We start from the raw sequence: 115,343 nt of genomic DNA on the forward strand, positions 1-115,343 counted from the left end.
GGACATGGAACGAATGCTTGCCGAGGTCAATACCGATGAGCGTAACGTTTTGCATGATGATCCCCTTCAGAAAGAAAAACACCCTGTCAGCGTACCGCTCACAGGGTGGGGGTGACCATCTTATTAAGGGGTCCTGCCCTAAGGCAGAACCCCTTTTCACTTCCTTCCTTTCAGCTTCAGCTCACCGATACTTTCCGGCGGCGTTTATCGAGGTCTTTAATCAGCTTATTCACCTGCTCGTCGGCAAACATCTCTTCGAGCGTATGGGAGAGCTTACGGCGCCAGTTCGGATATTCATCGCTGGTACCGGGCACGTTAACCGGTGCGCCCATGTCCAGCCAGTCTTCCGGTTGCAGGCCGAGCAAGGCACAGGCACTGTCAGCAACGTAACGTTGCAGACCACGGTTGAGTATTGGCGTCATTTCCATCAGTGCGGCTTTATGCCCGGTTTTCTTCGGGATGCAGCCGTAATGATGCAGACCATCAAGCAACCCCTGACGTGCGCGGGCGCGGTCGGCGTACAGCTCCTGTAAAACAGCCTCGTCGCGGTACAAACCGAGGGATTTTCCCAGCGCCAGATCGTCGCTTTGCCAGTAGCCGCGCAGCGTCGGCAGGTCGTGCGTGGTAATCGTGGCCATCGCCTGAACCGGATAGGACTGCGGCGCGCGGAAGTTGTTTTCCTCGTCGCGCTCGAAATACAGCACTTTGTAGGAATACACGCCGCTTTCGCGCAGTTTGCTGACGATCTCGACCGGTACGGTGCCCAGATCTTCGCCGATCACCATGCAACGGTGACGCTGGCTTTCCAGGGCTAAAATGGCCAGCAGATCATCCACCGGATATTGCACGTACGCACCTTTATCCGCCGTTTCACCCGCCGGGATCCACCACAGGCGCAGTAACGCCATCACATGATCGATGCGCAACGCGCCGCAACTCGTCATGTTGGAACGCAGAAGATCGATAAAAGGCTGATAGCCGCGCCTCACCATCACATGCGGATCCATCGGGCGCAGATCCCAGTTCTGACCGAGCGGGCCGAGAATATCCGGCGGTGCACCCACTGAAGCTTTCAGGCAATACAGTTCGCCGTCGCCCCAGGTTTCGGATCCGCCTGCCACCACGCCGACCGCCAGATCACGGTAAAGCCCCATCGGCATCTCGTGCCGCTGGCTGGTGTGATAACACTGCGTAAACTGGGTTTCCGCCAGCCATTGCAGCCACAGATAAAACTCCACATCCTGCGCATGTTGTTCGCAGAACGCCCGCACGGCCGGGCCACGGGCATCATGATATTTTTCAGGCCAGCGGTTCCAGCCAAGTGCCACATCACTTTCTTTCGCCAGATGCTCGTAAAGCGCATCAAACGCAGCCTGCAGATACAGGCTTTCACCGCCCTGTTTGACGAAGTTGCGCAGGGATTTCACCTGCGGATCCTGCGCCTTACGTCCCTGAAAATGCGCGTAAGCCAGCCGTAATCCTTCTAATTTCAGCGGCATAACGCTGGCGTAATCCACCCAGTCATTGGCGCGCACCGCCTGCAAACGTTGCTGCGTCAGCGGCTGATGCCACCACTGTTGCGCCGCATCGCTCTGCCGGAAATCATCTACCGCGCCGACGTCGATATAAATCACGTTTAGCCAGCGGCGGGATGACGGACTGTAAGGGCTGGCGGCCACCGGATTCGCCGGATACAGCGCGTGGATCGGATTAAGCCCGACAAACGCGCCGCCGCGTTCGGCGACGTTTTTCAGCATCAGATTGAGATCGCCAAAATCACCGATGCCCCAGTTATTTTCCGAGCGCAATGTATAAAGCTGCACGCAGGCGCCCCACAGTTTTTTACCGGCCAGCAGCGCATCCGGTTCGTAACAGCGTTTCGGCGCGACAATGACCCGACACTCCCACTGTTGCGCGTCCTGCGTCAACGTCAGCTGGTGATAACCGGCAGGAATTTTACCCGGGAGTGCCAGCGTCATTTTGCCGCTGATCCGCCCCTTTTGGGTCACGCCGCTTTCCAGTTTCAGAGTCCAGGCATATTCGCCTTCACCGCCGACCGGCAATGCCAGACGGCTGCCGGTGACAAACACTTTGACCGACGGCACCGGCGTGGCAACCGGGCGGCGGCTGCCCGCCACCCAGCCCATCGCCGATAACAGTTCACGCTTGGTCTCGGAAGCGATTGCCTGTTGTTTGCCGTGCGCATTAATAAAACCAGAAGCAATCCCCGCCTCCCTGGCGGCCTGCTCCAGTGCTTTGTTCTCCATGCGGGCTCCTTATCGCTTCGCCTGCCAGATCCGTTGCTGATAATCGCGGATCGAGCGGTCGGAACTGAACATCCCTACGCGGGCCGTGTTGAGGATAGTTTTACGGGTCCACTCGTCCTGGTCGCGATACAACGCGTCGACTTTTTGCTGTGCCGCGCAGTAATCGGCAAAGTCAGCCAGCACCAGATACGGGTCGCCGCCGCCCAGCAAACTGTCGAGCATCAGGCTGAAGGCCTGTTTGTCGCCATTGCTGAAGAAGCCGTTTTCCAGTTCTTTGAGGATCTTATCCAGGTGCTTGTCTTTCTTGCGAATTTTAAGCGGATCGTAGCCCTTCGCCTGCAAGGCTTTGACCTGATCAACGGTGTTACCAAAGATGAAGATATTGTCTTCCCCGACCTCTTCAGCAATCTCAACGTTCGCGCCGTCGAGTGTGCCGACGGTCAGCGCGCCGTTCAGCGCCAGTTTCATGTTGCCGGTGCCGGAAGCTTCTTTACCAGCGGTAGAAATTTGCTCGGAAACATCAGCCGCCGGGATCATCAGTTCAGCCACGGACACGCGGTAATCCGGAATAAACACCACTTTGATGCGGTCACGCACCAGCGGATCGTTATTCACTTTTTCCGCGACTTTGTTGATGGCATAGATGATGTTTTTCGCCAGGTAATAACCCGGTGCCGCTTTCGCGCCGAACAGGAACACACGCGGCACCAGGTCCATTTCCGGGTTATCGCGCAACTGACGGTACAACGACAAAATGTGCAGCAGATTCAGATGCTGGCGTTTGTATTCATGCAGACGTTTGATCTGTACGTCGAAAATGGCATCAGGGTTGAGGGTCAGCCCCATCACCTGTTTCACGTAATGCGCCAGTTTGATTTTGTTCTCACGCTTAATGGCCTGATAACGCTGACGGAATTTTTTATTATCCGCAGAACTTTCCAGCCCTTTCAGCGCGTCCAGGTCATTCACCCATTCGGTTTTCAGGGTGTCATCAATCAGCGATGACAGCGCCGGGTTACACTGTTTCAGCCAGCGGCGCGGTGTGATGCCGTTGGTCACGTTGTGGAATTTATTCGGCCATAACAGGTGATATTCCGGGAACAGGTCTTTGACCACCAGTTCGGAATGCAACGCCGCCACGCCGTTCACCGCAAAACCACTGACCACGCACAGATTTGCCATCCGTACTTGTTTGTTCTGATGGACAGACAGTTTTTCCCAGACGGCTTTGTCACCCGGCCACTGTTTTTCGACCACTTTTTTGAAGCGGGCGTTGATGGCTTTGATCAGCGAGAAATGGCGCGGCAGCAGGCTGCGCACCAGTTTTTCATCCCAGCACTCCAGCGCTTCCGGCATCAGCGTGTGGTTGGTGTACGCGAACGTCTGGCGGGTGATCGCCCAGGCGGCGTCCCATTCAAGCTGGTGTTCGTCGAGCAAAATACGCAACAGTTCAGGAATGGCAATGGTCGGGTGCGTGTCATTGAGCTGAATGACTTCAAATTTCGGTAAATCCTCAATTTTACGGCCAAGGAAGTGATGGCGGCGCAGGATATCGGCCACCGAGCAGGCGCACTGGAAATACTGCTGCATCAGGCGCAGGCGTTTACCAGCGTCGTGATTGTCATTCGGATACAGCACTTTGGTGAGTTTTGCCGCATCAATGCCTTTTTGCTCGGCTTTAAGAAATTCACCGTCATTGAACAGCGTCAGATCGAACGGATGCACGTCAGTGGCCTGCCACAGGCGCAGCGGCTGGGTAACGCCATTTTTGTACCCGACCACCGGCAGATCCCAGGCTTCACCGCGCAGGGTAAACGCCGGATGCCACTGTTCAGCGCCCTTTTCGTTTTTTGTCAGTTTGCCACCAAACGCCACATCGACGGACAGTGAGCTGTTGTGGCTGAACCACGGATAGCATTCGCGATGCCAGTTATCCGGCGCTTCCTGTTGTTTGCCTTCGCTGAACGACTGGCGGAAAAGACCGTACTGATAGTTCAGACCGTAGCCGGTGGCCGGTTGCCCGACGGTCGCCATGGAATCGAGGAAACAGGCAGCCAGACGGCCTAATCCGCCATTGCCCAGCGCCGGATCGGTTTCCTGCTCCAGTACGTCGGCCAGCTCGACACCCTGCTCTTTCAGCGCCTGACTGACCGTGTCGTACCAGCCGAGATTGATCAGATTATTCGCGGTCAGGCGCCCGATCAGGAATTCCATCGAAATATAGTTAACGTGCCGTTGCGGCTGTTTCGCCGCCGCCGGTGCCGGTTGCGCGCTCAGTTGTTCAGATAATGCGGCACTGGTGGCCTGCCACCACTGGTGCGGTGTCATATCCTGTGCCTGCTGCAAACCGAACCCTTGCCACTGGCGTTTCAGCGCGGCTAAAAACTGCGTCTTATCTAAAGTCACCTGCATCACATGCCTCTTTATCCGGAAATTTGTAGGGAAAGTCTGGTGTTGATTATCACTATGCTGACGCGTATGTCGGTGAGCGGCATCCTCCCGTAAAAGATTAGGCAGGGAGGAGAAACGGGGCGTAGCCGGAGGAGACGGAGGTTCAGGGCAGATGCCTGAAAATTTGTATTAAGAAGTGTGATGCAGAGCAACTTAACGGCATGTAAAAACGTAACATTCTTGCAATCAATGTTTCAAAGGAGGACTTTAGAAAAAGTGATTAATTACACGCTGTGAAATAAATAACGTCCCCTCTGTCCTTCTGTCAAAAGAATCGAAAAAAATGCTGATCCCTTCAAAATTGAGCCGCCCGGTGCGGCAGCAAAATACAGTGGTTCGGGAACGTCTGCTGACGAAGCTCTCGACTGCGCCAAATTATCGTCTGACCCTGGTCGCCAGTCCGGCGGGTTATGGGAAAACGACGCTGGTGGCGCACTGGGCTGCAGGTAAAAGCGATCTGGGCTGGTATTCTCTTGATGAAAGCGACAATCAGCCGGAGCGCTTTGCCAGCTATCTGATTGCTGCTGTACAGCAGGCCTGCGGCGGGCATTGCATCAAAAGCGAAGCGCTGAGTCTCAAGCATCAGTACGCCAGTTTACCTGCGCTGTTTGCCCAGCTTTTTGTGGAGCTTTCCGACTGGCACAGCCCGCTGCTGCTGGTGATCGACGATTACCATCTGATTTCCAATGACGCCATTCATGAAGGGATGCGTTTTTTCCTGCGCCATCAGCCGGAAAACCTGTCACTGGTGGTGCTTTCACGCACCCTGCCACCGCTGGGCATCGCCAATATGCGTGTGCGGGATCAACTGCTGGAACTCAACGCCTCGCATCTGGCCTTTACGCATCCGGAAACACAGCAATTTTTCGACAACCGGCTGAAAGACCCGATTGATCAGGCAGACAGCAGCCGGCTGTGCGACGAAGTCGCGGGCTGGGCCACCGCCTTGCAACTGATTGCGTTATCGGCGCGGCAGTCTTCTCACCCTTCACAGCATTCGACGCAGCAGTCCGCACGCAAACTGGCCGGGCTGAATGCCAGCCATCTTTCTGAATATCTGGTGGATGAAGTGCTGGATCGCGTTGATGCCCCGACGCGTGATTTTCTCCTGCGCTGCTCGCTGTTGCGCTCAATGAACGATGCGCTGATTGTGCGCCTGACCGGCAGCGAAAATGGTCAGCAACGGCTGGAAGAACTGGAACGTCAGGGATTATTCATCAACCGTATGGATGACAGCGGCGAATGGTTTAACTTCCACCCGCTGTTTGCCACATTCCTGCGTCAGCGTTGTCAGTGGGAACTGGCATCTGAGCTGCCTGCCATTCACCGCGCTGCCGCCGAAGGCTGGCTGGCACAAGGTTTTCCGGCCGAAGCCATTCATCATGCGCTGGGTGCCGAAGACACCAATCTGCTGCGCGATATTCTGCTGCAACATGCCTGGGCCCTGTTTAATCAAAGCGAGCTGGCGTTGCTGGAAGAATGTCTTGCCGCTCTGCCCTATGACCGGCTGATTCAGAATCCTAAACTGGTGTTGTTGCAGGCATGGCTCGCACAAAGTCAGCACCGTTATGCTGAAGTCGAGGTGTTGCTGGCCCGCGCTGAAAGCGAAATGAAACAGCATAATATTGTGATGGAACAGGCACTGGCGGCCGAGTTTGATGCCCTGCGGGCACAGGTAGCTATCAACGACGGACGTCAGGATGAGGCGGAAAAACTGGCCACTGAGGCGCTGCGCTATCTGCCTTATGAAAGCTATTACAGCCGCATTGTGGCCACGTCCGTGACCGGTGAAATCCAGCACTGCAAAGGGGATCTCACCCGCGCACTGCCGCTGATGCAGCAGACCGAGCAAATCGCCCGCCGTTATGAAGCCTATCACTACGCCTTATGGGCGCTGCTGCAACAGAGTGAAATTCTGATTGCTCAGGGTTTTTTGCAGGCCGCGTTTGAGATGCAGGATCGCGCTTTTGAACTGGTGCGCGAACAGCATCTTGAACAGTTGCCGATGCACGAATTTTTATTGCGTTTACGTTCCCAGCTGCTGTGGTCATGGTCGCGGCTCGATGATGCAGAAGAAGCTGCGCGTGAAGGGCTTAATGTGCTGAGCAATTTCCAGCCACAACAGCAGTTGCAATGCCTGGCAATGCTGGCGAAATGTTCGCTGGCACGCGGTCAGCTCGACAACGCCCATCACCATTTACAGCGCTGTGAAGCGTTGCTGAAAACCGGTCAGTATCACATTGACTGGCTGACCAATACCGATAAGCCGCGGGTGATTTACTGGCAGATGATTGGCGATAAAAACGCTGCACGCCAGTGGCTGCAACAGGCGCGTAAACCGGACATGGCAGATAACCATTTCCAGCAAGGCCAGTGGCGAAATATTGCCCGCGTACAGATTTTGCTGGAACAGTTTGATGAAGCTGAAGTGGTGCTCGATGAACTGAATCAGAATGCCCGGCAGTTGCGCCTGACCAGCGATCTGAACCGCAATTTGCTGCTGAGTAACTTACTTTACTGGCAAACCGGGCGCAAAAGTGACGCCCAAAAAGCATTGATCGAAGCGCTGGCGCTGGCGAACCGTACCGGTTTTGTCAGTCATTTCGTCATCGAAGGGGAAATGATGGCGCAACAACTGCGCCAGTTGATCCAGCTTAATCTGCTACCGGAACTGGAACAGCGCCGCGCCCAGCAGATTTTGCGCGAAATTAACCAGCATCACCGTCACAAGTTTGCGCATTTCGACGAAGGCTTTGTGAACAAACTGCTGACCCATCCGCAAGTGCCGGAACTGATCCGTACCAGTCCGCTGACGCAGCGCGAGTGGCAGGTTCTGGGGCTGATTTACTCCGGCTACAGTAATGACCAGATTGCCGGTGAGCTGGACGTTGCATCAACGACCATCAAAACCCATATCCGTAATCTGTATCAGAAGCTGGGGGTTGCGCACCGGCAGGAAGCGGTGCAGCAGGCTCAGCACCTGTTACAAGTGATGGGTTACGGCGCGTAATTATCTCTTCAAAATACATCACGATTTCTCCACTTTTCATAACACATCGTCAAAATAAGTTGATGTGTTATGCCTATTTTTTATTAGCGAACATTTTTTACTCAAAAATAAAATCCGGTGATATAATGTGACCGTCGTCACATAATTGTAATTCACCATTTCTTCTGTAAAGCCCATTGCCCGCCCGTCGTAGCAGCCTTCCGGCTGATTTTGGCTTCGTGCAAGTGGCTGTAGTAAGTAAGGATTTTATAGATGGGTACATTAACTGCCGGGATTTTAATGATGCGCTGGGAATTGCTGAGCGCTTTTTTGATGTTCTGCACCAGTCAGCTTAATATTGTTTGTCGCCAGTCCAGCCGCAATACCATGGCATTCGTTTGCAGTGGTATCGGCCTCACCGTGACCTGTTTCTTTGTCATGAGCCTGATGGGCATGAGCTACAAAGCCGTTGCCGTCGCGCAATTCTGGGCAAACACCAAAGACGTTTTCTTTGATGTCATGAGCAAAACCCCGACCGATATGTCTTACTACTATTAATCCGATTTCCTTAGCGGATATTCCAGATTATTAAAGGGCAGAACCGCATGTTCTGCCCTTTTTGTTATCCCGCGCTTTCCCCCCGTGTTACTTCTGATGATTATTTGTTCAGCCGGATGTCATGTAATCCTAAATATAAAAATTTGCGTGACGCATCGAATGTCTTTTTGTATCTATCATTCTGATTACCTGTAAATTGCGGGATGTACCGAAAGGTAAAAAGATATTGTGCTGGCGTCTAAACTATTCATTGCTAATAGTTGAAGGGACGTATTAGATTCTCACTCTATACTTTTCTTAGAATGATCATTGCTTTGTTTGCTTCAGGCTGCTGAATTTTCTCTGATTTGGCTCCCCTGCTTATGGTTGAAGGAATTCCGATGAATACGCATCACATGCTTGGCGCGTTAGTGTTACTGGTAAGTTCTGCTTCTTCTCTCGCCGTTGAAACAACGGGCATTCCTCAGGATCAGGTGAAAGAGCGCAACGCGTTCATTGCCGATTTGATGAAAAAAATGACCCTTGATGAAAAAATCGGTCAGCTGAATCTGGTCACTGTGGGGCCTGAGTACCAAAAAGAAGCCATCATGGCTGACATCCGCGCCGGTAAAGTCGGTGGCGTGTTTAACACGGTAACTAAGCCCGATATCCGCCGTATGCAGGATCAGGTGCAGTACAGCCGCCTGAAAATTCCTCCGTTTTATGCCTATGACGTGGTGCATGGGCAGCGCACGATTTTCCCTATCAGCCTCGGTCTGGCGGCGAGCTGGGATATGCAGGCGGTGGCGACCAGCGCACGTATTTCAGCCCAGGAAACGGCAGCCGATGGCCTGAACATGACGTTCTCACCGATGGTCGATATCACCCGTGATCCGCGCTGGGGCCGTGTTTCTGAAGGTTTCGGCGAAGATACCTATCTGACCTCGCGCCTCGCGCATGAAATGGTTACCGGTTATCAGGGCAAAGATCCGTCTGCCCCTGACGCCGTCATGGCAAACGTCAAACACTATGCGTTGTACGGTGCTGTCGAAGGCGGCCGCGAATACAACACTGTGGACATGAGCCTGACCCGCATGTTCAACGATTACATGCCACCTTATAAAGCGGCAGTCGATGCGGGTGCCGGCGGTGTGATGGTGGCACTGAACAGCGTTAACGGTATTCCTGCCACCTCGAATACCTGGCTGCTGAAAGATATTCTGCGCGATGACTGGCAGTTCAAGGGCCTGACTGTCAGCGACCACGGCGCCATTGGCGGGCTGGTCAAACATGGCGTAGCCGAAGACGATCGTCAGGCGGCCGCGATGGCGCTGAAAGCCGGTGTCGATATGGACATGGCTGACAATATGTACGGTAAGTACCTGAAAGGGTTACTTGCCGACGGCATGGTGAGCCAGAAAGACATTGACCGCGCCGTTCGCGATGTTCTGGCCGCGAAATGGGATATGGGGCTGTTTGTTGATGAATATCGTCATTTAGGCCCGCAGTCGAGCGATCCGGCTGACACCAACGCCGAAAGCCGTCTGCATCGCCAGGAGGCGCGCGAAGTGGCACGGACCTCGCTGGTGCTGTTGAAAAATAACAATCAAACGTTACCGTTAAACAAAAAAGGTACGATTGCCGTCGTTGGCGCGCTGGCTGACAGCAAGCGTGATGTGATGGGCAGTTGGTCGGCAGCCGGTAAGGCAGCGCAGGCAGTCACTGTGTTGCAGGGGATGAAAGATGTGCTCGGTGATAAAGGCACTATCCTCTATGCCCGCGGTGCCAACGTCACCAACGATCAGGCTCTGGTCGATTTCCTGAACTCTTACGAGAAACAGGTGATCAACGATCCACGCAAACCGCAGGATATGATCGACGAAGCGGTGAAAACAGCAGAAAAAGCTGACGTTGTGGTCGCCGTAGTCGGCGAAGCACAAGGCATGGCGCACGAAGCGTCCAGCCGTTCCGAAATTAACATTCCGCAAAGCCAGCGTGACCTGCTCAAGGCATTGAAAGCCACCGGTAAACCGCTGGTTGTCGTGTTAATGAATGGCCGTCCGCTGACCCTGTCGTGGGAAAACGAAATTTCTGATGCCATGCTGGAAACCTGGTTCAGTGGCACCGAAGGCGGACATGCGATTGCCGACGTTCTGTTTGGAGACTACAATCCATCAGGCAAACTGCCGATGACCTTCCCACGCTCAGTCGGGCAAATTCCTTTGTACAATAGCGTGCTCAATACCGGCCGTCCGTTTAATCCTCAGCATCCAGATAAATACACCACCCGTTATTTTGATATCACCAACGGCCCGCTGTTCCCGTTCGGTTATGGCCTGAGCTACACCAGCTTCGGTGTGTCTGACGTGAGTTTGTCATCCACCACGATGGATGCCGGACACCCGCTCACCGCCAGCGTGACGGTGAAAAACACCGGCAAAGTCAGCGGTGCGACGATCGTCCAGATGTACCTGCAGGATGTCACGGCATCGATCAGTCGTCCGGTTAAAGAGTTGAAGAATTTTGAGAAAATCAACCTGCAGCCAGGCGAAGAGAAAGTTGTTACCTTTACGATCACCGAAAAAGATTTACGCTTCTACAACGATAAATTGAAATGGGCTTCAGAGCCTGGAAAGTTCAATGTATTCGTGGGGTTAGATTCTCAGGATGTGAAACAAACCAGTTTCCTGCTGAAATAACTTTCCGGGCCTGACATCAGGCCCGGAAGAGAATCAAAAACCTTCTCTCTCAGGCGGTATTCCGGTAACGGAGACCGCCTGTTCTGAGCAGTAATTTCTGTCCGGTAACTGGATATATAACTGGCAGTGGCTAACCTTAAATTCAATGTGTTACGCCATTCCGCCCCTGTCCGTTTTTTTACGGAACGTGGCGAATGTGCTGAACAGAGTAAGCTCCGTCTGTGCTGACTGTCGCCCGTCGCCACACTGGCGGCGTATAGCGTTCTTTGCGGAGAAACATTCATGGTCGACTCTCAAGATGCTTCCCTCCTGTACCTGCACTTTGGTACACCACGCCCATATTGGCGACTGGGTTCAGACAGCAATGCCCTGGAGTTATCCGCAGAGAAAGGCGTCGTCAATATTGCTATCTCTCTGACGCAGTGGCAGGCAGGGAAAATAAGGCAACTCACCGGGATCACCTCGAGTTTTACCCTGGATATCACGCTATTCGGATCCCCTGCGCGTTTGTATCTTGTCGGGCGAAAAATCGACAGTAAAGCCTGGGCCGGTACGGCATCCGCCTATCAGGACACTGAGTCTGTCGCCCATGACCTTGAAGTCGGTCTGACCTTTGCTGAGCAGGTGGTTTCTGAAGCCAACTCCGTGATCGTGATTATCGATCAGGAAGGCAAAATCCATCGTTTTAACCGTCTGAGCGAGGAATATACCGGCCTGCGCGAAGAAGATGTTATCGGACGCAGCGCCTATGACCTTTTTATGTCGATGGAAGAAGGCCTGGCCTCACGTCAGAATATCAATGGTTTTTTCCAGCATCAGCAATCTTATGAAGTGGAACGCTGGATCAACACCGTCAAAGGCCAGCGCCTGTTCCTGTTTCGCAATAAATTCGTCCACAGCGGCAGCGGCAAACAGCAAAAATATCTGATTTGCTCCGGCTCTGACATCACTGACGAACGCAAGGCGCAGGAGCGTTTGCGCGTGCTGGCAAATACTGATCTGGTCACCGGTTTCGCTAACCGTAATGCCTTGCAGGAGTCCCTTGCCCGAGCACTTATCGAGCGTGGTGAAAACAACGTCGGGCTGATTTATCTGGATCTGGATAACTTCAAAAAAGTTAACGACGCCTACGGACATATGTTTGGTGATCACCTGCTGCGCGCGGTGTCTGATGCCATTCAGGATTGCCTGTCGCCCAACGATAAACTGGCGCGGCTCGGCGGGGATGAATTCATTATTCTCAGCACGCATGCTGAAATAAAAGCGCTGGAAGCGCTGAGTCAGCGCGTTTTGCGCAGGCTCAGTTTGCCATTCCGCATCGGGCTGATTGAAGTGTATACCGGCTGTTCAGCAGGTATCGCGATTTGCCCGGAACACGGTACCGACGGCGATATACTGTTGCAAAACGCCGATACTGCCATGTATGCAGCCAAGGAAAAGGGCAAAAATGTACACTGTGTTTTCTCACCAGAGATGAATGAGAAAGCCTCTGAATACATGTGGTTAGATACACATTTACGCAAAGCCTTGTCTGAGAAAGATCAGCTGGTCTTACACTATCAGCCGAAAGTATCGCTTTACGGTACCGTGCAAAGCGTGGAGGCACTGCTGCGCTGGAATTCTCCGGAACGCGGTCTGATCCAACCTCAGAGCTTTATTCCCTATGCCGAAGAATCCGGTCTCATCACGCCAGTCGGTAAATGGGTGATCGAAACCGCCACCCGTCAGGCGACGGAATGGCAGAAAAAAGGGCTGAATTTGCGGGTGGCGGTAAACCTCTCCGGACGACAGCTTAACAATAGTTCATTCATCACGACGTTGTCGGATGCCATGAAAAATGCCGGCATGAAAGGCTGCCTGCTGGATTTCGAACTGACAGAAAGTTGCCTGGTGGAAGACGAAGGTGCAGCGATCACCATGATTAACCAGTTGCATAAACTGGGCGCACAGGTACATCTGGATGATTTCGGCACCGGTTATTCTTCACTGTCACAACTGGCGAGAATCCCCCTCGACTGCATCAAGCTGGATCAAAGCTTTATTCGTGGAATCAATGATAATCCGGTGTCTCAGGCGCTGGTACGGGCGATTGTGGCGGTGGCCAAAACGCTGCAACTGACGGTGGTGGCGGAAGGTGTGGAAACGGCGGAAGAAGAGAAGCTGATTGACGAAATCGGTGTGGACAGCAAACAGGGATTTTTATATGCCAAGCCAATGCCAGCAAATGAACTGGAGCACTGGCTTGAGGAAAAAATGATTGCTTCACCCAATGTTTTTAAACATAAAGCAAAACAGAAATAGCGCCAGTGACGGGCTGCTTCTGCCTGCTGCTAGCCGGTTTTACGCAATGACGCCGTATGCCGGTTTTGCAGCATGACCAGACGCTCCATATAACTCAGGTCTTTCTCCTCCAGCGTAAACGCTGCATCCACCCAATCCTCCGTAATATCCATCAGTTCTGAACGTGATAATTGCAGCACACGCTGACGTGCGCGGATCATCGCCCGGATGCCGTTGAGCTTTGGTCGCAAAACATCCATGAACGTTCGCGTGGCGGTGAATGCTTCCCCCGGCTGGAATAACACGTCCACCAGCCCGCGGCTTTCAAACCATTCGGCGGTATGCGACTCCCCGGTGGAAATCAGTTCCTCCGCCAGCTTCATCCCCGCTTTGCGTGATACCAGCGAATAACCGCCCATTCCCGGGAAAAGGTTAAATGCGATTTCAGGGAACCCCATCCGGGCGGTGTTCTGCGCCAGCACGTAATGGTGTGCCAGTGCGGCTTCAAAGCCGCCGCCCAGTGCCGTGCCTTCTATCATCGATAAACTGATCGCGCCTACATCAAAACCACGCGCGGCAGCGTGAACGCAATCCACGCAGGCTCTGGCGTAAGCACGTAACGCTTCGCGTTTATTATTGACGATGGAATCAACAAAGAAGCTCAGATCACCGCCGACATTATACATATTGGGCACCAAAGAGCCGGTGACCCAAAAATCAAAACGCAGACCGGATGCCTTCGCGGCATACATCAGCGTCATAATGTCTTCGATAAGCTCCTGATTAAAACAGGGACGTGGATAAGACCTGAGCATCATCCACATGACGTTACGCCCCTCTTCATAATAGGCTGCAATCTGGGACAAATGCCCGGCTTCGGTGAACGGGCGGCAGGCTGTATGGTCAATAAGATTCATAGTATATATCCAGGTTAGAATTGAATTTTTAGGGTGAAGCAACCCCAGCCTAGTCCAGCTCTAACCCGAACTGAATCGATTCGATATGGTTTTCTAAAAATAATCCTAACGACCACAATCTCTGAAAAAAATGTTAAAAATAAACAACCTGCAATAAGACCATTGTGTGTAAAAACAAAGAAATAGGTATTTCATCTGCTATCTTGTGCTGTTTTCCGGCGACAAAAGTCACCTCTGCCAATTAATAAACCGCGAGTAATAAGAAGCGTAATAGTTAATTAACGCTCAGCGAATTCCTCAGAGTGATACATATCACAGTCATTACACACTGACTTTCCAATTGTTCTGCCAGCAGCTAAATTGAATTCATCTCCTCCGACCACTTAAGAGAATTCCATGACTGAACGCGCTTCGCTTTTTTATCCGCACCTGCTGGCGCCGCTGGATTTAGGTTTTACCCAACTGAAAAATCGCGTGCTGATGGGTTCCATGCACACCGGGCTGGAAGAACGGGAGGACGGGCCGGAACGTCTGGCGGCCTTTTATGCAGAACGTGCCGCCGCAGGCGTCGGGCTGATTGTCACCGGCGGCATTTCCCCTAACGCGCAGGGCGTGGTTTATCAGGGCGGTTCAATTCTCGCTGAACAGGAACACATCACGCATCACCGCGTGGTGACTGACGCGGTGCATGCCGCTGGCGGCAAAATTGCCCTGCAGATCCTTCACGCCGGACGTTACAGTTATCAGCCCCACCCCGTCGCGCCTTCAGCGCTTCAGGCGCCGATCAACCGCTTTACACCTCACGCCCTCAGCGAGGCAGAAATCGACTCCACACTGGCGGATTTCGCCCGCTGCGCGCAGCTTGCCAAAGAGTCGGGTTATGACGGCGTGGAAATCATGGGCTCCGAAGGCTATCTGATAAACCAGTTCCTCACCGCGCGCACCAATCAGCGCACGGACAACTGGGGCGGTTCTGCCGATAACCGCATGCGGTTTGCCACCGAAGCCGTGCGCCGCGTGCGCGAAACCTGTGGCCGGGAATTCATCATCATTTATCGCTTATCCATGCTGGATCTGGTCGAAGAAGGCTCGGACTGGAATGAAGTCGAAATGCTGGCGCAGCGCATCGAACAGGCAGGCGCGAGCATTATCAACACCGGTATTGGCTGGCATGAAGCGCGCATTCCGACCATAGCCACCATGGTGCCCCGCGCGGCGTTCAGCTGGGTGACGCAAAAACTGATGGGCAAAGTGGGGATTCCGCTGATTACCACCAACCGCATTAACGACCCTGACGTGGCGGAGAAAATTCTCGCCGAAGGTTGTGCGGATATGGTGTCAATGGCGCGCCCGTTTCTTGCCGATCCTGCGTTTGTCGAAAAAGCCGCGCAGGGACGTGCTGATGAAATCAACACCTGCATCGGCTGTAATCAGGCCTGTCTGGATCAGATATTCGCCGGTGAAGTCACTTCCTGTCTGGTCAATCCGCGCGCCTGCCGTGAAACGCAGTTACCGGTTACCCGTGCGGAAATCACCAAACATCTGGCCGTTGTCGGCTCGGGGCCAGCCGGGCTGGCGTTTGCCACTACCGCCGCCAGCCGCGGGCATCACGTCACATTATTTGATGCACACAATGAAATCGGCGGGCAATTTAATGTCGCCAAACAGATCCCCGGCAAAGAAGAGTTTTATCAGACGCTGCGTTACTACTCGCGCCAGCTGACATTACTGGGCGTAACGCTGCGCCTGGGCGAAACCGTCAGCGCCAGCCAGTTAACGGGTTATGACGAAGTGATCCTCGCCTGCGGTATTTCACCGCGCCTGCCGGATATTACGGGCATTGATCATCCGAGCGTGCTGACCTATCTCGACGTACTGCGGGATAAAAAACCGGTCGGACAGCGCGTCGCCATTATTGGCGCGGGCGGCATTGGTTTTGATACCGCCGAATACCTGATCCACACCGGCCCGTCATCGAGCCTCAGCACTCAGGCTTTCAGCCACGAATGGGGGATCGACCAGAGCCTGACGCACCGTGGCGGTCTGGCACCACTTGGGCCACAGCCCGAACCTGCCGCGCGGGATATCGTTCTGCTGCAACGCAAAACCACCAAAGTCGGCGCAGGATTGGGGAAAACCACTGGCTGGATCCACCGCACCAGCCTGTTGCAGCGTGGCGTGAAAATGCAAAGTGGTGTCAGCTATGAACGCATCGACGACGCGGGGCTGCACCTGATAATGAACGGTGAACCGGTATGTCTGGAAGTGGATAACGTGATTATCTGCGCCGGACAGGAACCGCAGCGCGCGCTGTATCAGCCGTTACAGGCGGCCGGTCAAACCGTACATCTGATTGGCGGCGCAGACGTGGCCGTCGAACTCGACGCCCGCCGCGCTATCGATCAGGGCACACGGCTGGCACTGAAAATTTAGAAAACTATTTCAGAAACCGACAGACGAAAAAAAAGCCGCGATAAGCGGCTTTTTCATTTCAGCACTTCAGACTAATTCAGCTATCAATGATGTGCAGCCGTTTTCACGGCACGCAAAATCACGAATTTCTGATTGGTGGCGATCGTCGTGCAGTTGCCGAACAGGCGACGCAGCTTCTGGTAGTAATCCAGATGACGGTTGCCGACGATACGCAGCTCGCCGCCGGTTTGCAGGCAGCGTTTGGCATCGCAGAACATGCGCCACGCGGTGTCATCGCTGATGACCGTGCCCTGATGGAACGGCGGGTTACACAGCACGGCGTGCAGTGTTTCGCGCTCGACACCGGCCAGCATGTTGTTCACTTCGAAATGACAGCGGCTGACATCCTGCGGCAAATTGTTTTCGACGTTAATACGGCTCGACTCTACCGCCATATAAGATTCATCGACGAACAGCATTTCCGCATCCGGGTTCAGCGCCAGTGCGGTCATGCCGATCACACCGTTACCACAGCCCAGATCCGCCATGCGCCCTTCAATGCCTTCCGGCAGATGTTGCATGAAAAAGCGAGCGCCGACATCCAGACCGCCGCGTGAGAACACGTTCGCGTGGTTGGAAATACGGAATTCACTGTCATCCAGCGCCCACTCAGAAATCACCGGCTCTGCGGTTTGCGCAGGCAAGGTGGCTTCACAATGGATCAGACGGGCTTTTTTCCACGCCAGACTGGTTTTGGTCGGTCCGAGGATTTTCTCGAACAGTTGCAACGTTGACGTGTGAATATCACGGGCTTTCGCGCCGGCGATAATCTGCGTGTCCGGCGTCACCACTTCACGCAGCGCCAGCAGTTGTTGTTCCAGCAGTGCCAGCGTTTTTGGCACTTTGATGATCACCAGACCCGGATTGATCGGCAACGGCACCAGGCTGCTTTGCGCCGCCACGCTGTCTTCGTCAAAACCGTTAAGGCGCAGGTTGTGGCGCATCGCCAGCTGACTCATGAAGGAGTCGTTGACGCTGGTCGGGTTGTGCGGCTGCAAGGCGCAGGCCAGCGTGCCGAAAGCATCGTTGAAAATCAGCAGCGGACGGCCGTTGAGCGCGTCGGTGTTCAGGTTTTGCAGCAGATATTCATCGGCCGCTTCCCATGCCTGTAACTGCGTTGCCGCTTCTTCCAGCGGATAACGTTCCAGACGCAGTTGCAATAACTGACCACCGGTTTCGGTTTCAAATTGGCTCATTGGCCCTCCTCATATTCAATTTGCGCTGTTTATCCCTTAATTTGGTCTATCAGTAAAACGTTTTTTCAGTTAAAAAGGGGTTTATCTGCCGGATCGACGCGATCGTGGTAAAAACCCCGCACCCCGTTTCGGCATCTTTTCCCCGGCAATAAGAGATAAAGCAAACAGTTATGCCTGAATTGACCTATCTGCAAGGCTATCCGGAGTCGCTTCAGGCTCAGGTGCGTCAGTTAATCGACCAGGAACGTTTAGGTAAAGTCTTGCTGACGCGATATCCCGAACCGCACGAGCTGACCACTGACAAATCGCTCTATCAGTATACGCTGGACCTGAAAAATCAGTTTTTGCGCAGTTCATCGCCGTTAAGCAAAGTGGCTTACGACAATAAAATCCACGTGATGAAGCACGCGCTGGGGCTGCATACGGCAATATCCCGTATTCAGGGCGGCAAGCTGAAAGCCAAAGCGGAAATCCGCGTGGCAACGGTGTTTAAAAGCGCGCCGGAAGCGTTTCTGAAAATGATCGTGGTGCATGAACTCGCGCACCTGAAAGAAAAAGAACACAACAAAGCATTCTACAGCCTGTGCTGTCATATGACGCCCGACTATCATCAGTTAGAATTCGACACGCGCATGTATCTGACGCATCTGGAAATATTCGGTAAGTTGTATCAATAATAATTAACTATAGGGATTTCTCATGATTCGTATTGGCGTTGTGGGCACCAACTGGATCACCCAGCGTTTTATTGATGCCGCCCACGAGAGCGGTAAAATGAAGCTGACCGCGATTTATTCCCGCACGCTGGAAGGCGCTAAAAAGCTCGGCGAGGATTATCCGGTTGAACATTACTTTGATTCCCTTGAAGCAATGGCCGCCTCTGATCTGATTGATGCGGTCTATATTGCCAGCCCGAACTCCCTGCATTACCCGCAGTCGCTGTTGTTCCTCAGCAATAAAAAGCACGTGATTTGCGAAAAGCCGCTGGCTTCCAATCTGCGTGAAGCGGAAAGCCTGATCGCCTGCGCAAAAGAAAACAACGTGGTGCTGTTCGAGGCGTTTAAAACCGCGTATCTGCCCAACTTCCTGCACATGAAAGGCGCGCTGAACCGCATCGGTAAACTGCGTAAGGCCATTCTGAATTACTGCCAGTATTCCTCACGTTATCCGCGCTATCTGGCCGGTGAAAACCCGAATACCTTTAACCCGGCGTTTTCCAATGGCTCGATCATGGATATCGGTTATTACTGTCTGGCGAGTGCTATTTCGTTGTTTGGCGAACCGGAATCGGTGAAAGCCACGGCAACCCTGCTGGAAAGCGGCGTTGACGGTCAGGGCACGGTGATCTTGTCTTATGCGGATGATTTCGAAGTGGTTATCAACCATTCCAAAATCAGCGACTCCCTGTTACCCAGTGAGATCCAGGGCGAAGACGGCACCTTGCAGATGGAAAAGCTGTCTGAATGCCAGACGCTCAGCCTGACGCCACGCGGCAGCCAGAAGCTGGATCTGACGCAGCCCCAGCACATCAACACCATGCTGTATGAAGCAGAAACTTTTGCGATTCTGGTCGACAGCCAGTTTGTCGCGCACCCCGGGCTGGAAGTCTCGCGTATCACGGCCAAAGTGCTGACGGAAATCCGTCGTCAGACCGGCGTGGTATTCCCGGCCGATAACCAGCCTTAATATTAAGTAAAAATCGGGAGTAACAGATGATTGCACCCAGCCAGAAATCGCTGTTGATTTTACAGACCGGCCACGCGCCGGAACCTATCCGCCGTGCGCACGATAACTTTCCGCAGATGTTTATCCGTCAGGGCGATATCGACGCGCAGCAGGTGGTGATTGTGGATTTGCAGGCGGGTGAACGCCCGCTGCCGCCGGAAAACTATTGCGGTGCGATAATTACCGGTTCGCGCAGCATGGTCACCGAGCATCTGGCGTGGAGCGAAGAAGCGGCGGACTGGGTGCGGCTGGGCATGTTGCAGGAATTACCCATGTTTGGTGCCTGCTACGGTCATCAGCTGATGGCATACGCGCTGGGTGGCGAGGTGGATTACCATCCGCAAGGCATTGAAGTCGGTACGCACGAGGTGACGCTGACGCCGGACGGGCATCTTGATCCGCTGGTGTCGCAGCTTCCCGCACAGTTCGCGGCCAATCTGATCCACCTGCAAACCGTCATTACGCCGCCTGCGACAGCGACGGTGCTGGCGAAAACGCGGCACGATCCGCATCAGATCCTGCGCTACGGCCCGAATGCCATCAGCACGCAGTTCCATCCGGAATTCAGTCTGGCGGTAATGAAAACATATCTGTCATGGCTGGGCTCTATCGCCGAAGACGATACGATAGATTTTGCGCATCAGGCTCAGCAACTTAGCGAAACACCCCTCAGCCGTAGCCTGCTGCTGGCCTTCGTCGGCGCACTCGGCAAACGTCAGGCACTGGCGGGTTAATGCTCCATAATGTTTCTGAATGTTTGACATCGGACACATTTTGCATTAATTTGCGAACTGCAAAGGGGAGTAACTTCTTCGTCGGATAATCGTCATTACGGTGTCTGGACCCGCGCTCATGCAGCGCCGTCTCAGCCACCCGGTTACCGGGGCAAAGATAAGCATTCACAAGATGAATACTTATCTTTGTAAGTGAGACCTTGCCGGAAGGCGAGGTTTGCTCACAGCTCAAAAAATGAGCGGCTAACGTCTTCCGACGCTGGCCGTTTTTTTTTGATGTTTTTTCGAGGATATCGCAATGATGAACTCCGTAGGCAACCCGATGTTGTGGGGCTCCTTTGCCGTGGTAGTGATAATTATGCTCGCGTTCGACCTGCTGTTGCAGGGTCGAAAAGGCGCGCAAACCATGAGTATGAAAAGTGCCGCGATGTGGTCGCTGGTGTGGATAGGCCTGTCGTTGCTGTTCAACTTCGGCTTCTGGTGGTATCTCAACGGCGAGTTTGGCCGTGAAGTGGCCGACGCCAAGGCCACCATGTTCCTGACCGGCTATCTGCTGGAAAAAGCGCTGGCGGTGGATAACGTCTTCGTCTGGCTGATCCTGTTCAGTTACTTCTCTATTCCTGCCAGCCTGCAACGCCGCGTACTGGTCTACGGCGTGCTCGGCGCCATCGTCCTGCGTACCGGCATGATTTTCGCCGGTAGCTGGCTGGTGGGGCAATTTAGCTGGATTTTGTACGTGTTCGGCGCCTTCCTGCTGTTCACCGGTATCAAGATGGCGCTGGCGAAAGAAGAAGACGGTGAGGTTGGCGAGAAGCCGATGATCCGCTGGCTGCGCAGCAAAATGCGCATGACCGATGAGTTGCAGGGTGAGAAGTTCTTTGTGCGCCGTAACGGTATTTTGTTCGCTACTCCGTTGTTGCTGGTGCTGATTATGGTGGAACTGAGCGACGTGATTTTCGCGGTCGACAGTATTCCGGCTATCTTTGCGGTAACCACCGACCCGTTCATCGTCCTGACCTCTAACCTGTTTGCGATCCTCGGCCTGCGCGCGATGTACTTCCTGCTGGCGGGCGTGGCAGAACGTTTCTCGATGCTGAAATACGGTCTGGCGGTGATCCTGATTTTCATCGGTATCAAGATGCTGCTGCTCGACGTGTTCCACATTCCGGTCGGTATTTCGCTGGGCGTGATTGCGTCGATTCTGATCATCACCTTGCTGATTAACACCTGGGTGAACCGTCGTAACGATCGCAAGAACAACGCACAGTCGTAATATTTCGAACTGATTAATGCAAAGCGCGGCCGCTTCACCGGTCGCGCTTTTTAGCATTCAGGATAGAATTTTAAAGATTACTGCCAGCCGTAACGGCGCACGAACCAGCCTTTCACGCACTGCGTCAGCACCATGTAGCCCGCCAGAATCGCGATCAGCCACGGGAAGTAGCTCAGCGGCAATGCCTGCAATTGCAGGAATCCGGCAACCGGCGAGTAGATCAGTGAAATACCGGTGATCACCACCATCAGCGTCATGATGCACAGCGGCCAGGACGCGCGGCTCTGAATAAACGGCACTTTGCGGGTGCGGATCATGTGCACGATCAGCGTCTGCGACAGCAGCCCTTCAATGAACCAGCCGGACTGGAACAACGTCTGCGCCTCCACCGTATTGGCTTTAAACACCCACCACATCAGGCTGAAAGTCAGAATGTCGAAGACGGAACTGATCGGCCCGAAGAACACCATAAAACGGCCAATATCCCCGGCGTTCCAGCGCTGCGGTTTTGCCAGTTGCTCTTCATCCACGTTATCAAACGGGATCGCCACCTGAGACACATCGTAAATCAGGTTCTGAATCAGCAGATGCAGTGGCAACATTGGCAGGAACGGCAAAAAGGCGCTGGCGACCAGCACGCTGAACACGTTACCAAAGTTGGAACTGGCAGTCATTTTGATGTATTTCAGCATGTTGGCGAAAGTTCTGCGCCCTTCCGTCACGCCCTGCTCCAGCACCATCAGGCTTTTTTCCAGCAGAATAATATCGGCCGCTTCTTTGGCGATATCCACCGCAGAATCCACGGAAATCCCAATGTCCGCCGCACGCAGCGCAGGCGCGTCGTTGATGCCGTCGCCCATAAATCCAACCACATGCCCTTCGCCGCGCAGTACGCGCACAATGCGTTCTTTGTGCATCGGTGTCAGTTTGGCAAATACCGTGGTTTCGCGGGCGACGTTCAGCAGTTGCACATCGTCAAGCGCATCGATATCGCTGCCGATCACGACGTTATCGGCCTGTAATCCGACATCTTTGCAGACTTTACGCGCCACCAGCGGATTGTCGCCGGTGAGGATTTTCACCGTCACGCCTTTGCGTTGCAGTGCATCCAGCGCCGGTGCGGTGCTTTCTTTTGGCGGATCGAGGAATGCGATATACCCGGCCAGGATCAGGCCGGACTCATCGGTCACGCCGTAGCCCTGCGTGCGCGATGGCATCACTTTATGCGCCACGGCTACCACGCGCAGCCCCTGCTGATTGAGATCGTCAGTAATGCGGCGAATGCGCCCGAGCAGCACATCGGTCAGCGGCACAATCTCACCGTTGAGCTGCACCAGCGTACAAATCGACAGCATTTCTTCCAGCGCGCCTTTGCAAATCAGGCGGTGATTCTGGTCGTTTTCGGCGACGACGACAGACATACGGCGACGGTCGAAATCAAACGGAATTTCATCCACTTTCAGCGAGTTATGCGCCGGACCGGCATCGCCTGCTTCCAGCACCGCAACATCCAGCAGGTTTTTCAGGCCGGTTTGATAATGGCTGTTCAGCCACGCCAGATGCAGCACCTCATCACTGGTCACGCCCAGCACATCAGTGTGGCGCTCGAGCACGATTTTATCCTGCGTCAGCGTGCCGGTTTTATCCGTGCAGAGGATATCCATTGCGCCGAAGTTCTGTATCGCATCCAGACGTTTGACGATCACCTTCTGGCGGGAGAGTTTTACCGCGCCTTTGGCCAGCGTGGAAGTCACAATCATCGGCAGCATTTCCGGCGTCAACCCGACCGCCACGGAGAGCGCAAACAGTGCGGCTTCCCACCAGTCGCCTTTGGTGTAACCGTTGATCACCAGCACCACAGGTGTCATTACCATCATAAAGCGGATCAGCAGCCAGCTGACTTTGCTGATCCCGGCCTGGAACGCGTTTGGCTGTGTATCTTCCTGTACCACACGTTCGGCAAGCTGACCGAACCAGGTTTTGCTGCCGGTGGCGATCACCATCGCAATCGCCGTGCCGCTCACCACGTTGGTGCCCATAAAACACAGGGTGTTCAGTTCAAGCGGATCAGCCGCAACCGGTTTTTTCTCGCAGGCGTGTTTTTCCACCGGCAGGGATTCACCGGTCAGCGCCGCCTGGCTGATAAACAAGTCCTTGGCCGAAAGAATGCGCAGGTCTGCCGGGATCATATCGCCCGCTGACAATTTGATCAGGTCACCCGGCACCAGTTGGCTGATCGGGATTTCCACTGTTTCGCTGCGTCCGGTTTGCGCGTCACTGCGCAGCACGGTCGCGGTGTTGCTGACCATCGCTTTCAGCGCATCGGCGGCTTTATTGGAACGCGCCTCCTGAATGAAATGCATGAAAGTAGAAATAAACACCATCGCGCCAATCACCAGCGCTGCCGTTAAATCGTCGGTGGCGTAAGACACCAGCCCGAGCACGGTCAGCAGCAGATTGAACGGATTGCGGTAGCAGTGCCACAGATGCAGCCACCAGGGTGCCGGTTGCTGATCGCCGGTCTGATTCAGGCCGGAAACTTCGCGAATTGCATCGGCTTCCTGCGCAGTCAGCCCTTCCGGATGACTGGCAAATTGCAGGTAAAGCTGGTCTTCGGTGGCGCGGGCACAGGCCTGACAATGCGCCGACATAGCGGCAGGGATGGCCTGCACTGCACGGGCAGATACGTTTTCCAGCATCGGATCGCGGCGGACTAAGCGGCGCGGTAAATTACGGCTGAGCGCACTGAGCAGCCGGGAAGTGAAATTTTTGAACATCATTCGCACCTTTGTTGCGCCCACAGCGAAGCCGCCATGAGCATGGCAAAAGGGTTGTTAAAAACAGGGCGAACGAAAAGACTTGCGCCACTGCCTGCCAGGTAAAGTCACGGCAAGCAGCAGCAAAAATGCGGGTGCTTACCGGATCACAACGGACCTACAGAATTGGGGTCGGGTTCCATGGGTTTTCACCTCCGGTAAGGAACGGTTTGGAAATTCATACGCATCGGGTATAAAAATCCGTTAGGGTAACGGCACGGGATGACGCGTACATCATCTCCGGCGAGCGCAGTATACGCCGGTTAACTACAACCAATTTTAAACCTGACCCTCATTCACCTTAAAACATGACCCAGCAAAATCGCCTGACCATTAATGATATTGCCCGCCTGAGCGGTGTCGGAAAATCCACGGTTTCCCGCGTTTTGAATAACGAAGGCAACGTCAGCCCGCAAACCCGCGAACGGGTGTTGCAGGTGATCGAACAACAGCATTTCAGTCCGTCGAAATCGGCGCGGGCCATGCGCGGGTTCAGCGACAAAATTGTGGCGATTATCGTGTCGCGTCTCGACTCTCCTTCGGAAAATCTGGCCGTACGCGCCATGTTGCCGCTGTTTTATCAGCAAGGGTATGACCCGATTGTGCTGGAAAGTCAGTTCAGCGCAGAGCGCGTGAAAGAGCATTTGCAGGTGCTGAAACAGCGCAATATCGATGGCATTGTGCTGTTTGGTTTCACCGGACTTTCAGCCCAAATGCTGACGCCCTGGCAGGATAAAATGGTGGTGCTGGCACGCGATATGCCGGGGCTATCTTCGGTGTGTTATGACGATGCGGGTGCGGTGCAGTTGCTGATGCAAAAACTGCTGGCGCAGAACATACGGGAGATTGGCTTTATCGGTGTTTCGCCGCAGGACACCACCACCGGCCAGCGCCGCAGCGCGGCCTTTCGGACTTTTTGTAAAGAGCATGGCCTGACACCGCACATTGCGCTGGGCGAACTGACCTATCAGAGCGGCTTCGACCTGATCCCGCAGTTGCTGAAAAATAATATTCAGGCCGTCGTCTGTGCGTCCGACACCATTGCCATCGGCGCACAAAAATACCTGCAACAACAGCAAATCCGTGGCGTGCAGGTATGCGGTATCGGCAACAACCCGCTGCTGCATTTCCTGTTCCCGGAATCGTATTCAGTAGAACTCGGCTATGGCGCGGGCGGCGAAGCAGCGGCCAAACAATTACTGGCGCAGCTCAGCGGTTCCACCACGGTGCGGCAGCTGATTATCCCCGGAAAGCTTGCTTTCTGAATCCCCCGCCTTTCTGACCTTTGCCTTTCTAAAAAGTAAAAACTTTGTGATCGTCCCGGCAAAACCGGGAACGTTCCCGGACAAGTTCCCACCGCCTTCGCTATGCTTGAACCGTACCCTACACTCTTACGCAAAATCACAGGCCACTTCCCATGAGCAAAGTTAAGCAACAGGATGTTGATCAGCTGATCGCCCTCGTTGGCGGCAGCGACAATATCGCGATGGTGACTCACTGCATTACGCGTCTTCGTTTTGTCCTCAATGACCCGTCCAAAGCCGACCCGAAAGGTCTCGAAGCCCTGCCAATGGTCAAAGGCTGCTTCACCAACGCCGGTCAGTTCCAGGTGGTTATCGGGCCGGAAGTGGATGATTACTACAAAGTTCTGATCGCCAGCACCGGTAAAAGTGCGGCCGGAAAAGAACAGGCAAAAGTTGCCGCCCGCCAGAATATGAGCTGGTTTGAGCGCAGCATTTCTCACTTTGCGGAAATCTTTTTCCCGCTGTTACCGGCGCTGATCAGCGGCGGTTTAATTCTCGGTTTCCGCAATGTTATCGGCGAAATTCCGATGAGCGGCGGCCAGACGCTGGCGCAGATGCACCCGCTGTGGCAATCCATTTACGACTTCCTCTGGCTGCTTGGCGAAGCCGTGTTTATGTTCCTGCCGGTGGCGGTGTGCTGGTCGACGGTCAGAAAAATGGGCGGCACCGAAATCCTCGGGATTGTGCTTGGCATAACGCTGGTATCGCCGCAACTGATGAACTCCTACAACCTCGGGCAGCAAATCCCTGAAGTGTGGAATTTCGGCTGGTTCACCATCGAAAAGGTCGGTTATCAGGCGCAGGTTATTCCTTCCGTTCTCGCCGGTATGGCGCTGGCGATGATCGAAAATGGCCTGAAACGCATCGTGCCTAATTATCTGTATCTGGTGATTGTGCCCGTCAGCTCGCTGATTATTGCCGTATTCCTGGCGCACACGCTGATCGGGCCGTTTGGCCGCATGGTGGGCGACGGCGTGGCTTTCGCGGTGAAATTCATCATGACCGGCAGCCTCGCACCCATCGGTGCCGCGCTGTTTGGTTTCCTCTATGCGCCACTGGTCATCACCGGCGTGCATCAGACCACCCTTGCCATCGACATGCAGATGGTGCAAAGCACCGGCGGAACCCCGGTGTGGCCGCTGATCGCCCTGTCCAATATTGCGCAAGCCGCTGCGGTCGTCGGCGTGATTATCGTCAGCCGCAAACATAATGAGCGCGAGATCTCCGTGCCCGCAGCGATATCCGCGTTCCTCGGCGTAACCGAACCGGCGATGTACGGCATCAACCTGAAATACCGCTTCCCGATGCTGTGCGCAATGATTGGCTCGGCCGGTGCCGGCCTGATTTGCGGCCTGTTCCACGTCACGGCCAACGGCATCGGCGTCGGCGGCTTACCGGGTATTTTGTCCATCAAACCGCAGTTCTGGAGTATTTACGCACTGGCCATGCTGGTGGCGATCGTGGTGCCGATTATCCTGACCGTGCTGGTTTATCAGCGGAAAGCCCGCCGGGGTGAACTGGCAGTGGTGTAAGACATTCAAGAAGGAAAATGGAATGAACAGCGAATTGCCGTGGTGGAAAAACGGTGTGATTTACCAGATTTATCCCAAGAGTTTTCAGGACACCACGGGCAGCGGCACCGGTGATATCAACGGCATCACACAGCGCCTGGATTACCTGAAAACCCTTGGCGTTGATGCGATATGGCTGACGCCGATGTACCTGTCGCCGCAGATTGATAACGGCTACGACGTGGCCGATTACTGCGAGATTGACCCGGCTTACGGCACGCTCGAAGACTTTGAACGGCTGACTGCAGAAGCGCATCAGCGTGGGATCCGCATCGTGATGGATATGGTGTTTAATCATACCTCGACGCATCACGAGTGGTTCCGCCAGTCGCAGGATGCGGGCAGCCCGTTCCGGCCTTTCTATATCTGGCGTGATGGGGCAACGGAGGGCGGACCGCCGAATAACTGGCGATCCAAATTCGGTGGCGGTGCCTGGCAATGGCACGAAACCAGCGGCCAGTATTACCTGCATCTGTTCGCCACCGAGCAGGCCGATCTGAACTGGGAATACCCGCCGGTGCGCGAGGCGCTGAAAAAAGTCTGCCAGTTCTGGGCGGATAAGGGCGTCGACGGGCTGCGTCTGGACGTGATCAATCTGGTGTCGAAACAACAGGATTTCCCGACCGACGATGCCGGTGATGGCCGGCGTTTTTACACCGACGGTCCGCGTATTCATGAGTTCTTACAGGAATTCAGCCGTGACGTATTTAAGCCGCTGGGGCTGATGACCGTCGGCGAAATGTCTTCAACAAAGCTGGAGCATTGTCGCCGCTACGCCGCCAATGACGGCAGCGAACTGTCGATGACCTTTAACTTCCATCACCTGAAAGTCGATTATCCGAACGGTGAAAAATGGGCCGATGCACCGCCGGATTTCGTGCAGCTCAAGCAGATTTTCCGCGAGTGGCAGCAGGGAATGCACGGTCACGCCTGGAATGCGCTGTTCTGGTGTAATCACGATCAGCCGCGCATTGTGTCGCGCTTTGGCGATGAAGGCGCGCTGCGCACGACGTCTGCCAAAATGCTGGCAATGGTGCTGCACGGCCTGCAGGGTACGCCGTATATTTATCAGGGCGAGGAAATCGGCATGACCAATCCGGGCTTTGAACATCTCGAACAATATCGCGATGTGGAAAGCCTGAATATGTTTGCCGAACTGAAAACTGACGGGCGCAGCAACGAAGAACTGTTGCGCATTCTGGCGAGGAAATCACGGGACAACTCGCGTACGCCGATGCAGTGGAATGCCGGGGAACAGGCCGGATTTACTTCCGGCACGCCGTGGATTTCCGTCAGCCACAACGCGCAGGACATCAATACCGAACAGGCACTGGCGGATAAAGACTCGGTATTTTATCTGTATCAGCAACTGATCCGCCTGCGCAAAACGCTGCCGGTACTGACCGATGGCGATTATCAGGATTTGCTGCCGGAACATCCGCAGTTGTGGTGTTATACCCGTCAGGCGTCAGGCAAAACCTTGCGCGTGGTGGCAAACCTGAGCGGGCAGGAGCAGACACTTACGCTGGCAGAATTAGATGGCAACACGCTGCTGAGTAATTACGCCTCGCCTGCCATTTCCGGCACGCTTCGTCCGTACGAATGTCTCTGGCAACTCGCCCGATAGTCTGAATTTCCCCTTCTGTCGGGTCGGTCACAGTCGTGGCTGACCCGTTTATTTTGTATGCATCCCCTTATAAAACAACAGGCAAAATTCAGGCCAGAATTTACATTTGGTCATCAATTCCTCCGCCGAAAAAATTCTTTGTTTCAGGTCAATAAAATGAGAATTAACGCTCGCGTAGATCCTACATCTAGTGTGTATAGTACACACCCAACCCAATATATAGCGGTTTACCGCGAATGCCACACAACCGGCCTGTAAGCCTTGTGGGGCGCGGGATCCGCCCAAAAGGAGTATCATTGTGAAGGCAGACAGACAGGAAACCGTACCCGCAAAATCCACCAAAATGCAGCCCATCGTGATTAAGCGGGATGGTTGTCAGGTCCCTTTCGATGAAGTTCTGATCAAACAAGCGGTGCAACGCGCAGCCGAAGCCGCCGGTATCGACAGCATTGGTTATTGCGCGCAGGTTGCCCGTATTGTGGCAGAGAATCTGCAAGATCAGGCGCGCGTCGATATCCATGAAATTCAGGATGCGGTTGAAAACCAGCTGATGGCGGGGCCGCACAAGAAACTGGCGCGTGCCTATATTGAATACCGCCATGACCGCGACGTGAAACGCGAAATGCGCGGACGCCTGAATCAGGAAATCCGTGGTCTGGTTGAGCAAAGCAATATGGCGCTGCTCAACGAAAACGCCAACAAAGACAGCAAAGTTATCCCGACCCAGCGCGATTTACTCGCCGGGATTGTGGCCAAGCATTACGCCAAACAGCATATTTTACCCCGTGACGTGGTGCTGGCGCATGAACGCGGGGAAATTCACTATCATGATCTGGATTATTCGCCGTTCTTCCCGATGTTTAACTGCATGTTGATCGACCTGAAAGGCATGCTGAATCACGGTTTCAAAATGGGCAATGCCGAAATTGACACGCCAAAGTCGATTTCAACGGCAACAGCCGTCACCGCACAGATTATCGCGCAGGTCGCCAGCCACATTTACGGCGGCACCACCATTAACCGCATCGACGAAGTGCTGGCGCCGTTTGTTACCGCCAGCTTCAACAAACATCGTCAGACCGCTGAAGAATGGCAGATTGCCGATGCCGAAGCGTTCGCCCGTAACCGTACCGAGAAAGAGTGTTATGACGCATTCCAGTCGCTGGAATATGAAGTCAATACGCTGCACACCGCCAACGGCCAGACGCCGTTTGTTACCTTCGGTTTCGGTCTCGGCACGTCGTGGGAATCACGCCTGATCCAGCAGTCTATTTTGCGTAACCGCATTGCCGGGCTGGGTAAAAACCGCAAAACCGCCGTGTTCCCGAAACTGGTGTTTGCCATCCGCGACGGCCTGAACCATAAAGCCGGCGATGCCAATTACGACATCAAGCAACTGGCTCTCGAATGCGCCAGCAAGCGCATGTATCCGGACATTCTTAATTACGATCAGGTGGTGAAAGTCACCGGTTCCTTCAAAACCCCGATGGGCTGCCGCAGTTTCCTGGGCGTTTACGAAGAGAACGGCGAAATGATCCACGAAGGCCGCAACAATATCGGCGTGATCAGCCTGAACCTGCCGCGTATCGCGCTGGAGGCCAAACGCGATGAAGCGGCGTTCTGGACACTGCTCGACGAGCGTTTATTGCTGGCGAAAAAAGCGCTGATGACCCGCATTGCGCGTCTCGAAGGCATCAAGGCCCGCGTTGCGCCGATCCTGTACATGGAAGGTGCCTGCGGTGTGCGTCTGAAAGCCGACGACGATATTTCCGGCATCTTCAAAAATGGTCGTGCCTCGATTTCGCTCGGCTACATCGGCGTGCATGAAACCATTAACGCGCTGTTCGGCGATCAGACCCACGTGTTCGATGCCAGTCAGTTACGCGAAAAAGCCGTGGCGATTGTCGCCCGCCTGAAAGCCGCCACCGACAGCTGGAAAGACGAAACGGGTTACGGCTTCAGCCTGTACAGCACGCCGAGCGAAAACCTGTGCGACCGTTTCTGTCGTCTGGATAAAGCCGAATTCGGCCTGGTGGCCGGTGTCACCGATAAAGGTTATTACACCAACAGCTTCCATCTTGACGTCGAGAAGAAAGTCAATCCGTATGAAAAACTCGATTTCGAGGCACCGTATCCGCCACTGAGCAACGGCGGGTTCATCTGTTACGGCGAATACCCAAACCTGCAGCACAACCTGAAAGCGCTGGAAGATGTGTGGGATTACAGTTACACCCGCGTGCCGTATTACGGTACCAACACGCCAATTGATGAATGCTACGACTGCGGCTATACCGGTGAATTCGAATGCACCAGCAAAGGCTTCACCTGCCCGAAATGCGGCAATCACGAGCCTTCCCGCGTGTCGGTCACCCGCCGCGTGTGCGGTTATCTCGGCAGCCCGGATGCGCGTCCGTTTAACGCCGGTAAGCAGGAAGAAGTGAAGCGCCGGATAAAACATCTGGGTAACGGTCAGCTGGGTTAATATTTTGAGATTCCATCAATATTATCCAATCGACGTAGTGAACGGGCCGGGAACACGCTGCGTGCTGTTCGTTTCCGGCTGCGTCCACGAATGCCGCGGGTGCTATAACAAAAGCACCTGGCGGCTGGATTCCGGCAAACCGTTTACGCAGGAAGATGAAGACCGCATCATCGCCGATCTGCAAAACACGGTGATCCCGCGTCAGGGTTTGACGCTCTCCGGCGGCGATCCGCTGCATCCGCAAAATCTGTCGGCAGTGCGCCAGTTGTTAGTGCGCGTGCAGGCGGAATGCCCTGGCAAAGATGTGTGGATGTGGACAGGTTATACGCTCGGGGAACTGAGCGCTGAACAGCAGGAAGTCACCGCGTTAATCAACGTGCTGGTCGACGGGAAGTTCGTGCAGGAACTGAAAGACCCGTCGCTTATCTGGCGCGGCAGCGGCAATCAGGTGATTCATTATTTGCGTTAATGCTTTCAGAGGGGAAATTATTCCCCTCACTTTTCTAAAATGCACGCTGATAATCAGAAAACGAACCATGTTCTTCGACGTATTTATTTATCGCCTCAATTCCTTTTTGATTTTCACGCCTCCATTTCTGCGCAGGTGTTTCGGGTATTAACGTAACAGGTAAATCATTGAATTCACGATTGAGTGCTTCTGACATACAAAGTCCTTTTGTAATTAATGTTTAAAAATACATCCGACAACCAGAGTGTAATTTGTACTGTTCATCCCGTAAATCACCCGCTTTCATTCCTGCGGGACGTCTTCCAACTCTTCATTTTCCTGCAACCAGACCTTCACCCAATTGTCATTTAGCGCGCCCAAGATGATGCCAACGCCACACTGAGGTTTGCATCATGACCCTTTCATACCGCTTTCAAATTTCCCCTGCTACTGCCCGTTTCTACCGCGCGAGGTATTCATTGTGATGAACTTATCTAGACATCCGACCAGTCACGCCAGGGTGTATCAGCAAATCGCTGCCGAACTGGAACAGGAACTGCGTAACGGTTACCGCTGCGGCGATTATCTGCCGCCGGAACAACAACTTGCCGAACGTTTTCAGGTAAATCGCCATACGCTGCGCCGTGCGGTGGATGAACTTGTGGATCGCGGCTGGCTGCAACGCCGTCAGGGCATTGGCACGCTGGTGCTGATGCGTCCTTACGATTATCCGCTGCATTCGCAGGCACGGTTCAGCCAGAACCTGCTGGATCAGGGCAGCCATCCGACCAGCGAACGTCTGCTGGCGGTGCTGCGTCCGGCGACCGATCACGTCGCGGCGGCGCTGTCACGTCAGGAAGGCGACACAATTATTCACCTGCGTACGCTGCGCCGCGTTAACGGCGTGCCGGTCTGTGTGATTGACCACTATTTGCCCGATCTCGACTGGTGGCCTGCATTGCAAAATTTCCATAACGGCTCGCTGCACGATTTTATCCGTGAAGAAATTAAGCAAAAGCTCAGCCGCCGCACCACCCGCATCAATGCCCGCCGCGCGCTGGCAAAAGAGAGCAAATTACTCGAAATCGTCCCGCAGGCACCGCTGCTGTGTGTCCGCACCCTGAACATTTGTGAAGGCAGCGATACGGTGGCGGAATACTCCGTCAGCCTGACGCGCGCCGACATGATCGAACTGACCATGGAGCACTGAATGGATCACCTGCAAACCCGCCAGCGCTGGATGTCGGTGCTGGCTCACAGCCGTCCCGATGAGCTGCTCGCCCACTGGCAGCCGCTGAATTTGTCCCCGCAATTTGAGCGCATCCGCGCCGCTGAAACCGGTCTGACCCAGCTTCAGGGGCGCATGGGCGGAACCGGCAAACGTTTTGTGATGGGCGATATGACCGTCACCCGCGCCGTCATTCAGTTAGACGGTGGCGTCTACGGCTACAGCTACGTCAGTGGTCGCAATAAACCGCACGCCGAACTGTGCGCGGTTATTGACGGCCTGCTGCAAATGCAGGGCATGGATGAACTGCTGCATAAACGCGTGATAGCGCCTCTGGCTGCGCTGCAACAGGAACGCCGCCAGCAACGCGCCCGCGAGGTGGCTTCCAGCCGCGTCGATTTCTTTACTCTGGTTCGCGGAGAATAACTCATGTCACTTGTTGCCAGTTTTCAACATCCGGTTGCCGATGCGCAGTACAGTTTTCGCCGTATCCTCAAAGCGTTAAGCGAGCCTGGCGTCAGCGTGCAACTCCCCGCCATGCCTGGTTTCGGTGCTTTAGGTTCCGCCAGCGCCTGCGTGCTGCTGACACTTATCGATAACGACACGCCGCTGTGGCTGAGCGCCTCGCTCAACGATGAAATCCTGCGTAAAAACCTGCGCTTTCATACCGGCGCAGTGCTCACCGATGACCCGTCCGCCGTCAGTTTTGCGCTGGCCGATCCGGCGCTCGACAGCGCCACCCTGCTGGCTTTCCCCTGCGGTGATGAAATGTCGCCGGAGCTGGCCACCAGCGTGATTGTTCAGCTGGACAGCCTGACCGGCGGCACCCCGCTGCGTCTGCGCGGGCCGGGTATTGAAAACAGCCGGACCCTTTCTCCGCTGTTGCCTGATTGCGTTCGCGACTATCTGCTCAACCGCCCTCACCGTTTCCCGCTGGGACTGGACTTTATGTTCACCTGCGGCGAAGAACTGATTGCCATACCGCGCACCACGCGCGTGGAGGTGTGCTGATGTACGTCGCCGTTAAAGGGGGTGAGAAGGCGATTGCCGCCGCTCACCAGTTGCTGGCGCACGAGCGCCGTGGCAACACCGGGGTAAATGAACTCGGTTGTGACCAGATCGAACAACAACTGGGCTTAGCCGTTGACCGTGTGATGAGCGAAGGCGGGATTTATGACCGTGAACTGGCCGCGCTGGCGATTAAGCAGTCCGGCGGGGATCTGGTTGAAGCCATTTTCCTGCTGCGCGCTTACCGCACCACCTTGCCGCGTCTGGCCACCAGCGAGCCGCTGAACACAAAATCGATGCGCCTCGAACGCCGGATTTCCGCCATTTATAAAGACTTGCCCGGCGGACAGGTGCTCGGCCCGACTTACGATTACACCCACCGCCTGCTGGATTTCGCGCTGCTGGCCGAAGGTGAAGCACCGTTCACACCCATAGCCGATGAACCCCAGCCGGAACAGTGCGGCCATGTGTTTGATTTGCTGACGAATCAGCAGCTGGCAGTTCGTGAAGAAGATGACGGCACGGAGCCGGAAGATATCACCCGTACGCCGCCGGTGTTTCCGGCCTCCCGAGCAGCGCGCCTGCAACAACTGGTGCGCGGTGACGAAGGTTTCCTGCTGTCGCTGAGTTATTCCACCCAGCGCGGTTACGGACGCAATCACCCGTTCGCCGGTGAAATCCGTACCGGCTGGCTCACCGTCGAAATCGTGCCGGAAGAGCTGGGTTTTGCGGTTGATATCGGCGAAATCCTGCTGACCGAATGCGAGATGGTGAACGGTTTTGTCGCGCCGGAAGACAAACCGCCGCACTTTACCCGTGGCTACGGGCTGGTGTTTGGTCGCGTCGAACGCAAAGCGATGTCGATGTCTCTGGTGGATCGCGCACTGCAAACCCGTGAATACAACGAGCAGATCAGCAGTCCGGCGCAGGATGAAGAATTCGTTTTGTCCCACGCCGATAACGTCGAAGCTGCCGGTTTTGTCTCGCATCTTAAATTGCCGCACTACGTCGATTTCCAGGCCGAACTGGAGTTGTTAAAACGCCTGCGCGCCGCGAAAGAACAGGACTCCGCCAATGAACAATAATGCAGCCCAAACGATCACCGGCTACAACCACGGTTATCTCGATGAACAGACCAAACGCATGATCCGACGCGGGATCCTCAAAGCCGTGGCGATCCCCGGTTATCAGGTGCCGTTCGCCGGTCGCGAGATGCCGATGCCTTACGGCTGGGGCACCGGCGGGATCCAGCTCACTGCCAGCGTGATCGGCGAAAAAGATGTGCTGAAGGTGATCGACCAGGGCGCGGATGACACCACCAATGCCGTGTCGATCCGCAAATTTTTCCAGAGCGTCGCGGGAGTGAAAACGACCGGGAAAACCGTGGAAGCCAGCCTGATCCAGACCCGTCACCGTATTCCGGAAACGCCGTTGCAGGAAGATCAGATCCTGATTTTCCAGGTGCCGATCCCTGAACCTCTGCGCTTTATCGAACCGCGTGAAACCGAAACCCGCAAAATGCACGCGCTGGAAGAATACGGCGTGATGCAGGTGAAACTGTATGAAGACATCGCCCGCTTCGGCCATATCGCCACCACTTACGCCTATCCGGTGAAAGTGAATGACCGCTACGTGATGGATCCGTCGCCGATCCCGAAATTTGATAACCCGAAAATGAACATGATGCCCGCATTGCAGCTGTTTGGTGCCGGACGTGAAAAACGCATTTACGCCCTGCCGCCGTTCACCAAAGTCGAAAGTCTGGATTTCGACGATCATCCGTTCACCGTTCAGCAATGGGATGAACCTTGTGCGATTTGCGGCTCGCACCACAGCTATCTCGATGAAGTGGTGCTCGACGATCAGGGCAACCGCATGTTCGTGTGCTCCGACACTGATTTTTGTGCTCAGCAGGTTGAGCAACAGGCTTCAAACGAGGGTAACCGCTGATGAACACTCCGTTAAATCTCGCCGCCGAACCGCTGCTGTCGGTGAATAACCTGACCCATCTTTATGCGCCGGGTAAAGGCTTTTGCGATGTGTCATTCAATCTGTATCCCGGTGAAGTGCTGGGTATTGTCGGCGAATCCGGTTCCGGCAAAACCACGCTGTTGCAGTCGATTTCCGCCCGTCTTGCGCCGCAGGAAGGACAGGTCATCTACAACAACGGCCAGACCACTGCGCAGTCATTGTACGACATGCCAGAAAGTGACCGCCGCCGTCTGCTGCGCACTGACTGGGGCGTGGTGCATCAGCATCCGATGGACGGCTTGCGCCGCCAGGTTTCTGCCGGTGGCAATATCGGCGAGCGTCTGATGGCGGTCGGTGAACGTCATTACGGCGATATCCGCAAGAAAGCCGGTCAGTGGCTGGAAGATGTCGAAATCCCCGTTTCACGTATTGATGACCTGCCGACCACGTTTTCCGGTGGGATGCAGCAACGTCTGCAAATCGCCCGCAATCTGGTGACGCATCCGCGTCTGGTGTTTATGGATGAACCGACCGGTGGCCTGGACGTGTCCGTTCAGGCGCGTCTGCTGGATCTGCTGCGCACACTGGTGGTGGAAATGCAACTGGCGGTGGTGATTGTCACCCATGACCTCGGCGTTGCCCGCCTGCTTGCACACCGTTTGCTGGTGATGAAGCAAGGTCAGGTGGTGGAAAGTGGTTTAACCGACCGCGTGCTCGACGATCCGCATCATCCATATACGCAGCTGCTGGTTTCTTCCGTGCTGTCCTGAATCTAATTCCAGAGAAAGAGTGACCAAAATGACGACGAAGCTCAGGGTCGAAAATCTCAGTAAAACTTTCGTTCTGCATAACCAGAATAGCGCCAGATTACCGGTGTTCAGCCACGCTTGCCTGACGGTCGATGCCGGGGAATGCGTGGTGCTGCACGGCCATTCCGGTAGCGGAAAATCCACCCTTTTGCGCTCGTTATACGGCAACTATTTGCCGGACAGCGGCAAAATTTGGGTCGAACATCAGGGTCAGCAGATTGATATGGTCAGCGCCGAAGCGCGCGAGATCCTGGCCGTTCGCCGCCATACGGTCGGCTGGGTCAGCCAGTTTCTGCGGGTGATCCCACGTATCAGCGCACTGAATCTGGTGATGCAGCCGCTGCTGGAACTGGGTGTGGATAAAGCGCAAAGCGAAGCCCGCGCCAGCGCATTGCTGCGCCATCTGAATGTGCCGGAACGCCTGTGGCATCTTGCGCCCTCAACGTTTTCCGGCGGCGAACAGCAGCGCGTGAATATCGCCCGCGGCTTTGTGGTGGATTATCCGGTGCTGTTGCTCGATGAACCGACCGCCTCGCTGGATGCGACCAACCGCGCCGCCGTGGTCACGCTGATTGAACAGGCCAAAGCGCGCGGAGCAGCAGTAGTCGGGATTTTCCACGATGAAGATGTGCGCCAACGTGTTGCCGATCGTTTGTATGAAATGAGCCCGGAAACGGCGCCGGAGATGTCCGTATGATCATCAATAACGTCAGACTGGTACTCGACGATCAGGTTGTTGAAGGATCGCTTGAGATGAAAAATGGCGTGATCAGCGCCTTCGCAGACAGCAGCAGTCAGTTGCCGCAAGCGCTGGATGCGCAGGGAGGCTGGTTGCTGCCGGGTTTAATCGAACTGCACACCGACAATCTGGATAAATTTTTTACGCCGCGACCGAAAGTGGACTGGCCGGCCCATTCTGCCATGAGCAGCCACGATGCGCTGATGGTTGCCAGCGGCATTACCACGGTACTGGACGCCGTCGCTGTCGGCGATGTGCGCGACGGCGGGCATCGTCTGGATAATCTGCAAAAGATGATCGACGCCATCATCAACAGCCAGAATGCCGGACTGAACCGCGCCGAACACCGGCTGCATCTGCGTTGCGAACTGCCGCATGAAACCACATTGCCGTTGTTCGAGAAGCTGATGGATACGTCAATACTGTCACTGGTTTCGCTGATGGACCATTCGCCCGGCCAGCGCCAGTTCGCCACACCGCAGAAGTATCGTGAGTATTATCAGGGCAAGTACAACCTTAACGACGAGCAGATGGACGACTATCAGGAAGAGCAAATAGCCCTCTCGCGCCGCTGGGCGCAGCCAAACCGTGAAGCGATTGCCGCACACTGCCGCGAGCGCAATATTTCGCTGGCCAGCCATGACGATGCGACTGCCGCGCATGTTGAAGAATCACTGGCACTCGGCAGCGTGATCGCCGAATTCCCGACCACTGAAGAAGCCGCGCGTGCATCGCACGCCAACGGTTTGCAGGTGCTGATGGGCGCACCGAATATCGTGCGCGGCGGGTCGCATTCCGGCAACGTCGCGGCGCACCATCTGGCCTCGCTCGGCCTGCTGGATATTCTCTCTTCCGATTACTATCCCGCCAGCCTGCTCGATGCGGTCTTCCGCATTGCAACTGACGACAATAACGCTTTCAGCCTGCCGCAGGCGGTGAAGCTGGTGACACGTAATCCGGCCAATGCGCTCGGATTGCAGGATCGTGGTGAAATCGCAGAAGGCAAGCGCGCTGATCTGGTGCTGGCACGGGCACATGGCGATCATCACTACGTGCAAAACGTCTGGCGTCAGGGCATTCAGGTGTTCTGAGGGGAGAAGAGTTCTGCTCCTCCCCCTTCGCAGGAGAGGCAGCAGGCCGAATTCTTACTCAGCAAGGGAGAAAAAATGAGTCGTTTACTCTATCTGATGGGCGCTTCGGGTTCGGGAAAGGACAGTCTGCTCGACGCCCTGCGCCAGCATTTACCGGCCAGCGTCACCGTGGCACATCGTTATATTACGCGCCCCGCAGACGCCGGTTCGGAAAACCATATTGCGCTGAGCGAAGCCGAATTTCTTCAGCGTCGCCAGCAGGGGTTGTTCGCGCTGGAATGGCACGCGCATCAGTGCCGGTATGGCGTGGGCATTGAGATAGACCACTGGATGCAACTGGGCTGTCATGTGGTCATGAACGGCTCGCGCGCGCATCTGGAAAAAGCCCGTCAGCGTTATGGTCAGCGCCTGCTGCCGGTGTGTTTACAGGTCTCAGACGATGTACTGGCCTCGCGCCTTTCGCAGCGCGGGCGCGAAGACGCGGCGCAAATTGCCTGTCGTCTTCAGCGCGCCAGAGAATATGCCAGCGCGCTGCCCGCCGGCTGCCATCTGCTAAACAACGATGGCGCATTGCAGGAAACTTTACAGCATCTTCTGGCTGTCCTTTCATTACCGGTCAGCGTGCCCGTTTATCCCGTAACTTCGCGATGAAGGATCCTATGACAGACATTATTTCTCCCTTTTCACTGGCTGATGAACAAAATTACGCCCAGCCTAAAATCGGTCAGCAGGTCGAGCTGAACGGATCGCAGCTCGGACAGTATGTGCATATTGCAGATAACGCGATCATCGAAGAAACGCAGATCGGTGATTACTCCTACACCGCCGGAAACAATCAGATCTTCTACGCGACGATCGGCAAATTTGTGTCAATCGCCACCTATGTGCGGATCAATCCCGGCAATCATCCGACTTATCAGCGTGTGGCGCAGCACCATTTTACTTACCGCAGTTCGGCGTACGGACTCGGTGAAGACGATCAGGATTTCTTTGACTGGCGGCGTGAGCATCACGTCACGGTCGGTAACGATGTGTGGATTGGCCATAACGCGGTGCTGATGCCTGGTGTGACCGTCGGCAATGGTGCAGTAATCGGCACGTCGGCGGTGGTGACCAAAGACGTCGGGCCATACTCCATCGTCGCGGGTGTGGCAGCGAAAAAGATTGGCATGCGTTTTGACGACAATATGATCGCCAGGATCGAGAAAAGTCAGTGGTGGAATTGGGATCATGAAACGCTGAAAGAAAGGATGCCAGACTTCAGAGATCTGGCGGTGTTTGCGGAAAAATATCTGTAAAGATCGACAGGGATCAGGCTTAAGGTCGGGCAGGCAGAAAATTTGCGTTTTTTGCCTGATACCTTATCACAAGGATCCGCTTCAGCGGATCACACCAATTAAAGTTCTTCAATGCTGGCGGCAATCTGATCGGATTCCAGCACGGTGATCCCGCCCAGACCGGCGTTAAATGCCTGTTCCTGCAAGGCTTTTGCCACGACATCAGACTCAACGGCTTTCCATTTTCCTGGCAACATTTTGAATAACGGCGCACTCAGTTGTTCGAGCAGGCGCGGCGGATGACGTTGGCCAACCAGCAGAGACGGCCTGACCAGCGTGAGCAACGGCCAGCCCTGCTGCATCAGCGTCAGTTCCATTTCCCCTTTGGTACGGTTATAGAGGAAACGCGAATGCGCATCCGCACCGTGGGCGCTGACGGCCAGACAATGACGTGCGCCCAGCTCCCGTGCTGCTTTGGCGCAATCGACCACCAGATCGTAATCGACTGCCCGAAATGCCTGTGCACTGCCCGCTTGTTTACGCGTGGTCCCCAGGCAGCAGAACAGCAAATCAATTGGTTCATCGAGTGCGACAACCAGCGAGGTCAGATTCGCGCCCAGCGGATTAATCAGTTTATTGCCCGGTGGTAGCGGACGGCGGCTCGGCGCGACAATACGGCTGACACGTGGATCCAGTTGCAGCAGGCGTAAAAGCTCCCGCCCGATCAGCCCGCTTCCACCCAGCAGAAGAGCTTTTGCCATATCACTTCCTTTTAAATAACGGCATACAAACACAGAGAATTGAAGTGTTACCTGAATGTGAATATCACGCTATAAGACAGTTCCTGTTACTGCTGACAGTCAGACTCACTGCCGATCCCACAGCAGTTTCTTACCAAATCCCAGCGCGTTATCCGTCATTTTGATATGACTGAGTTTCAGCGCCCAGACCGGCGCTTTCATCGCGATGGCGACGGGGAAATGTTTGCAATACAGACTGCGTGCACGGCTTTCCTCCTCACCCTCAAGAACGGTCGCTTTGCCGCGATACTGAATGCCTTTAATCAGCGCGATGGTTTTCGGATGTGGCGCAATCGTCCCCACAATGTGGGGCGATCGGGACATCAGCGAACCATGAAGGGTTTTAAGTTCCGTCATGAAATACAGCGTCATGCTGTCCCCGTCGGTGACATAAAAACAATTAGCGCTCCACATTTCACCGTCAGCAGAGGCACACAGCGCCAGCACATGGTTCTTTTTCAGAAATTTCAGGATATGTTTCAGGTCATCAGGGTTATTCATCGCCGATCCTTATTTTCATTTCTCGCAGTTTAACGCGGTATGCCGATGTTTTGCCTCACTCTGTTGTGCCTTTCGGGTAAACTTACACAACCTTTTCTTTCCCATACCCGAGCTTATGCCCACCGCCGCCAACTGGTTTTTATATATGCTGAGAACCCCCACCGGGATGTTGTATACCGGCATCACGACAGACGTCCAGCGGCGTCTCGGCCAGCATCAGTCGGGTAAAGGGGCGAAATCGTTGCGTGGAAAAGGGGAATTACAGCTGGCATTCCAGTGCCCTGCGGGTGACCGTTCGCTGGCATCAAAGCTGGAAATAAAAGTCAAAAAACTGAGTAAGGCGCAGAAAGAGCTGCTGGTGAGAAACGCGCCGGAATGCCTGGAAAATTATCTGGGATTAGCGGAAAGCGGGAAATAAAAAAGGCCGGAAAACCGGCCTTTACTGCCTCTGAGTAAAATCAGAAACGGTTAAATGCTGAAGGGAAAACCACTTCCCCGCTGGCGTCAGACAGCGCATCGTCTGATAAGGTGAACAACTGGAACGCAGCTTCGGTACCAATCCAGCGGCAATGCAGCCCGTGAACGGCGGCAGGTTTAAAACCGAAACGGTTGTAATAGGCAGGATCACCCAATACCACGACGGCGGCGTAACCAAATTCATTCAGGGAATCTAACCCTTCGTATACCAGTTTTTCTCCCAGCCCCTGCCCCCGCAGAGATTGCTCTACCACCAGCGGTGCCAGCGCGACCCAGTTGCGATCTTCGCCCTGGATATCCACCGGACAGAACGCCACATAACCGACCACGCCACCTTCATCGTCGGTCGCGACCACGCCAAGCGTCAGGAGACCATCTTCGCGCAATTCCTGCACCAGATCAGCTTCAGCGCCGGTCGGGAATGAGGCGCGCAGCAGACGGTCTATGCCCGCAGCATCGACCGGAATTTCAGTACGGATTAGCATGGCTCAGCTACCGGAGTTTTTGACCCGCGGTCCTCCTGCAGTCCCGCTTCGACGAAATCGGCCAGACGCAGCAGACCGTTTTTCAGCAACAGCGGCATGGTATCGAGATCGATAGAATCCATCAGATTTTTCACATACAGACCGAGCTCGGTGTCACCTTCAATGCGCAGACGTCGCTGGAAGAAAAGCGTATCCGGGTCTTCTTTGCGCGCGGCGATCAGGATCAGGTCGTTGGCGCTTCCCCTAAAGCTGACATCCGCCTCGCCGTGTTCAGCGATCACCAGCTTGCCTTCGTCCACCGACATCAGCCAGCTCAGATTCAGATCGCTGACATCAATTTTCAGCCATCGACCTTCGAGGAAATCCAGTTCGCCATCAGCCAGCGCCTGACGAAGCTGCCAGCTCAGCACCTGTTGCACAACCTGACGCTGCAACGCAAACGGCGTAAATTTCAAAGGCACACTCAACAGGGATGGGCCCTGGCGGACCAAACGTGCACGTAGTTTTTGCAACACTGGCACTACTCCTTTCGGTAACTTTTCGGCAAGTTTTAAGGCAGTTATACGGCCTATTTTGACACATTGCCGGGAACGTTCAGCGGTCTACATCAATAAATACTGCAACAGAAAAACGCCACGTACAACCTCCCCGACGGCGGTAAGCCCTTCAACGCCGCAGAAACTGCCTCAAATCAAAATATTGCATCCCTGCCTTCTCTAAAATAGTTCACCAATCAAAGCCCTGACTGATGAATGAATGACGTCGGCAACTGGCTTTTCATCACCCCCAACTTTTCAGCTTTGGCTGACCGGTTGCAGTAAGGAACGAGAATGGAGCTACTTTGCCCGGCAGGAAATTTACCTGCGCTGAAAGCGGCAATCGACAATGGCGCTGATGCGGTTTATATCGGCCTGAAAGATGACACCAATGCGCGCCATTTCGCCGGCCTGAATTTTACGGAAAAAAAGCTGCAGGAAGCCGCCAGTTATGTTCACCGCCACCGCCGTAAACTGCATATCGCCATCAATACGTTTGCACATCCTGACGGCTATCAGCGCTGGGAACGCGCGGTGGATATGGCGGCACAACTCGGCGCTGATGCGCTGATTCTGGCAGATCTGGCGATGCTGGATTACGCGGCGAATAAATATCCCCACGTTGAGCGCCATGTGTCGGTGCAGGCTTCGGCCACCAATGACGAAGCCATTCGTTTTTATAAACGCAACTTTGATGTCGCCCGAGTGGTATTGCCGCGTGTGCTTTCCATGCATCAGGTGCGTCAGCTTTCCCGTACTACCGTTGTGCCGCTGGAAGTGTTCGCGTTCGGCAGTTTGTGCATTATGGCCGAAGGCCGCTGCTATCTTTCGTCTTATCTGACCGGTGAATCGCCAAATACCGTCGGTGCCTGTTCTCCGGCGCGGTTCGTGCGCTGGCAACAGACCGCACAGGGCATGGAATCACGGCTGAATGATGTCCTGATCGACCGTTATGAAGAAGGTGAAAACGCCGGTTATCCGACGCTGTGCAAAGGTCGTTATCTGGTGGATGGCGCGAAATACCATGCGCTGGAAGAACCAACCAGCCTGAATACGCTGGAATTATTACCGGAACTGTTCGCCGCGAATATTGCCTCGGTGAAAATTGAAGGACGCCAGCGCAGCCCGGCGTACGTCAGCCAGGTCGCGCGCGTATGGCGTGCGGCCATCGACCGCTGTATGGCCGATCCGCAAAACTTCAAAACCGATGAAGCCTGGATGAACACGCTGGGTTCCATGTCTGAGGGCACACAAACGACGCTCGGTGCCTATCACCGCAAGTGGCAGTAACTGAAGAGACGATGATGAAATATTCTTTAGGCACCATCCTTTATTACTGGCCGAAAGCACAGGTTGAAGATTTTTATCAGGCCGCGGCGGCCAGCAGCGCGGATGTGATTTACCTCGGCGAAAATGTATGTACCAAACGCCGTGAAATGAAAGTGAACGACTGGCTGGAGATCGCCCGTCAGCTGGCAGCAACCGGCAAACAGGTGGTGATTTCCACGCTGGCGTTGTTACAGGCACCGTCCGAGCTTAACGAACTGAAACGTTATGTGGAGAATGGCGAGTTTTTGCTGGAAGCCAATGATTTCGGCGCGGTGAATATGGCGGCTGAGCGTAACCTGCCGTTTGTCGTCGGCCATGCGCTGAACTGCTATAACGCGGTCACGCTGAAAATCCTGCAAAAACAGGGCATGGTGCGCTGGTGTATGCCGGTCGAGCTTTCCCGCGACTGGCTGGTGAACCTGCTGAACCAGTGTCAGGATCTGGGCATCCGCGATAAGTTTGAAGTGGAAGTGTTGTCCTACGGACATCTGCCGCTGGCGTATTCGGCGCGCTGTTTTACCGCACGCTCAGAAAACCGGGCGAAGGATGAGTGTGAAACCTGCTGCATCAATTATCCGCAGGGCCGCAAAATGCTGTCTCAGGAAAATCAGCAGGTGTTCGTGCTCAACGGCATTCAGACGCAGAGCGGGTATTGCTATAACCTCGGCAATGAACTGACGTCGATGCAGGGACTGGTGGATATTGTGCGTCTGTCGCCGGAAACCATCGGCACGCTCGCCACACTCGAAGCGTTTCGTACTAACGAACGTGGTCTGCATCCGCTGACGCTCACCGATAAAGCCGACTGTAACGGCTACTGGCAGCGCGTCGCCGGGCTGGAACTGCGTCAGTAACCGCATGCAGACAAAATTAAAAAGGGATATGACGTTACGGTCATATCCCTTTTTTTATGCGCGGGGATGCTTCGGCCGGAACATCGCGCGCAGCCGGACACCATCGCGCAGCATGCCCACGGCAATGCCGATGAATGTGTAAAACACGCAGAGGATCAGCAGCATCATAATGTCACCGCCGACATCCTTAAACGGCAATCCCATCTGATTCACACCGGCAATCGCTTTAGTCGCCCACGTTGAAGGGAGCATCGAAGAAATGGCCCGAACCCACGCTGGCATCGCCTGCAACGGCCAGATGGTACCGGAAATATAGAACACCGGCGTGGTCAGGAAGGCCAGCGTCAGGTAAATCAGCTCCACGCTGCGCAGGCATTCCGTCACCAGTTTTCCTAAGCCCAGAACCGCCAGCAGGAACGGGAAGGTCAGCAGCAAAATTTCAGGAATGGTGGCCGTTTGCCGGTAACCCAATACCCACGGCCACAGCACAAACAATACGATCGACAGAAACAGCCAGACCGGGATCAGCGCCGAAATCCCCCCCAGAAAAGCCGGGATCGAAGGTTTCCCGGCAGGCCCGCTATTGAGCACAATACTGACACGCACGCTGGCGATCAGCAGCGAGTGCTGCAATAACATCACCAGCAAGCCGGGGAAAATAATCGCGGCAAAACTGATGCCAGGGTTAAACACATCAAGCGACTGGCCGAGGATCGGGGAAAGCACCACGCTGGCCTGACGCTCACTGAAACCGTTACTGAGCAGCAAATCCGTATTGTACTGCGTGAGGATCGACTGATACGCCGCGAGCACATCCTGCTGGATTTGCCCGTTTGCCAGCCGGTTAGTCGCATCGCCATACACCGGGATCACGATGTTTTGTCCGGCGAGGATCTTCTTCTCCAGATCGACCGGCATGATGATCACCGCGAACAGTTTTCGCAGCGCCAGATCGTGTTCCGCTTCCGCCAGATTGTCATAAGCGACAGTGGCAATTTTCGATCCCGCATCAAGCTGACGGGCCAGCATGCGACTGGCGGTGCTGTGATCCTGGTCGATCACCGCGACGGGCAAATCCCACACCGTACGGTTGGCATACACCAGACTCATCACGCACAGTGAAAGCAGCAACATCATCCACATCGGTTTATCGAGCAAACCGGTGAGCACTTTACCGAAGGTTTTCCACCAGGTTTTAACCCATTCGCGACCGGTCATTGTCCTGGCTCCTGTTGTTTCATCCGCATATACAGGCGTTTACGTACCAGCAAACTGGTCAGCAGCGGATAGATCAGCAGGATGCAGCACACCATCAGGATGCCGCGCACCGACACTTCGCGCAGGAAAACGTCAAACATGGCGGCCAGTGCGTAACTCAGGGGTTCGATGCCGGAGATAATACGGGCGGGCAGTGGCATCGACAGTACCGGTACCGCCATTCCCGAGAATGTCAGCGCGATACTGACGAAAATCCCCATCATGGTGTAAGCCGTGATCGTGGTTTTGGTGAAGGTGAAAAGCAGCAATCCAAGACTTTGTGCGGCGATCACATAGAAAAAACCGATCAGCAGCATGTATAAGGGATTACCGCTGACACGTGCGTCAAAGAATCCGACCAGCATAGCGATTTCCACCATCAGCAAAGTGGTGAAACACAACGTATACGGTGCGAGTTTACCGAGCAATGCCAGAGTGAAAGAAGGCGCGCTGAGTAAGGCCTGACTGCGCGCCATCACGTAGATCATGCAGGTTACTGTAAACAATTGCAGCAGGTGAATGGTCGCGGCAAATTGCTGGTAATAGATGTAGCTGCCGCTGGCGTTAAATAAGCTGCCATAAGAGACATCGACGCTTGCCAGCGACGGCAGCGTTTTGCCCATTTCTGTCGCAATAATTGAACGGTAACGGGTGTTAAGTTCGGTGATCAGTCCGCTGAAATCCTGAGTGGAGTACAGTCCGGCACCATAGAATAAAGCGTTGTAATAGAGCACCGCGCTGGGCTGTTTTCCAGCCAGCACGCCGGCTTCAAAGTCGTTGGGAATATACAAAAGCGCGTAATCCTGCGCGGTACGCAGACGGTATTCCGCTTCCGGTAAGCCCCCCCCGAAAGCCTGCACGTGCGCATGGGAACCGGCGTCCAGTTTGCGGACCAGCGTTTTGGACAGCGGGCTGTGATCGTTGTCGACCACAGAAACCGGTAAATCCAGCAAAGTGCCTTCCGAAAAGTTGCTGCTGATGAGCCCGAAAAGCAGCAAAGGGAAAATCCAGCACAACCAGTGAATCACCGGCTTGCGGAAAGCGTGCCGGGTCTCGCGGGTAAAAGCCCGACTGAAACAGCGCCATGCGGCTTTTACCCTTTCACTGCGCGGCGCTTTAACCGGTCTCACTTAGCTTTCCATTGCCACAACGCGCTCATGCCCTGTCGTAATCCGGGCACCGGTTTCGCAGGGTACAGACGCACTTCAAAGGTTTTTAAATCAAAGTCGCCGGTCGCACGCGTGGCACGTTTGGTCGCATAATCGCCGAGCGGTGCAATGTAGCGCACTTCAGCTTCGATCATCTGGTTATTCAGCGCCGGAACGCGCATCTGGACTTTATCGCCTTTACGCACGCCCGCCAGAATATCTTCCCGCAGGTTAAACACGAAATACGCATCAGGCAGACGAACTAACGTCAGTAACGGACTCGAGGCATTTTGCAGCTCGCCGACTTCCACGGGAACTGGCCCGACTTCACCATCAACCGGTGCTTTAACCTGCAAATCATCGGTTTGCGCTTTCACTTCCAGCAGATCTTCTTCCGCCTGACGCAACTGGGCGGCATAGCTTTCGCGTTGCTCAACGCGGTCGCCGTTGACGCCTTCATCCAGATTAGCTTTGGCGACTAATACCTGCTGATAAGCACTGTCGCGGGCACGGCGGGAATCTTCTAAATCAGAAGCAGAAATAAAGCCCTTGGTCGCCACTTGGGCATTACGGTTATAAAGATCACGTGCATTAATGTATTCCGCCTGCGACTGCGCCAGCGTGGCTTTCAGGTTACGGATGCTTTCTTCACGGGTGCCGTTAACGGAAAGATCAAGCTGGGCTTTTGCCTGATCGCGCGCCGCTTCGGCCGCGCGCAACTGCGCCATCAGCTCGGGGCTGTCGAGGGTGATCAATAGCTGCCCGGCTTTGACATCGTCGCCGCGTTCCACATGGCGCTCTATGACGCGGCCCTTAGCTTTCGACGCCACAATCACTTCCGGCGCGTCAACTTCGCCCTGTAACAAGAGATCCTGATTGTGCGCCCGAAACAGCACCGCCAGAGAAACCGCAACGGCGACCAGCAGGAGGGTCAATAAAATTCGTTTACTCATCGGTGCGACACCCTTTTTGTTTGCCCGTTTTTAACACAAAACAACATATTGGCTGAAATGATAGTTTAAGTTATTTCAATCTGATTTTAGGATGTTTAAACGGCATTTAAGAGCACAAATGCCGTATTCAATACGTCAGCATTGGGTAATACTCGTTCTAATTATGAGCGGAGTGAATACTTTCTCCCCTCACCTCCATTAAGAGTGAGCTGCGATTATGTCTGATAAAAACACCGTTCCCCTTTCCGTTCTCGATCTGGCACCGGTTCCGCAAGGCGCGGATCCTGCCCGCGCATTCCAGTGTTCACTGGATCTGGCACAGCATGCCGAGAAATGGGGCTACCAGCGTTACTGGATGGCAGAGCACCACAATATGACCGGCATCGCCAGTGCGGCAACCTCTGTGCTGCTGGGGTATATCGCGGGTGGGACGAAAACGATTCGTGTGGGTTCCGGCGGCGTGATGCTACCAAACCACTCACCGCTGGTGATTGCAGAACAGTTCGGTACGCTCGCCACGCTCTATCCGAACCGTGTGGATCTGGGGCTGGGCCGTGCGCCGGGTACCGATCAGCGCACCATGATTGCCCTGCGCCGCCATCTTTCCGGTGAAATCGATAACTTCCCGCAGGATGTGCAGGAATTGCAGATGTACTTCGGTGATGTTCAGCCTCAGCAGCCGGTTCAGGCCGTGCCCGGCCAGGGTTTGCATGTGCCGATCTGGTTACTCGGCTCCAGCCTGTACAGCGCTCAACTGGCGGCGGCCCTCGGCCTGCCATTTGCCTTCGCCTCACATTTCGCACCAGACATGCTGTATCAGGCGTTAGCGATTTACCGCAGCAAGTTCCAGCCTTCCGCGCAGCTTGAGAAACCGCACGCAATGGTCTGTATCAATGCCATTGCTGCCGATACGGATGAAGAAGCGCGCCGGATGTTCACCTCTAATCAGCAGCAGTTCATCAATTTGCGTCGCGGCATGCCGGGCAAACTGCCTGCGCCGGTTGATAACATCGAAAACTTATGGTCCGCTCAGGAACGTTTTGGCGTGGATAATGCGCTGCGTATGTCGGTGGTCGGCAATAAAGAAACGGTGCGTCAGGGTCTGCAAAATATTCTGCGTGAAACCGAAGCCGATGAACTGATGATCAACGGCCAGATTTTTGATCATCAGGCACGCCTGCATTCATTCGAGATTGTTTCACAGCTTCAAGGTGAACTGGTTAAAGCGCAGCGTATTGGCTAACCGGCCCCGTAAATTGCAGACGAAAAAAAACCAGCCTGATGAAGGCTGGTTTTTTATTATCTTAAGATCAGCGAACTGAAATCAGATTATGCGTCAGAAGTACGACGTGGTGCGCGGCTTGGCGGACGACGGTCACCTGCGGCTGAAGCGCCTTCACGACGGTCACCACTGAAAGTACGTGGAGCACCAGTACCACGGGCACCTTCACGACGTTCACCGTTGAACGGACGCGGAGCACCGTTACCACGACGCTCACCGCCAGCACCGGCCGGACGATCACGACGTGGAGCCTGTGGCACCGCATCACCGATCAACTGCATGTTCATCGGTTTATTCAGGATACGTGTACGGGTGAAGTGAGACAGGATCTCGCCCGGCATACCTTTCGGCAATTCGATAGTAGAGTGCGTACCGAACAGCTTGATGTTACCGATGTAACGGCTGCTGATGTCGCCTTCGTTAGCGATAGCGCCAACGATGTGACGAACTTCAACGCCATCGTCACGACCCACTTCGATGCGATACAGTTCCATTTCGCCAGCGTCACGACGCTCACGACGTGGGCTGTCGCCATCACGTGCAGGACGATCATTGCTACGTACCGGACGGTCACGACGATCGCCACGATCACCGCGGTCACCACGTTCTTCGAATTCACGACGTGGTGGACGGCTTTTGAAGACCGGATCCGCTGCAACGATCAAAGGACGTTCGCCCTGTGCCATTTTCAACAGTGCCGCCGCCAGTGTTTCAACGTCCAGCTCTTCTGCAGGTTGCAGTTTCGCCAGCAGCGCACGGTATTGATCCAGATCGCTGCTTTCCAGTTGTTGCTGAACTTTCGCTGCAAACTTAGCCAGACGACGTTCGCCCAGAACTTCTGCAGTTGGGATTTCAACTTCTGGAATGGTCAGCTTCATGGTGCGTTCAATGTTACGCAGCAAACGACGTTCACGGTTCTCAACGAACAGCAGTGCGCGACCCGCACGGCCAGCACGACCGGTACGACCGATACGGTGAACGTAAGATTCTGAGTCCATCGGGATGTCGTAGTTAACAACCAGGCTGATACGTTCTACATCGAGACCACGTGCTGCCACGTCGGTTGCGATCAAAATGTCCAGACGGCCATCTTTCAGACGTTCCAGAGTCTGCTCGCGCAGTGCCTGATTCATGTCACCGTTCAGTGCAGCACTGCTGTAGCCACTGCGTTCCAGCGCTTCAGCCACTTCCAGCGTTGCGTTTTTGGTACGAACGAAGATGATCGCCGCATCAAAATCTTCTGCTTCCAGGAAACGCACCAGCGCTTCGTTTTTGCGCAGACCGTAGACAGACCAGTAGCTCTGGCTGATGTCAGGACGCGTGGTTACGCTTGACTGGATACGCACTTCCTGAGGATCTTTCATGAAGCGACGGGTAATGCGACGGATAGCTTCTGGCATAGTTGCAGAGAACAACGCGGTCTGATGTTCAGCCGGGATCTGCGCCATGATAGTTTCGACGTCTTCGATGAAGCCCATACGCAGCATTTCATCAGCTTCGTCCAGCACCAGGCCACTCAGGTTAGAGAGGTTCAGGGTGCCGCGTTTCAGGTGGTCCAGCAGGCGGCCCGGTGTACCCACAACAACTTGTGGTCCCTGACGCAGTGCGCGCAACTGGACGTCATAGCGCTGGCCGCCATAAAGGGCAACCACATTCACGCCATGCATGTGTTTAGAGAAATCAGTCATTGCTTCAGCAACCTGAACCGCCAGTTCGCGGGTAGGTGCCAGAACAAGAATTTGTGGTGCTTTCAGTGAAGCATCAATATTGTGCAGCAGCGGTAAAGAGAATGCGGCTGTTTTACCGGAACCTGTCTGAGCCATACCCAGAACGTCGCGGCCACTTAACAGGTGAGGAATACACTCAGCCTGGATTGGTGAAGGTTTTTCGTAGCCCAAATCAGTAAGGGCAGAAATGATCGGAGCAGACAGCCCCAGGTCAGCAAAAGAGGTTTCAAGCTCAGTAGTCATGTACACGTGCCTCATTAATAATGGCAGCCAGTCTACATAACTCGTCGAGAAAATTTTCAGTCATTTTCATTGAAAAGTGTGAACCGGCTCAAATTAGATTATAAAACGAACAAAGCAACCCTCGCCCGTTAAGGCGCTTAAAAATGGTAAATACCATGATTAAAAGGCTGATTGGTGTCGTCAGCTATTGCTGGTCCGATTCTGATAGGTCGTCTTGCTCATGGCCCAAAAGCGCCAATTCCAACAATGCATAGCGGTGCTCAACAAAGTTATGGACGTTGTTAGCTACCGTCAGTTTGAACAGTGCCGCGGCGCTGTTCTTGTCCCCCAGACTTAGGTAATGTTTACCTAAATAGAAGTCAGTTTCACTGAGATGCTCAGCGAGCGAAGTGTTATCCGTTGCTTCTGCCTTGAGGCGTTCCATCAGCGTAGATTCGCTGATTTTGCCCAGGTAGAATTCGACGATATTCCATCCCCATTGCCCTCTGTCCGCTTTGTCATAACGCTGTTGAAGCGCTACGTCGGCATTCTTTGGATTGATTTCTCGCTCCGCAAGATAAAGCCATAACGAACGGAAGGGATCATTTGGATCGTCTCGATAAAACGCCTGCAGATCATCCTGCGCTAACGAGAATCGGCCACCGTAATACAGGGCGATACCTCGGTTCAAACGCGCGTAGTTGTAAGTTGGATCAAGCTCTAGTACAGAATCAAACGCTTCATAGGCAGCATCGAAATTGCCTGCCTGCGTTAGGTAAATCCCCAGGTAGTTAAAAACTTCTGGCATATCAGGACGAATAGACAGCGCTTGTGAAAAATCATTTCGCGCCAGTGCTCTTAGCCCGAGACTATCATACAGCACACCGCGCTCATATAATAGCTGTGCTCTCTCATCATCGGTTAATGACCGACTGGCAAGTATTTGTTCCATGCGTGCCAGGATGACTTCCTGCTGCAACGTCGGCTGCAACGGAATCGCCAGAACTTCATTTTTACGCCAATCATGGTTGCTGCATCCTGCCAACATAAGTGCTGTCGCAACATAACACCAGCGCAAGAAAGGCTTCATTTCTACTCCCGGAGACAAACATTGGATGAACATCCTGTCATCCGCTTGCTTAACACAAACGCGTCCTGCGTCCGTGAGACGAACAGCTCCTTCCCAAATGGAAAGGAGCTGTAAAACTTCTGTTACAGATTATTCTGCTGCAGGTTGCTCAGTTGTTTCGTCCTGAGAAGGTGCGGTAGCTTCTTTGATGCTCAGACGCACACGACCCTGACGGTCAACTTCGAGAACTTTAACCGGAACTTCCTGGCCCATCTGCAGGTAATCAGTCACTTTCTCTACACGCTTGTCAGCGATTTGAGAAATATGCACCAGACCTTCTTTACCGCCGCCGATGGCAACAAATGCGCCAAAGTCTACGATACGGGTCACTTTACCCTGATAGATACGGCCAACTTCGATTTCAGCAGTGATCTCTTCGATACGACGAATAGCGTATTTCGCTTTCTCGCCATCGGTGGCTGCGATTTTCACAGTACCGTCATCTTCGATTTCGATCGTGGTGCCGGTTTCTTCGGTCAGCGCACGAATCACAGAACCACCTTTACCGATCACGTCCTTGATTTTGTCCGGGCTGATCTTGATGGTGTGGATACGCGGAGCAAACTGAGAGATATCGCCACGTGGAATGCTGATAGCTTGTTCCATCACGCCCAGAATGTGCAGACGTGCACCCTTAGCCTGATTCAGAGCCACCTGCATGATTTCGCGGGTGATACCTTCGATTTTAATGTCCATTTGCAGCGCGGTGATACCGTCGCGGCTACCGGCCACTTTAAAGTCCATGTCGCCCAGATGATCTTCGTCACCCAGAATGTCGGACAGAACGATAAAGCTTTCGCCTTCTTTAACCAGACCCATTGCGATACCCGCAACAGCGGCTTTAATCGGAACACCTGCGTCCATCAGGGCCAGAGATGCGCCACAAACAGAAGCCATTGAAGATGAACCGTTGGATTCAGTGATTTCAGAAACCACACGTACGGTGTACGGGAAGTCTTCTGGTTTTGGCATCATCGCCAGCACGCCACGTTTAGCAAGACGGCCATGGCCAATCTCACGACGTTTTGGCGAACCCACCATCCCAGTTTCACCTACTGAGTACGGAGGGAAGTTGTAATGGAACAGGAAGCTGTCAGTTTTTTCGCCCATCAGCTCATCCAGGTTCTGTGCATCACGCGCAGTACCCAGAGTGGCAGTGACCAGCGCCTGAGTTTCGCCACGGGTGAACAAAGCAGAACCGTGAGTACGTGGCAGAACGCCAGTGCGCACGTCCAGACCACGGATCATGTCTTTTTCGCGACCATCAATACGCGGCTCGCCACGCAACACACGGCTACGAACCACATTCTTCTCGATGCTGCCCAGAATGTCAGAGATTTCACCAGCGTCCAGGGATTCGTCTTCAGCTTGCAGAGCCTGAACAACGTCAGCTTTGATCACATTAATCTGGTTGTAACGTTCTTGTTTCTCGGTGATCAGGTACGCATCACCCAGACGGGATTCAGACAAGGCAGCGACGCGAGCGTGCAGCTCTGCGTTAACCGCTTCTGGCTGCCAGTCCCATTTCGGCTTACCAACTTCAGCAACCAGTGAGTTGATGTTGTCGATAACGATTTGTTGTTGTTCGTGGCCGAATACCACTGCGCCCAGCATCTGATCTTCGCTCAACACTTCAGCTTCAGACTCAACCATCAGAACCGCGCCCTGAGTACCGGCAACAACCAGGTCCAGACGGCTTGTTTTCAGCTCATCTGCGGTTGGGTTCAGAACATACTGATCGTTGATGTAACCCACGCGTGCAGCACCGATCGGGCCATTGAATGGAATACCAGACAGGCTCAGGGCAGCAGACGCACCGATCATCGCAACAATGTCAGGGTTAACTTGTGGGTTCAGAGAAACGACCGTCGCGATAACCTGAACTTCATTCAGGAAAGAGTCCGGGAACAGCGGGCGAATCGGGCGGTCAATCAGACGTGAAGTCAGTGTTTCGCCTTCACTTGGACGGCCTTCGCGACGGAAGAAGCTACCCGGGATACGACCAGCAGCGTAAGTACGCTCCTGATAGTTAACAGTCAGCGGGAAGAAGCTCTGACCTGGTTTAGCTTTTTTCTGGCCAACAACGGTAACGAATACCGCGGTGTCGTCCATGCTAACCATAACAGCGGCAGTTGCCTGACGAGCCATCATGCCAGTTTCCAGCGTAACGGTGTGCTGGCCGTATTGGAATTTACGAATAGTCGGATTAAGCAATGTAATATCCTTTTTTGTGGCGCGCAGCTGTTATGACAGCAGTTCACGCCGATAAATATCCGAGCTTCTCACTACATTCTCGCGACTAATGACAATCCTTATATGCCTGACAAAGTGGCAATAAAGTCTCTCATTAGCCGCGCGAAAACATCTGTAACGGAAGTTCATGTTCTTAGAATAACAGTAGAAACCGCAGCCATACAGTACCCTGATTTGGCTGAGCTTCCTAGAATAAAGGGGCCTATTGGCCCCTTTACACTGAAACTCGCTTGATTAGCGACGCAGACCCAGACGTTCGATCAGGCCGGTGTAACGCGCTACATCTTTACGCTTCAGGTAGTCCAGCAGTTTACGACGCTGAGAAACCATACGCAGCAGACCACGACGGCTGTGGTGATCTTTTTTGTGTTCTGCAAAGTGACCTTGCAGATGGTTAATTTGAGCAGTCAGCAGAGCAACCTGAACTTCGGTAGAACCACTGTCGTTAGTGCCGCGACCGAAGTCGGAAACGATCTGAGCCTTAGCTTCAACGCTTAGAGACATAATCTTACTCCAAAATATTATAGATAATTAAACGGGTGCCGATCTCTAATTCAGCAACCCAATGCATAAGCTGCGCTATTCTACCCTTTGCTATATATGATCGCAAGGTGGGCAGAAAGCGCTTAGTCGGTGTATTCAACGACCAGACGACGTGGCGCAATGCGGCCATCATCATCAATTTCTCCTACACCGATAAACTTACGTTCTTCGCCTTCAGTGATGCGAACCATACCGCTGACGGGCGCACCAGATGCCTGAACAGGTTGACCCTGTTTGACATATCCGGCCACCACAGGCAACAGATTCACTTCCGGGAAATCTTCACATGCGCTATCCATCGGCAACAACAAAGGATCCAGCAGCAAGCGCGGCTCAATGCCCTGCTCTTCTGCCTGAGCGATCAGCTCATGGAGTTTTTCCATAGTGACCATTCGCTCTGAAGGATAAGTTGCCACCTGCAAACGACGCAGATAAGTCACGTGCGCACCACAGCCCAGTTTCTCACCAAGATCATCGACAATCGTGCGGATGTAAGTGCCTTTTGAGCAATGAATCTCCAGCTCAACATCAAAGCCTTCCCAGCGTATAAACTGCAATTCATACACGGTAATGCTGCGTGATTCTCGCGGGACTTCGATGCCCTGACGTGCATATTCGTACAGTTTTTTCCCTTCATATTTCAATGCTGAATACATGGAAGGAATTTGCTGAGTTTCTCCGCGGAAACTGTCGAGTGCGTCGTCCAGTCGCTGCTGAGTGAAAGTCATTTCACGTTCGGAAATGATGGCACCTTCGGCGTCTGACGTATCCGTACGTTGTCCCATGCGGGCAATCACGCGATAGCGTTTGTCAGAATCAAGCAGGAACCGGGAAAACTTGGTCGCTTCACCCAGGCACAGCGGCAGCATACCGGTGGCTAAGGGATCGAGCGCACCGGTATGGCCTGCGCGGTTAGCGTTATAAAGGCGTTTAACCTTTTGCAGGGCATCGTTAGAAGACAAGCCTAAAGATTTGTCCAGTAGCAGAACGCCGTGTATGTCACGGCCGCGGCGACGTGGGCGACTCATTATGCTTCCTCGTCATCGCCTGCAGCTGAACGGCGTTCAGCATCGTTCTTCACGACGTTGGTCACCAGATTGGACATACGCATACCTTCAACCAAAGAGTTGTCGTAAGCGAAAGTCAGTTCTGGTACGACACGTAAACGCATCGCTTTACCGATCAGGGTACGGATGAAACCTGACGCGTCCTGCAAAGCTTTGATGCCATTCTTGACACGATCAGGATCGTGATTGTCAGTCGTCAGCACGTCCAGGAAGGTGACGAACACTTTGGCATACGCCAGGTCGCGTGATACTTCTACGCCTGAAACTGTCGCCATGCCTACGCGTGGGTCTTTGACTTCACGCTGTAAGATGATGGCGATTTCTTTTTGCATCTCCTGGGAGACACGTTGAGTACGGCTAAATTCTTTTGCCATGATGCTTTTCTCCTCACTTGCTCCAGACAAATAAGGGGGCGCAAGGCCCCCCATCTGGATATCAGCTACTTCGCAAACGTTAAGCGATAGTACGTTTGATCTCGATGATTTCGAAGACTTCGATCACATCACCAGTACGCACATCGTTGTAGTTCTTAACGCCAATACCACATTCCATGCCGTTACGCACTTCAGCAACGTCATCTTTGAAGCGACGCAGGGATTCCAGTTCGCCTTCGTAGATCACCACGTTTTCACGCAGTACACGGATTGGGTTGTTACGCTTGATCATACCTTCAGTCACCATACAACCTGCGATAGCACCGAATTTAGGTGACTTGAACACGTCACGAACTTCAGCCAGGCCGATGATTTGCTGTTTGTATTCTGGCGCCAACATACCGCTCATCGCCTGTTTGACTTCGTCAATCAGGTTATAGATGACAGAGTAGTAACGCAGATCCAGGCTTTCGCTTTCTACGACGCGACGGGCAGACGCATCTGCACGGACGTTGAAGCCCAGAATGATCGCGTTAGAAGCAGCGGCCAGTGTCGCATCAGTTTCAGTGATACCACCGACCCCCATACCGACGATCTTAACTTTAACTTCGTCAGTAGAAAGGCTTTGCAATGCGTCGGAAATCGCTTCACAAGAACCCTGAACGTCTGACTTCAGAACGATGTTCAGTTCAGAAACTTCACCTTCAGTCATGTTCGCAAACATGTTTTCCAGTTTAGATTTCTGCTGGCGAGCCAGTTTAACTTCGCGGAATTTACCCTGACGATACAGAGCAACTTCACGGGCTTTTTTCTCATCACGTACAACGGTAACTTCATCCCCCGCAGCCGGTACACTGGACAGACCCAGTACTTCGACAGGGATAGAAGGGCCCGCAGACGTAATATCACGCCCCATTTCGTCACGCATCGCACGGACACGGCCGTATTCGAAGCCACACAGAATGATGTCGCCTTTGTTCAGAGTACCTTCCTGAACCAGAACGGTTGCAACCGGGCCACGACCTTTGTCCAGGAAGGACTCGATCACAACGCCGCTTGCCATACCGGTGCGAACTGCTTTCAGTTCCAGAACTTCGGCTTGCAGCAAGATAGCTTGCAGCAAATCGTCAATACCGGTACCGACTTTCGCAGAAACGTGGATGAACTGAGATTCACCGCCCCACTCTTCCGGCATAACGCCGTATTGAGACAGTTCGGTACGAACACGGTCCGGATCAGCATCTGGCTTATCAATTTTGTTCACTGCAACCACGATTGGCACGCCAGCAGCTTTCGCATGCTGTACGGCTTCGATGGTTTGTGGCATCACGCCATCATCTGCAGAAACAACCAGTACAACGATATCCGTTGCCTGAGCACCACGAGCACGCATTGAGGTAAACGCGGCGTGTCCCGGAGTATCCAGGAAGGTGATCATGCCGTTTTCGGTTTCTACGTGGTAAGCACCGATATGCTGGGTAATACCACCGGCCTCGCCTGCTGCCACTTTCGTTGAACGAATGTAGTCAAGCAATGAGGTTTTACCGTGGTCAACGTGGCCCATGATGGTCACAACCGGAGCGCGTGGCTCAGCGGCTGCAGAAGCGCCTGTGTCACGATCGCTCATCAGCGCTTCTTCCAGCTCGTTCTCACGACGCAGGATAACTTTATGACCCATTTCTTCTGCAACCAGTTGAGCAGTTTCCTGATCAATGACCTGGTTGATGGTGGCCATGGCGCCCAGTTTCATCATGGTTTTGATGACCTGAGAACCTTTAACTGCCATTTTGTTTGCCAGCTCAGCAACAGTAATGGTTTCACCCACTACAACATCACGGTTCACGGCAACAACAGGCTTGTTAAAGCTCTGCTGTAAGGTACTTGGCTTACGCTTACCTTTACCGTTACGGCCAACAGCACGGGCTTCTTCGCGATCCGCTTTAGATTCGGACAGCTTGTTGCCTTTTTTCTGTTTGGTCGCTTTGCCACCGCGAGTACGGCTGCGACGTTCGCCTTCAACTTTGGCGTCATTTTCGTCTTCAGCAGCACGAGCATGGGTAGAAGTGGTGACATGATAGTCAGCAGATTCTGATTCGCTTGGTGCAGTAGCTTCAGTCCAGACACCAGAGTCAGCCATTTTACGGGCCTCTTCTGCGATGCGCTTGGCGTTTTCTTCAATCTTACGCTGGGCTTCTTCTTCCGTTTTGCGTTTCAGCTCTGCGGCTTCAGCTTCACGGCGTGCTTTCTCTGCCTGAGCTGGTTTAGTTACTTCATCGGTATTTTGGTTGGTCACTTTATCTTTTTCCGCTGCATCACGCTTAGCTTTATCAGCGGCCTCACGTTTAGCTTGCTCTTCGGCGGCGCGTTTGGCTTTTTCCTGAGCTTCGCGCTGGGCTTGCTCCGCTGCTGCACGCTGTGCCTGTTCTTCCGCGTCACGCTTCGCCTGCTCTTCCGCTTCGGCCTGGGCAAGTTCTGCCTCGGTCATATCACGTTTAACATAAGTGCGTTTCTTGCGGACCTCGATTTGCACCGATTTACTCTTCCCGCCGGTGCTCGGAATATTCAGTGTACTACGCGTTTTGCGTTGTAACGTCAGTTTGTTTGACGCACCTGAATTTCCACCATTCAGATGCGACAATAAAGTTTCTTTTTCTTGCTGGGTCACAGAGTCAGCTTCGGACTTCGAGATCCCTGCATCAGCAAATTGCTGTACCAGGCGATCTACCGGAGTCTGAATCTCTGCCGCCAGCGATTTTACAGTTACATCTGTCATGCTGTTCCTTCCTGCTACAGTTTATTACGCGTTGTCGCCAAACCAGCAGATATTGCGCGCGGCCATGATAAGTTCACCAGCCTGCTCGTCAGTAAGACCTTCAATATCAGCCAGATCGTCGACACCCTGCTCGGCAAGATCTTCCAGCGTACAAACCCCTTGTGCAGCCAGTTTAAATGCCATGCTACGTTCCAGACCCGCCAGATTAAGCAGATCGTCAGCAGGCTTTTTGTCACCGAGACTTTCTTCCTGAGCTAAAGCCAGTGTGGTCAGCGCTTCTTTCGCACGTTCGCGCAGCGCATCCACGGTGTCTTCATCCAGGCCGTCGATTTCAAGTAGTTCGTTAACTGGCACGTAAGCCAGTTCTTCAAGCGTAGAGAAACCTTCTTCAACCAGAACCGTGGCAAAATCTTCATCGATGGCCAGATATTTGGTAAAGGTATCAATCGCAGCGTGTGCCTCAGCCTGATGTTTGGCTTGCAGGTCGTCTGCTGTCATCACGTTCAGTTCCCACTTGTCATCACCACGATGCTGTTTCAACAATTGGGAGGCCAAACGCACGTTCTGGCCATTGCGGCCAATCGCCTGTGCCAGATTGCTGGCTTCAACGGCGATATCCATGGTGCATTTATCTTCATCAACTACGATGGAAGCGACGTCTGCCGGTGCCATTGCGTTGATAACAAATTGCGCAGGATTGTCATCCCAAAGGATGATATCAATGCGTTCACCGCCCAGTTCACTGGAAACGGCCTGAACGCGTGCACCACGCATGCCGACACAAGCACCGACCGGGTCGATACGTTTGTCGTTAGTTTTTACAGCGATTTTTGCACGGGAACCCGGATCACGAGCTGCCGCTTTAATTTCGATCAGTTCTTCGCCAATTTCCGGCACTTCGATGCGGAACAGTTCAATTAGCATCTCGTTTCGTGAACGGCTGACGAACAGCTGAGCACCACGTGCTTCAGGGCGAACATCATACAGCACCCCACGAATACGGTCGCCGGAGCGGAAGTTTTCACGAGGAAGCATGTCTTCTCGCAGGATAACAGCTTCAGCGTTGCTGCCTAAATCCAGCGCAATACTGTCACGGTTAACTTTCTTAACGACGCCAGTAACAATTTCACCTTGCTGCTCACGGAACTGATCAACCACCATCGCGCGTTCTGCTTCACGTACCTTCTGTACGATAACTTGTTTAGCAGTCTGCGTAGTGATGCGGTCGAAAGTGACCGACTCAATTTGATCTTCAATATATCCGCCGAGGTCGATTGACGGATCTTCGTATTGTGCAGCTTCGAGGGTGATTTCACGGGTCGGCTGAGTCACTTCGTTGACTGCTACCCAGCGACGGAAAGTATCGAAGTCGCCTGTTTTGCGGTCAATGCTGACGCGGACTTCGATTTCCTGCTCGTATTTTTTCTTGGTCGCCGTTGATAATGCAATTTCCAGCGCTTCAAAAATCTTCTCGCGCGGGAGGGATTTTTCATTAGAAACTGCTTCTACAACAGCCAGAATCTCTTTGTTCATCCTAGTTGCCTCTTCCAAACTCTTTAAAAGTGGGGTACCAGGTTCGCTTTCTGGATGTTGCTCAGTGCGAACACTTCATCTTTCCCTTCCACTGTCACCGTGATCATCTCGCCTTCGACAGCTTTAATGATGCCTTGCCATTTGCGGCGGTTTTGCACTGCCATGCGCAAAACAACACTGACTTCATCGCCAAGAAAACGTTGATAATGTTCAGCGGTGAACATAGGACGATCAAGGCCTGGAGAGGAAACTTCCAGGTTGTAGGCGACAGTGACTGGATCTTCAACGTCCAGCACAGCGCTCACCTGGTGGCTGACATCAGCACAATCATCAACATTGATCCCGGCGTCACTATCAATATAGATGCGCAACGTCGATTGGCGAGCCCGAACGAACTCGATGCCCACCAGCTCAAAGCCAAGTGCCTCGACTGGTGCTGTAATCAGCTCTGTTAATTTTTGTTCTAATGTGGACAAGCCCACCCCCAAGACATAAAAAAAGGGCTAAATAGCCCAGTGATTCTGTTGCCAAATAACAAAAAACCCCGATAAATCGGGGCTTTATGCAACTGGACCCTATTCGCCGCATAGCGGCTTCGGTACAACTTTCGCGAAGTGTTGTTTTCAAATTGAAGCTGCAGAACATCACAGGAAGATACTGAAAGTCTATTTGAAATAAACACTTAGGGAAAGTGGTTGCGGGGGCCGGATTTGAACCGACGACCTTCGGGTTATGAGCCCGACGAGCTACCAGGCTGCTCCACCCCGCGTCCGAAAACGTGGCAAATACTACGCCGATAACCGCTAAAAAGCAAATTATCATAAAGATTGGTACCGAGGACGGGACTTGAACCCGTAAGCCCATTCGGGCACTACCACCTCAAGGTAGCGTGTCTACCAATTCCACCACCTCGGCACTCTTTTTTTTCACAATCGCTTATACTGTCCAAGCATAAGCCACTGTTTGAAAACTTAGCTTCTTTGATAAGAAGTTTACTGCTTAGTGAGGAACGTCACTGTTAGGCGCTGCTGGAGCTGCCGGTGCAGTCGTCTGCTCAGTTTTAGCTGGCTGACTCAGGTTTTCCCACTCACTGCCTTTTTGGCCTTTATTGGTGCTCATGTTCCCGAGAATCAAACTAATGATAAAGAACAATGCTGCCAAAACGCCGGTCATGCGGGTCATGAAGTTACCGGAACCACTCGAACCGAACAATGTGCCAGAAGCACCTGCCCCGAAAGAGGCTCCCATATCAGCGCCTTTACCTTGTTGCAGCATAACCAGAGCGATAAGCCCAATTGCTACGATAAGGAAAATCACCAGAAGAGCGTCGTACATAGTAGTACCTGTATCCTCGCGGGTTCACCGCATGCCAATTGCTTCTCACCATTTAGCAGGTCATCAAAGGACCCACTGAAGCGGGTGTGAATACTAACCAAAGCCGTATTACCGTGCAAGGGCAATTTTCATCAAACTGTTCGTTTGCGGAAAAAAACGGCAAATCGGGATAAAACATGCTGCCAGGAGGTCCGGCAGCGAGAAACTCACCGAAAATTTACCGTTTTTTATCGGCTTACGCTTTGACCGCTTTGACGGCATCCGCAATACGGTTGGCCAGTTTTTCCACCAGCTCGGCATCTTCCCCTTCGACCATTACGCGCAGCAGAGGTTCGGTACCTGATTTACGCAACAGCACCCGACCGCGGCCCGCTAACTGCTTTTCAACTTCAGCCGTGACCTGCTTAACCTCATCGGATTCCAGCGGATCATGTTCACCAGCAAAACGGACGTTGATCAGGATCTGCGGAAGCAATTTCATGCCGCTGCACAGGTCATGCAAGCTCATATGATTGCGCACCATCGCGGTAAGCACTTGCAAACCTGCCACAATGCCATCACCGGTAGTGGTTTTATCCAGCAAAATGATATGGCCTGAGTTCTCAGCCCCGATCCGCCAACCTTTTTCCTGCATTTTTTCCAGTACGTAGCGATCACCTACTTTCGCACGGGTAAAGGGAATGCCCAGTTGCTTTAAGGCCAGCTCGAGGCCCATATTGCTCATCAGCGTGCCGACAGCACCGCCTTTCAACTGGCCCTGACGAAGCCCTTCACGCGCAATGATGTAGAGGATTTGGTCGCCATCAACTTTATTGCCTTCGTGATCAACCATGATCAGGCGATCACCATCGCCGTCAAAAGCCAGCCCGACATCTGCTTTTTCAGCCAGAACACGCTGCTGCAACTGACGGACATCCGTTGCGCCGCACTCTTCGTTGATGTTCATCCCATCCGGCTCACAGCCGATAGCGATGACTTTTGCCCCCAATTCGCGCAAAACGCTAGGTGCAATGTGATAAGTAGCGCCGTTGGCACAGTCGACCACAATTTTCAGACTGTTCAGACTCAGTTCTGTCGGGAATGTGCCTTTACAGAATTCGATGTAACGACCGGCGGCATCCACGATGCGGCTGGCTTTACCCAGTTCGGCAGATTCAACACATGTCAGTGGTTTTTCAAGCTCAGCTTCAATCGCCTCTTCCACTTCGTCAGGTAATTTAGTCCCGTCGATTGTGAAAAACTTAATGCCGTTATCGTAGTAAGGATTATGCGAGGCTGAAATAACGATGCCCGCTTCTGCACGGAAAGTACGTGTCAGGTAAGCCACGGCAGGCGTTGGCATCGGGCCGGTGAAAGAAGCCGATAAACCTGCAGCAGCAAGCCCTGCCTCTAACGCTGATTCCAGCATATAACCCGAAATGCGGGTATCTTTACCGATGATCACTTTACGCGAACCGTGGCGTGCTAATACTTTGCCAGCCGCCCAGCCTAGTTTCAGAACAAAATCAGGGGTAATCGGGGTATCGCCCACTTTTCCGCGGATGCCATCTGTCCCAAAGTATTTACGGTTGCTCATAATTAGTTTTTATCCCTTGCAGAAAGTGTCGCTTCCACGATACGCATCGCTTCAACGGTTTCTTTTACATCATGTACACGCACGATCTTAGCACCTTGCATGGCAGCGATCACAGCACAAGCAACACTTCCGGTAACCCGTTTCTCAGGAGAAACATGCAGAAGTTGCCCCACCATGGATTTCCTCGACATCCCCACTAACAATGGCATGCCAAAGTGATGAAACTCAGCCAACCGTGCGAGCAACTGATAGTTATGCTCCAAATTTTTACCGAAACCGAAGCCCGGATCGAGCAACAATTTCTCTTTCGCAATGCCGGCGTTAACACAACGGGCAATTTGCTCAAAAAAATACTGATCCACCTGCGCAACGACATTGTCGTAATGCGGGGCATGCTGCATCGTTTTGGGGTCACCCTGCATGTGCATCAGACAAACAGGCAAACCTGTTTCGGCCGCAGCCTGTAGCGCACCGGGCTCCTGAAGTGAACGGATATCGTTGATCAGATGCATGCCCGCATTTGCCGCTTCACGGATCACGGCGGCTTTTGAGGTATCGACGGAGATCCAGACATCAAAACGCTGCGCAATGGCTTCGACTACCGGCACCACACGGGCCAGTTCCTCATCTTCGCTGACTTCTGCTGCACCAGGGCGGGTCGATTCACCACCGATGTCGAGAATTGTCGCGCCTGCATCAACCATTGCCTGAGCATGTCTGAGAGCAAGATCAAGCGTGTTATGTCGCCCGCCATCGGAAAATGAGTCGGGGGTAACGTTCAGGATCCCCATAACCTGGGGGTAAGTGAGATCCAATCTGGACTCTCTGGCAGTGAGGTGCATAAATCACGTCCCTTCTGATCAATCAATAAAGGCTTTTCAAATTCCGAGGCAAAGAATGCACGCATAAAAAACCCCGGGCAAGCCCGGGGTTGAGTGTCATCAGCATTATTTTCCAATCAGCCTCTTACTTGCCGCTGAATTGCTCAAACATCGTGTTGCCAGGATTCGGCGTACGAGGTTCGTCGACAGGCGTTGGCGCTTTTGGCGTACCGCCGTCATTGGAGCTGCTGTTACCGTTTTTGCCGTTAGCATCGTCCCAGCCAGCTGGCGGGCGAACTTCAGTACGGTTCATCAGGTCATCAATTTGCGGTGCATCGATGGTTTCATACTTCATCAGGGCATCTTTCATTGAATGAAGGATATCCATGTTTTCCATCAGCAAAGTACGCGCACGAACGTAGTTACGTTCAACCAGAGACTTAACTTCCTGATCGATGATACGGGCGGTTTCATCAGACATATGCTTAGCTTTCGCGACTGAACGACCGAGGAAGACTTCACCTTCTTCTTCCGCATACAGCAACGGACCTAATTTATCTGAGAAGCCCCACTGCGTAACCATGTTACGGGCAATCGACGTGGCTACTTTGATATCGTTAGACGCACCGGTAGACACTTTTTCCACACCGTAAATAATCTCTTCAGCAAGACGGCCACCATATAAGGTAGAAATCTGACTTTCGAGTTTCTGACGGCTGGCGCTGATCGCATCACCTTCGGGCAGGAAGAAAGTCACACCTAATGCACGGCCACGAGGGATAATGGTCACCTTGTGCACTGGGTCATGTTCAGGAACCAGACGGCCAATGATGGCGTGTCCCGCTTCGTGATATGCAGTGGACTCTTTCTGCGATTCGGTCATTACCATGGAACGGCGCTCAGCACCCATCATGATTTTGTCTTTGGCTTTTTCGAACTCGACCATCGACACCACACGTTTGTTACCACGAGCAGAGAACAGTGCAGCTTCGTTGACCAGGTTAGCCAGGTCAGCACCAGAGAATCCTGGTGTACCACGGGCAATCACAGAAGCATCAACATCTGTCGCCAGCGGAACACGACGCATGTGAACTTTCAGGATCTGTTCACGGCCACGGACATCTGGCAAGCCGACAACAACCTGACGGTCAAAACGGCCCGGACGCAGCAACGCAGGGTCCAGAACATCCGGACGGTTGGTCGCGGCAATAACGATAATACCTTCGTTACCTTCGAAACCATCCATCTCAACCAGCATCTGGTTCAGGGTTTGCTCACGTTCATCATGACCACCGCCTAAACCTGCACCACGCTGACGGCCAACGGCGTCAATTTCATCGATGAAGATGATACATGGAGCCGCTTTCTTCGCCTGTTCGAACATGTCACGGACACGTGATGCACCCACACCGACGAACATTTCAACGAAGTCAGAACCCGAAATCGTAAAGAACGGGACTTTGGCTTCACCGGCAATGGCTTTAGCCAGCAAGGTCTTACCCGTACCCGGAGGACCCACCATCAGAACGCCTTTAGGAATTTTACCGCCCAGTTTCTGGAAACGGCTTGGTTCACGCAGGTAATCAACCAGCTCGCTCACCTCTTCCTTCGCTTCGTCACAACCTGCAACGTCAGCAAACGTAGTTTTGATTTGGTCTTCCGTCAGCATGCGGGCTTTGCTTTTACCAAAGGACATTGCGCCTTTGCCACCGCCACCCTGCATCTGTCGCATAAAGAATATCCAGACGCCAATCAGAAGCAGCATCGGGAACCATGAAATGAAGATAGTCGCCAGGAAACTCTGCTGTTCAGGCGGTTCACCAACAACTTTCACGTTTTTGCTCAGCAGCGTATCCAGCAATTTAGGATCATTAACCGGAATATAGGTTGTGTATTTGCTGCTGTCTTTTTTGATAACGTCAATCGCACGTCCATTGATACGTACTTCACGGACCTGGTCTTGGGCCACTTCGGTTGTAAAGGTAGTGTAATCTACCTTGTTACCATTAGATTCGCTGGGACCAAAACTCTGAAATACAGACATCAATACAACCGCGATGACTAACCAGAGGATCAGGTTCTTCGCCATGTCACTCAAGGGATTAACCTCATATTACAACTGTGTTAACAAACAGCGTTAGGGAACTACAGTTTCCGCCCTGTCGCTACGATGTACACTTCTCGCGAACGTGCTCGGGAAGCGTCTGGCTTACGAATCTTCACCTTCGTAAACAGGGAGCGAATTTCCCGCAGGTATTCATCAAAGCCATCTCCCTGAAACACCTTCACCAGGAAACTTCCGCCTGGTGCTAATACATCCCGACACATATCCAATGCTAATTCAACCAGATACATCGATTTTGGAATATCGACTGCCGGAGTACCGCTCATATTAGGGGCCATATCGGACATGACCACCTGAACCTTGCTTTCTCCCACGCGTTCAAGCAGCGCTTTGAGAACTAATTCATCACGAAAATCCCCTTGAAGGAAGTCGACTCCAACAATAGGATCCATAGGTAAAAGGTCAAGAGCAATAATTCGCCCTTTGTTACCGATCTGCGTCGCCACATACTGTGACCAACCACCAGGAGCTGCTCCTAAATCAACCACCGTCATACCCGGTTTAAACAGCTTATCGCCTTGCTGTATTTCATCAAGTTTAAACCAGGCACGGGAACGCAGCCCTTTTTTCTGTGCCTGTAGCACATATTTATCGCTAAAGTGTTCCTGCAACCAGCGACTGGAACTTGCAGAACGCTTTTTATTAGACATTATTTAGTAACCATATAGTTTTCCAACCACCCTGAGTTAGAGCTTTTGGAACAAGCTGTTAGCATCATGACGTCTATGGCTAAGTCAGTATTATTCCCTCCCCGAAGCAGTCCGGGTTGGTGATATACATGAGATGGCGGTAGAATGACCCGTTTTCAATCCCAACTTAAGCAAAAAAGACGATGAATCTTAACAATAAACAAAAACAGTACCTGAAAGGCCTCGCGCATCCCCTGAAACCGGTTGTTATGCTGGGCAACAACGGGCTGACTGAGGGTGTGCTCGCCGAAATCGAACAGGCGCTGCAACATCACGAACTGATCAAGGTTAAAGTCGCGGCAGAAGAACGCGAAACGAAGTCTTTGATCGTAGACGCGATTGTGCGTGAAACCAAGGCGTGTAATGTGCAAGTCATCGGCAATATGCTGGTACTTTATCGCCCTTCCACCGAAGACCGCAAAATTATCTTACCGCGTTAATCCATTAAGGTTTAACGAAAAGCGCTGTAGATTTTCGGAAAGGTGCCACGAAATCACGTTCAGGGGAAGGTCTGAGCAGGCCTTTTTACTTTAGTTTTCAATTTACTGTGAAGCAATTCACTGCATGAATGTGAGAATTATCGGGCGAAACATCACGTTTCGCCCTTTTTAATGCAGATTTTAGAGGTATTCGACCTTCAATACTTCAAACTCAACATCGCCGCCAGGCGTTTTGATGACAACAACATCATCCTGCTCTTTGCCAATCAAACCGCGGGCAATCGGGGAATTCACAGAAATCAGATTTTGCTTAAAATCTGCTTCGTCATCACCCACGATGCGGTATTTTTGTTCTTCTTCAGTGTCCAGGTTCATCACAGTCACTGTCGCACCAAAAATGACACGGCCGGTTGCGGGCATTTTGGTCACATCAATAACCTGAGCATTCGAAAGCTTAGCTTCGATTTCCTGGATACGGCCTTCACAAAAACCCTGCTGTTCACGCGCAGCATGGTATTCAGCATTCTCTTTCAAATCACCATGCTCACGTGCGGTCGCGATATCAGAAATGATTTTCGGGCGACGGACGCTCTTCAGATGGTCCAGTTCTTCACGTAATCTTTCTGCGCCACGTAACGTCATCGGAATCGGTTTCATATATTTATTACCTCTAACTTGGTCCTTTCGGTAAACACCGTCCTGATTGAATCAGGTAAGAAATTAAGCCAGTTCTTCTGACCGACTCTCTGGCGAAAAACAAAAAAAACCTCACCCGGCGTTGCCACCAGGCCAGGAATCATTTCGCATTTTGATTCGTATTTTAACGTAGAGTTCCTTGAGGATCATCGTTTACTTTCAGCCACGTTGCGCCTTGGTTCGTAGCATCGTAGTATGGCACCACATTATCCTGCCGTTACTCAGAGCCTTTACTCAAAATAATGCGTTTTTTACGAATTGTCAGTGGATTAGCATGCGCGTTTGTTCTGAATACAAATGCGGCTCAGATCGAAAATTACACAGAATATCTGCCTGATGGCACGAATCTGGCGGTGCTGGTACAGAAAATTGGCGCCCCTGCGCCTGTGATCGATTATCACGGTACCCAGATGGCGCTGCCTGCCAGTACTATGAAGATTCTGACGGCACTGGCTGCGCTGTTGCAGTTGGGGCCTGATTTCCGTTTCACCACTACACTCGAAACATCGGGTTCTGTTTCTGACGGAGTTCTCAAGGGAGATCTGGTCGCTCGGTTTTCTGGTGACCCGACCCTGAAACGCCAGAATATTCGGAATATGGTCGCTGTTTTGAAAAAACAGGGCGTCAAAGAAATCACTGGCGATGTGGTCATTAACACTTCCGTGTTTGCAAGCCATGACAAAGCTCCCGGATGGCCATGGAATGATATCACCCAATGCTTCAGCGCTCCCCCAGCAGCCGCAATTGTCGACAGAAACTGTTTCTCGGTATCTCTCTATAGCGCGCCTAAACCTGACGAGAACGCGTTTATTCGCGTAGCCTCTTATTATCCAGTGCATATGTTCAGTGAAGTCCGCACGCTGGCAAAAGGCTCTCCGGATGCGCAGTATTGCGAACTGGATGTCGTCCCGGGTGAATTCAACCGATATACACTCACTGGTTGTCTGACTCAACGCAGCGAGCCTCTGCCACTGGCTTTTGCTATTCAGGATGGTGCCAGTTATGCCGGTGCGATTCTTAAAGATGAGCTGTTGCAGGCAGATATCCAGATTGACGGCACCCTGAAACGTCAAACCCAGCCGACACCAGCAGGTACGGTTCTGGCACAAACGCAATCAGTGCCCCTGCATGATTTGCTGCATCAGATGCTTAAGAAATCAGACAACATGATCGCTGATACGGTCTTCCGTACGATTGGTCATCAGCGTTTTGGTGTGCCGGGAACATGGCGGGCGGGCTCAGACGCGGTTCGTCAGATTTTGCGTCAGAAAGCAGGCGTGGATTTGGGTAACTCGATTCAGGTTGATGGTTCCGGGCTTTCACGCCATGATTTATTGTCACCGGCCACAATGATGCAGGTGCTGCAATATATCGCCCAGCACGACAAAGAATTAGATTTTATTTCGATGTTGCCTTTAGCTGGCCATGACGGAACCTTACAGTACCGCGGTGGTCTGCATGAAGCGGGTGTCGACGGCAAAGTATCGGCAAAAACCGGTTCACTGTCTGGCGTATATAATCTGGCAGGTTTCATCACCACAGCCAGCGGACAGCGTATGGCCTTTGTGCAGTTCCTTTCAGGCTATGCTGTTCCCCCTGAAGATCAACGTACACGGCGTGCACCGCTGGTGCGCTTTGAAAGCCGTCTCTACAGGGATATCTACCAAAATAATTAACCACGGAGAAGTGCCAGACGATGAAACTGCTGATAGTTGAAGATGATGAACTTTTACGGCAGGGATTAACGCTGGCACTTACCAGTGAAAATTATGCCTGCGACTGCGCGTCAACCGCGGCCGAGGCGCAGAGTCTGATCCAAACCAGTCAGTACAGTCTGGTGATCCTGGATTTAGGATTGCCAGACAAAGATGGCGCAACGCTGCTGCGCCAGTGGCGACGTCAAAGTATTTCCCTGCCCGTGTTGATTCTTACCGCCCGCGATGCACTTGAAGACCGCGTCGATGGCCTTGACGCCGGTGCCGATGACTATCTGATTAAACCCTTTGCCTTAGTCGAATTACAGGCCCGTGTCCGCGCCCTGATCCGCCGTTATCAGGGGCAGAGTGACAACCAGATTTCCGTCGGCAATCTGAAAATCAATCTTTCCTCTCAGCAGGCTTATCTCAATGATGCGCCGGTAGAAGTCACGCCCAAAGAGTTCGCGATTTTGTCACGACTGATGATGCGTGCCGGGCAGACTGTAAACCGCGAGTTGCTCCAGCAAGATCTCTATACCTGGCAGGATGATTTAGGCTCCAATACGCTTGAGGTACATGTTCATAATCTGCGCCGCAAATTGGGTAAAGAAGTCATCAGAACTGTACGTGGTATCGGCTACAGGCTGGAAATAATCGTATGACCAGTATGCGCCGCCGCCTTCTGGTTATGCTGGCTCTGATCCTGTTCGTGACTCAGCTCATCAGTATTTTCTGGCTCTGGCACGAGAGCCAGGAACAAATTAACCTGCTGGTCAATGACACCCTGTCAGCCAAAGTGCGTAACGCGCACGTTGAGAAAGAAATTGCAGAAGCCATTGCTTCACTGATTGCCCCTTCCTTACTCATGATGAGTATTACTCTGGTACTGTCCTTTTGGGCCATCAGCTGGATTATTCGGCCTCTTAACCAGTTACAAAAACGACTGGAGACCCGTTCAGCCGATAACCTCTCTCCCCTGCCACTCAACAGCGAAACCAGGGAGATTGTGGCCGTGACGAATGCATTGAATCAGCTTTTTTCCCGTCTCTCCAGCACTATTCAGCAGGAACGATTGTTCACTGCGGATGCGGCTCATGAGTTGCGCACTCCACTGGCAGGCGTCCGGTTGCATCTGGAAATAATGCACAAAAAAGGCGTAGAAGGCAGCGATACTCTGATAAGCCGCATCGACCAGTTAATGCATATCATAGAGCAGTTACTTATGCTTGCCCGCGCCGGACAGAATTTTGCCAAAGGCGAATATCAGCAGGTTGACCTGATCAGTAACGTCGTTGAGCCGCTCAGAGAAGAGCTGTGTGAAATGCTCAGTGAACGCGGTCAAAACTTGAAAATACACCTGCCGCCTCGTGCTGAAATTCAGGGGGATGCTGTGCTGCTACGTTTAATGGTACGCAATCTGGTCGAAAATGCTTACCGCTACGGGCCTGAAAATAGCGACATCGGCATCACAATTGCACCGCAAGACAACGGATTCCTGATAAAGATAGACGATGCCGGTCCGGGTATTGATGAAACGAAGGCCAGTGAACTGACACAGGCTTTTAAGCGCGTCGACCAACGTTATGGAGGCAGCGGCCTGGGCTTAAATATTGTGGTGCGGATTGCGCACCTGCATGGCGGTACGCTGATATTGCGAAATCGCCCCGGCAACACTGGCCTCAGCGCACAATGCTGGCTACCGGATGTTGCATTACAAAGCTCGCTGACACTTTCACCAGACACCCGTTAATACGCCCTCCGATTAACACGCGATCAAAAAGAAAAAGGCTGCCAATGGCAGCCTTTCTTTCAGCGATGAAACGCTAATACACGGGATTAACGTTCGTAAATGATTTCTACGCCTTCGTCGTCATCTTCATCCCAGTCATCATCCCAGTCGTCGTCGGCTTCAGATTCCACTTCAGCCAGTTGTTCACGGTGATAATCATCCCACATGAACTCAACTTTCTCGGGTGCCGCTTCTTCAATCGCCATGTGCTTAGGATTTTCGTTGATGAACTTCATCACGTCCCAACACAATGCATTCACACCTTCGCGGTTTGCAGCGGAAATAAGGTAATAGTTACCTTCCCAGCCTAATGCATCAGCAATCGCTTTAGCACGCGTTTCAGCTTCTTCTTTCTCGATCAGATCAACTTTATTGAACACTAACCAGCGCGGCTTTTCAGCCAGCTTGGCGTTGTATTGCTTCAGTTCATTGATGATGACTTTGGCATTTTCGATCGGATCAGATTCATCGATCGGCGCAATGTCGATCAGGTGCAACAGAACGCGGCAACGCTCAAGGTGCTTCAGGAAGCGGATACCCAAACCAGCGCCTTCAGAAGCCCCTTCGATCAGACCGGGGATGTCTGCAACCACGAAGCTTTGTTCGTGATCCATACGTACAACACCGAGGCTTGGCACCAGTGTGGTAAACGGATAATCAGCCACTTTCGGCTTCGCTGCAGAGACGGAGCGGATAAACGTCGATTTACCTGCGTTTGGCAGACCCAGCATGCCTACATCGGCAAGCAGCATCAGTTCGAGTGCGATATCACGCTCTTCACCTTTGGTGCCCATGGTTTTCTGACGCGGTGAACGGTTCACGGAAGATTTAAAACGGGTGTTACCGAGTCCGTGGAAACCGCCTTTAGCGACCATATTAACCTGACCATTTTTGGTCATATCGGCCAGGACTTCGCCAGTGCTTTGGTCAAGAACTCGCGTTCCCACAGGCACTTTAATGGTGATGTCCTTACCGCGTTTACCAGTACAGTCGCTGCTCTGACCGTTAGTACCGCGCTCAGCACGATAAGATTTCACAAAGCGGAAATCGATCAGCGTATTGAGGTTCTCATCAGCAACGAGGTACACATCACCGCCATCACCACCGTCGCCACCGTCAGGGCCGCCACGTGGAATGTATTTTTCGCGGCGGAAGCTGACGCACCCGTTACCGCCATCACCGGCCACAACCAGAATCGTGGCTTCATCAACAAACTTCATTTGTTCTGTCTCCGTAAATCATTCGCCGGGCAGCTAAAGTTTAGCTACCAGGTTTTGCTCTGTCCGACGTGGCCACCATCGATGGCCAATTGCGGAAAACATTGCACCCGCCACCACCACAAATGCTCCCAGATAACCAATAAAATTAAGTACTGGTGCAGCAAAAAAGTCAGGCCAGGCAAGTGCCAATAAATCTGAAAATAGCAGGGTAAACAGCGGCGTGAGTGTCACTAATGCACTTACCTGAGCTGCCTGCCATCTCGCCATCGCTTCCGCTAAGGCGCCATATCCTACCAAGGTATTCGCGCCGCAAAACAACAGGCAGGCAAACTGCCAGCCGCTGAGCTGTGAAAGCACCGCAGGGCTGGCCAGCGGGAGCAATGCGATAGAACATAAAGTGTACAGCAAAAAAAGGATTTGCGGTGAAGCCAGTTGACGCAGTAAAACCTTTTGCGCCACACCGTATATCACCCAAACTGTTGCTGCCCCGACGCCAAAAATCACACCCAAAGTGTAATCCGTCAGACGGGTGAAAATCTCAATCAGACTGGTATTGAAAAACAATATCAGCCCAAAAATTAACATACTGGCGCCAATAACCTGCGTAACGCGCATCCTTTCTTTCAGGATGACCACGCTGGCCACCATCATACCGACAGGAGACAGCTGGCCGATGACCTGCGACGCCGTCGGGCTGAGAAATTGCAGGGAAGAACTGAAAAGGACAAAATTCCCCAGCAATCCACAGGTCGCAATCAGCACTAAAACCAGCCAGCGCGGTCGCCTGAAAATCGCTCTCGGAGGCAGCCTTCGCCTCATGGCCAAAATGCAACCCAGCACAACGGCCGCCATCGAAAACCGATACCAAACCACAGTAAAGGGATCCATCACCACCAGAACCTGCTTCATGGCGATAGGCAAAGAGCCCCAGCTCATGGCAGTAATCAGCGCCAACAGAATCCCGACAGGTGCCTGTGATTTCGTATCCATATCCCGCCAGAATGGGCTAACCAGAATGTAAAAAGCCCCGCAACGAATTGCGGGGCTTACATCTATTTACTAAGACGCGAAAAACTTATTCAGCTTCGATGCTGATGTACTTACGGTTTTTCGGGCCTTTAACTTCGAACTTGACTTTACCGTCAGCCAAAGCAAACAGAGTGTGGTCCTTGCCGCAACCCACGTTGATACCAGCGTGGAATTTGGTGCCGCGCTGACGAACGATGATGCTGCCTGCCAGTACTGCTTCGCCGCCAAAGCGTTTTACGCCCAGACGTTTAGCTTCTGAATCGCGACCGTTACGTGTGGAGCCGCCAGCCTTTTTGTGTGCCATTGTTCCGCTCTCCTAATCTTAAGCGCTGATGCCGGTGATTTTAACGTCAGTGAACCACTGACGGTGGCCCTGCTGCTTACGATAGTGTTTACGACGACGAAACTTAACGATTTTGACCTTTTCGCCACGACCGTGAGCAACGACTTCAGCTTTGATTACACCGCCAGCCACTAAAGGCAGACCGATGTTGATTTCTTCACCGTTTGCAATCATCAGAACCTGATCGAACTCGATAGCTTCGCCAGTTGCAACGTCCAGCTTCTCCAGACGGATAGTCTGTCCTTCGCTGACACGGTGTTGTTTACCACCACTTTGGAAAACCGCGTACATATAAAACTCCGCTTTCCGCGCACTCAACTTTGTATAGTCCAGAGGGCGCTATAAATATTCACAATAGGGCGCGAATTCTACGCAAAAAATCAGCATAAGACAAGTGTACAATGACGACAAAAGAAGAAAAAAAGCGCAGTTCTTCCGATATCATTTATCTACACTGTTTTTCAAGTACAATCCCCTTTACAGTTAGCGCCATGTGCCAATGTGAGCCAGACCTCATTGCGGTGAAGAGAACAACAGCTGAAAAAACACAATGAACCTAGAACAGATTATTGATCTTACCCAGGACGACATGGCTGCAGTCAATGCATCCATCCTTGAACAGTTGAATTCAGAGGTTTCTCTCATCAATCAACTGGGATATTACATCATCAGTGGCGGCGGCAAACGTATCCGCCCGATGATAGCAGTACTGGCAGCCAAAGCACTATCCTACCAGGGCGATAAACACATCAAAGTCGCTGCTCTGATTGAGTTTATTCATACCGCCACACTGTTACATGACGATGTGGTCGACGAATCAGATATGCGTCGGGGAAAGGCCACTGCGAACGCCGCATTTGGCAACGCCGCCAGCGTATTGGTCGGCGATTTTATCTACACCCGCGCATTTCAAATGATGACAGATCTTGAATCGCTTCCTGTTCTGGCTCTGATGGCAAAAGCGGTGAATGTGATTGCAGAAGGCGAAGTGCAGCAACTGATTAATTGCAATGATCCTGACATCACAGAAGCCAGTTACATGCAGGTGATTTACAGCAAAACTGCGCGTCTTTTTGAAGCCGCGTCGCAAGCCTCTGCCATGCTGGCGGGCGGAAACAATGAGCAGATTACAGCTTTGCAAGATTATGGTCGTTATCTGGGCACCGCTTTCCAGCTGATTGATGATTTGCTCGATTACGATGCTGATGGCGAAACGCTGGGCAAAAACACTGGCGATGACCTTGATGAAGGAAAACCGACGTTGCCCCTTCTGCATGCGATGCAGCACGGTGATGCCGAACAATCCGCTATGATCCGCAAAGCTATCGAAGAAGGTAACGGGCGCCATTTATTGGAACCCGTGCTGGCAGCAATGCATCAGTGGGGCTCTCTGGCTTACACCCGCCAGCGTGCTGAAGAAGAAGCTGATAAAGCCATCCAGGCGCTTCAGGTGCTCCCGGAGTCCGAATATCGCTCTGCGCTTGAAGGCCTCGCGCATATGTCTGTAAAACGCGATTTCTGATATTTGCCTGTCGTACCTGCCGGAATAAAGCAGGCGCGACAGGCATTATTGCGCTAGTTTTTTTCAGGCTCACGTAATCTGTTGAGCAACTCAGATATCCCTTCCCTCACAATGAATGAGATCATCGTTTCACGTTCAGGTTCTCTCAGTTGCTTATAACTTTCGATCCAGATCGCCAGTGGGTCCTGATGTGACGTATACACATATTCAGCAGAACGCTCATTCATCGATAAACTGGCGGCGGCATTACCGGGCAAGCTGTCGATGTGATATTCCACTGCACGTCCCTGAACGCCCAGCCTGCGGCGTTTAATCCAGCACAATCTGCGAGCCATCCCATGCACACCTTGGGTTGACGTCGGCAGTCCTTCTTTTCCGGTCAGTTCCTTTGCTGCAAACCACTCTTTTTTCATAACATTCCTTGTTTCTTATTAAGTAAGTAAGAAAGATCGTTGTTATACATCCATGAGGGTAATGCTGATATTTTCTGGTAATGAGCGTTTATATAAAAGGTGGTATTAACATAAGTCATTTAGAAAAACACCTATTTGACAGAAAGAAGATATTCAATTTTTTGGAGTGAGTCTATAGATGTATGTAAATGCTTCCATGAATTATGTTTATCAACAGCCGGGTGAACTGATTAAATTTTTTTTCGGAAAGCAGTTTAAATAAAATCTTAAACTAAAATAAGAGGAAAATTAAAAAAAGCAAATTACAACAAGTAGATAGCCATCTAAAAAAGCAAGAAAAACCGCCTTAAATCATAATTTAAATGACTAAAATTCAATTGGTTAATTAACCCTATCAATGTATTTGTTCAAAAAAAACACATGCCAGTTACGTTTTCACTTTAAAAAAATACAATAATAAAATTATAAACTGACACAAATCACAAAAAGCAAAAGGAATTTACTTGTTTGTCTAAATCAAAATAAGAATGTATTTTCTAAATAAGTAAAATAATGGATTTTAGGAAACATTGATATGGTTTATATGAGTAGTATGAGCAATTTTTAAAAGTATGTTTAATAGCGTATTTATTGAAAATCATTTTTCAGAAGGAAGAGATCATGATGACAAGGAATGAAGACTGGCACCAGGCTGATATTATTGCAGCACTGAGAAAGAAGGGCACCACACTCGCAGCAGTATCACGATCAGCAGGCCTGAGCTCTTCGACACTTTCAAATGCATTATCACGGCCATGGCCAAAAGGAGAATTGCTTATCGCAGGCGCTTTGGGTATCCATCCCTCACTGATCTGGCCTAGCCGGTATTTTGATCCCAAAACGTTGCAAATCATTGAACGCCGTTGCCGCCCGACCAATGAAACACCGCGTTAAGAAAAACAAAAGCCGCCCGTTAACCGGCGGCTTTGTTCAATGTTCACTTATTAATAAACTGCTCACCAAGCTCGATATCTTTGCGAAGAATATCCAGCATCGAATCCAGCGATTGCTGCTCAAAAGCACTGAGCTGACCGATATCGATAAGCTCTGCAATGCCATGTTTACCTAGCAGAACCGGTTGTGCGAAAAATCGCGCATAATCGCCTTTACCTTCAACATAGGCACATTCCACAACATTCTCTTCACCCTGCATCGCCCGCATCAATGAAAGCCCGAAGCGTGCTGCAGCCTGCCCCATTGAAAGCGTGGCAGAACCGCCACCGGCTTTGGCCTCTACCACTTCCGTTCCGGCATTCTGAATGCGCTGAGTCAGTGCAACAATTTCGCTTTCAGTGAAAGAGACACCTGGGATCTGAGACAATAAAGGCAGAATCGTCACACCAGAGTGCCCGCCGATAACTGGCACTTCGATATCTTCAGGTTGCTTACCCTTCAGCTCAGCGACAAAAGTATTGGAGCGGATTGCGTCCAGAGTCGTTACGCCAAACAGTTTATTTTTGTCGTAGACGCCCGCATTTTTCAATACTTCAGCCGCAATCGCGACCGTGGTATTTACCGGGTTAGTGATAATACCAATGCAGGCTTTCGGGCAGGTACTGGCAACTTGCTGGATCAGATTCCGCACGATCCCGGCATTCACATTAAACAGGTCTGAACGATCCATGCCGGGTTTACGTGCCACCCCCGCAGAAATCAGGACGATGTCAGCCCCTTCCAGAGCCGGTTTAGCATCTTCACCACAGAAACCTTTAATTTTGACCGCGGTAGGGATATGGCTGAGATCGACGGCGACACCCGGAGTGACCGGTGCGATATCATATAATGAGAGTTCGGAACCGGAAGGTAGCTGGGTCTTGAGCAGAAGCGCGAGGGCCTGACCGATACCACCCGCAGCACCTAGAACTGCAACTTTCATCCTATACTCCTTTTTTATCATTAACTTATAAGTGTCGTGTAATTAATTGGTGTGACCTTAATCACTTACGCTGTTAAAAACAATCGCTCACCTGCAGAGAATCTGAGGTTGGTCGTTTAGAAAGTAAAAAAACATCTCTAAGATGACCTTTTTCCGCTTTTAGTGACTTTTTATCGGAAAGCTTCATCATTAAAAATAGCACCACAAAATAGGCCAGGTTAATAAATGGTTAAATTCGGTCCAATGTGAGAGCTGAATCGAGATCATCACATTAAATCCCTTGTGCAACACAGTTCACCCGCAATGCACAATTTTGGCATATTCATTAAATTGAGCTTAAAACAGCGGCACTTACATTCCTTGTTCCAAGCTTAATTCATGATTTTTGCAATTAACCTCTGTTGCATAAAAATTCAATTATCTGCATAATCAGCCCCACTATGATTCAGAGACCAGGGTGCAAAATGCGTAATCCTGCTAAACAGGAAGATTTGATCAAAGCCTTCAAGGCACTGTTGAAGGAAGAGAAATTCAGCTCTCAGGGCGAAATCGTTGTCGCACTTCAGGATGATGGTTTCGAAAATATCAATCAGTCAAAAGTCTCACGGATGCTGACAAAATTTGGTGCTGTCAGAACTCGTAATGCGAAGATGGAAATGGTGTACTGCCTGCCCGCTGAAATTGGCGTGCCGACAACCACCAGTCCTCTGAAGAATCTTGTGCTGGATATCGACCATAACGATGCCGTTGTGGTGATCCGAACCAGCCCGGGAGCCGCACAACTGATCGCGCGTTTACTCGATTCCCTGGGTAAATCCGAAGGGATCCTCGGAACAATTGCCGGTGATGATACGATCTTCACGACACCGGCCCGCGGATTTAGCGTCAAACAGTTGCACGATGCGATCCTCAGTTTGTTCGAGCAGGAGCTCTAGGGCTGCAACATTTTGCACCTCCTGTCGCTTTCATTCTGTGCCTGAGGTCAGAAGATTACCTTCTCTGACCTCATTCAATGCTATTCCCTTCCTTTATTGCTGCCTTCCGTTTCTCAAAAAAACCGCAAACGCACCGCCTTTCTGTTAAATCTCGCTACAACCTACGAAATTCCGTCACACAAATATTTCCAGGGTGTGATTCACCGCAAGAATAAGCACAAATAGTCAAATTCACTCACTCCATTGATTTTACTAAAAATTAACACGAAACGAACGTTTTTCATCCACTTTTTATGCCTTTTTGTTATTAAAAACAAAGATAGTTGACATGTAACCACCCAAATAACTATTAGCGAGCTATTAATTTATAGCGTGACTAGATGTATACTCATTTCCGTGGTGTGAAGCACCAGTTGTTGGAAACATAATAAAATCGACGAGGTCAAAATCATGAAAGTTAAAACTACCATCGCAACATTAAGCATTCTCTCTGCATTGTCATTTGGCGTTTTTGCAGCACAACCTGTTACACAAGAACAAGCCGCAACAATGCAGCCTACAGGGATGATCAGCGTCAGCGGCGTAGCCGGTGCACCATCAGATATCCGTCAGGCACTGTCAGATAAAGCCGATGCCAAAGGTGCTAAAGCATTCCGTGTTATCGAAGTTCGTGAAGAAGGTAACTACCACGCGACCGCAGAAATTTACCAATAATTTCGGGTAAACGAAGCGAAGGGGCCTGAATGACTCAGGCCCGCGCTATGCGCATTAAGAAGGATTTGTCACTGCACCATCTACGTTCCCGCACGCTTTATGCGCTCCAGAACACGATATTACAGTCCTGATAAATCCAAATCTCAATCGACGTTGCTCTCTGATGAAAAGCACCAACGTCTGTGAATTCAGGAAACCATCATGAAAATTATTACCACTATTGCCGCACTTAGCCTGTTGTCTGTTGTTTCTTTTGGTGCCTCTGCCGCACAGCTTGTGACAAACCAGCAGGCAGAAAATCTGCAACCGATGGGCATGGTCAGCGTTAGCGGCGTCAACGGCGTGCCAATGGATATCCGCCAGCAGCTGTCTGATAAAGCTGAGAGCAAGGGCGCAAAATCTTTCCGTGTGATCGAAGCCCATAACGACGGTGCTTATCACGCGACAGCAGAAATCTATCAATAACATTTCTGAGTAAGTCACTGATATAAAACCGCTGTTTGAGTATTTCATAAATTAGCGTTACCGGGTTTCAACAGCCACAGACCAGCGAAAATAAGCGCTGTTGAGGCTGGGAAGAGCGTTGACACTGCCACTGCCCGACTCTCTTGCTAACGATACCCTCGTCGTCCTGTCCGACGACACCCTTTAGCCCTCAAAATTTCGGGGGCTTTTTTTTGCCTGAGAAAACCTTAACACGGCGGATCACAGGCATAAAAAAAGCACAGCAACTGCTGTGCTTATTCACTATAAAAATATGATTTTACTGATCTTGTGACGCTTTCGCTTTTGCAGCCAGGGCCGTAAGCAGTTTTCCATGTATACCACCAAAACCGCCATTGCTCATCACCAGAATATGATCGCCAGGCTGAGAGGCCTTAACGACCATATCGACCAGTGAATCGACGTCTGCACTCCAGTGAGCAGGCTGAATACAGTGTTCAGCCACTTCGGCCACCTGCCAGGGAATATGCTGCGGCTGTAAAAGGAAAACTTCATCAGCACGTCCCAGGGAAGGTGCCAGTTCATTTTTACTCATGCCCATTTTCATGGTGTTTGAACGGGGTTCCAGCACGGCCAGAATACGTGCAGTTCCGCCGACTTTGCTGCGCAATGCAGAAAGCGTTGCCAGAATAGCCGTCGGATGGTGAGCAAAATCGTCGTACACGCTGACATCATTTTCTACGCCGCGCAATTCGAGACGGCGACGGGCATTAATGAAATCGCCCAATGCCTTACAGGCATCTTCCGGCTTCACGCCCACATGGCGTGCCGCAGCAATCGCCATCAGGCCGTTATGCATGTTGTGCTCGCCAACCAGATTCCACTTCACCTGCCCGACCGCTTCGCCGTGCAAATAAACCTCGAAAGTACTGGAATCTGGCGTCAGTTTCTTAGCATCCCACACACAATTTTCGGCATCACCGACAAATTCCTGCTCACTCCAGCACCCCATCGCCATCACTTGTTTCAGCGGTGTGTCGTGCTCCGGCAGAATGATTTTTCCCTTGCCCGGCACCAGACGCACCAGATGGTGGAATTGTTTCTGAATCGCTTTCAGATCATCAAAGATGTCAGCGTGATCGAATTCGAGATTGTTGAGGATCAGCGTACGCGGGCTGTAATGAACAAACTTGGAACGCTTATCGAAGAACGCACAGTCGTATTCATCAGCTTCCAGCACGATAAACGGGCTGTTGCCCAGACGCGCAGATACCTCGAAATTGCCCGGCACGCCACCAATGACGTAGCCCGGTTCATAACCGCAGGCTTCGAGGATCCACGTTACCATGCCGGCAGTGGTGGTTTTACCGTGCGTCCCCGCAACGGCAATAACCCAGCGCTCTGGCAGAACATGGTCATGTAACCATTGCGGGCCCGAGACATAAGGGATCCCAAGCTCCAGCACCGCTTCGACACAAGGATTGCCGCGCGTCATCGCGTTGCCGATGATCACCAGATCCGGCTGAGGATCTAACTGGGCAGGATCGTACCCCTGGATCAGGTCGATCCCCTGATTTTCCAGCAGCGTACTCATCGGTGGATAAACGTTGTCGTCCGAACCGGTTACCTGATGCCCCTGTGCACGAGCCAGCATCGCCAGCCCGCCCATAAACGTGCCGCAAATCCCAAGAATATGAATGCGCATATATTTTCCATTAATGCCTTTAAGTCAGCCGCTATTCTACCGCTCAGAATCCTCCAGAAGAAATGGATTTGCCTATGATTCGTCCATATATTTGGGCTAAACTGCTCACGCTCTTGTGAAATTTTTATTAACGTACCGTTATCTATCCTCGATTCAGGGAAAGTGTCATGAAAACGTTAGGCGAATTTATTGTTGAGAAGCAGCAAGATTTTCCACATGCAACTGGTGAACTGACAGCGTTACTTTCAGCAATTAAACTCGGCGCTAAAATCATTCACCGTGATATCAACAAAGCGGGTCTGGTCGACATTCTGGGTACCAGTGGTGCAGAGAATGTGCAGGGTGAAGTGCAGATGAAACTTGATCTGTACGCAAATGAAAAATTAAAAGCCGCGATGAAGGCGCGTGGTGAGATTGCCGGTATCGCGTCAGAAGAAGAAGATGAGATTGTCATTTTCGAAGGTGAACGCGCTGAAAATGCAAAATACGTCATTTTGATGGATCCGCTGGATGGTTCTTCAAACATCGACGTTAACGTTTCTGTCGGGACAATTTTCTCGATTTACCGCCGTACGACTCCGCTGGGTCAGCCGGTGACGGAAGCTGACTTCCTGCAACCGGGAAACCGCCAGGTCGCCGCAGGTTATGTGGTATATGGTTCTTCCACCATGTTGGTTTACACCACCGGCGCAGGCGTTCATGCCTTTACCTACGATCCTTCACTTGGTGTTTTCTGCCTCTCTCACGAAAAAGTCTGTTTCCCTAAAAAGGGCAACATGTACTCGATCAACGAAGGCAACTACATTAAATTCCCGCTTGGCGTTAAAAAATACATCAAGTATTGCCAGGAACAGGATGAAGCGACGCAACGCCCTTACACCTCACGCTACATCGGCTCGCTGGTGGCAGATTTCCACCGCAACCTGCTGAAAGGCGGCATTTATATTTATCCAAGCACCGCCAGCCATCCGAACGGAAAACTGCGTCTGCTGTATGAATGCAACCCGATGGCTTTCCTGGCCGAGCAGGCTGGCGGTAAAGCCAGTGACGGTAAAAACCGTATCCTGGATATCATCCCGCAGAAACTGCATGAACGTGCACCATTCTTTGTGGGCAACAGTTCAATGGTGGAAGACGCGGAGCGCTTCATTGCCCAGTTCCCTGATGAATAACTGAAATACGCATCAAAAAATCATCAAAGAATGAATGTGATACCTGTGTAGCTTTGCATTGACCCAAACATAAAAAGGTGGCTTAAAAGCCACCTTTTTTATTGTTTACCGCTCAGGATTTTTTCAGAAATGATCGGCTCGATTGAGTTTAAACACCGCCATGCTTTTTGCCAGTAACTGCGCCTGCTCTTCCAGTGAACGTGTGGCCGCTGTCGCCTGTTCCACCAGTGCGGCGTTTTGCTGCGCTACCTGATCCATCTGCGTAATCGCCACGTTCACCTGTTCGATGCCGTGCGTTTGTTCTGTCGTCGCGATGGAAATCTCACGCATCAGGCTGGTCACTCGTGTCACTTCGCTGGAGATTTCCAGCATAGTGTTTGCGGCAGATCTCACCATATCCGAACCTTCAGAAACCCGGCTTTCAGAATCCACAATCAGCTCTTTAATCTCTTTAGCCGATTGCGCACTGCGTTGCGCCAGGCTTCGTACTTCACCCGCCACCACCGCAAAACCACGACCCTGCTCGCCGGCACGTGCGGCTTCGACTGCCGCATTCAGCGCCAGAATATTGGTCTGGAAGGCAATGCCGTCGATGACCGTAATAATGTCGCCGATACGTTTTGAGCTATCGGTGATGCCCTGCATTTTATCCATTACCTGTTGGACGACTTCGCTGCCTTTGTTGGCAATGACTGACACGCTTTGCGCCAGTTGATTGGCCTGGTCAGAGTTCGCGGCATTCATGCGCACGGTTGAGGTCAGTTGCTCCATGCTCGCGGCAGTTTCTTCCAGCGATGCAGCGGATTCTTCGGTGCGCTGCGCCAGATGGACGTTACCGGCAGCCAGTTCGCGGGAACCGACATCGATCTGATTCCCGGCATCGCGTACGCGTCCGACAGAAAGCGCCAGCGAATCCTGCATTTGCTTCATCGCTTTCAGTAAACGCCCCATTTCGTTATTACGGGAATCATCAATTTCATGGGTCAGATCGCCTTGGGCGATGTATTCCAGTTGCGCAATGGAGAATGTCAGCGGATGCATGATGATCTTCTGCAAGGCGAACCATGCCAGCACCGCGATAATCAGCGCAATGATGAAGCTGGTGGCAATCACCGTCAGTTGGATACGTGCATTGGCGCGGGCCTGTTCAATCCGGTTATTGGTATTATCTACGGCATAGGCACGGAAATCCGCCAGCGCTTTATCATAAGCATTGCTGTAAGGCGTGATTTTGTTTTCCAGCACATCATAATAACCGTCTGCACTTTGCGCCTGAATTGCTGCCAGCAGCGGCACTAAGCCGTTAGCTTTATAGGCATCGTAGGTTTTCTTTACTGCGTCGGATAAATCTCTGCCCTGCTGAGTGTCATCCTGGATGCTGATAAATTTCGCCAGATCGGTATCGGCTTGTTTGATATAACCGCTAATGCGGTCCGCTGTATTTTTCGCATCATCCATCATGCCAATTTCCAGCTGACGTACCGCCACGCCGCTGGCGACACGCGTGCGCAACGAGAAACTGTAGCTGTCGGCCAGTGAACCAAGTTCATCGCCCTGAAGCTGGTTAATTTTTTGCAGTGATGTCGCACTTTGCCGGATGGCATTCGCCCCCAGTACGCTCACCAGCAAGAGAATTAACGTCATAAATACCAGCAGGCCAATCAGACCGGCTTTTACGCTCAACTTATTCAACATACGGTGTTATCCAGCCATTCAGGTGAAAAGGAGATACTTCAGATGGGTAGGGATCAGGTTAATCCTGATTTTTTGTTTGAATATTGTTATCGGCAATCGCTCGAATATCTTGATAAGAAAAGCAAAAACAGGCAGTTACGCGGAAAAGTATCGGATCAGTAAATTTTACTGCCAATACGGAAGATTTAGCCGAGGTTCAACAGCAGGTCATGCCGGGAAATGCGCGCAGACGATTCGACGAAAAGGGCGGGAAATCGCGGGAGAGTTGGCTATAATGTGCGGCACTCTATTCCTGGTTCAATGAAGGAAACCAACAATGAGCTTACTGAATGTCCCGGCGGGCAAAGAACTGCCAGAAGATATCTACGTAGTGATCGAAATTCCTGCAAACGCAGATCCAATCAAGTACGAAGTGGATAAAGATACCGGCGCGCTGTTTGTAGACCGTTTCATGTCTACTGCGATGTTCTATCCGTGCAACTACGGTTACATCAACCACACGCTGTCTCTGGATGGCGACCCGGTTGACGTTCTGGTTCCAACTCCGTACCCGCTGCAACCAGGTTCTGTGATCCGCTGCCGCCCTGTCGGTATGCTGAAAATGACCGACGAAGCCGGTGAAGATGCGAAACTGGTTGCCGTTCCGCACACCAAACTGAGCAAAGAATACGATCACATCAAAGATGTGAACGACCTGCCAGAACTGCTGCGCGGCCAGATCACCCACTTCTTCGAGCAATACAAAGCGCTGGAAAAAGGCAAATGGGTAAAAGTTGACGGTTGGGCTGATGCTGCTGCTGCAAAAGCTGAAATCGTGACCTCTTTCGAACGTGCTAAAAACAAATAAGTTTTCTGCCGTTTGAACAAAAAAACACCGCCAGATGGCGGTGTTTTTTTATGTATTAAGCGTTGTCAGACAACGATTATTTTCCGACGACCTTGCTCAGATTACTCACTTACTGCTTCGTTACGCTTAACCCAGTCACCACCCTCAATTCTCGGCACACCATCCAGTGAACGAATGTAGAGGTAAATCCAGGCGCTGCCATAAGGTGTCGAAATCAGCTCACGACGATAATCTTTCGTATTACTTTTCAGCTCATCTAACTCAGCCATGATGGACGAGTTAATGCGGTAAACTTCGCAATAGACTTTGCCTTCCCCTGGTATAACAGCAGGATAGTGACCCAGATTATACAGGGCGTAACCTTCCAGCTCATGATCACCCAACCATTGAGCATTCGTCATCCAATGACTGTTGCCTTGCTTGCGTCGTAAGCTACCGTAAACAATTATTCGCATGTTTATATTCGTATAGTAAAAGTCACATGAATTAAAACTCAAACTGATAGAGCAAATCCAATGCCTGATCGATGCCCGATACAGCCTGCAGGTAAAGCTTGGGCATCAACCGGTAGCGCAGAGTGAGCGTTGCCAGCGAGTCGAATATCCCGACGCCATATTTCACCTGTAAACCCGGTAAAACATAACCACTGACCACGACCTGGGAGCTGTCTCCCACGCCCTGAGTATCCAGCGCCAGATTGCTGACACCGAATGCCTCGCCGATTTTACCCACAAGTTTACCACTTTGTGCAACCCCTAACCCGATAAGAGCGGAAGTCATTGCGCCACTGTCACCGCCGGAGTTGTCTAATCCTTGCCCGCGAAGCAGGTAGGACAAGGCTTCCTGCTGTGACATCGCCGGATCTGAGAATATTTCAAGTTTAGGCGCATCGGCCTCACCGGTAACTCTCAAACCAGCAACCACATCGTTTTCTGTCGCGTCCGGGTTACGGATCGCTTCCAGATTCAGAAGCGGCTGGTCCGCCGGGCCGGAGAACAGCAACTGGCCTTTCCGCACAATCAGATCCTGCCCGTAAGCATGGAAGCGCCCGGACGGAATATTAATTTGCCCGTTCAGCCCCAGGCCGCGGCTGTCCTGTGCCACTTTCAGCGCACCTTCCAGCCGGGCTTTCAGACCGAAGGCATCGAGACGAACATCTTTACCAATGTTCACCATCAGATTGCTGTTGATCGGAATAGAAGCAGAAGCCGGTGCGATAGGCTGACGCTGGTCGTTGAGCATTACTTCATCCGACGACACGCCCACTGCACTTTCCGGCAATTCCTGCACCGTAATGCGCGCCCACGGAATATCAACGGTTCCGTTAAGCGAGAACAACTGCGGCGTGGCATCAAACACTAAATCCGGTGAAACGTCCAGACGTACCATCGGTGGCACGGAAACCCGCACTTTGTTGCCTCTCGCCGCGATGCGGGCGCGCCAGGCATTAATTTCACTCCAGTCGGCGTTACCGTTCAGCTCAAGCTGACCCTGCGCGGTTTTGATCACCCCTTCCATGATGGATGACATACCGTTGAAATTAATGCCGATATTGGCATCGGTGATATCAAACGGCATAAATTGCGCGTCGAAATCAACACCGGTCAGCGCAAGCCTGCCAAACACCAGCGGTTTCTGTGCGTTACCGCCGAGGCGCAGATTGGCATTCAAAATACCCGAGGCTTTTTCGCCGTCCATCAGCGCGGGTTGCAGCAAGGCCATCGAGATACGGGCAATATTCACATTACCGCTGAGGTTACGTTTTCCCTGCGGATCGGCAATCTGGATGCTGCCGTCAAGCTGACCGTTGTGGGTGATTTTAATCAGCCAGTCGAGACTGGCACGACCGTTGTTCAGCCCGGCGTTCAGATTCAGCGTATCAAACGCCACCGGCAGCGGGCTGCCCTGCACCAGTTGCTGAACTTTCACGCCTTTACCCACCAGTGAAACACTGGCCTGCGGCAGTCCGCCTTCCGCTTTCCAGCTCACATCGGCTTTCCCACTGAACACGCCGCTCAGCTGTGTGTCATCGGTCAGGAAAGGTTTGATCATCGCCAGGTCAAAGCGGTTGAGCACCACGCTCGCCTGCCCGCTGGCACCGGCATCAATCGTTTTCGGTACACACAAATCAGCATTCGGATTTTGCCAGCAATGCGGGCCAACGGTGATCCGTTGCTCTTTATTAAAGTAATCCAGTGCAATCGAACGGTTCAGTCGCCATTGCCCGACTGGCGTATCAAACAAGGTATTGGTGATGTCGCCTTTCCATTCCTCGGTTGCACGGTCAAAACTGCCGCTCAGCGCCAGACGGCCGGAAACCGGTTTGCCATCGACTTTCAACGTCAGTTCATGCTTTTTCTCGTTACCTTTGGCCTCGAGATTAATGTCAGTGATATCCAGCGCATCCTGTTTAAGCTGCTGAACGCGTACACTAAAATTCCCCTGGATCTGATCGGTAGAGCTGACGTCGCCTTTAATATCCACGCGCCGCACCGTCAGCGCCTGCCATTTAAGGCCCGTCGCTGTTATATCCGCCAGCAGCTTCGGTGCCTTGAGATCACCGCGCAGTTGCAGCATTCCTTTCACTACGCCGCCCAGCCCCGGCAATGCACCGTCAAGATGTGGGGCATCGACTTTAGCGTCGAGATTCCAGGTATCAGCGAGCGTCCCCTTCACATCCAGATTATTGCGCCCCAGTTCAAGATGCAGTTGCGGGATATCCCACTGCCCATAACTGTTGCCGCGCACATTACCCTGCGCTTTGACCGCGTTTTGCTTCACGTTACCGGTCAGATCCAGCACCGGCACCTGAATCTGCCATGTGCCGCCATACAGGCTGCCGCGCGTGGTGATCTTGCCCTGCAATTTCGCCGGCCAGTCAGGATACTGTTTAGCGGTATTAATGCCGGTCAGCTTCAGTTCACTGTTCCAGCTGATGGCTTTACTCCAGTCCACCACGCCGGTCAGGTCGGTATTGCCTTCCAGCGCGGCAAGGCGCAGCAGGCTCAGTTTGAACTGCTCCACGTTGCCTTTACCGTCAAGGGTCAGCGTCGCAGGCGGTATCTGCTCGCCTTTGAAATCTGAACGCAGTGACAGCGCGTAATCGGTCGCTTTACCACTCACGTTAAATTTGAAGCCTTTCACCTGATACTGCGGCGTGCCGGTCAGCGGCCATTGCAGCGCATCGCTGGTAAGTTGCAGATCCAACGGCAAACCGGCTTCCGCCAGCTGAGTTTGCAAGGCCAGCTGAGCACGCACCGGGCCGGAAAGATTGAGGCCAACATCCAGCTTATCGCGCAGCCCGCCCGCTACTTTCAGTTTGATCTTCTCCCCTTTCAGCGGATCGATATTCACGGCGGTATTGAGGGTCATATCGACCGGCCAGTTCTGGTTGAGCGTCGCCTGCCCCATACCATCCACGGAACCCTGTGGCGAGCGCACCATCAGTTTATCCAGTTTTACAATCTGATTTTGCGTACTGGCTTTCAGCTCGAAACGGGTGATCAGCACATCGGTATCGCCGGTGAGACGCAGGTTTTCGGCGAGAATTTGCTGAATATCCAGATCAACCGGCAGACGGAAATCCGGTAACTCAGGCAGCAGCGGTTTAGCAAACAACTCCTGCAATGTTTCACCCAGCGGTTTCTCCGGCACGACCACCGGCGGTTGTGCCGGTTTGCCCGTCGCTTTTTCGACGGCTTTGTCCTGCGCGGCCTGCACCACGTCCGGTAACGGGCTGACCGGGGTTTTCGGCAGCGCAATCAGTAATCCGCCGATACGCGTTGGCATCAGCTGAATTGCGCGGCCTTCCCAGTGCGCCCCTGTGCGGAATGACGCCAGCGAAATAGCCCGGTCATCCAGCGTAATATTGATGTTATCCAGCGTCAGCAAACGCAGCGTGATCGGATACGGCGTGCTGAGATTGGTTAGCGGCTCGCTGTTTTCCGGCTCAGGTTGCGCGGCGGCTGGCGTCATTTCTTTGGTATTGACCACCACATTCACGTCTTTCACCCGCAACGCATTGACGCAAAGCGCGCTGTTTTTCAGGCAGGAGAAATCGAGGGAAAGGTGAAACTCCCCGGCTTTAACGTCCACACCCGGCATTTCGTAATGCACGCCTTTCAGTGTCAGGTCGCGCCATCCACCTTCGGTACTGGCTATGTTCAGGCCCGGTACGAACCGGTTGGCACCGTTGATCATCAGGTGCAAACCGGTTTGTGTGCCGACCAGAAAGGCCACCAGGCTGATTAACAGCACCAGGAAAATCAGGAATCCCAGGCAGATTTTTTTAAATAAACTCATAATTCCGGACCCAAACCGATGTAAAACTGCAATCCATGCTCATCTTTGTCGCCAACCGGAGCGGCAACATCTAATTTCACCGGGCCGATCGGTGAAGCCCAGCGCACACCCACACCCGCGCCGGTTTTAAAATCGTTTTGTGTAATGTCATTAACCGCTTCACCGGAATCGACAAACACGGCGCCCCACCATTTTCCGGTCACGTTGTACTGGTATTCCACAGAACCGGTGCCCAGATAGGACGCACCGGTCAGCTTGCCTTCGTCATCACGTGGAGAAATGGATTTGTATTTGTAACCACGGATACTGCGGTCACCACCGGCGAAGAAGCGCAAGGATGGCGGCACACGTTCGAAGTCATTGGTTTCAATCCACCCCAGATTGCCGCGGAACACAAAACGGTGCTTGTCAGCCAGGGTGCGGATCCAGACGTTTTGCGCCTGAATCACGGCGAAATCGACGTCAGAACCCCAGCTAGTATCGGACACATCAAGAGAGTAGCGCTGAGAATCGCCCCAGGTTGGCATCAGACCGCCGCGCTGACGCGTACGGTTGAGGCTCACACCCGGATAAATCAGCATGGTGGTGTTGGTCACGCTACCCTGCGTAAAGTGATCAAGGCTCCAGCGCAGATTGACCGCATGCTGCCAGCCGCTCGAGAGATCCCAATAACGCGCCAGATTGACGGTGGTGGAATCTGAATTGGTATCGTTCAGGTCTTCACGTTTGAAACCGCCCTGCACCAGGTAATATTGCTCCAGCGGGGATTTCAGCAGCGGAATTTTATAACTGAGATCTAAAGACTGCTCCGGGCCGGAGAGCGTGGTTGAGGTTTCAAAACTCTGGCCACGCTCGTTAACCCATGGTTTCTTCCAGTTGGCCGTCACCCGCGGGCCAATGTCCGTGGAATAACCGATACCGGTTTCGATGGTATTCTCGGTGCGCGGCGACACCACGGCATTCAGCGGCAGGGTTTTCGTGGCTTTGGCATCCGTGAAATCCGGGGACACGACAACAGAGTTAAACCAGCCGGTAGCAGACAGGCGGCGGTTAAGCTCAGCCAGTTGCGCCGTGGTGTAGTAATCACCCTGATGAAATGGCACCAGATTTTGCAGATATTCATCACGGATCTGCGATCCCTGATAATGGACGTCACCGAAGCGGTAACGCTCGCCGCTGTCAAACTGAATGTCCCAGAACGCTTTGTGCTCGTCTTCGATGACGCCCAGTTGGCTTTTACGCATCGTGGCGTCAAAATAACCTTTGCGCAGGGCAATGCCGGTCAGTGAGCTTTTGAAATTGTCGTACGTCCCGTGGTTTAAAATCGTCCCTACCGCAGGCACATCACGCTGTTTGAGCTGTTCGAATTCATTATCTTTGTCTGCCTGCCCTTCAATCACGACACTCGTGCCAGCGATTTTCACCGGTATCCCTGGTGTCACTTTGGCAATCAACACCGGACGCCCCGGCGGCGGTGTTTCGCGGTAATCAAAATCGATGGTCGGCGAATAATACCCCAGCGGCCTTAAACCCTGTTCAATGGCAGCACTGACGCGGGCACGGAACCGTCCGTTAGCCCCGACTTCATCGCTTTGAATGGCTGATAAACGGACGCGGACGTTCCTTTCTAAATCGCCATCCAGGCCTTCCAGTTGCAAACGCACCTTCGCTGCCATGGAAAGTGAGGGGGCCAGCAGTACAAATAACAAACCCAGTTCACGATATCGTGGCACACGCACTCCTGCTAAATTTTACTGTCCTGTTAAAATATCAGATGCCCGCCGGAGATTATCTGCCCATCTTTGGCAGATTCATCTTTTTAAAGTCTGATGAAAGCATTTTAGTGCTAATCCCCTGAAAATGTTCAACGACGAAGCAACGTCCTTCGTATTGTGTGCAAAGACGCAATCAGATACAACTAACACTGACCTGTTGGTCGTTGTTATTCGTACAAACCTTTTGTGACAAACCTCGTTCACTAAAGCAACAACTGGAGTTTTCTGTGGTGCAACTTTCCGATAAAACGCAGTCTGTCACGCAGGCAGAAGCGTTACCTGGCCGTACAACCCCGATGCCGGTGGCAACCCTTCATGCAGTAAGTGGCCACTCAATGACGCATGTTCCTGACAACATGGAAGTCGCGATTTTTGCGATGGGCTGCTTCTGGGGCGTAGAGCGTTTGTTCTGGCAACAGGAAGGGGTTTACAGTACGGCAGCCGGTTATAGCGGCGGTTTCACTCCCAACCCGACCTACCGTGAAGTGTGTACCGGCCAGACCGGTCATGCGGAAGTCGTGCGCGTAGTCTTTGACCCGGCGATTATCAGCTACACAAAACTGTTGCAGATTTTCTGGGAAAATCACGACCCGGCGCAGGGTATGCGTCAGGGCGGCGATATTGGCACGCAATATCGCTCCGCGCTGTATGTGCTGAGCGCAGAACAACAGGATCAGGCGCTGGCAAGTCTGGCGAGTTTCCAGCAGGCTATGGACGAAGCGAACGATAAGCGCACTATTACCACGGAAATCACCGAAGCCCTGCCGTTCTATTATGCGGAAGATGAACATCAGCAATATCTGTTCAAAAACCCGGAAGGTTACTGCGGATTAGGCGGCATAGGCGTCTGTCTGCCGCCGCAATAATGCGGGATTTTTAAGCGCTGGCGGCAGTCTCAGTGCTGCTGCTATACTATGCGGGTCACAAAAGTGGCCCTTGAAAACTATTTCTGGCAATTATCTTTGTTTTTCATCCTTAACGCTTTTTTCTTCTGAACAGCTTTTTAATGTTTTTTTAAAAAGGGTGTTCTTTAAGCAACAAAAATAATGAGTGCCTTTCTCTGCCGGTTAATTCCGGTGTTAAACGGATAGATTATGTTAAACAGTATTTTACTGATTCTCTTATTAATCGCGATCAGTGCCTTTTTCTCGCTGTCAGAGATATCGCTGGCCGCTTCCCGCAAAATAAAACTCAAACAGTTGGCAGACGAAGGAAACGTCAATGCCTCCCGTGTCATGAAGTTACAGGAAACCCCTGGCCTGTTCTTTACCGTGGTGCAGATTGGCCTCAATGCCGTCGCCATCCTCGGTGGTATCGTGGGTGATGCCGCATTTTCCCCGGCTTTCCGGACCTTTTTTATCCGCTTTATGTCGCCTGAAATGGCGGATCAGATCAGCTTTATCTTTTCGTTCGTGCTGGTCACCAGCCTGTTCATTTTGTTTGCTGACCTGACACCGAAGCGCATCGGTATGATTTCACCTGAGTCGGTTGCCGTCCGTATAGTCAACCCGATGCGTTTCTGTCTGATGATTTGCCGCCCGATGGTGTGGTTCTTCAACGGTATGGCGAACATGATTTTCCGTCTGTTCAAGCTGCCCATGGTGCGTAACGACGACATCACTTCCGACGATATTTATGCCGTCTTTGAAGCCGGTGCGCTGGCGGGCGTACTGCGTAAGCAGGAACATGAACTGATTGAGAATGTGTTCGAGCTGGAATCCCGTACCGTTCCGTCGTCAATGACCTCGCGTGAAAGCGTGATTTATTTTGACCTGCGTGAAAGCGAAGAAAGTATTAAAGAGAAAATCGCCACACACCCGCATTCCAAATTCCTGGTGTGTGACGGTCATATTGATCAGGTCGTCGGTTATGTTGATTCGAAAGATTTACTGAACCGTGTGCTGGGTAATCAGAGCTTAATGTTGAGCAGCGGTGTGCAAATCCGCAATGCGCTGATTGTGCCGGATACGCTGACGCTTTCCGAAGCACTGGAAAGCTTCAAAGCGGCAGGCGAAGACTTTGCCGTGATCCTCAACGAATATGCGCTGGTGGTGGGTATTATCACGCTTAACGACGTGATGACCACACTGATGGGGGATCTGGTGGGTCAGGGTATGGAAGAACAGATTGTGGCCCGTGATGAGCATTCATGGCTGGTTGAAGGCGGTACGCCAATCGAAGACGTGATGCGCGTGCTGCATATCGAAGAATTCCCGCAATCCGGTAACTATGAAACCATCGGCGGCTTCATGATGTTCATGCTGCGCAAGATCCCTAAGCGTACGGATTTTGTGAAATTCTCCGGCTTCAAATTTGAAGTGGTCGATATCGACAGCTATAAGATTGATCAGTTGCTGGTGACGCGTATTGTCGACCAGCCTGCTGCACCGCTGCTGCCAAAAACGCCGCAGGAAATTAAAGACGACAAGAAAGCGCAGGGGTAAGGCGCTTTTTCAAGCGTGGAAAATTCAAACGCCAGAAACACTAACGGCTCCTTCAGGGAGCCGTTTCTTTTTGCGCACACTGCTATAAAGCAGTGACAACACGCAGGGCACACTTAGCCCATTTCTGCCTGCAAATGCGTAACCTGACGGTTAACTTCAGACATCACGCTAAAGTGGCGCTTATCGCGTACCTTAGGCAACAGGATCTTGCCTTGGTCGAATTCAAAAGCGCCGACGTCCTTGATATACAAACGTCCACGAAACAGTGTCTTAACGTACTTTGCGACTTTCATCGGATTGTAACGCTGGAATATTCTCATTTTTCTATTGTTCTCCGTTAAATCACTGCAGGTACCGGCCACGTCGCAAGGCGACAGATACCGGGACAGAAAAGTGTTTTGCAGTGAAGAGACCTATAACATAGCAGGGCACTCAGGTATTGCCAGTGGATTTAACTGCTTTTACATTGATTTTCAGTATTGTCTTAAACCCTGACATTCAAACACAGTATAACCCTGCTTTATGTGGCAATTTTGTAATCAGCAACACAAATTTAACATACCAACAGGACAGACCACTTAGGGCGTCCTATGATTGGCGTGACTGTTCTTTTGCGCCCCGGAGAATCTATGCTTTTAAGAAGTCTTTTTGTGATCACTTTTATGACATTTTCGCTTTTTGCATCTGCCCACAACTTTACCGTCGGCCAGCGTCTGGCACCGGTCGGGGTGGATGATAAAGGCGAACTGAATGACGTTAAGGATGCATTCAGTTACAGCAAATGGAACAGCGCAAAACTTCCTGGAAAAGTGCGTATTGTGCAGCACATGGCGGGAAGAAGCAGCGCCAAGGCCCTGAACGAACCGCTAATTACGGCGATCAGAGCCGCGAATTTGCCCCATGACCGTTATCAGACCACGACTATCGTCAATACCGACGACGCTATTATCGGTACCGGCATGTTTGTGCGTAAAAGCATAGAAAGCGGCAAACGTGAATTCCCGTGGTCGCAGGTAATTGTCGACAGCAACGGTGCGGTGAAAAAGGCATGGGACCTGCAACCGGAAAGTTCAGCGGTGGTGGTTCTGGATAAACACGGGGTAATTAAATTCGCCAAAGACGGGCAGTTGTCACCGGAGGAAGTCCAGCAGGTGATTATGCTGGTGGATCAGCTGGTAAAAGAATAAAACGTAAAAACCCCGGCGTAAACCGGGGTGTCATATCAGAATAAAGACACTCTGAAGCCCGGATTCAGGAACGATTCGCGTGGCACGTAGTTCAGCGTCTGCCCTTTCCAGTCATGTACCTGCGCACCGGCAGCCAGCGCGACAGCATGACCGGCGCCGGTATCCCAGATATTGGTCGGTCCGAAGCGCGGATAAAGTTGTGCCGCACCTTCAGCCACCAGACAGAATTTCAGCGACGAGCCGATCGCTACCGTCTGATGTTCGCCCAGTTGCGCCAGGTAATCCTGCAATTCAGGGTCATTACTGAAGTGTGAACGACTGACGACCACCAGCGGCGGATGCGCTTCTTTCACTGCAATCTGCTGACGTTCGCCCTGCTCTTCTTTCCAGGCTTTGCCTTCTGCGGCGCTGTACATCACCTTGGTCACCGGCACGTACACCACGCCTAACACCGGGATACCGTCTTCGATCAGCGCAATATTAACGGTGAATTCACCGTTACGTTTCAGGAATTCTTTGGTACCGTCCAGCGGATCAACCAGCCAGTAGCGCGTCCAGTTCTGGCGCTCGCTCCAGCTTTGCGGGTCTTCTTCCGACAGCATCGGCGTTTGCGGATCCAGCGTTTGCAGGCCGGCTTTAATCACGTTGTGCGCTGCAATATCTGCTGCGGTGACCGGCGAATCGTCTTTTTTATGGCGCGCATCAAGCGGTTGTTCACCGTCATACACCGCCATGATCGCGTCACCCGCATCGCGCGCTAACTGACAAATTTGCTCTAACATCGTTTACCTCAGTGCTTTGATTCTCATTTCTCAAGCCTAGTTTTTTTTGCCGCGAATAGCCATCCCGTAATGTGAACACGTCATAAAGCTGTTACATCTCACATTTATCCATGACAACTGATTACATTCTCAGCAAATTTTGAGATACATATCCGGTTTTCTCTTACGGGCATCATCCCTTTCTCTGGAGGCAAGGCAATGAATAAACGTCATCTGACGTTATCCCTGCTGGCGGTACTGACGGCAGCATCCGTTCAGGCGTCACAGGTGGATCTGCGTATTATGGAAACCACGGACCTGCACAGCAACATGATGGACTTCGATTACTACAAAGATAAACCGACCGATAAATTTGGACTGGTGCGCACCGCGAGCCTGATCCATGCGGCACGGAACGAAGTCACCAACTCAGTATTAGTCGATAACGGCGACATCATACAGGGCAGCCCGCTGGGCGATTATATGGCGGCGAAAGGCCTGAAACAGGGCGACGTCCATCCTGTTTATCTGGCGATGAATACACTCGATTATGCGGTCGGTAATCTCGGTAATCACGAATTTAACTACGGTCTGGATTATCTGAAAAAAGCGCTGGCCGGGGCGAAGTTTCCTTACGTAAATGCCAACGTCATTGATGATAAAACCGGTAAGCCGCTGTTCACACCATTCCTGATCACCGATAACGCGGTAAAAGACCGGGAAGGTAAAACCCATAATCTCCGCATCGGCTATATCGGTTTCGTGCCGCCGCAAATCATGGTCTGGGACAAAGCTAATCTGCAAGGCAAAGTCACTGTGGCGGATATCACCGAAACCGCTAAAAAGTGGATCCCCGAAATGCGTAAGCAAGGTGCCGACATCATTGTCGCCATCCCGCACTCTGGTCTTTCCGGCGACCCATACAAAACCATGGCAGAAAACTCGGTGTATTACCTGAGCCAGGTGAAAGGCATCGACGCCATTATGTTCGGCCATGCGCACGCGGTTTTCCCGAGTGAGGAATTCGCCAGCATCAAAGGCGCGGACATCAGACAAGGCACGCTGAATGGTGTTCCTGCCGTGATGCCCGGCATGTGGGGCGACCATCTTGGTGTCGTGGATATGGTGCTGAACAACGACAGTGGCAGCTGGAAAGTCGAAACGGCTAAAGCTGAAGCGCGCCCGATTTACGATAAAGAGCAGAAGAAATCTCTGGCGGCGGAAGATCAGAGTCTGGTGAAAGTGCTCGCCCCTTCTCATGACGCAACACGTAAATTTGTCAGTAAGCCAATCGGCAAATCCACCGACAACATGTACAGCTATCTGGCACTGGTTCAGGACGACCCGACGGTACAAATCGTCAATAATGCGCAGAAAGCCTATACCGAACATTTCATTCAGGGTGACCCGGATTTAGCCGATCTGCCGGTACTTTCTGCTGCTGCACCCTTTAAAGTCGGCGGACGTAAAAACGATCCGGCCAGTTTCGTGGAAGTGGAAAAAGGCGAGCTGACTTTCCGCAATGCGGCAGATTTGTATCTGTATCCGAATACACTGGTGGTGATGAAAGTCACCGGACAGGAAGTCAAAGACTGGCTGGAATGTTCTGCCGGACAGTTTAATCAAATCGATATTCACAGCACCAAACCACAACCGCTGATCAACTGGGATGGCTTCCGTACTTATAATTTTGACGTTATCGACGGCGTGAAATATGAAGTTGATGTCAGCCAGCCGGCAAAATTCGATGGTGAATGCGCACTGATTAATAAAGATGCAGAACGCATTAAAAACCTGACCTACAACGGTAAGCCGATAGACCTGAAAGCCACCTTCCTGGTCGCCACGAATAATTACCGGGCTTACGGCGGAAAATTCGCAGGCACCGGCGATAAACACATTGCTTTCGCGTCACCGGATGAAAACCGTTCCGTGGTTGCGGCGTACATCAGTGCCGAAACCAAAAAAGCAGGCGCGGTCACGCCAACGGCGGACAACAACTGGAAGTTGGCGAAAATTGCAGCAACGCAACCGCTGGATATCCGTTTCGAAACGTCTCCTGGCGACAAAGCGGCGGCCTTTATTCAGTCTCACGCGCAATACCCGATGATGGCCAAAGGCACCGATGCCATAGGTTTTGAGATTTATCAGGTCGATTTGCAAAAATAATGCCCTGTCAAACGCCCCGCCCGGGGCGTTTTTTCTTTCTGTACTTCCTTTGAGCTATAGCCGCGCCTTAAACATGTATTTATAATGCATGTTATAAATTCCTTCATTTAACGAGGCTTCATCATGGACTATCGCGACCAACCCCTTGGCGCTCTGGCTGTTGCCATTCCGCGCGCTACCCGTCTGTTCCGTCAGTACGATCTCGATTTCTGCTGTGGCGGTAAACAAACCCTGCTGCGCGCCGTCACCAAAAAAGAGCTGGATATTGATCTCATCGAACAGCAGATTGCTGAAATTGCCCGGCTGCCGGATACCTCCACTGACTGGAAAACCGCACCGCTGGCGCAAATTATCGATTTTATTATTCCTCGCTACCATGACCGCCACCGTCAGGAGCTGCCTGAACTGGTTCTGATGGCAGAGAAAGTGGAACGGGTACACGGTGACAAATTGCCTTGTCCCCACGGTCTGGCGGTTCAGCTGCAACTGATTCTGGAAGAACTGACCAGCCATATGATGAAAGAAGAACAGATCCTGTTCCCGATGATCCGCGGCGGAATGGGCCGTCAGGCTGCCGGTCCGATTTCAGTCATGGAACGTGAGCACGATGATGCGGGGCAGATTCTTGAAGAGATTAAACGTCTGACCAATAACGTGACGCCGCCGGAAGGGGCGTGTGTGACCTGGCGGGCGCTGTATGCCGGGATCAACGAATTCATCACCGACCTGATGGAGCATATCCATCTGGAAAACAACCTGTTGTTCCCGCGCGCGCTGCGTGGCGAATAATTCAGGTTTCAGAGGTAAAAAAGGGCGCATATGCGCCCTTTCTTGTTTCTGCTATCCGGAAGGAATTACAGAATTTCCAACAGCTCAACTTCGAAGATCAGCGCGCTGTATGGAGGGATGGAAGCCCCCGCGCCACGTTCGCCGTAAGCCAGGTTATGCGGGATATACAGCTCCCACTTAGAACCGACAGGCATCAGGGTCAGTGCTTCGATCCAACCTGCGATCACGCCATTGACCGGGAATTCAGCCGGCTCGCCACGCTGTACGGAGCTGTCAAACACGGTACCGTCGATCAGTTTACCGGTGTAATGAACACGTACGCGATCCTGACGGCCCGGAATGGTGCCTTCGCCCTGGGTGATGACAGAGAATTGCAGACCAGACTCGGTGCTGCTCACGCCTTCGCGCTGTGCATTTGCAGCCAGGAATTCCTGACCCTGAACAGCCAGAGCTTCCTGGCGTTCACGACGAACAGCATCAGCACGTTCGTGGACTTCACGCAGTGCGCGGTGAACCACATCAACAGGAACGGCTGGCGTATTCCCTTCCAGCGCGTCGCGTAAGCCTGCCAGCAGTGCGTCAGGCTCTAAACCCTGCAAACCTGATTCCTGCAACTGTTGACCGACCTGCAGGCCGATACCGTAACTTGCCTGCGCTTCTACGCTGTCAAATGAAGGGGTAGTCATGAAATTTCCTTAGCTCTTAAAAATGTCGAACGCGCAGCATAGCAGCGCAAGGCTTTTGGGTAAAATTCTCTGTGAGGCAACATGACGGCAGGCGCAGTTCCTTTCCCTTTTCGGTAAATTTTTCGCATTTGACGCCATTCACGACATCGTTCGGGTGATATTTGTGCTTTGTCCCTTTCCGCATCAAGCAGTTAAACGGCTATACTAGGCAGCAACAGGCAGTCGACATTACGACAGTTAACAAGAGAGGTCGTCATGGGCAGAATCCCGCCCAGGAGAAGGAAAGCCATCCGTATTTATCAACCCATGTTGAGATCCTGGATTGCCATTATGAAAAGGCCGATGCGAGACACCACAGCACCGCAGAGTGAAAGCGAGAGTGAAATCACTTCTGCAGAAACGGAAACCGGTACTTCCGCCGCCGCCCGGGGCAAAACGCTGCTGAGCAAAATCTGGCACATGAGCGACGATTTCCACTGGTTGTCGCCCCTGCCGTATGCGCACCGCCGCGGCATTATTCTGGCTGTGCTGGTCATCCTGCTGGCATTACTGTGGCCCTATACGCCAGAAAACACCTATGCGCCGTCGCAACCGCAACAACCGGCAAGTATCCCGATGCAGGCCGATTTGCGTAACGATCAGGGCCGCACAACGCAAATGGCGCAGCCTGAGCCTGTTCAGCCGCAGAGTAATGACAACAGCGGCACGTGGCGCAGTTATCAGGTGCAGTCGGGTCAGACGCTGGCGCAGTTGTTCCGCGATAATAATATGGCAGTAAATGACGTATTTTCGATGGCACGGGTAGAAGGGGCGGACAAACCACTGAGTACCCTGAAAACCGGGCAGGAAGTGAAGATACAGCGTGATGCGCAGGGGATGGTCATGGCCCTGCAAGTGACAACGGATCAAAATGTTACCGTGACGTTTACCCGTCAGCCGGACGGCAGTTTCCAGCGCGGTAACTGATCGGCTTCTTATCTTTGCATTGTTCATCATGCAGAAAAGCAAAACGCCGGCACATGGCCGGCGTTTCACAGGTTAACTTCAGCGCTATTACGCTTCAGCAACCACAACTACGTTCAGTTTAGCGAATACGTCGCTGTGTACCTGGAACTCAACTTCGTGTTCACCAGTGGTACGCAGAACGCCATTCGGCAAACGAACTTCGCTTTTAGCAACTTCAACGCCAGCAGCAGTTACTGCATCAGCAATATCGCGAGTACCGATAGAGCCGAACAGTTTGCCTTCGTCGCCTGATTTAGACGCGATGGTTACTGAACCCAGTTCGTTGATTTTAGTTGCGCGAGCTTCAGCAGCGTTCAGAACGTCAGCCAGTTTGGCTTCCAGTTCTGCACGACGTGCTTCGAAGAACTCAACGTTTTTCTTGGTAGCAGGAACAGCTTTGCCCTGTGGTACCAGGAAGTTACGAGCGTAGCCCGCTTTAACGTTAACTTGATCACCCAGGCTGCCCAGGTTTGCTACTTTATCAAGCAGAATAACTTGCATTACTTTATCCTCTCAAAGTCGTTAATAGACAGTGGCCGATTACTGATGACGATCAGTGTATGGCAACAATGAAAGGTAGCGAGCGCGCTTGATGCAACGAGCGAGCTGACGCTGGTATTTTGCACGAGTACCGGTAATACGGCTCGGGACAATTTTACCGCTTTCGGTAATGTAGTTTTTCAGTGTAGCGATGTCTTTGTAATCAATCTCTACAACGCCTTCCGCGGTGAAACGGCAGAACTTGCGACGACGGAAATAACGTGCCATTAGGCTAGTCTCCAGAATCTATCAAATCAATCTGCTCGGCATGTAACACCACTTTATTCAGACCATTGCGCCCTTGATGGCAGCTAATGAATCCGGTCACAGTGAGTTGCGTGCCGACCGTTATACTGTGAGTTAATGCTTGTGACGCTTGTCCACTGACAACCACGGGCATTCTGCACCATGCTTGTCGGTTAAATCCGGCTTCCTGCTGCGACGATTTGTGCTCTAGCACAAACTGGCAGTGTGGAATGCCCGAAGGACTGACTTTACGAATGGGGGTCTTGCACACAGTGCCCGACAACACCAGACGATTCGCCGTCACGGCAATTACTCTTCAGAATCCCCAGCTTCAGCATCATCGTTAGCTTCAGCAAAGTCTTCGCGGCGATCACGACGCTCGTCTTTTGCTTTAACCATTGGAGATGCTTCAGTTACCGCGTGTTTAGTACGCATAACCATGCTACGGATAACGGCGTCGTTGAAGCGGAAGTTAGTTTCCAGCTCATCGATCGCTTCCTGCGGAGCTTCAACGTTCAGCAGAACGTAGTGGGCTTTGTGCAGTTTGTTGATCGGGTAAGCCAGTTGACGGCGGCCCCAGTCTTCCAGACGGTGAATCTGACCAGCTGCGTTAGTGATTACTGCACTGTAACGCTCGATCATGCCCGGAACCTGTTCGCTTTGGTCAGGGTGAACCATAAAAACGATTTCGTAATGACGCATCGAATTGCTCCTTACGGATTATTCAGCCTCCTGTCAGGGTCAACCGCGGCCCATGGAAGCAAGGAACGTGTTTGTGTGCGGTCGAAAAAATGACGCGCAATTATATGTACAGCCTGTGGGAAACTCAAGGAGAAAGGCAGATTAATTTCTCTACAGCTTTGCAGCGAAGAATGCCGTGACTTCTGCCAGCGCATGAACCGAGACTTTATGCTTCGCGCCAGCTTCAGAAATAAAGGTCAGATTATCATCTGCACCGCTTTCAGCCAGTTCCTGCCGCAAGCGCTGGCTTTCAGCAAAAGGCACCACATCATCTTCTTCACCGTGCCAGACAAACAACGGAATATCTGCGATTAACGCCGCTTTCCCGGTGAAATCCAGACTCAGCAAAGGCGCGATTTCGCGTTCAAATACGTCACGCTGCACAATGCCACCGGCGTTGTAAGCTGGAAAAAGGTGGTGAGATAAACGCGCGAAATAACCAGAGCCCATCAGGTTAGCCGCCGCTTTAATCCATGGGAATTTGATCAGCGCCGCCATGGTGGTCATGCCCCCCATCGAAACGCCAGCGACGCCTAAACGCTGCGGATCCGCCAGACCGCGTCCGACAAACTCGTCTTTCAGACACGCCAGTTCATCAATGTTGTTCTGCAAAATGCTCCAGAAATTCGCCAGACATCGCGCTTCGTCGTTTTCTGCGCGCGCACCGTGCATTAATGCATCAGGCAATATCACGCGAAAACCCGCCTTTGCCAGCGTGTAGCCGAAATATGAGTAAATCTCTTTGGAAGACAGAAAACCATGATAGAAAAAAATCGTCGGAAGTTGTTGCTGATACTGTCCGGCTGGCACGGCATGAATGATCTGGATCCCTTCAATATTTTCTTCGTACATCTCAACCATCGTGCTTTCCCCTGTGCATTTAGAAAAAATATCGGCCTCTGTGAGTTTTGACATTCTACGGGTCTGCAAAACGGCGACCACAACCTTTTTCGTATGATTTATAACCCGTTATTCAAAATCCGCATTTTTCAGTTGGCTGACCTTAATTCAAATTCACACATTTATATTTATTTCATTGATTCAGATCAATTTTACATGAAATAAATAGTTACATTTGATCGTTAATCCTTTCCCGTTCTCCGCCGTTAGTGCGCTATCAGAAGCTAACGGGAAAAACCCATGAAAACGGCATCAAAACGCTCATTTCGACGGTGGAGCATAGGCGCAAAACTGGCCAGCATCGCCTCCCTGCTGGTCGGTTCCTTATTTATTATTTTCACTTTGTCACTGACTCACTCCGCCGGAAAGCAGGTCAATGAACTGGCCGTTAACGCCATTTCCGAGCAGGTGACCGGTGTGGTAGACATGATCGAAATGTACAATGCCAGCCTGAATGCGGAAGTGGACAGCTATACGCGTCTGTTCAGCCATTTTCTGCCATCGGATTTCGAACTTGATACTACCAGCCCGATGATGGTGGGCGATCAGTCAGCACCTGTCATAAAAGCAGGCGGTACGCCACTGAATCTGGATAGCAAAATCCCCGATGATTTTCTGGCGCGCACCGGCGCAATTTCCACAGTGTTTGCACGCCGCGGCGATGACTTTATCCGCGTAACCACGTCCCTGAAAAAACAGGACGGCACCCGCGCCATCGGCACCTTGCTCGACAGTAGCAGCCCGGCTTACGCACAGATTATGGCAGGGCAACCTTTCAGCGGACTGGCAACGCTGTTCGGCAAAAAATACATCACCAAATATCAGCCGGTGCGCGATACGCAGGGCAGCGTGATTGGGATTTTATTTGTGGGTGTGGATATCACCCAGGAATATGCTGATATGCGCCAGAAGATCCTGTCCAAACGCATTGGCGAGAAAGGCTATTTCTTTGTGCTGAACAGCGCACCCGGTAAAGATCTCGGTAAATATCTGGTGCACTTCACTGATGAAGGAAAAACGCCAGCGTGGCCTGAAGGCGAACTGCAGCAGGTCATGTCACAGCCAAAAGGCCAGCGTGAATACACTGACGCAACCAGCCAGCATCAGCAATTCATGGTATATGCGAATGTGCCGGCCTGGCATTGGGTGGTGGTCGGCAGTACCGATAAAAACAGCCTGGTGGAACAGGTCAACAGCACGCGTAATCACTTCCTGATGGTGAGCCTGCTGGCGCTGGCATGTTTCGCTGCACTGTTTATCTGGCTGACGCGCAAGCTGGTCAGCCGCCCGCTGAGCGACGTCGTGAGTATTGCACAACAATATGCCAGCGGTGACCTGCGCGCGCGGGCTGAAACCCAGCGTGTTGATGAAATTGGTGCCCTGATGCATGCGATCGACGGCATCGGCCACGGGCTGGAAAAAATTGTCGGTGAAGTCCGGCAGGTTTCCTCTGAAATTATGATGAATACGCAAGGACTTGCGCACGACAGCGAGCAGATTAATCATCAGATCGGCACGCAAGCCAGCAGTCTGGAAGAAACCTCAGCCAGCATGGAGCAGATCACCGCTACCGTACAGAACACGGCGGACAATGCCACACAGGCCACTCAACTGGTGCAACAGACCGACAAAGCGGCCACTGTCGGTGCTGATGCAGTAAATCAGTCGGTTGAGAGCATGGAGGCCATTAAGCACGCCTCAACGCGTATCGCGGATATCACGACCGTCATCGAGGGCATCGCCTTCCAGACCAATATTCTGGCCCTTAACGCCGCCGTAGAAGCCGCCAGAGCCGGTGAGCACGGGCGCGGATTCGCGGTTGTCGCTGCAGAAGTCCGGGCGCTGGCACAGCGCAGTTCAAATGCGGTGAAGGAGATTGAAAATCTGGTCGCGGATTCCCTGAGCAAAGTCGAGGACGGCCACCAGAGTGCAGCCAAAACGCAGGTAAACATGAACGATATTTTGCAGGGTATTCGCCAGGTCAAAGTGCTGATGAGCGATATCGATCTGGCCTCGCACGAGCAGTCGTCCGGTATTTCACAGGTAAACATTGCCATTATGCAGATTGGTAAAGCGACGCAGGAGAACGCCACGCTGGTGGAGAATTCACAGCAAACTGCGGCGGCGCTCAGCGAACAAGGCCGCCATCTCTCACAACTGGTCAGCGTCTTTAAAATTTCCGAACGGTAAGACGTGAATTGCGCGGCAATATACACCGCGCGGACTCGCCAGCACACCGGTGAAAGGGCTACACTTCAGGGTATCGCCCTTTTACCGGATATCACGATGAAATCCCTCCGAATCTCCGCTGCGCTGTTGTTACTGGTTGCGCTAAGCGGTTGCAGTAATCTGATGCAAACCACGCCGGTTCCGCCGCCTGCCGTGACAACCAAAGCGCAGGAAATTACCCGTGCGCAGACTTCCACTCTCACCAAAATTGGCAGCATCACGGTCGATGTGATTGGCAGCCCGATGGATGCCGAAGCAGAAGTGCAGCGCCGCGCCGATGCGGCGGGTGCGCATTACTATGTGATCATGTTTAACAGCGAAACTATTATTCCCGGCCGCTGGTATTCACAGGCCACACTCTACCGCTGATTATTCAGCGCCGATCGCCCGGTTAAGCAACAACTGGCACAAACGTTCCGGCAACAGCGTTTCTCCACGCGGATCAAGCACCAGGCGGCACCAGGCGTCTGCTAGCGGTGGCGACGCAAACTCCAGCATTTGCGTCGCGGTCAGCAGGTTAAATAGCTGACCGGTAAGCCAGCGCCCCTGAGCTTCTTCCGGCCTGCGCAACCGTTGTAAAAACTGGCGCGACGCCCGGTCAAAGACGCGGTTTTGTCCGCGCGCCTGATGCAAAATCTGCTGAACCATTTCCGCGCTGGCAGGCAGTTTTTTCAGCGTGCGCAGCACATCAAGACACATAACGTTTCCCGATCCTTCCCAGATACTGTTGACCGGCATTTCACGGTACAAACGCGGCAACTCGCTGTCTTCGCAATAGCCAATCCCTCCCAGCACTTCCATCGCCTCTGCCACAAACGGCATTCCCTGGCGGCACACTTCGAACTTTGCAGCGGGCGTCATCAGGCGGCATAACAATTTTTCCGCCGGATTATCCTGCGCATCCGACGCCGCAGCCAGACGCATCAGCAACATCGTCTGCCCTTCCAGCAACAGTGCCATCCGGCTCAGCGTCTGGCGCATCAGCGGTTGTTCGATAAGAGGTTTACCAAAAACCTGCCGCTGGAAGGCGTGGTAAAGCGCTACCGACAACGCCCGGCGCATCATAGCGTGGCTGCCCAGCGCGCAGTCAAAGCGCGTATGACCGCCCATTTTCAGGATATGGCGGACGCCCTCGCCTTCTTCGCCCAGCAGCCAGCCGGTGGCATTCTGAAACTCCACTTCGCTGCTGGCGTTCGAACGGTTACCCAGTTTGTCTTTCAGGCGTTCGATGCGGATCGCATTACGCGTTCCGTCTGGCAATACGCGCGGCAGAAAGAAGCAGGACAGTCCGCCATCAGTCTGCGCCAGCACCAGATGCGCATCGCTTTGCGGCACGGAGAAGAACCATTTGTGGCCCACCAGATGATAAGGTTTTCCGCTGCCGCGTCCTTCCAGCGCCGTCGCCCGCGTGGTGTTGCTGAGCACGTCAGAGCCGCCCTGTTTTTCCGTCATGCCCATGCCGATCAGCACGCCTTTCTTCTGATCGCCAGATTGCAGATGCGGATCATAACGGTCAGATAACAGCGGTTTCATCCAGCCACTGAACTCCGGCGGCAGATATTTTTGCAGCAACGGGATCGCGCCAAATGTCATCGTCACCGGGCATAACGTCCCCGCTTCAACCTGACCGTGAAGAATAAAACGCGCCGCACGCGCCACCACCGAACCGATACGCGCATCTTCCTGCCAGGGTAAATTGTGCACGCGGTTGGCGATCAACCCTTGCATCAGCAGATGCCACGCGGGATGGAAACGCACGTCATCAAGACGTTCACCGGTGGTGTCATAACGCAAAAGATCGGGCGGATTGGTATTCGCCAGCCTTCCCAGCTCCAGCGATTCTGCAGAGCCTAACTGTTGCCCGAGGGACGCCAGGACATCGGCATCCCAGCCCGCCTGCTGGCGGGAAACCGCTTCGCGCAACGGGGTGTCGGAAAGGAATAAATTGCTGTTACTCAGTGGCTTGGGTTGATTGAAAACCCGGTGTGTTTCCCAGTCCATCGCCTGCTCCCTGTTAAAAGGATATGGTGTAAGTATGGTAAAAATCGGGGAATTAACAGGCGGACAGATCACAAAGGCAGAAATGCAAACGGGAGCCCTGAGGCTCCCGTTTAATCAGCGGATCAATAAACGACAATCAGCTTTTCTTCAGGCCGCGCTGACGTACCGCTTCGAACAGGCAAACACCGGTGGCTACGGAAACATTCAGGGAAGAGACGCTCCCCGCCATCGGGATGCTGATCAGTTCGTCGCAATGTTCGCGGGTCAGACGGCGCATACCTTCGCCTTCTGCGCCCATCACCAGCGCCATCGGGCCGGTCATTTTACTCTGGAACAGGTCATGATCCGCTTCACCGGCTGTGCCGACGATCCAGACATTATGCTCCTGCAATACGCGCAACGTACGCGCCAGATTGGTCACGTTGATCAACGGCACGTTTTCAGCGGCGCCGCTGGCAACTTTTTTGGCGGTGGCGTTCAGTTTCGCGGAACGGTCGCGCGGAACAATCACCGCATGAACACCCGCCGCATCCGCGGTACGCAAACAGGCACCCAGGTTATGTGGATCCGTTACGCCATCCAGCACCAGCAGGAACGGACAATCGAGGCTTTCCAGCAACGCAGGCAGGTCATTTTCCTGATACTGGCGGCCTTCGCGCACACGCGCAATAATCCCCTGATGCACAGCACCTTCGGATTTCTCATCCAGCCACTGGCGGCTCGCCACCTGGATCACGATACCGCTGGCTTCCAGCTCGTCGATTAGCGGTTTCAGGCGTTTATCGTCACGGCCTTTCAGGATAAAGACTTCCAGAAAGCGTTGCGGATCGTTGTCGAGTAAGGCTTTAACGGAGTGAATACCGTAGATAATTTCGCTCATGATGCTCTTTAAAATAGACTTGCGGACAGCAAGCTGTCCGCAATTTAGTAAGGTTACAGACGATTCTATCATAGAAGAATCGTCAGAAAGGACTAGCTGTCAGACTGCTTTTTCTTCGCGCGCTTGGCTCTGGTGGCCGCCGCAATTTTTGCAGTTTTGTCAGAAGGCTTTTTGGCTTTCTTCGGTTTACCGTCTTTACCCACAGCACTGACCGCTTTCTCTTTCTTCGGTTTGGCTGGTTTTGCGTCATCTTTGCGGAACGCGCTGTCCGGCTCAAAATTCACGTTTTTCTTAGCAGTACGGCGACGGCCAGCATTAGCTGGCGCGGCAGAACGCATGGTACGTTCGCCACTTTTTTTCGCGCGGTCACGCGCGGTTTTGCCTTCACCCCGTGCTTTGCGGGTGCTTGAAACCAGCGCGAAATCGATTTTACGTTCGTCCATATGCACGGCTTCAACACGAATTTCTACCGTATCGCCCAGGCGATAAACCGCACCGGAGGATTCACCCACCAGACGCTGACCGATGTTATCGTAACGGTAATAATCATTGTCGAGCGATGACACGTGCACCAGGCCGTCGATGAACAGATCGTTGAGGCGGACGAAGAAGCCAAAGCCGGTGACACTGGCGATAATGCCGGTGAAGACTTCACCCACATGATCTTGCATGAAGTCGCACTTCAGCCAGTCCGCCACGTTGCGGGTGGCTTCGTCCGCGCGGCGTTCTGCCATCGAACAATGCTCGCCGAGTTGCAACATATCTTCGTAATCACTGTGCCAGCCGCCGGTTGGCGTCCAGCGATCTTTCAACGTGCCGTGCTCTTTCGCCAGCAGATACTTGATCGCGCGGTGCAATGCCAGATCCGGATAACGACGGATTGGCGACGTAAAATGCCCGTAAGAAGGCAATGCCAGACCAAAGTGGCCACGGTTTTCCGGATCGTAAATCGCCTGTTTCATTGAACGCAGCAACATAGTTTGCAGCATTTCGCGGTCAGGACGATCGGCCAGTTCATCCATGATCTGAGCATAATCTTTCGGCTCAGGCTTCATGCCGCCGCCCATCACCAGACCCAATTCACCCAGCACGCTTTTCAGCGCGGAGATATGGTCATCGCTTGGACGGTCATGCACGCGGAACAGCGCCGGTTCGTTATGTTTTTCAACAAAACGCGCCGCAGCAATGTTCGCCATGATCATGCACTCTTCGATCAGTTTGTGGGCATCGTTACGTACGGTCGGTTCGACACGTTCGATACGACGCTCAGCATTGAAGATAAATTTCGCTTCTTCGGTTTCGAACGCGATACCGCCACGTTCTGCACGCGCCTGATCCAGCACTTTGTACATGGTGTGCAGTTCAAGCAGATGCTTAACCAGCGGCGAATATTGCTCGCGCAGTTCCGGGTCGCCTTCGATGATGCGCCAGACTTTGTTGTATGTCAGACGCGCGTGAGAGCTCATCACGGCTTCGTAGAATTTAGAGCTGGTCAGTTTGCCCTGCGCGGAGATAGTCATCTCACAGACCATACACAGGCGGTCTACCTGCGGGTTCAGCGAACACAGGCCATTAGACAGCACTTCCGGCAGCATCGGCACAACCTGTGACGGGAAATACACCGACGTAGCGCGGCTGCGGGCTTCATCGTCCAGCGCGGTGCCGTGACGGACGTAATAGCTCACGTCGGCGATTGCCACCCACAGGCGCCAGCCACCACCACGTTTTTTCTCACAGTACACGGCGTCATCGAAGTCACGGGCATCTTCACCATCAATGGTGACCAGCGGCAGATTGCGTAAATCCACGCGACCTTTTTTCGCTTCTTCCGGCACCTGTTCGCTCAGGTCTTCGACCTGTTTGAGAACCTGTGGCGGCCAGACGTGCGGGATTTCATGGGTACGCAGGGCGATATCTACCGCCATACTGGTGCCCATTTTATCGCCGAGGACTTCAACGATTTTACCGACCGCTTTGGTACGGCGGGTCGGACGCTGTGTCAGCTCGACCACCACCATATATCCCATGCGTGCGCCGTTAATGGCATCGGCCGGGATCAGAATATCAAAGCTTAGACGACTGTCGTCGGGTACCACAAAACCGGCACCCGCATCGGTAAAGTAACGGCCCACAATCTGGCTCATTTTAGGCACCAGAACACGCACGATGCGCGCTTCACGGCGGCCTTTACGGTCGGTTCCAACTGGTTGTGCCAGGACCACGTCACCGTGGATGCACATTTTCATTTGTTCAGCAGACAAATACACATCGTCTTTCTTCACGCCTTCCAGGCGCAGGAAACCGTAACCATCACGATGGCCGATAACCGTGCCTTTAAGCAAGTCCAGACGCTCCGGCAGCGCGTAGCACTGGCGGCGGGTAAAGACTAACTGGCCGTCACGCTCCATGGCGCGCAAACGGCGACGCAGGGCTTCCAGCGCTTCTTCTCCGGAAAGATTCAGTTCGTTACCAATTTCTTCCCGGCTGGCTGGGGTTTCACGTTTCGCGAGATGTTCCAGAATAAATTCACGGCTGGGAATAGGTGATTCGTATTTTTCTGCTTCTCGTTCCAGGAATGGATCTTGTGACATAGCGGTTCCTCCGTTGTCATCAGCAGTTTGTTGAAAGTCTTTCATTCAACAAGCAATAATTTATAGAGCGTTGAGTTGTCTTTGACCATATCGGCCAGAGTGTACTGATTCAGCTCATCAAGAAAATGTTCTACAGCAGTGTGCAGGACTTGTTTTAGTCGGCATGCAGGCGTGATGTGACAAAAGTCGCTGGCGCAATTGACCAGCGAAAGAGGTTCCAGTTCGCGCACCACGTCGCCAATGCGAATGGTCTCTGCGGGCTTGCCCAGTTTAATACCTCCGTTCTTTCCGCGAACGGCAGTGACCAGACCAGCACGGCTCAACTGATTAATGATTTTCACCATGTGGTTGCGCGATACACCGTAAACCTCGGTGACCTGCGAAATGTTGGTCATCTGATCGTCAGGCAACGAAGCCATATAAATCAACGCTCTCAAACCATAATCAGTAAAACTCGTTAACTGCACACATACCTCTGGGTAGCTATTACCCGGTCTTTCCACACCAGCAATGACAACAGGGTGAAGATGATTGTTTATTATGACACTTTGATGATAAACCAGCCGCGAACTTTGCAGCTAATCATTTAGATAGTGGATGGTTTATGGAAAGTAAACAAGTGAAGGGATTCAGAAAAAAATAAACCGGGCAATTTTGCCCGGTTATGACGTTTTTACACAATCAGCTCTGACTGTTATGCATCAAACGGGTCACGCAGAATCATCGTTTCGCTACGATCCGGGCCAGTAGAGATAATATCAACCGGCACTTCAGTCAGCTCTTCGATACGCTTGATATAGTTAAGCGCTGCCTGCGGCAGGTTTTCGACTTCTTTCACCCCAAAGGTGGTTTCGGTCCAGCCGGGCATGATTTCGTAGATTGGCTCGATACCTTCCCAGCCTTCAGCAGCCAGCGGTGTAGTCGTCATTTCACGGCCATCAGGCATGCGGTAACCGACACACAGCTTCACTTCTTTCAGACCGTCCAGCACATCCAGTTTAGTCAGACAAAAACCAGACAGGGAGTTGATCTGCACAGAACGACGTACAGCCACGATGTCCAGCCAGCCACAACGACGGCTACGGCCAGTGGTCGCGCCAAACTCGTTACCTTGCTTGCGCAGGAACTCGCCGGTTTCATCAAACAGTTCAGTCGGGAACGGACCTGCACCCACGCGGGTAGAGTAGGCTTTCACGATGCCGAGCACATAATCAACATAACGTGGACCAATACCTGAACCGGTAGCAACGCCGCCAGCAGTGGTGTTGGAAGAGGTTACGTACGGATAAGTCCCGTGGTCGATGTCCAGAAGCGTACCTTGCGCGCCTTCGAACATGATCAGATCGCCACGCTTACGCGCGCCATCCAGCAGCTCAGAGACGTCAACAACCATTGCGGTCAGGATGTCGGCAATCGCCATCACATCATCCAACGTTTTCTGGAAATCAACGGCTTCTACTTTGTAGTAGTTCACCAGCTGGAAGTTATGGTATTCGATGATTTCTTTCAGCTTGATAGCGAAAGTTTCTTTGTTGAAGAGATCGCCTACGCGCAGACCGCGACGGGCTACTTTATCTTCATAAGCCGGGCCGATGCCACGACCGGTGGTGCCGATCGCTTTATCGCCACGCGCTTTTTCGCGCGCCATGTCGAGTGCGACATGATAAGGCAGGATCAGCGGGCAAGCTTCAGACAGTAACAGACGTTCGCGTACAGGGATGCCACGAGCTTCAAGTTCGCCCATTTCTTTCATCAACGCGTCAGGCGCCAGTACAACACCGTTGCCGATGATGCTGGTCACGTTTTCACGCAGAATGCCAGAAGGAATTAAATGAAGAACGGTTTTTTCACCGTTGATAACCAGAGTGTGACCGGCGTTGTGACCGCCCTGATAGCGCACAACATATTTAGCCCGTTCAGTAAGCAGGTCTACGACCTTGCCTTTCCCTTCATCACCCCATTGAGTGCCGAGTACGACGACGTTCTTACCCATCTCAAGAATCACCAGGTTGCTTAAAAAAGGATTCTAACATCTCATTCTGTGCTTTCCAGCACTTTTAGCACACGTTTGCGGGAAAAATTTTAATTGCGTGCTACCGGTCTCAGCGAGACGTGACAAGCCCGGCGTAACAAACCCTCATCCACCCAGACGACTACGCAACATGTAGTAAATTACGAAGCCTGCGACCACAAGACCCCCACCAAAACGGCGTAAAACCGTGTCCGGAAGATTCGCCAGCGAGAGGATCATTTTTCGCCATGTTTTTGGATAAAGCATCGGCCCCAGGCCTTCAAGAACCAAAACTAATGCCAGCGCCAGCCAGATTGTCGCATTCATGATGAATCGTTCTCATTGCACCCCTTCCCTAAAAGAAAGAAGGATTTCAGAAAAGACAAAAGGCCCCTGAAGGGCCTTTTGGAAATTGCAGAAGCAATTATTTATTTTTTTCAGGTGACTTCATAAAGCGGAAGAAATCGCTGTCAGGGCTTAACACCATGACGTCGTTGCCGCTCTTAAAGCTGGCCTCGTAAGCACGCAGGCTACGGATGAATGCGTAGAAGTCAGGATCCTGGCTGAACGCATCAGCAAACAGTTTCGCCGCTTCGGCATCTCCTTCACCGCGGGTGATACGGGCAGTACGCTCTGCTTCAGCAACGGTACGGGTTCTTTCGTAATCCGCAGCAGCCTGAATTTTGGTCGCCTCTTCTTTACCCTGAGAGATGTGACGCAATGCCACCGCATTACGCTCAGCACGCATACGATCGTAAATCGCGCTGGACACTTCTTCCGGCAAGTTGATTTGTTTCAGACGTACATCCACCACTTCGATCCCCAATGCCGCCATGCTGTTCGGGTTCACCGCAGGTTGTTTACCTTTGGTTTCCTGCTCAACACGTTTTGCTGCAGAGGCAATCGCATCATCGGCTTCTGTTGTCGCTTCAGGCTCATCGCCTACGCTACCGGTGTTCAGGGCATCACGCACATCCAGCGTCAGACGGCCACGGGAATCGGTCACGATATCTTTCACATCAAGACGACCAATTTCAGAACGCAGACGGTCACTGAATTTACGTTTCAGCAGAATTTCTGCCTGAGATACATCACCACCGCCTGTTGCCAGGTAGTAGCGGCTGAAATCACTGATACGCCATTTCAGGTAAGAATCGACGATTAAGTCTTTCTTCTCGCTGGTGACGAAGCGGTCAGCCTGGTTATCCATGGTCTGGATACGCGCGTCGAGCATTTTAATGGATTCCACGAATGGAACTTTAAAATGCAGGCCCGGCGCATACACCAGCGGTTTATTATCGCTGTCACGCAGGACTTTACCAAAGCGCAGCACAATACCGCGCTGACCTTCCTGAACAACAAACAGTGAAGCATAAAGCGCCACCAGCACCACAACGACGATAAGTAAAAATGACTTACGCATTGTTATTCTCTCCCTACGCGAAGTGTATCGTCACGCTGTGCATTTGCACGGCGCTGGTCCATGACACTGCCAGACGAACGGGAACTGCTGTTATCGGCACTGCTTTTACTGTTACTGCTGGTTAAACCTGGAACGGAAGGCAACAAACCTGTTTCATCATTTTTGCTGGTGTCGTTGGCTGCTGCGTTATTTCCACGCAGCATTTGATCCAGCGGCAAGACCATCAGGTTATTCCCTTTATCACTCACCAGCACTTTACGGGTGTGGCTGAGGACTTTTTCCATGGTTTCGATATACAGACGCTCGCGGGTAATTTCCGGCGCGGCTTTATATTCAGGTAACAGTTTGGAGAAACGGGCCACTTCACCCTGCGCTTCCAGAACCGTA

At 52.5% G+C, this 115,343-nt stretch carries 103 protein-coding genes and 2 tRNA genes (1 of these 105 running past the window's edge); 47 read left to right on the forward strand and 58 right to left on the reverse strand.

Going from position 1 to position 115,343, the window contains the following annotated elements:
• Positions 1-176: 176 nt before the first annotated feature.
• Positions 177-2,267 (reverse strand): 4-alpha-glucanotransferase, encoded by a 2,091-nt coding sequence (gene malQ / locus LC431_RS10850; protein WP_013573869.1) that lies wholly within the window; start codon positions 2,265-2,267, stop codon positions 177-179.
• Positions 2,268-2,276: 9 nt separating this feature from the next.
• Entirely contained in the window at positions 2,277-4,679 is a 2,403-nt protein-coding gene (gene malP / locus LC431_RS10855) for a maltodextrin phosphorylase (RefSeq protein ID WP_112197553.1), read from the reverse strand.
• Positions 4,680-5,001: 322 nt separating this feature from the next.
• On the opposite strand from malP, the gene malT reads away from it, so the two are divergent.
• The 4 genes from malT (at position 5,002) to pdeR (ending at position 13,244) form a co-directional block, all read left to right on the forward strand.
• Complete coding sequence (gene malT, locus LC431_RS10860; RefSeq protein ID WP_013573867.1) at positions 5,002-7,728, forward strand: HTH-type transcriptional regulator MalT; 2,727 nt, start codon at positions 5,002-5,004, stop codon at positions 7,726-7,728.
• Between the two features lie 252 nt (positions 7,729-7,980).
• Entirely contained in the window at positions 7,981-8,265 is a 285-nt protein-coding gene (locus tag LC431_RS10865; protein ID WP_223509808.1) for a YjcB family protein, read from the forward strand.
• Positions 8,266-8,645: 380 nt separating this feature from the next.
• On the forward strand, positions 8,646-10,943 hold the full coding sequence (gene bglX / locus LC431_RS10870) for a beta-glucosidase BglX (protein ID WP_112152060.1): 2,298 nt from the start codon (positions 8,646-8,648) through the stop codon (positions 10,941-10,943).
• A 282-nt stretch (positions 10,944-11,225) separates the two neighbouring features.
• Positions 11,226-13,244, forward strand: a complete 2,019-nt coding sequence (gene pdeR / locus LC431_RS10875; RefSeq protein ID WP_119261176.1) for a cyclic di-GMP phosphodiesterase — start codon at positions 11,226-11,228, stop codon at positions 13,242-13,244.
• A gap of 29 nt (positions 13,245-13,273) precedes the next feature.
• Here the strand turns inward: pdeR and LC431_RS10880 are convergent, their stop codons facing one another.
• Positions 13,274-14,140, reverse strand: a complete 867-nt coding sequence (locus LC431_RS10880; RefSeq protein WP_013573863.1) for a crotonase/enoyl-CoA hydratase family protein — start codon at positions 14,138-14,140, stop codon at positions 13,274-13,276.
• Positions 14,141-14,536: 396 nt separating this feature from the next.
• Between LC431_RS10880 and LC431_RS10885 the strand changes: the two genes are divergently transcribed.
• On the forward strand, positions 14,537-16,573 hold the full coding sequence (locus LC431_RS10885) for an NADPH-dependent 2,4-dienoyl-CoA reductase (protein ID WP_223509809.1): 2,037 nt from the start codon (positions 14,537-14,539) through the stop codon (positions 16,571-16,573).
• An 83-nt stretch (positions 16,574-16,656) separates the two neighbouring features.
• Here LC431_RS10885 and rlmG read toward each other — a convergent pair whose 3' ends face one another.
• Positions 16,657-17,808 carry a 23S rRNA (guanine(1835)-N(2))-methyltransferase RlmG gene (gene rlmG / locus LC431_RS10890; RefSeq protein ID WP_013573861.1) on the reverse strand — a complete coding sequence of 384 codons (1,152 nt, stop codon included), beginning with the start codon at positions 17,806-17,808 and terminating at the stop codon, positions 16,657-16,659.
• 170 nt (positions 17,809-17,978) lie between these two features.
• On the opposite strand from rlmG, the gene LC431_RS10895 reads away from it, so the two are divergent.
• The 4 genes from LC431_RS10895 (at position 17,979) to LC431_RS10910 (ending at position 21,540) form a co-directional block, all read left to right on the forward strand.
• Positions 17,979-18,485, forward strand: a complete 507-nt coding sequence (locus LC431_RS10895; RefSeq protein WP_013573860.1) for a M48 family metallopeptidase — start codon at positions 17,979-17,981, stop codon at positions 18,483-18,485.
• A gap of 22 nt (positions 18,486-18,507) precedes the next feature.
• The gene (locus LC431_RS10900) at positions 18,508-19,494 is read left to right on the forward strand and encodes a Gfo/Idh/MocA family protein (RefSeq protein WP_013573859.1); all 987 of its coding nucleotides are present in this window, start codon (positions 18,508-18,510) and stop codon (positions 19,492-19,494) included.
• Positions 19,495-19,520: 26 nt separating this feature from the next.
• The gene (locus tag LC431_RS10905; protein ID WP_013573858.1) at positions 19,521-20,267 is read left to right on the forward strand and encodes a glutamine amidotransferase; all 747 of its coding nucleotides are present in this window, start codon (positions 19,521-19,523) and stop codon (positions 20,265-20,267) included.
• 301 nt (positions 20,268-20,568) lie between these two features.
• The gene (locus LC431_RS10910; protein WP_014411579.1) at positions 20,569-21,540 is read left to right on the forward strand and encodes a TerC family protein; all 972 of its coding nucleotides are present in this window, start codon (positions 20,569-20,571) and stop codon (positions 21,538-21,540) included.
• Between the two features lie 77 nt (positions 21,541-21,617).
• On the opposite strand, the gene mgtA is transcribed toward LC431_RS10910, so the two are convergent.
• Positions 21,618-24,320: a magnesium-translocating P-type ATPase gene (gene mgtA, locus LC431_RS10915; RefSeq protein ID WP_223509810.1), complete on the reverse strand. Its 2,703-nt coding sequence runs from the start codon at positions 24,318-24,320 to the stop codon at positions 21,618-21,620.
• Positions 24,321-24,664: 344 nt separating this feature from the next.
• Between mgtA and treR the strand changes: the two genes are divergently transcribed.
• The 5 genes from treR to nrdG all read left to right on the forward strand — a co-directional run bounded on the left by treR (position 24,665) and on the right by nrdG (position 31,809).
• Positions 24,665-25,621, forward strand: a complete 957-nt coding sequence (gene treR, locus LC431_RS10920; protein ID WP_013573855.1) for a trehalose operon repressor TreR — start codon at positions 24,665-24,667, stop codon at positions 25,619-25,621.
• 152 nt (positions 25,622-25,773) lie between these two features.
• Positions 25,774-27,192 carry a PTS trehalose transporter subunit IIBC gene (gene treB / locus LC431_RS10925; RefSeq protein WP_013573854.1) on the forward strand — a complete coding sequence of 473 codons (1,419 nt, stop codon included), beginning with the start codon at positions 25,774-25,776 and terminating at the stop codon, positions 27,190-27,192.
• A gap of 22 nt (positions 27,193-27,214) precedes the next feature.
• On the forward strand, positions 27,215-28,858 hold the full coding sequence (gene treC, locus LC431_RS10930; RefSeq protein WP_223509811.1) for an alpha,alpha-phosphotrehalase: 1,644 nt from the start codon (positions 27,215-27,217) through the stop codon (positions 28,856-28,858).
• Positions 28,859-29,201: 343 nt separating this feature from the next.
• Positions 29,202-31,340 carry an anaerobic ribonucleoside-triphosphate reductase gene (gene nrdD / locus LC431_RS10935; RefSeq protein ID WP_037034337.1) on the forward strand — a complete coding sequence of 713 codons (2,139 nt, stop codon included), beginning with the start codon at positions 29,202-29,204 and terminating at the stop codon, positions 31,338-31,340.
• Between the two features lie 4 nt (positions 31,341-31,344).
• Positions 31,345-31,809, forward strand: a complete 465-nt coding sequence (gene nrdG / locus LC431_RS10940) for an anaerobic ribonucleoside-triphosphate reductase-activating protein (RefSeq protein WP_037034213.1) — start codon at positions 31,345-31,347, stop codon at positions 31,807-31,809.
• A 34-nt stretch (positions 31,810-31,843) separates the two neighbouring features.
• On the opposite strand, the gene LC431_RS10945 is transcribed toward nrdG, so the two are convergent.
• Positions 31,844-32,005: a type II toxin-antitoxin system CcdA family antitoxin gene (locus tag LC431_RS10945; protein ID WP_112152055.1), complete on the reverse strand. Its 162-nt coding sequence runs from the start codon at positions 32,003-32,005 to the stop codon at positions 31,844-31,846.
• A gap of 267 nt (positions 32,006-32,272) precedes the next feature.
• Here LC431_RS10945 and phnF point away from each other — a divergent pair, with 267 nt between their 5' ends.
• The 10 genes from phnF to LC431_RS10995 all read left to right on the forward strand — a co-directional run bounded on the left by phnF (position 32,273) and on the right by LC431_RS10995 (position 39,932).
• Entirely contained in the window at positions 32,273-32,998 is a 726-nt protein-coding gene (phnF, locus tag LC431_RS10950) for a phosphonate metabolism transcriptional regulator PhnF (RefSeq protein ID WP_013573847.1), read from the forward strand.
• Complete coding sequence (phnG, locus tag LC431_RS10955; RefSeq protein WP_013573846.1) at positions 32,999-33,442, forward strand: phosphonate C-P lyase system protein PhnG; 444 nt, start codon at positions 32,999-33,001, stop codon at positions 33,440-33,442.
• 3 nt (positions 33,443-33,445) lie between these two features.
• Complete coding sequence (gene phnH / locus LC431_RS10960) at positions 33,446-34,027, forward strand: phosphonate C-P lyase system protein PhnH (RefSeq protein ID WP_013573845.1); 582 nt, start codon at positions 33,446-33,448, stop codon at positions 34,025-34,027.
• On the forward strand, positions 34,027-35,109 hold the full coding sequence (locus LC431_RS10965) for a carbon-phosphorus lyase complex subunit PhnI (RefSeq protein WP_223509813.1): 1,083 nt from the start codon (positions 34,027-34,029) through the stop codon (positions 35,107-35,109). The genes phnH and LC431_RS10965 overlap by 1 nt, the downstream gene beginning before the upstream one ends.
• Complete coding sequence (locus LC431_RS10970) at positions 35,099-35,974, forward strand: alpha-D-ribose 1-methylphosphonate 5-phosphate C-P-lyase PhnJ (protein ID WP_013573843.1); 876 nt, start codon at positions 35,099-35,101, stop codon at positions 35,972-35,974. Before LC431_RS10965 ends, LC431_RS10970 begins: the two co-directional genes overlap by 11 nt.
• Positions 35,974-36,765, forward strand: a complete 792-nt coding sequence (phnK, locus tag LC431_RS10975; protein ID WP_013573842.1) for a phosphonate C-P lyase system protein PhnK — start codon at positions 35,974-35,976, stop codon at positions 36,763-36,765. Before LC431_RS10970 ends, phnK begins: the two co-directional genes overlap by 1 nt.
• A 28-nt stretch (positions 36,766-36,793) precedes the next feature.
• Positions 36,794-37,501 (forward strand): phosphonate C-P lyase system protein PhnL, encoded by a 708-nt coding sequence (gene phnL / locus LC431_RS10980; protein WP_112197547.1) that lies wholly within the window; start codon positions 36,794-36,796, stop codon positions 37,499-37,501.
• On the forward strand, positions 37,498-38,634 hold the full coding sequence (phnM, locus tag LC431_RS10985) for an alpha-D-ribose 1-methylphosphonate 5-triphosphate diphosphatase (protein ID WP_013573840.1): 1,137 nt from the start codon (positions 37,498-37,500) through the stop codon (positions 38,632-38,634). Before phnL ends, phnM begins: the two co-directional genes overlap by 4 nt.
• A 75-nt stretch (positions 38,635-38,709) precedes the next feature.
• Complete coding sequence (phnN, locus tag LC431_RS10990; protein ID WP_014411574.1) at positions 38,710-39,285, forward strand: ribose 1,5-bisphosphokinase; 576 nt, start codon at positions 38,710-38,712, stop codon at positions 39,283-39,285.
• An 8-nt stretch (positions 39,286-39,293) separates the two neighbouring features.
• Positions 39,294-39,932, forward strand: coding sequence for an acetyltransferase (locus LC431_RS10995; RefSeq protein WP_014411573.1), 639 nt, complete (start codon positions 39,294-39,296; stop codon positions 39,930-39,932).
• 98 nt (positions 39,933-40,030) lie between these two features.
• On the opposite strand, the gene LC431_RS11000 is transcribed toward LC431_RS10995, so the two are convergent.
• Together LC431_RS11000 and LC431_RS11005 are read right to left on the reverse strand one after the other, a co-directional pair.
• Positions 40,031-40,672 (reverse strand): hypothetical protein, encoded by a 642-nt coding sequence (locus LC431_RS11000; RefSeq protein WP_013573837.1) that lies wholly within the window; start codon positions 40,670-40,672, stop codon positions 40,031-40,033.
• Between the two features lie 105 nt (positions 40,673-40,777).
• On the reverse strand, positions 40,778-41,212 hold the full coding sequence (locus LC431_RS11005) for a YhbP family protein (protein WP_013573836.1): 435 nt from the start codon (positions 41,210-41,212) through the stop codon (positions 40,778-40,780).
• 115 nt (positions 41,213-41,327) lie between these two features.
• On the opposite strand from LC431_RS11005, the gene LC431_RS11010 reads away from it, so the two are divergent.
• Positions 41,328-41,630, forward strand: a complete 303-nt coding sequence (locus LC431_RS11010; RefSeq protein ID WP_013573835.1) for a GIY-YIG nuclease family protein — start codon at positions 41,328-41,330, stop codon at positions 41,628-41,630.
• Between the two features lie 40 nt (positions 41,631-41,670).
• Here LC431_RS11010 and LC431_RS11015 read toward each other — a convergent pair whose 3' ends face one another.
• Positions 41,671-42,174: a GNAT family N-acetyltransferase gene (locus tag LC431_RS11015; protein WP_013573834.1), complete on the reverse strand. Its 504-nt coding sequence runs from the start codon at positions 42,172-42,174 to the stop codon at positions 41,671-41,673.
• Entirely contained in the window at positions 42,168-42,689 is a 522-nt protein-coding gene (locus tag LC431_RS11020; RefSeq protein ID WP_217244184.1) for an SCP2 domain-containing protein, read from the reverse strand. Before LC431_RS11020 ends, LC431_RS11015 begins: the two co-directional genes overlap by 7 nt.
• A 315-nt stretch (positions 42,690-43,004) precedes the next feature.
• Here LC431_RS11020 and LC431_RS11025 point away from each other — a divergent pair, with 315 nt between their 5' ends.
• Together LC431_RS11025 and LC431_RS11030 are read left to right on the forward strand one after the other, a co-directional pair.
• Positions 43,005-44,000 (forward strand): peptidase U32 family protein, encoded by a 996-nt coding sequence (locus LC431_RS11025; RefSeq protein WP_013573832.1) that lies wholly within the window; start codon positions 43,005-43,007, stop codon positions 43,998-44,000.
• Between the two features lie 14 nt (positions 44,001-44,014).
• Positions 44,015-44,893, forward strand: a complete 879-nt coding sequence (locus LC431_RS11030; protein WP_013573831.1) for a U32 family peptidase — start codon at positions 44,015-44,017, stop codon at positions 44,891-44,893.
• 54 nt (positions 44,894-44,947) lie between these two features.
• Here the strand turns inward: LC431_RS11030 and LC431_RS11035 are convergent, their stop codons facing one another.
• From LC431_RS11035 to LC431_RS11045, 3 genes are read right to left on the reverse strand one after another with little or no spacing between them, the layout of a single operon-like run.
• On the reverse strand, positions 44,948-46,111 hold the full coding sequence (locus LC431_RS11035) for an ABC transporter permease (RefSeq protein ID WP_013573830.1): 1,164 nt from the start codon (positions 46,109-46,111) through the stop codon (positions 44,948-44,950).
• Positions 46,108-47,280, reverse strand: a complete 1,173-nt coding sequence (locus tag LC431_RS11040; protein WP_013573829.1) for an ABC transporter permease — start codon at positions 47,278-47,280, stop codon at positions 46,108-46,110. The genes LC431_RS11035 and LC431_RS11040 overlap by 4 nt, the downstream gene beginning before the upstream one ends.
• On the reverse strand, positions 47,277-48,251 hold the full coding sequence (locus LC431_RS11045; protein WP_112152047.1) for an HlyD family secretion protein: 975 nt from the start codon (positions 48,249-48,251) through the stop codon (positions 47,277-47,279). The genes LC431_RS11040 and LC431_RS11045 overlap by 4 nt, the downstream gene beginning before the upstream one ends.
• A 217-nt stretch (positions 48,252-48,468) precedes the next feature.
• Between LC431_RS11045 and LC431_RS11050 the strand changes: the two genes are divergently transcribed.
• Positions 48,469-49,494, forward strand: a complete 1,026-nt coding sequence (locus LC431_RS11050) for a luciferase-like monooxygenase (protein ID WP_223509814.1) — start codon at positions 48,469-48,471, stop codon at positions 49,492-49,494.
• An 86-nt stretch (positions 49,495-49,580) separates the two neighbouring features.
• Here LC431_RS11050 and LC431_RS11055 read toward each other — a convergent pair whose 3' ends face one another.
• From LC431_RS11055 to rlmE, 17 genes are all read right to left on the reverse strand, one after another.
• A complete protein-coding gene (locus LC431_RS11055; RefSeq protein WP_013573826.1) occupies positions 49,581-51,503 on the reverse strand; it encodes a DEAD/DEAH family ATP-dependent RNA helicase in 1,923 nt (640 codons plus the stop codon).
• Positions 51,493-51,573 carry a protein YrbN gene (gene yrbN, locus LC431_RS26400; RefSeq protein WP_096335046.1) on the reverse strand — a complete coding sequence of 27 codons (81 nt, stop codon included), beginning with the start codon at positions 51,571-51,573 and terminating at the stop codon, positions 51,493-51,495. The genes LC431_RS11055 and yrbN overlap by 11 nt, the downstream gene beginning before the upstream one ends.
• Before the next feature lie 114 nt (positions 51,574-51,687).
• A complete protein-coding gene (gene nlpI, locus LC431_RS11065) occupies positions 51,688-52,572 on the reverse strand; it encodes a lipoprotein NlpI (RefSeq protein WP_014333708.1) in 885 nt (294 codons plus the stop codon).
• A gap of 129 nt (positions 52,573-52,701) precedes the next feature.
• Positions 52,702-54,825, reverse strand: a complete 2,124-nt coding sequence (gene pnp / locus LC431_RS11070) for a polyribonucleotide nucleotidyltransferase (protein ID WP_013573824.1) — start codon at positions 54,823-54,825, stop codon at positions 52,702-52,704.
• Between the two features lie 273 nt (positions 54,826-55,098).
• Entirely contained in the window at positions 55,099-55,368 is a 270-nt protein-coding gene (gene rpsO, locus LC431_RS11075) for a 30S ribosomal protein S15 (RefSeq protein ID WP_013573823.1), read from the reverse strand.
• A gap of 122 nt (positions 55,369-55,490) precedes the next feature.
• Positions 55,491-56,435, reverse strand: a complete 945-nt coding sequence (gene truB, locus LC431_RS11080; RefSeq protein WP_223509816.1) for a tRNA pseudouridine(55) synthase TruB — start codon at positions 56,433-56,435, stop codon at positions 55,491-55,493.
• A complete protein-coding gene (gene rbfA, locus LC431_RS11085) occupies positions 56,435-56,848 on the reverse strand; it encodes a 30S ribosome-binding factor RbfA (protein ID WP_014333704.1) in 414 nt (137 codons plus the stop codon). The genes truB and rbfA overlap by 1 nt, the downstream gene beginning before the upstream one ends.
• Positions 56,849-56,927: 79 nt before the next feature.
• Positions 56,928-59,621 carry a translation initiation factor IF-2 gene (gene infB / locus LC431_RS11090; RefSeq protein WP_013573820.1) on the reverse strand — a complete coding sequence of 898 codons (2,694 nt, stop codon included), beginning with the start codon at positions 59,619-59,621 and terminating at the stop codon, positions 56,928-56,930.
• A gap of 24 nt (positions 59,622-59,645) precedes the next feature.
• Positions 59,646-61,154 carry a transcription termination factor NusA gene (nusA, locus tag LC431_RS11095; protein WP_013573819.1) on the reverse strand — a complete coding sequence of 503 codons (1,509 nt, stop codon included), beginning with the start codon at positions 61,152-61,154 and terminating at the stop codon, positions 59,646-59,648.
• 23 nt (positions 61,155-61,177) lie between these two features.
• Positions 61,178-61,630: a ribosome maturation factor RimP gene (gene rimP / locus LC431_RS11100; protein ID WP_014411570.1), complete on the reverse strand. Its 453-nt coding sequence runs from the start codon at positions 61,628-61,630 to the stop codon at positions 61,178-61,180.
• Between the two features lie 216 nt (positions 61,631-61,846).
• Positions 61,847-61,923 (reverse strand) — tRNA-Met (locus LC431_RS11105).
• A 59-nt stretch (positions 61,924-61,982) separates the two neighbouring features.
• A tRNA-Leu gene (locus LC431_RS11110) sits at positions 61,983-62,069 on the reverse strand.
• Positions 62,070-62,153: 84 nt separating this feature from the next.
• The gene (gene secG / locus LC431_RS11115; protein WP_013573818.1) at positions 62,154-62,489 is read right to left on the reverse strand and encodes a preprotein translocase subunit SecG; all 336 of its coding nucleotides are present in this window, start codon (positions 62,487-62,489) and stop codon (positions 62,154-62,156) included.
• 235 nt (positions 62,490-62,724) lie between these two features.
• Positions 62,725-64,065, reverse strand: a complete 1,341-nt coding sequence (gene glmM, locus LC431_RS11120) for a phosphoglucosamine mutase (RefSeq protein ID WP_037034237.1) — start codon at positions 64,063-64,065, stop codon at positions 62,725-62,727.
• 2 nt (positions 64,066-64,067) lie between these two features.
• Complete coding sequence (gene folP, locus LC431_RS11125; RefSeq protein ID WP_013573816.1) at positions 64,068-64,907, reverse strand: dihydropteroate synthase; 840 nt, start codon at positions 64,905-64,907, stop codon at positions 64,068-64,070.
• Between the two features lie 124 nt (positions 64,908-65,031).
• Positions 65,032-66,975: an ATP-dependent zinc metalloprotease FtsH gene (gene ftsH / locus LC431_RS11130; protein ID WP_014411568.1), complete on the reverse strand. Its 1,944-nt coding sequence runs from the start codon at positions 66,973-66,975 to the stop codon at positions 65,032-65,034.
• Positions 66,976-67,031: 56 nt separating this feature from the next.
• Positions 67,032-67,661, reverse strand: coding sequence for a 23S rRNA (uridine(2552)-2'-O)-methyltransferase RlmE (rlmE, locus tag LC431_RS11135; RefSeq protein ID WP_013573814.1), 630 nt, complete (start codon positions 67,659-67,661; stop codon positions 67,032-67,034).
• A 182-nt stretch (positions 67,662-67,843) separates the two neighbouring features.
• Between rlmE and yhbY the strand changes: the two genes are divergently transcribed.
• Positions 67,844-68,140, forward strand: a complete 297-nt coding sequence (gene yhbY / locus LC431_RS11140; RefSeq protein ID WP_013573813.1) for a ribosome assembly RNA-binding protein YhbY — start codon at positions 67,844-67,846, stop codon at positions 68,138-68,140.
• A gap of 180 nt (positions 68,141-68,320) precedes the next feature.
• On the opposite strand, the gene greA is transcribed toward yhbY, so the two are convergent.
• Positions 68,321-68,797 (reverse strand): transcription elongation factor GreA, encoded by a 477-nt coding sequence (gene greA / locus LC431_RS11145; RefSeq protein ID WP_013573812.1) that lies wholly within the window; start codon positions 68,795-68,797, stop codon positions 68,321-68,323.
• Between the two features lie 281 nt (positions 68,798-69,078).
• On the opposite strand from greA, the gene dacB reads away from it, so the two are divergent.
• The 3 genes from dacB to pmrB are packed head-to-tail and all read left to right on the forward strand — an operon-like array spanning position 69,079 to position 72,283.
• Positions 69,079-70,512, forward strand: a complete 1,434-nt coding sequence (gene dacB / locus LC431_RS11150) for a serine-type D-Ala-D-Ala carboxypeptidase (RefSeq protein ID WP_013573811.1) — start codon at positions 69,079-69,081, stop codon at positions 70,510-70,512.
• Positions 70,513-70,532: 20 nt separating this feature from the next.
• Complete coding sequence (gene pmrA, locus LC431_RS11155; protein ID WP_013573810.1) at positions 70,533-71,195, forward strand: two-component system response regulator PmrA; 663 nt, start codon at positions 70,533-70,535, stop codon at positions 71,193-71,195.
• On the forward strand, positions 71,192-72,283 hold the full coding sequence (gene pmrB / locus LC431_RS11160) for a two-component system sensor histidine kinase PmrB (RefSeq protein WP_153375954.1): 1,092 nt from the start codon (positions 71,192-71,194) through the stop codon (positions 72,281-72,283). Before pmrA ends, pmrB begins: the two co-directional genes overlap by 4 nt.
• 86 nt (positions 72,284-72,369) lie before the next feature.
• On the opposite strand, the gene cgtA is transcribed toward pmrB, so the two are convergent.
• The 4 genes from cgtA to rplU form a co-directional block, all read right to left on the reverse strand.
• Positions 72,370-73,542: an Obg family GTPase CgtA gene (gene cgtA / locus LC431_RS11165; protein WP_013573807.1), complete on the reverse strand. Its 1,173-nt coding sequence runs from the start codon at positions 73,540-73,542 to the stop codon at positions 72,370-72,372.
• A 33-nt stretch (positions 73,543-73,575) separates the two neighbouring features.
• On the reverse strand, positions 73,576-74,532 hold the full coding sequence (locus tag LC431_RS11170) for a DMT family transporter (RefSeq protein ID WP_223509818.1): 957 nt from the start codon (positions 74,530-74,532) through the stop codon (positions 73,576-73,578).
• Positions 74,533-74,617: 85 nt separating this feature from the next.
• Positions 74,618-74,875, reverse strand: a complete 258-nt coding sequence (rpmA, locus tag LC431_RS11175) for a 50S ribosomal protein L27 (protein ID WP_013573805.1) — start codon at positions 74,873-74,875, stop codon at positions 74,618-74,620.
• An 18-nt stretch (positions 74,876-74,893) separates the two neighbouring features.
• Positions 74,894-75,205: a 50S ribosomal protein L21 gene (gene rplU / locus LC431_RS11180; protein WP_013573804.1), complete on the reverse strand. Its 312-nt coding sequence runs from the start codon at positions 75,203-75,205 to the stop codon at positions 74,894-74,896.
• Between the two features lie 259 nt (positions 75,206-75,464).
• Between rplU and ispB the strand changes: the two genes are divergently transcribed.
• Positions 75,465-76,436 carry an octaprenyl diphosphate synthase gene (gene ispB / locus LC431_RS11185; RefSeq protein ID WP_013573803.1) on the forward strand — a complete coding sequence of 324 codons (972 nt, stop codon included), beginning with the start codon at positions 75,465-75,467 and terminating at the stop codon, positions 76,434-76,436.
• 53 nt (positions 76,437-76,489) lie between these two features.
• On the opposite strand, the gene LC431_RS11190 is transcribed toward ispB, so the two are convergent.
• The gene (locus LC431_RS11190) at positions 76,490-76,849 is read right to left on the reverse strand and encodes a DNA-binding protein (protein WP_013573802.1); all 360 of its coding nucleotides are present in this window, start codon (positions 76,847-76,849) and stop codon (positions 76,490-76,492) included.
• A gap of 660 nt (positions 76,850-77,509) precedes the next feature.
• On the opposite strand from LC431_RS11190, the gene LC431_RS11195 reads away from it, so the two are divergent.
• The gene (locus LC431_RS11195; RefSeq protein WP_013573801.1) at positions 77,510-77,782 is read left to right on the forward strand and encodes a helix-turn-helix transcriptional regulator; all 273 of its coding nucleotides are present in this window, start codon (positions 77,510-77,512) and stop codon (positions 77,780-77,782) included.
• Positions 77,783-77,825: 43 nt separating this feature from the next.
• Here LC431_RS11195 and mdh read toward each other — a convergent pair whose 3' ends face one another.
• A complete protein-coding gene (mdh, locus tag LC431_RS11200) occupies positions 77,826-78,764 on the reverse strand; it encodes a malate dehydrogenase (RefSeq protein WP_037034246.1) in 939 nt (312 codons plus the stop codon).
• A 464-nt stretch (positions 78,765-79,228) separates the two neighbouring features.
• On the opposite strand from mdh, the gene argR reads away from it, so the two are divergent.
• From argR to yhcN (LC431_RS11215), 3 genes are all read left to right on the forward strand, one after another.
• Entirely contained in the window at positions 79,229-79,699 is a 471-nt protein-coding gene (argR, locus tag LC431_RS11205; RefSeq protein WP_013573799.1) for a transcriptional regulator ArgR, read from the forward strand.
• 450 nt (positions 79,700-80,149) lie between these two features.
• The gene (gene yhcN, locus LC431_RS11210; RefSeq protein WP_013573798.1) at positions 80,150-80,413 is read left to right on the forward strand and encodes a peroxide/acid stress response protein YhcN; all 264 of its coding nucleotides are present in this window, start codon (positions 80,150-80,152) and stop codon (positions 80,411-80,413) included.
• Between the two features lie 201 nt (positions 80,414-80,614).
• On the forward strand, positions 80,615-80,878 hold the full coding sequence (yhcN, locus tag LC431_RS11215; RefSeq protein WP_014411566.1) for a peroxide/acid stress response protein YhcN: 264 nt from the start codon (positions 80,615-80,617) through the stop codon (positions 80,876-80,878).
• Positions 80,879-81,176: 298 nt separating this feature from the next.
• On the opposite strand, the gene mpl is transcribed toward yhcN (LC431_RS11215), so the two are convergent.
• Entirely contained in the window at positions 81,177-82,562 is a 1,386-nt protein-coding gene (mpl, locus tag LC431_RS11220; protein WP_112152041.1) for a UDP-N-acetylmuramate:L-alanyl-gamma-D-glutamyl-meso-diaminopimelate ligase, read from the reverse strand.
• Between the two features lie 167 nt (positions 82,563-82,729).
• Here mpl and fbp point away from each other — a divergent pair, with 167 nt between their 5' ends.
• On the forward strand, positions 82,730-83,734 hold the full coding sequence (gene fbp, locus LC431_RS11225) for a class 1 fructose-bisphosphatase (RefSeq protein WP_013573794.1): 1,005 nt from the start codon (positions 82,730-82,732) through the stop codon (positions 83,732-83,734).
• Positions 83,735-83,857: 123 nt separating this feature from the next.
• Here fbp and LC431_RS11230 read toward each other — a convergent pair whose 3' ends face one another.
• On the reverse strand, positions 83,858-85,429 hold the full coding sequence (locus tag LC431_RS11230) for a methyl-accepting chemotaxis protein (RefSeq protein WP_223509819.1): 1,572 nt from the start codon (positions 85,427-85,429) through the stop codon (positions 83,858-83,860).
• Positions 85,430-85,745: 316 nt separating this feature from the next.
• On the opposite strand from LC431_RS11230, the gene ppa reads away from it, so the two are divergent.
• The gene (gene ppa / locus LC431_RS11235; protein ID WP_013573791.1) at positions 85,746-86,276 is read left to right on the forward strand and encodes an inorganic diphosphatase; all 531 of its coding nucleotides are present in this window, start codon (positions 85,746-85,748) and stop codon (positions 86,274-86,276) included.
• A gap of 101 nt (positions 86,277-86,377) precedes the next feature.
• On the opposite strand, the gene LC431_RS11240 is transcribed toward ppa, so the two are convergent.
• Genes LC431_RS11240 through LC431_RS11250 form a run of 3 tightly spaced genes read right to left on the reverse strand, consistent with a single transcriptional unit; the run spans position 86,378 to position 92,254 of the window.
• A complete protein-coding gene (locus LC431_RS11240; RefSeq protein WP_013573790.1) occupies positions 86,378-86,731 on the reverse strand; it encodes a gamma-glutamylcyclotransferase in 354 nt (117 codons plus the stop codon).
• A 31-nt stretch (positions 86,732-86,762) separates the two neighbouring features.
• A complete protein-coding gene (locus LC431_RS11245) occupies positions 86,763-90,578 on the reverse strand; it encodes a translocation/assembly module TamB domain-containing protein (protein WP_112152040.1) in 3,816 nt (1,271 codons plus the stop codon).
• Positions 90,575-92,254 carry an autotransporter assembly complex family protein gene (locus LC431_RS11250; protein ID WP_255611209.1) on the reverse strand — a complete coding sequence of 560 codons (1,680 nt, stop codon included), beginning with the start codon at positions 92,252-92,254 and terminating at the stop codon, positions 90,575-90,577. The genes LC431_RS11245 and LC431_RS11250 overlap by 4 nt, the downstream gene beginning before the upstream one ends.
• A gap of 329 nt (positions 92,255-92,583) precedes the next feature.
• Here LC431_RS11250 and msrA point away from each other — a divergent pair, with 329 nt between their 5' ends.
• Together msrA and LC431_RS11260 are read left to right on the forward strand one after the other, a co-directional pair.
• Positions 92,584-93,219 (forward strand): peptide-methionine (S)-S-oxide reductase MsrA, encoded by a 636-nt coding sequence (gene msrA, locus LC431_RS11255; RefSeq protein WP_014411565.1) that lies wholly within the window; start codon positions 92,584-92,586, stop codon positions 93,217-93,219.
• Positions 93,220-93,447: 228 nt separating this feature from the next.
• Positions 93,448-94,797 carry a hemolysin family protein gene (locus LC431_RS11260; protein ID WP_013573786.1) on the forward strand — a complete coding sequence of 450 codons (1,350 nt, stop codon included), beginning with the start codon at positions 93,448-93,450 and terminating at the stop codon, positions 94,795-94,797.
• A gap of 113 nt (positions 94,798-94,910) precedes the next feature.
• Here the strand turns inward: LC431_RS11260 and LC431_RS11265 are convergent, their stop codons facing one another.
• Positions 94,911-95,117, reverse strand: a complete 207-nt coding sequence (locus tag LC431_RS11265) for a DUF1107 domain-containing protein (RefSeq protein ID WP_013573785.1) — start codon at positions 95,115-95,117, stop codon at positions 94,911-94,913.
• A gap of 309 nt (positions 95,118-95,426) precedes the next feature.
• Here LC431_RS11265 and LC431_RS11270 point away from each other — a divergent pair, with 309 nt between their 5' ends.
• Entirely contained in the window at positions 95,427-95,984 is a 558-nt protein-coding gene (locus LC431_RS11270) for a YtfJ family protein (protein ID WP_013573784.1), read from the forward strand.
• A gap of 35 nt (positions 95,985-96,019) precedes the next feature.
• Here the strand turns inward: LC431_RS11270 and cysQ are convergent, their stop codons facing one another.
• Complete coding sequence (gene cysQ, locus LC431_RS11275; protein WP_013573783.1) at positions 96,020-96,766, reverse strand: 3'(2'),5'-bisphosphate nucleotidase CysQ; 747 nt, start codon at positions 96,764-96,766, stop codon at positions 96,020-96,022.
• A 198-nt stretch (positions 96,767-96,964) separates the two neighbouring features.
• Here cysQ and LC431_RS11280 point away from each other — a divergent pair, with 198 nt between their 5' ends.
• Positions 96,965-98,914 (forward strand): bifunctional 2',3'-cyclic-nucleotide 2'-phosphodiesterase/3'-nucleotidase, encoded by a 1,950-nt coding sequence (locus LC431_RS11280; protein WP_112152038.1) that lies wholly within the window; start codon positions 96,965-96,967, stop codon positions 98,912-98,914.
• A 123-nt stretch (positions 98,915-99,037) separates the two neighbouring features.
• On the forward strand, positions 99,038-99,703 hold the full coding sequence (gene ytfE / locus LC431_RS11285) for an iron-sulfur cluster repair protein YtfE (protein WP_013573781.1): 666 nt from the start codon (positions 99,038-99,040) through the stop codon (positions 99,701-99,703).
• A 65-nt stretch (positions 99,704-99,768) separates the two neighbouring features.
• Here the strand turns inward: ytfE and fklB are convergent, their stop codons facing one another.
• Positions 99,769-100,389, reverse strand: coding sequence for an FKBP-type peptidyl-prolyl cis-trans isomerase (gene fklB, locus LC431_RS11290; protein WP_037034256.1), 621 nt, complete (start codon positions 100,387-100,389; stop codon positions 99,769-99,771).
• Positions 100,390-100,644: 255 nt separating this feature from the next.
• Between fklB and LC431_RS11295 the strand changes: the two genes are divergently transcribed.
• Positions 100,645-101,355 (forward strand): LysM-like peptidoglycan-binding domain-containing protein, encoded by a 711-nt coding sequence (locus LC431_RS11295; RefSeq protein WP_013573779.1) that lies wholly within the window; start codon positions 100,645-100,647, stop codon positions 101,353-101,355.
• Between the two features lie 87 nt (positions 101,356-101,442).
• Here the strand turns inward: LC431_RS11295 and rplI are convergent, their stop codons facing one another.
• From rplI to yjfP, 5 genes are all read right to left on the reverse strand, one after another.
• Entirely contained in the window at positions 101,443-101,895 is a 453-nt protein-coding gene (gene rplI, locus LC431_RS11300; protein WP_013573778.1) for a 50S ribosomal protein L9, read from the reverse strand.
• Positions 101,896-101,934: 39 nt separating this feature from the next.
• Entirely contained in the window at positions 101,935-102,162 is a 228-nt protein-coding gene (gene rpsR / locus LC431_RS11305; RefSeq protein WP_002210155.1) for a 30S ribosomal protein S18, read from the reverse strand.
• Between the two features lie 4 nt (positions 102,163-102,166).
• Positions 102,167-102,484 carry a primosomal replication protein N gene (priB, locus tag LC431_RS11310; protein ID WP_013573777.1) on the reverse strand — a complete coding sequence of 106 codons (318 nt, stop codon included), beginning with the start codon at positions 102,482-102,484 and terminating at the stop codon, positions 102,167-102,169.
• A gap of 5 nt (positions 102,485-102,489) precedes the next feature.
• On the reverse strand, positions 102,490-102,882 hold the full coding sequence (gene rpsF, locus LC431_RS11315; RefSeq protein ID WP_013573776.1) for a 30S ribosomal protein S6: 393 nt from the start codon (positions 102,880-102,882) through the stop codon (positions 102,490-102,492).
• A gap of 150 nt (positions 102,883-103,032) precedes the next feature.
• The gene (yjfP, locus tag LC431_RS11320) at positions 103,033-103,782 is read right to left on the reverse strand and encodes an esterase (protein WP_013573775.1); all 750 of its coding nucleotides are present in this window, start codon (positions 103,780-103,782) and stop codon (positions 103,033-103,035) included.
• Between the two features lie 279 nt (positions 103,783-104,061).
• Here yjfP and LC431_RS11325 point away from each other — a divergent pair, with 279 nt between their 5' ends.
• Together LC431_RS11325 and bsmA are read left to right on the forward strand one after the other, a co-directional pair.
• Entirely contained in the window at positions 104,062-106,011 is a 1,950-nt protein-coding gene (locus tag LC431_RS11325) for a methyl-accepting chemotaxis protein (protein WP_153376579.1), read from the forward strand.
• A gap of 96 nt (positions 106,012-106,107) precedes the next feature.
• Entirely contained in the window at positions 106,108-106,419 is a 312-nt protein-coding gene (gene bsmA / locus LC431_RS11330) for a biofilm peroxide resistance protein BsmA (RefSeq protein ID WP_112152036.1), read from the forward strand.
• Here the strand turns inward: bsmA and LC431_RS11335 are convergent, their stop codons facing one another.
• From LC431_RS11335 to hflK, 8 genes are all read right to left on the reverse strand, one after another.
• Positions 106,420-108,051 carry an isovaleryl-CoA dehydrogenase gene (locus LC431_RS11335; protein ID WP_013573772.1) on the reverse strand — a complete coding sequence of 544 codons (1,632 nt, stop codon included), beginning with the start codon at positions 108,049-108,051 and terminating at the stop codon, positions 106,420-106,422. It abuts the gene before it with no gap.
• Between the two features lie 136 nt (positions 108,052-108,187).
• Positions 108,188-108,931 (reverse strand): 23S rRNA (guanosine(2251)-2'-O)-methyltransferase RlmB, encoded by a 744-nt coding sequence (gene rlmB, locus LC431_RS11340; protein WP_014411562.1) that lies wholly within the window; start codon positions 108,929-108,931, stop codon positions 108,188-108,190.
• Between the two features lie 92 nt (positions 108,932-109,023).
• Complete coding sequence (gene rnr / locus LC431_RS11345; protein ID WP_223509821.1) at positions 109,024-111,522, reverse strand: ribonuclease R; 2,499 nt, start codon at positions 111,520-111,522, stop codon at positions 109,024-109,026.
• 41 nt (positions 111,523-111,563) lie between these two features.
• A complete protein-coding gene (nsrR, locus tag LC431_RS11350; protein WP_013573769.1) occupies positions 111,564-111,989 on the reverse strand; it encodes a nitric oxide-sensing transcriptional repressor NsrR in 426 nt (141 codons plus the stop codon).
• A gap of 227 nt (positions 111,990-112,216) precedes the next feature.
• A complete protein-coding gene (locus LC431_RS11355; protein WP_013573768.1) occupies positions 112,217-113,515 on the reverse strand; it encodes an adenylosuccinate synthase in 1,299 nt (432 codons plus the stop codon).
• 144 nt (positions 113,516-113,659) lie between these two features.
• Complete coding sequence (locus LC431_RS11360) at positions 113,660-113,860, reverse strand: DUF2065 domain-containing protein (RefSeq protein ID WP_013573767.1); 201 nt, start codon at positions 113,858-113,860, stop codon at positions 113,660-113,662.
• A 97-nt stretch (positions 113,861-113,957) separates the two neighbouring features.
• A complete protein-coding gene (gene hflC, locus LC431_RS11365) occupies positions 113,958-114,956 on the reverse strand; it encodes a protease modulator HflC (RefSeq protein ID WP_013573766.1) in 999 nt (332 codons plus the stop codon).
• 2 nt (positions 114,957-114,958) lie between these two features.
• On the reverse strand, positions 114,959-115,343 hold the 3' end of the coding sequence (gene hflK, locus LC431_RS11370) for an FtsH protease activity modulator HflK (RefSeq protein WP_013573765.1). It continues 914 nt past the right edge of the window; 385 of the gene's 1,299 nt are visible here — the last part of the coding sequence; the start codon falls outside the window, past its right edge — the gene reads right to left on this strand; it ends in the stop codon at positions 114,959-114,961.

Origin of the sequence: Rahnella sp. GSA61A (assembly GCF_019969905.1) — a bacterium.
In the GTDB taxonomy this organism is placed as follows: domain Bacteria; phylum Pseudomonadota; class Gammaproteobacteria; order Enterobacterales; family Enterobacteriaceae; genus Rahnella; species Rahnella aceris.

Excerpts from the sequence above, each read along its gene's own strand:
- mgtA (WP_223509810.1), bottom strand. The coding sequence starts at position 24,320 with ATGATGTTCAAAAATTTCACTTCCCGGCTGCTCAGTGCGCTCAGCCGT.
- phnH (WP_013573845.1), top strand. The coding sequence starts at position 33,446 with ATGTCACTTGTTGCCAGTTTTCAACATCCGGTTGCCGATGCGCAGTAC.
- LC431_RS10995 (WP_014411573.1), top strand. The coding sequence starts at position 39,294 with ATGACAGACATTATTTCTCCCTTTTCACTGGCTGATGAACAAAATTAC.
- yhcN (WP_014411566.1), top strand. The coding sequence starts at position 80,615 with ATGAAAATTATTACCACTATTGCCGCACTTAGCCTGTTGTCTGTTGTT.
- bglX (WP_112152060.1), top strand. The coding sequence starts at position 8,646 with ATGAATACGCATCACATGCTTGGCGCGTTAGTGTTACTGGTAAGTTCT.
- fbp (WP_013573794.1), top strand. The coding sequence starts at position 82,730 with ATGAAAACGTTAGGCGAATTTATTGTTGAGAAGCAGCAAGATTTTCCA.
- phnG (WP_013573846.1), top strand. The coding sequence starts at position 32,999 with ATGGATCACCTGCAAACCCGCCAGCGCTGGATGTCGGTGCTGGCTCAC.
- LC431_RS11260 (WP_013573786.1), top strand. The coding sequence starts at position 93,448 with ATGTTAAACAGTATTTTACTGATTCTCTTATTAATCGCGATCAGTGCC.
- LC431_RS10970 (WP_013573843.1), top strand. The coding sequence starts at position 35,099 with ATGAACAATAATGCAGCCCAAACGATCACCGGCTACAACCACGGTTAT.
- LC431_RS11030 (WP_013573831.1), top strand. The coding sequence starts at position 44,015 with ATGAAATATTCTTTAGGCACCATCCTTTATTACTGGCCGAAAGCACAG.
- LC431_RS11230 (WP_223509819.1), bottom strand. The coding sequence starts at position 85,429 with ATGTTGAATAAGTTGAGCGTAAAAGCCGGTCTGATTGGCCTGCTGGTA.
- glmM (WP_037034237.1), bottom strand. The coding sequence starts at position 64,065 with ATGAGCAACCGTAAATACTTTGGGACAGATGGCATCCGCGGAAAAGTG.
- LC431_RS11295 (WP_013573779.1), top strand. The coding sequence starts at position 100,645 with ATGGGCAGAATCCCGCCCAGGAGAAGGAAAGCCATCCGTATTTATCAA.
- malQ (WP_013573869.1), bottom strand. The coding sequence starts at position 2,267 with ATGGAGAACAAAGCACTGGAGCAGGCCGCCAGGGAGGCGGGGATTGCT.
- rpsR (WP_002210155.1), bottom strand. The coding sequence starts at position 102,162 with ATGGCACGTTATTTCCGTCGTCGCAAGTTCTGCCGTTTCACCGCGGAA.
- LC431_RS11035 (WP_013573830.1), bottom strand. The coding sequence starts at position 46,111 with ATGACCGGTCGCGAATGGGTTAAAACCTGGTGGAAAACCTTCGGTAAA.
- LC431_RS10905 (WP_013573858.1), top strand. The coding sequence starts at position 19,521 with ATGATTGCACCCAGCCAGAAATCGCTGTTGATTTTACAGACCGGCCAC.
- LC431_RS11335 (WP_013573772.1), bottom strand. The coding sequence starts at position 108,051 with ATGGACTGGGAAACACACCGGGTTTTCAATCAACCCAAGCCACTGAGT.
- LC431_RS11280 (WP_112152038.1), top strand. The coding sequence starts at position 96,965 with ATGAATAAACGTCATCTGACGTTATCCCTGCTGGCGGTACTGACGGCA.
- malT (WP_013573867.1), top strand. The coding sequence starts at position 5,002 with ATGCTGATCCCTTCAAAATTGAGCCGCCCGGTGCGGCAGCAAAATACA.
- yjfP (WP_013573775.1), bottom strand. The coding sequence starts at position 103,782 with ATGGTTGAGATGTACGAAGAAAATATTGAAGGGATCCAGATCATTCAT.
- phnF (WP_013573847.1), top strand. The coding sequence starts at position 32,273 with ATGAACTTATCTAGACATCCGACCAGTCACGCCAGGGTGTATCAGCAA.
- rlmG (WP_013573861.1), bottom strand. The coding sequence starts at position 17,808 with ATGAGCCAATTTGAAACCGAAACCGGTGGTCAGTTATTGCAACTGCGT.
- treB (WP_013573854.1), top strand. The coding sequence starts at position 25,774 with ATGAGCAAAGTTAAGCAACAGGATGTTGATCAGCTGATCGCCCTCGTT.
- LC431_RS10880 (WP_013573863.1), bottom strand. The coding sequence starts at position 14,140 with ATGAATCTTATTGACCATACAGCCTGCCGCCCGTTCACCGAAGCCGGG.
- nlpI (WP_014333708.1), bottom strand. The coding sequence starts at position 52,572 with ATGAAGCCTTTCTTGCGCTGGTGTTATGTTGCGACAGCACTTATGTTG.
- LC431_RS11265 (WP_013573785.1), bottom strand. The coding sequence starts at position 95,117 with ATGAGAATATTCCAGCGTTACAATCCGATGAAAGTCGCAAAGTACGTT.
- LC431_RS10865 (WP_223509808.1), top strand. The coding sequence starts at position 7,981 with ATGGGTACATTAACTGCCGGGATTTTAATGATGCGCTGGGAATTGCTG.
- yrbN (WP_096335046.1), bottom strand. The coding sequence starts at position 51,573 with ATGAAAATGACTGAAAATTTTCTCGACGAGTTATGTAGACTGGCTGCC.
- fklB (WP_037034256.1), bottom strand. The coding sequence starts at position 100,389 with ATGACTACCCCTTCATTTGACAGCGTAGAAGCGCAGGCAAGTTACGGT.
- LC431_RS10945 (WP_112152055.1), bottom strand. The coding sequence starts at position 32,005 with ATGTCAGAAGCACTCAATCGTGAATTCAATGATTTACCTGTTACGTTA.
- infB (WP_013573820.1), bottom strand. The coding sequence starts at position 59,621 with ATGACAGATGTAACTGTAAAATCGCTGGCGGCAGAGATTCAGACTCCG.
- LC431_RS11000 (WP_013573837.1), bottom strand. The coding sequence starts at position 40,672 with ATGGCAAAAGCTCTTCTGCTGGGTGGAAGCGGGCTGATCGGGCGGGAG.
- secG (WP_013573818.1), bottom strand. The coding sequence starts at position 62,489 with ATGTACGACGCTCTTCTGGTGATTTTCCTTATCGTAGCAATTGGGCTT.
- cysQ (WP_013573783.1), bottom strand. The coding sequence starts at position 96,766 with ATGTTAGAGCAAATTTGTCAGTTAGCGCGCGATGCGGGTGACGCGATC.
- LC431_RS11355 (WP_013573768.1), bottom strand. The coding sequence starts at position 113,515 with ATGGGTAAGAACGTCGTCGTACTCGGCACTCAATGGGGTGATGAAGGG.
- nusA (WP_013573819.1), bottom strand. The coding sequence starts at position 61,154 with ATGAACAAAGAGATTCTGGCTGTTGTAGAAGCAGTTTCTAATGAAAAA.
- LC431_RS11250 (WP_255611209.1), bottom strand. The coding sequence starts at position 92,254 with ATGGCAGCGAAGGTGCGTTTGCAACTGGAAGGCCTGGATGGCGATTTA.
- mdh (WP_037034246.1), bottom strand. The coding sequence starts at position 78,764 with ATGAAAGTTGCAGTTCTAGGTGCTGCGGGTGGTATCGGTCAGGCCCTC.
- bsmA (WP_112152036.1), top strand. The coding sequence starts at position 106,108 with ATGAAATCCCTCCGAATCTCCGCTGCGCTGTTGTTACTGGTTGCGCTA.
- LC431_RS11015 (WP_013573834.1), bottom strand. The coding sequence starts at position 42,174 with ATGCTAATCCGTACTGAAATTCCGGTCGATGCTGCGGGCATAGACCGT.
- LC431_RS11025 (WP_013573832.1), top strand. The coding sequence starts at position 43,005 with ATGGAGCTACTTTGCCCGGCAGGAAATTTACCTGCGCTGAAAGCGGCA.
- LC431_RS11170 (WP_223509818.1), bottom strand. The coding sequence starts at position 74,532 with ATGGATACGAAATCACAGGCACCTGTCGGGATTCTGTTGGCGCTGATT.
- ispB (WP_013573803.1), top strand. The coding sequence starts at position 75,465 with ATGAACCTAGAACAGATTATTGATCTTACCCAGGACGACATGGCTGCA.
- rplU (WP_013573804.1), bottom strand. The coding sequence starts at position 75,205 with ATGTACGCGGTTTTCCAAAGTGGTGGTAAACAACACCGTGTCAGCGAA.
- LC431_RS11055 (WP_013573826.1), bottom strand. The coding sequence starts at position 51,503 with ATGACTACTGAGCTTGAAACCTCTTTTGCTGACCTGGGGCTGTCTGCT.
- rbfA (WP_014333704.1), bottom strand. The coding sequence starts at position 56,848 with ATGGCAAAAGAATTTAGCCGTACTCAACGTGTCTCCCAGGAGATGCAA.
- dacB (WP_013573811.1), top strand. The coding sequence starts at position 69,079 with ATGCGTTTTTTACGAATTGTCAGTGGATTAGCATGCGCGTTTGTTCTG.
- LC431_RS10895 (WP_013573860.1), top strand. The coding sequence starts at position 17,979 with ATGCCTGAATTGACCTATCTGCAAGGCTATCCGGAGTCGCTTCAGGCT.
- yhbY (WP_013573813.1), top strand. The coding sequence starts at position 67,844 with ATGAATCTTAACAATAAACAAAAACAGTACCTGAAAGGCCTCGCGCAT.
- rnr (WP_223509821.1), bottom strand. The coding sequence starts at position 111,522 with ATGTCACAAGATCCATTCCTGGAACGAGAAGCAGAAAAATACGAATCA.
- folP (WP_013573816.1), bottom strand. The coding sequence starts at position 64,907 with ATGCACCTCACTGCCAGAGAGTCCAGATTGGATCTCACTTACCCCCAG.
- rpmA (WP_013573805.1), bottom strand. The coding sequence starts at position 74,875 with ATGGCACACAAAAAGGCTGGCGGCTCCACACGTAACGGTCGCGATTCA.
- LC431_RS11190 (WP_013573802.1), bottom strand. The coding sequence starts at position 76,849 with ATGAAAAAAGAGTGGTTTGCAGCAAAGGAACTGACCGGAAAAGAAGGA.
- pmrB (WP_153375954.1), top strand. The coding sequence starts at position 71,192 with ATGACCAGTATGCGCCGCCGCCTTCTGGTTATGCTGGCTCTGATCCTG.
- pmrA (WP_013573810.1), top strand. The coding sequence starts at position 70,533 with ATGAAACTGCTGATAGTTGAAGATGATGAACTTTTACGGCAGGGATTA.
- rpsF (WP_013573776.1), bottom strand. The coding sequence starts at position 102,882 with ATGCGTCATTACGAAATCGTTTTTATGGTTCACCCTGACCAAAGCGAA.
- pdeR (WP_119261176.1), top strand. The coding sequence starts at position 11,226 with ATGGTCGACTCTCAAGATGCTTCCCTCCTGTACCTGCACTTTGGTACA.
- LC431_RS11325 (WP_153376579.1), top strand. The coding sequence starts at position 104,062 with ATGAAAACGGCATCAAAACGCTCATTTCGACGGTGGAGCATAGGCGCA.
- treR (WP_013573855.1), top strand. The coding sequence starts at position 24,665 with ATGACCCAGCAAAATCGCCTGACCATTAATGATATTGCCCGCCTGAGC.
- LC431_RS11195 (WP_013573801.1), top strand. The coding sequence starts at position 77,510 with ATGATGACAAGGAATGAAGACTGGCACCAGGCTGATATTATTGCAGCA.
- LC431_RS10910 (WP_014411579.1), top strand. The coding sequence starts at position 20,569 with ATGAACTCCGTAGGCAACCCGATGTTGTGGGGCTCCTTTGCCGTGGTA.
- phnK (WP_013573842.1), top strand. The coding sequence starts at position 35,974 with ATGAACACTCCGTTAAATCTCGCCGCCGAACCGCTGCTGTCGGTGAAT.
- LC431_RS11245 (WP_112152040.1), bottom strand. The coding sequence starts at position 90,578 with ATGAGTTTATTTAAAAAAATCTGCCTGGGATTCCTGATTTTCCTGGTG.
- argR (WP_013573799.1), top strand. The coding sequence starts at position 79,229 with ATGCGTAATCCTGCTAAACAGGAAGATTTGATCAAAGCCTTCAAGGCA.
- greA (WP_013573812.1), bottom strand. The coding sequence starts at position 68,797 with ATGAAACCGATTCCGATGACGTTACGTGGCGCAGAAAGATTACGTGAA.
- LC431_RS10900 (WP_013573859.1), top strand. The coding sequence starts at position 18,508 with ATGATTCGTATTGGCGTTGTGGGCACCAACTGGATCACCCAGCGTTTT.
- nrdD (WP_037034337.1), top strand. The coding sequence starts at position 29,202 with ATGCAGCCCATCGTGATTAAGCGGGATGGTTGTCAGGTCCCTTTCGAT.
- phnL (WP_112197547.1), top strand. The coding sequence starts at position 36,794 with ATGACGACGAAGCTCAGGGTCGAAAATCTCAGTAAAACTTTCGTTCTG.
- malP (WP_112197553.1), bottom strand. The coding sequence starts at position 4,679 with ATGCAGGTGACTTTAGATAAGACGCAGTTTTTAGCCGCGCTGAAACGC.
- LC431_RS11005 (WP_013573836.1), bottom strand. The coding sequence starts at position 41,212 with ATGAATAACCCTGATGACCTGAAACATATCCTGAAATTTCTGAAAAAG.
- cgtA (WP_013573807.1), bottom strand. The coding sequence starts at position 73,542 with ATGAAGTTTGTTGATGAAGCCACGATTCTGGTTGTGGCCGGTGATGGC.
- ppa (WP_013573791.1), top strand. The coding sequence starts at position 85,746 with ATGAGCTTACTGAATGTCCCGGCGGGCAAAGAACTGCCAGAAGATATC.
- yhcN (WP_013573798.1), top strand. The coding sequence starts at position 80,150 with ATGAAAGTTAAAACTACCATCGCAACATTAAGCATTCTCTCTGCATTG.
- treC (WP_223509811.1), top strand. The coding sequence starts at position 27,215 with ATGAACAGCGAATTGCCGTGGTGGAAAAACGGTGTGATTTACCAGATT.
- rlmB (WP_014411562.1), bottom strand. The coding sequence starts at position 108,931 with ATGAGCGAAATTATCTACGGTATTCACTCCGTTAAAGCCTTACTCGAC.
- LC431_RS10965 (WP_223509813.1), top strand. The coding sequence starts at position 34,027 with ATGTACGTCGCCGTTAAAGGGGGTGAGAAGGCGATTGCCGCCGCTCAC.
- truB (WP_223509816.1), bottom strand. The coding sequence starts at position 56,435 with ATGAGTCGCCCACGTCGCCGCGGCCGTGACATACACGGCGTTCTGCTA.
- rplI (WP_013573778.1), bottom strand. The coding sequence starts at position 101,895 with ATGCAAGTTATTCTGCTTGATAAAGTAGCAAACCTGGGCAGCCTGGGT.
- LC431_RS11010 (WP_013573835.1), top strand. The coding sequence starts at position 41,328 with ATGCCCACCGCCGCCAACTGGTTTTTATATATGCTGAGAACCCCCACC.
- rlmE (WP_013573814.1), bottom strand. The coding sequence starts at position 67,661 with ATGTCTAATAAAAAGCGTTCTGCAAGTTCCAGTCGCTGGTTGCAGGAA.
- ftsH (WP_014411568.1), bottom strand. The coding sequence starts at position 66,975 with ATGGCGAAGAACCTGATCCTCTGGTTAGTCATCGCGGTTGTATTGATG.
- mpl (WP_112152041.1), bottom strand. The coding sequence starts at position 82,562 with ATGCGCATTCATATTCTTGGGATTTGCGGCACGTTTATGGGCGGGCTG.
- hflC (WP_013573766.1), bottom strand. The coding sequence starts at position 114,956 with ATGCGTAAGTCATTTTTACTTATCGTCGTTGTGGTGCTGGTGGCGCTT.
- LC431_RS11240 (WP_013573790.1), bottom strand. The coding sequence starts at position 86,731 with ATGCGAATAATTGTTTACGGTAGCTTACGACGCAAGCAAGGCAACAGT.
- LC431_RS11270 (WP_013573784.1), top strand. The coding sequence starts at position 95,427 with ATGCTTTTAAGAAGTCTTTTTGTGATCACTTTTATGACATTTTCGCTT.
- phnM (WP_013573840.1), top strand. The coding sequence starts at position 37,498 with ATGATCATCAATAACGTCAGACTGGTACTCGACGATCAGGTTGTTGAA.
- phnN (WP_014411574.1), top strand. The coding sequence starts at position 38,710 with ATGAGTCGTTTACTCTATCTGATGGGCGCTTCGGGTTCGGGAAAGGAC.
- LC431_RS11045 (WP_112152047.1), bottom strand. The coding sequence starts at position 48,251 with ATGAGTAAACGAATTTTATTGACCCTCCTGCTGGTCGCCGTTGCGGTT.
- LC431_RS11360 (WP_013573767.1), bottom strand. The coding sequence starts at position 113,860 with ATGAATGCGACAATCTGGCTGGCGCTGGCATTAGTTTTGGTTCTTGAA.
- ytfE (WP_013573781.1), top strand. The coding sequence starts at position 99,038 with ATGGACTATCGCGACCAACCCCTTGGCGCTCTGGCTGTTGCCATTCCG.
- LC431_RS11050 (WP_223509814.1), top strand. The coding sequence starts at position 48,469 with ATGTCTGATAAAAACACCGTTCCCCTTTCCGTTCTCGATCTGGCACCG.
- rpsO (WP_013573823.1), bottom strand. The coding sequence starts at position 55,368 with ATGTCTCTAAGCGTTGAAGCTAAGGCTCAGATCGTTTCCGACTTCGGT.
- LC431_RS10885 (WP_223509809.1), top strand. The coding sequence starts at position 14,537 with ATGACTGAACGCGCTTCGCTTTTTTATCCGCACCTGCTGGCGCCGCTG.